Raw genomic sequence first — 113904 nt, 5'->3', positions numbered from 1 at the left:
GCACCCCGCCGGACTCGGAGGGGACCTACTTCGTCAGCCTCGAGGCGAGCAGGCGCTTGCCCTGCTCGGCGCCCTTCTGGCTCTCGCCCTGTGCCTTGCGGAAGAACTCCGCGAGTTCGCTGTCACCGTCGCGCTCGGCGTCGGCGATGTAGTTCTCCAGGCGCAGCGCGTTGTCCAGGCACGCCTCGGTGAACCAGAGGATGTTGTAGTCCCTGTCCTTCGTACCCGTGATGTGACCGGTTTCCGTGGTCGACACGGTTTCCTCCTCAACTATCTCGGGATTTGCCCTCACTGAACGTGTACCCGTCGTGGCCTGGTGAAAACCGGCTCGGCTTGTGGACGTCACGAGCAAGCGCGTACGGTCGGTGCGGACGGGAGTCCTAATGAACCAGCTTCGACAGACAACGACCTATGTCCAGTCCATCCCGATCGTCGCGCTCACGGGCGAGATCGACATGATGTCCTCGGCGCCGGTGACGAGCAGGATCGCCGAGCTGCTCGATCGCAAGCCACCCGCGCTGGTCGTCGATCTGCGGGCAGTGCAGTTCTTCGGGTCCGAGGGGATCCGCGCACTCGTGGAGACCCAGCACCAGGCCGACGAGCTCGGCGTCAAGTTCGGCGTCGTCAGCGACACGAGAATCGTGTTGCGGCCATTGGAGATGACGGCGGTCGACCAGCTTCTGCTGTTGTTCGACGACGTCAACGACGCCGTCACGGCGCTGGCAGCCTGCTAGCGGGAATCTAGGCCGCTGACTCGGATCTGAGCCGGGACCGCTCCACCAGGTCCAGCAGCAGGCCTTCCTTGGTCGACCAGGGCGAGATGTCCACGACGTCGTGGCCCGCGACCTTCATCAGACCCTCCGCGACCACCGCGCCCGCCAGCGACTGCCGGGCCCGGTGGCGGGAGATCCCCGGCAGCGCGGCACGTTCCCGCACCGACAGCTTCGCGAGACGCGGGATCCACTTCTCCAGGTCCTTGAGCTTCAACTGCCGCGGCTCGTACGTCCCGGCGCGCGCTCCGGCGAGCCTGGCCAGCTGCTCGAACACCTTCGAGCAGCCGACGGCGCGAGCGCTCTCATCGCGGGGAAAGGCCTCGGCGATCTGTTCCCGGACCTCGGCGCGCATGTCCTGCACGGTCAGCCCGGCGCGCGTCAAAGTCCGTGCCCCCAAGGGCAACGAGACAGCGAGCTCCGGCTCGGCCCCCGACCCCAGAGCCAGCTCGACGGTGCCGCCACCGACGTCCAGCACGACCATCGGACCGGCGCTGAAACCGAACCAGTGCCGGGCCGCCATGTACGAGAGGCGAGCCTCTTCCTTGCCCGACAACACCTTCAGCTCAACGCCGGTGCGTCTGTGCACCTTGCGCATCACCTCGTCGGCGTTCAACGAGTCGCGGACGGAGGAGGTCGCGAACGGCAGGAACGGAACGTCGCCGGCCTTCTTGCGCGCGGCCAGCACGGCAGCGCACAAGGACTCGATGCCATCTCTGCTGATGGCCCCCGCGGAGTCCAGCTCCCGGTCCAGCCGCAACCGGACCTTGTGGGACATCAGCGGATGCATCAGGTCTCGTTCCACGACCACCAGATGCGCGCTGAAGCATCCGACGTCCAGAACACCGACCGACATCCGCCCTCCTTCTGTCAAGTTCTCTTTACTTCATCGGGATCCATTGTGCGAGGCTTTGCACCCGATCAGGGCATCTTCGCCTGATGAGATGCGTTACAGTGCCCCGATGTCCCTGGCAGAGATCCCTTCCCGGCTCGACGGTGCCCTGAAGTCGGCGGACCGCGGCGTGATCGTGCTGGCCGTGGACGGGCTCTCCTCGGACGTGGCCAAACAATCGTGGCTGTCGGCTTCCATCTCCACGCTTTCCTCCACGGTGCCGTCCACGTCCGCGACGGCCTGGCTGACCGCGTTGACCGGGGTTCCGGCCGACGTCCACCGCGTGCCAGGAACGGTGTACCGCAACGGATCCGGTCTCGTCCACGCCATCAACGGCACGCCCCCGATCCCGGATCTGCCGACCGTCCTGGAACGGCACGGCGCCACTGTCCTCGCCCGCGAGCTCGACCTCCTCGAAGGCACCTGGGCGCAGGCCCTCCTGCGCGGGTGCACCCGGATACCCGCGCCCGCGAGGCACAAACTCACCGCCCAGGCCGAAGATCCACCCCTGCTCGTCGCCAACGTCGTCGCCGATCTGGACAAGGCCCTGCCGGACGCCAGGTTCCTGTGGACCTACGTCAACATCGACGACCACGTGCACCGCCACGGCTACGACGAGTCCGTGCACGAGGCCATGATCCGGCTCGACGCGCACGCTTCCCGTTGGGCCGCACAGGGTTGGACCGTCGTGGCGCACTCCGACCACGGCCAGGTCCCCGTCGATCCCGATCCGGCCCTCGTCGAGGCCTGGGACGCGATCGTGCGCGAGGAGTGCGTGATCCCCTCCGGCGGCGCGGGGCGCACCAGGTGGCTCTACCCGAAGGCCGACCGCCTCGAAGCCGTTTTCGACCGCGTGGCAACGACTCTGGGCTCGACGGCCACCGTGCACCACGCCGCCGATCTCGGACTGCCCCAGCCGGAGGCCGGTCCGGTGGTCGCCGTGGCGGCGTCGCGGAGGTTCCCGATCCCGGACCCGTCGGTGAAGTTCGAGCACGGGGGCCTGAGCCGGGACGAGATCGACGTTCCCTGCGCGGTCTGGCAGACCGTACAGTGAGCGTGTGCGCGTCGAATTTTCAAACTCCATAACGAAAATCGATGCTGCCGATTGGGATTCGGTGGTCCACGCGAGTGGCGCGCCGGTGTTCTACGAACACGCGTACGTCCACGCCTACGAGCAGGCGCCGCTGACGAACGCCGACTACTCCGGGTGCTTCGTGGTGCGCGACGGCGAGAAGCTGGTCGCCGTGCTGCCCGTCTACCTCCAGTCGGAGGCGAACCCGTTGCGCCGCCTGCACGAGGCGTACCCGGAAACGCTCGGCCAGACCGTGCTGCTCAGCCACACCTGGCACTGCTACGACGCGCACGTGCCGGCCACCGCGGACGTTCTGCCCCGGCTGCTGGACGCCATGACGCACGCCGCGTCGGTCTTCGGCGCGCACTGGTACGGGTTCGTGAACGTCGAGCGCGGCAACGCGCTCTCGCGGCAACTGAGAGCGGCCGGCCTGCCCGCGCGCCATCTGACCGACCGGTGGGCCACCGGGCTCACCACCTACGAGCACTACCTGGCCGGGCTCGGCACCCGCGCGCGGGCGAACCTGCGGCGCAACGAGCGAAGATCGCGGGAAGCGGGCGTCACGATCGAGGTCCTCCCCGTCGACCACGCCGCACTCGACGAGATCTCGTTGCTGTGCACCAAAACCGCGACCCGCTTCGACACGAGCGACTTCTACCCCGGCAGCACCTTCACCAAGTTCGTCCTGGCCCTCGGCGGCCTCGCGCACGTGATCGAGGTCCGGCAGCACGGCAGGCTCGTCGCCGCCGGTGTGTGCCTCGCCGACGCCACCCGCTTCCACACCTGGACGTGCGGTGTCGACTACGCCGTCGACGGCCGCTACAGCCCGTACGGCGTGCTGTTCGCCGAGTCGGTCAAGCTCGCGATCCGGTTGGGCAAGACCACGCTCGAGGGCGGCAGGGGCAACGCGGACTTCCAACGCCGCCACGGCCTGAGCCCGCGCCATCTCGACGCCGTTCTGATCCAGACCTGAAACCCGAATCGTTCACCCTTGTGAACAATTCCTTTTACAACGTCCGAATCCAGCTGGGTTCACGTATCTGATTCGCTCTTTAGGCCGGTCAGCGGCCTGAGACAGGGCGAAGGAATCAATTTCCGACTTCTCTTTACAGACCTTGATCGGGTCTGGCAGGGTGTCGCCGGGCGCAAGGACATGAAAGGGACTGGACGGTCTCGTGAATCTGTCTCGACGCACCCTTCTGGCGTCTGCCGCGGCCACTCCCCTGCTCACCGGAGCCGGAGTCGCTCTCGGCGCGGGGGAGGCCGCGGCCTCCCCCGCCAAGCTCCGCGGCGCGCTCGACTACGGCGTGGCCAAGCTGAAAGCGGTCGCACCGGGCATCACCTCGTTCCCGGAGATCACCCGTGCCGAGAAGTGGACCTACGTCGCCGACGGCGGCTGGATCGGCGGTTTCTGGCCGGGCACGCTGTGGCTCGCGCACCTCGACAGCGGCGACGCCCAGTTGCGCACGCTGGCCGAGGCCGCGAACGACAGGCTGGCACCGCGCCGGCTCGAACCGCGCGACCACGACCTGGGGTTCCTCTTCTACCCGTCCTGGGTCACCGCGTACCGGCTCACCGGCGACGCGAAGTGGCGTGACGGCGCGATCGACGCCGCGAACACGCTGATCCTGCGCTGGAACGCGACCGGCAGGTTCATCCGCGCGTGGGGCAAGATCGGCACGCCCGGCAACGCGGGCCGGGTGATCATGGACACGATGATGAATCTGGACCTGCTCGCGTTCGCCACCGAGCAGACCGGCGACCGCAAGTTCCTCGACATCGCGATCGCCCACGCCAGAACGACCCAGGCGAACTTCCTGCGCCCGGACGGCTCGACCCCGCACGTGTTCGACTTCGACCCGGACACCGGCGCGCCGATCGGCCAGAACACCGTGCAGGGCTACAGCCCGACCTCGTGCTGGTCACGCGGCCAGGCGTGGGGCATCTACGGCTTCACGACGATGTACCGCCGCACGGGCCTGCGCGAGTTCCGCGACACCGCGCGCAAGATGGCCGACTTCGCGCTGAACGCCCTCACCCAGGACCACGTTCCGGTGTGGGACTACCGCTCGCCGTTGGGCGCCAACGACATCAAGGACTCGTCAGCGGGCGCGATCATGGCGTGCGGCCTGCTCGACCTGGCCAAGGCCACCGGCTCCGACCGCTACCGCGAGCGGGCGCTGAAGATCCTCGACGGCCTGGTCGGCACGTGCCTGACCACGAAGTCGACGCGGGCCGAGGCGATCCTGGCCCGCGGCACCCGCAACCGCCCGTCCGAGGACGGTGTGGAGGTCTCACTGCCCTACGGCGACTACTACCTGCTCGAGGCGATCCTGCGCGTGCTCAAGCCCGCCCAGATCGCGAAGGCCATCGGCCTGTAGTCACTTCTCGACGACGCGTGCCGTCGGGCCGCCGCTCCACGTCGCCTCCAGGCGGGAGAGGCGGCCCTCGGCCGTGCGGAAGTTGACCACCAGCGGGCCACCTGGCTGTTCGACGGCCACGGACCAGCCGTCGGCGGGTGTGGCCGAGAGAGCCTCGACACCCTGCGGGCGGTAGCGGACGACCACGTCACCGCCGCGCAGGTGGAACGCGTGGACGTAGGAGCCGTCCGACTGCCATTCGCCCTCGGAAAGTTGAGCCGAGGAGGGACGCGCATCCGTACTACTGGGAGGAGCCGGAACCGACGAGCTCAACACAGGAGGTCTGGTGGACGAGGGCGTGACAGGCGGCGAGCTGATCGAGGTGCTGCTGGGAGGCACCGGGACGCTGATCGACGTGACGGTCGGCATCGGCACCACACCACCTGGCCCCGCCGTGGACTCCACAGCGGCCACCGGCGCGGGTTCCATCGCCGAACGGATGCCGAACCACGACAGGCCGACGGCGACGGCGGTCACCACCGCCCAGGCGACCAGGTATCCGATCGACCGTCTCACTGCGACGACCCTCCCGTAGCATGGCATCGGTACTGCTGGTCGAGGACGACCCCGTGGTGCGAGCGGCGATCACCCGCGCTCTCACCGGCCAGGGCCACATCGTGCACGGTGTCGCGCTCGCGATCGAGGCTTTGCGCGAAGTCACCGCCACCAACTACGACGTCGTGGTGCTCGACCTCGGGCTCCCCGACCTCGACGGCGGTGACGCGCTGCGGATGATCCGAGGCGTCACGAACACCCCCGTGGTGATCGCCACCGCCCGCGACGACGAGCAGGAGATCATCCGCCTGCTCAACGCGGGCGCGGACGACTACCTCGTCAAACCGTTCTCCAGCGAGCACCTCGAAGCCCGGCTGCAGGCCGTGCTGAGAAGAGCCCGCGACAACAAGCAGCTCGTCATCGGCGGCCTGGAGATCGACGTGAACCTGCGCCGTGCCACTGTGGACGGACGCGAGCTCTCGTTGACGCACAAGGAGTTCGAGCTGCTCTCCTACCTCGCGGCACGCTCCGGCGAGGTCGTTCCGCGCGCCGAGATCCTGGCGAACCTGTGGCCGTCCACCCGCGACGACCAGACGCTCGACGTCCACCTCTCGTGGCTGCGGCGCAAGCTCGGCGAACGGGCCGCGCAGCCGCGTTACCTGCACACGGTGCGCGGGGTCGGCGTGCGTCTGGTCGACCCGAGATGAGGCGGTCACTGGTGCTGGTCGCTCTCGCGGCGACCAGCATGGTGGCGCTGGCGTTCCTCATTCCACTGGCGATCGTCGTGAAGAACGCGGCGTACGACCGCGCGATCAGCGAGGCCGAGAAGCAGGCCAACGCGCTCACTCCGGCGCTCGTGATCACCACGAAGGCTCCGGAGATCCGCCAGGCCATCCGCAGCACGCGGTACGGCGGCCAGCAACGGCTCGCCGTGCACCTCAGCGCCGGCACCTACGGCACCTCGCACATCACCGCCAAAGACCTGCAGGACGCGCGGAACCTCGCGAAGGCGTCCATCGTGGAACGGCCGGACGGCGTCGCTTATCTGCAACCGCTGGCCACCACGGCGAACGGGATCGCGATCGTCGAGGCGTTCGTACCGCACGAACAGCTCACCCACGGCGTGCTCGGCACGTGGTGGGCGCTGGCGGGTGTCGCGATCGGACTGGTGGCCGGTTCGGTCCTCGTGGCCGACCGGCTGGGCGCGCGTGCCGTGAAAGCGACCCGCACGTTGGCCGACGGCGCCCGGAAAATGGGGCAGGGCGACCTTTCCGCGCGTGTCCCGGTCAAAGGACCGCCCGAGCTCAAGGAAGTCGGCAAGGCGTTCAACGCCATGGCCGAACGCGTCCGGCACCTCCTCGCCGCCGAACGCGAAGTGGTCGCCGATCTCTCGCACCGCCTCAGAACACCTCTCACGGCGCTGCTGCTGGACGCGGACACCCTCGGCAGGGGTCCAGGCGCGGATCGCATCCGCGAAGCCGTCCAGGGCCTCGAGAGGGAGGTCAACGAGATCATCAAGGCGGCCCGCTCCGGCCTGCAGGCCGACGACGCCGGTGTGGACGCCGCGAGCGTCGTGCGCGACCGGCTGGTGTTCTGGTCCGCGCTCGCCGACGACCAGGAACGGCCGTGGACGGTCCGGGGTGCCGACAAGCCCGCGCACGTCCCGTTGGCCCGCACCGACCTCACGGCCGCGCTGGACTCGTTGCTGGGCAACGTCTTCCGCTACACGCCGGAGGGCACGCGGTTCGCCGTGACGCTGGTGCACCAGGCCGATCTGGTGGCGCTGGTCGTCGAGGACGCCGGTCCCGGCATCGCGAACGTCGAGCACGCGCTGCGACGCGGCGCCAGCGGCGGTGGGTCCACCGGGCTGGGGCTCGACATCGCCCGGCGCGCCGCGGAAAGCACGGGTGGCTCTCTCCACGTCGACCGCGGGCCGCTGGGTGGGGCACGCGTGCAATTGAGGCTCCGAAGGCTTTAGTGCCCTTGTGAGGGCCGTAAAAGAACACCGCCGGCGGCGCCGGACCGTGGGACGGGTCCGAGCGCCACCGGCGGGCACCGGCCGGCTGCACTGCACCGCTGCCGCACCACCGAGTCCCGAGCAGGAGGGAGGAACCCGATGAGCAGTGCGCGCTTGCCATCCCACACCGGTGTTACGAGGTGGATCTGCCGGGGCTCTCGGCGCCAGGTGTGGGGACCGGCGTATTCAGTAGGTCTGTGTTGATCGTTTTTCGCGATCTGTCATGAAGTTAGCCGACGGCTCGTCGTCGCCAATCCACCGTTCAGACGATTAATCCGTTTTAAATATATTTAAGTTCGCCCGGTCGGCTGTCCACGCCTTAAGTCTATTTAAGATAACGTCTCCGTCACGCCGCCACACATCGCCGAAATGAAAGGCGCCTCATGCTCAGTGTGATGGCAGCTACGAGTTTGGCACTGTCACTCCTCGTCGCCCCCGAGGCGCCGAGCTCCGCGGATGTCGTTCCCCCCGGGAAAATCACGGTCGACGTCGTCACGGTCAACGGTTCCGGCTGCCCCGCCGGAACAGCGGCGGTCGCGGTCGCGGACGACAACACCGCATTCACGGTCACTTACAGCGACTACACGGCGCAGGCCGGCGCCGGATCGACACCGACGCAGTTCCGCAAGAACTGCCAGCTGAACCTTCGCGTGCACTACCCGCAGGGCTTCACCTTCGGGATCGCGAAGGCCGACTACAGAGGCTTTGCGTCGTTACCCAGAGGCGCGAAAGGCATGCAACGCGCCAGCTACTACTTCTCCGGCTCGTCGTCGACCGGCACGAGCACGCACAACATCCCCGGCCCCAAGAGCGACAACTGGCAGTTCACCGACCAGACCGACGTCGCGGAGATCGTTTTCGCGCCGTGCGGCATGGTGCGCAACCTCAACGTGAACACCGAGGTCCGCGCGTTCACGAACTCCGCGAACCAGGCGTCGTTCGTGTCGATGGACTCGACCGACGGCAGCTTCAACACCCGCTACCAGTTCGCCTGGAAGCGATGCTGAGCGAAAATGATCACGGAGCGCTCCCGGCGTTCTACCGACAGTGAGCGCCGGGGCCTCTCACCGTGACCCGGACGTGACTTTTGACGGGTGAGTCAACCAGGCCATTGCTTCCCGCGTATACCCATGTAGATTCCCGCACACCGCGACGGCCATTCGGGTGACTGTCGCTGGATCGCGCGCCGCACGCGAACGGAGGCTGCATGCCGGTGAACGCCCAGACTGCACAGGTCGATGACCTGACACTCATCGCGTTGCCCACCGCGGTGAACTGCGCAGATCTGTTCGTACGCTTCACACTCGGCGAGTGGCGGCTGCGGAACATGGTCGACGACTGCTCCGCTGTGGCATGCGCACTGGTGGAGGCGGCCATCGAGTCCGCCGACCCCAAGACCACGCGGCTGATCACGCTGCGGCTGCGGCTGAGCGGCGACTACCTGGTGGTCGAGCTCGAGGCGGCCAGGTTCACGATGCCGCCCACGTCGCCTGACCTGCGCACCGGCGAGCTGCAGCTCGGCAACGGGATCAAGCTCATCTGGTGCGAACTGCCCCTGCCGACCGGCGTGAACGCGAACGCCGTGCCGCTGCCCCGGCGCGAGAAGCGCCGCTCCCCCGCGGCCGAGGCGCTGGGCGACGAGCCGGACGTCGATCCCGAGCTCATCCAGCGGATCCTGTTCGGCCTCGGCGGCTCGATGGGCGGCGGCCCGCAGCGGTGAGCCGCAGATAAACCGCTCTAGTCCAAGTTTCACCCACGAGGGCGCATCCATCTGTGGATGCGCCCTCGTCGTGTGCGCGGGTTCTCGCGTGTGGACGCTTCACCAATTGAGTTCCGCATCTCAGACTGCCACTACTCCGTTCGAGGCGTGTACATTCGCTGCGACGCCTGGAGCATTACGTTTCTGAATAGCGTTCTTTCGGTACGGGTGGCAATTAACCGACGCCGTGCCCGACCCGCCCATTAGTGCGGTAACCGATCGAACACAAAAGGTCACAAATGGTCGATGCGCATTGACCTCGGCTGATGCCGTCCAATGTTGCTCTGGTTGGCGGAGGTTCGTTAACACCCTTTCCGATACGGTCTCGTACCACGCCGCCCGACATGTCCTGCACATTCGGAAAGGTGTCCCATGATTAGCACGTTGGCCGCGGCCGCCTTGGCTCTGTCCACCATCGTCATTCCCCCGGTCGCGGATCCGCCCCCGACGGGCCAGATCACCATCAACGTCGTCACGGTCAACGGCTCCGGCTGTCGCATCGGCACGGCCGCGGTCGCCGTCTCGCCTGACAACAAGGCTTTCACGGTGACCTACAGCGACTATCTGGCCCAGGTCGGCCCGCAGTCCAGGCCGACCGATTTCCGCAAGAACTGCCAGCTGAACCTCAAGGTCAACGTTCCCGGCGGATTCACCTACGGAATCGCGCAGGCCGACTACAGAGGCTTCGCCGACCTGCAGAAGGGAGCGAAGGGAACGGTGAAGGCGAGCTACTACTTCCAGGGAATGTCCGACACCGACCAGCGCTCGAAGACCATCAACGGCGCAATGAGCGACAACTGGCAGGTCACGCACAAGACCGACGTCGCCTCCATCGTCTACCACCCGTGCGGCGAGAAGCGGAACTTCAACATCAACACCGAACTCCGCGTGGACAAGGGCACGTCCGACCCGAAGAAGACCAGCTTCATGGCGATGGACTCGACCGACGGCTCGATCGAGACCATCTACCACTTCGCGTGGAAGAAGTGCCCGAAGCTGTAGCCCTCGTCAGCTAGCGGACAGCTTCGTTCCACGTTTCGGATAAATCAGACGCCAGCTCGGCCGCCGGGCCCCTTGGTCTCCTGCCAAATGAGACCAAGGGGCCTTCTGTCGTCTCAATTCCACCTCGTCAGGCGCGCTCGTTCTTCGTAACTAGGTGTTTCCCCAGGATCAACCTGGGACAGGCCGCCGTCATATTGCCCGTGTGCCCGGACACACCCGTTGTGTCTGCTCGGCGTGGTCAAGTAGCCTTTCTTCCACAGCCGATGTAAACGGTTACACACAAGCATCAATGCGTTCCTGATTCTGAGTGGACGTGCATCTGAATGAGTATTTCCGCACCTGCCGGGCAGCGTGCCAGGAACATGTCGCTGCTCACCGCGGCCCAAACGCTCTACCAGTGCTGCATCAGCGTGGACCTCACGCTGACCGGCATAGTCGGCCTCTCGCTGGCGCCGTCCCCCGTTCTCGCCACCGTTCCTTTCGCGCTGATCAGCATCGTTTCCTGGCTCACCACCTATCCGGCGTCGTCTTTCATGCGGCGGCACGGACGGCGCGCGGGCTTCACCCTCGGCTCGCTCGCCGCGGTCATCGGCGGTCTCATTTCGGTGCTCGCCGTGACCCTGCAGAGCTTCGTGCTGTTCTGCCTCGGCGTGGCGTGCATCGGCGTGTTCCAGGCGTTCGCGGGCTACTACCGCTACACCGCCGCCGACATCTCCCCCGCCGACCAGCGCGCCAAGGCCATCTCCACGGTGCTCAGCGGCGGAATCCTCGCCGCGGTCGCCGGCCCGTTCCTCGCGACAGCGGTCTCCGGCGTCCTGCCGGTCGTGTTCGCGGGCTCGTACGCACTGGTCACAGCCCTGGGACTGGCCTCGACCGCGGTCGTGGCGTTCATGACCGTCGACCGCGAACCCCGGGCCGTCGAGACAGCCATCGTGTCCGGCACCCCGCGCACGCTGAAGGAAATCGCGCGCCAACCGGTGTTCCTCGCCGGTGTCGCGGGTGCGGGCGCCGGCTACTTCACGATGACGCTGGCCATGACCGCGTCACCGATCGCCGCCTCCGGCTCAGGGCACTCGGTGCACGAGGCCACGTCGGTCATCCAGTGGCACATGGCCGGCATGTACGCCACGGCGTTCGTCTCCGGCCACCTCGCGGCACGAATCGGCGCCGCGCAGACAGTTCTCGCAGGTGTGGCCGTCAACGCGGCAGGGGCACTGATCGCGTTGAGCAGCTCGTCGCACACCAGCTTCATGGTCGCTCTGGCGCTGGTCGGCATCGGCTGGAACCTGATGTTCGTCGCCGGCACGACCCTGCTCGCGAGCTCCTACCTGCCGCACGAACGGTCCGTCACTCAGGGCGTCAGCGAGATGTTCACGCTCGGTGCCTCCGCGCTCGGCGCTCTCACCGCCGGGCCGCTCCTCTCCGCCACCAGTTGGCCGACGGTCAACGCCTTCCTGCTCGTGCCCCTTGCCATCAGCGCCGTGTTCGCGGCGCTCTTCCTGGTGAAGAAGTGAAGGCTATGACGCAAACCCTTCAGAACACGCTGAACTCCGAACAGCGCCGCAGCCAGATCTCGGGCGGCCACCGGTTGATCTCCCAGGTCCGCAGCAAACCTTTCCAGCTCTACTCACAACGTGAGTTCGCCTCGAAATCCGTGGCGATCGACGCGAAGTACTGGGTCGACGAGGTCATGCCCGCGCTCGCCCACGCCGTGAGCCGCTCGGCCGCCGCACGCGTGGACGCTGCTTTGGGCCGTGCCCGCAAACAGGCCAAGGAATACGGCGTCACGAAACCGGGCGCCGCCGAGCTCGTCGCCGAGGCGTTGTTCGACGGAAAGTGGTTCAAGGCCAAGAAGGAGCACTTCGGCCGCGCCGAGCTGCGCGACCAGGTGCTGGGCATGATCTCGGCGGGCCGGCCGGTCGAGCTGGTGCTGCCCTTGTTCTCCCGCAAGCCTTTCTCGCCGGTGAAGAATCGCGGCCCCGCCCCGGACACCGCCGAGATCCACTCGCTGGCCCGGTGCGCCGCTCTCGCGCACACGTTGAACGCGTTGAGCCCCACGGGCGCCGTGTTCCGCGTGCTGGCCGACGGCCGCAAGTACAACCGTGCCTGCCGCACGCCCGACGACCTGGTGCTCGACTACCAGGACTCGCTGCGGGTGTGGGTGCGCGAGCTCGGTGCCGCAGACGTGCTGGAGATCTGCGACTACGAGGACTGGGTGCGCTCCGGCATCACCTCCTCGCACTGGGACCGGCGCGCTTCCCGCTACGCCGAGTGGGTCGTGGACCTGGAGCGCGGCTACACGCCGTTCTTCGACGAGACCGACCCGGTGCCGTCGCTGGACGAGCTGACGGCGTCTTCCGACGTCGGCTCGCAGCTGGCCTTCACGTTCTGGTCCATCGCCACGTCGACCTGCTACTCGGCGTTCCGGCAGGCACGCGACGACGCGTTCGCGGGCCTGGTGGACCGCGACCACGTGATGGACGCTTACAGCCACTACGTCACGTCGCTGCGCCGTCCGTTGAGCGAGGTGGCGCCGCGCGCGGACATCGGCTTCGAGGTGGACCACGGCGCGCTGCGGCGGGAGGCGTTCTCCGCGGCCTGCCGGTACGTCGCGATCTCGTTGGCGGACCGTGATCTCAACGTCCTGCGCACGGTCACGCCGGACGCCGTCAAGCTGACGATCCACGGCAAGCCGGGCGAGCTGCACTTCGTCACGGCCACCTCGCGCGACGCCAACATGACCGCGCAGCACTGCACCGGCGGCTACGACCTGGAGGCCGGCGAGGCCAAGCCGACGTTCCGCTACCTGATCGAACGCGAGGCGGCGGGCGAGGTGCCGGTGCTGGTGTCGGGCGCGCGGCACCGCGTGGCGGCCGATGACCGCTACCGGGCGCTGGCACGGCTGGAGACCGGACTGCAGCCCATCGCGTACGTCAGCGACACCGGGCCGGTGCTGGGTGACTCGCTGCACCAGCTGATGGAGAGGGCGGACGTGTGATGACCATCGGAACCACCGAGAAGGTGGTCAGCGAAAGCCGGCTCCTCACGTTGCTCCGCGAGGACTCCCAGGCCTGGATGACCTCGTCCGCCCTGGACCGCCCCGGTGTCACCGTCTCCGACGACTTCACCCCGCCCTGGCGCGACGGCGTGCGCAAACAGGTCAAACGTCTCACCAAACGAGCCCGCGGCATGCTCGAAGTCCTGGCAGGCGACGCGCTGTACAGCTCGCTCGGCGACCCCGCCGCACGCCGGGCCGCGCTGGTGGCCGAACTGTTCCGCGACCACGTGATCAGCCGCAACGCCGGCCGCCTCGACGTCCGCACGCTCCAACAGCAGATCCTCGACCGCGCCGGCGAACCGCTTCGGTTCGAAATCGCGCTGGGCCAACCGAAACGCGACGCGGGCGGTCTCAAGACGGCGGGCCCGTACGCCGATCTGGCCGAGGTGTTCGCGGTCGGCAGGCTCGTCGCCCTCGTCGAATCTGTGGCGGAGCTTGCCGAACAGCCCGTCACGCTGGCCGTGCGCTCGGGCGGCGAGCGGTTCGCCGACGCGTTGATCACCGATGCCTGGCCACGCGAGGCTTACGACGCACAACGTGAGCAGATCGCGGATTTCCTGGTGGACAAGGCTTCCGTGACGTTCGAGGACTTCCGCCAGTCGACACCGGACGACCCGCGCTGGCCCGGCTTCTACGCCGAGGAACTGGCCGCGCTGCCGCCGGAGGCCGTCGCCGGCCGGCTGCACACGATGGTGATGAACGTCGACTGGGACAACGTGTTCGCCCTCGCGCTCACCGGCCGGCCCGTCCACGGCGTGACGCTGCCGGAGTCGCTTTCGTCGTGGCTCGAGGAAGATCCCGGACGAGTGCGGGTGATCACGCGGGCCGGTGTCAGCTCGCTGGTCAACCCGCGGCACCAGGCCGCGTGGCGCGAGATCATCGGGCACGAGACGGCGGTGGAGGACGGCCTCGCGTTCGTCTCCGCGGTGGCGTGGGAAGCGACGAGGCGTTACGTGGCGATCCACGCGGCCGACCGGCGAGTGGCCGGCGCGGCAAGCACTTCGATCCGGCTGACCGTGCACGAGAAGAAGGACAGGCCCGCGATGCCCGCGATCCTGACGCTGGGCACGCGAGGTGGCGGGTTGCTCTCGCATCACGTACTCGCGGTAGCAGACCGCAAGAAACCGTTGGAGTTCCTGACGATCGCGGAGATCACGGCACTGACGGAGGCTGTGCCGGTCAGGTTCACCGGCGAGGGCCCGTTGTCGTGGCTCGGTCAGCAGCCGCTGTGCTTCGCGCACGGCACCGAGGAGGAGATCGTGCGTTCCCTCAGTGCGGCGGTGGACCCGGAATGAAGCGCGACACCGTGGTCTTCGACCTGGACGGGACCCTGGTCGACACCGTTTCCGGGATCACGCACGCCGTGAACATCGCTCTGCGCTCGCACGGCGTGACGGATCTGGTCGACGACGAGACGCGGCAGTACGTCGGGCTGGGAGGCAACGCGTTGGTGCGTGCGGCGCTGGCGAAGGCCGGAGCCCCGGAAGAGTGGGCTCCGGCCGTCCAGGAGGCGTACCTGACCGCGTACGCCGCCGACCCCGGCCACCTCGCCCAGGCGTATCCGGGCGCCGAGGACCTGCTGAAGCGGCTGAGGGCACGGGGCATCCGGCTCGCGTTGTGCACCAACAAGTCCGGCCGCATCACCGGCGGGATGCTCGAGGCGCTGGGGCTCGGCGAGGCGTTCGACGCGGTGGTGAGCGGCGACGAACTTCCTTACCGCAAACCGGATCCGCGGCATCTGCTGGAGTCGGTCCGCCGCGCGGGTGGCACGGCGGCGCTGATGCTCGGTGACAGCATCAGCGACGTCCGTGCCGCCCGCGCGGCGGGTGCGCCCGTCGTCTGCGTGTCGTTCGGCTACGGGGTCGCGGGTCTGGAGCCGGACTCCTGGATCGACAGCTTCGACGACTTCGAGTCAGATGTTCTGGTTCGCGAAGCCCTTGGTGGCGATCTTTGAACACATCGACTGCCACACCGAGGTGCTGGTGTGCGGGTCACCGGTCACGCCCAGCGCCGACTTGAGGCCGTTGAACGCGTTCTGCGTGTTGGTGCCCCAGATGCCGTCGATCACGAGGCCCGAGCCGCGGAAGTTGTTGCACACGGCCTGGACGAACTTGGTGTCGGACTCGGAGTCCTTGAGCACCCGCACCGGCATGCCGCCGAAGTCGGAGTGGATGTGGTCGTGGTGGTCGGCGTTGTACCAGCCGTCGAGCACGTACCGGAACCGGCGGCGGCACACGGCCTCCGTCGCGAGGTAGCGCTTGCGGATCGCCGCGTTGGTCGACGCGTGCGCCTGGTCGAGCGGCGAGATGGTGTTGCCGCCCGACCAGCGCACGTGGTCGAGGTCCATCGCGGTGCCGGCGCCGTGCTGGCCGGGCTTGTCGACGTAGAAGCCGGCCGAGACGATGTAGCTGATCGAGCCGTAGCTCGACGAGAGCGAGCGCAGGTCCCGGATCCAGGCGACGAGCGCGTTGTAGAACGCGTCGGTGCACTGCCAGTTGCGCGCGGTGGTGTTGCCGCGGTTGGAGCGCCAGTAGTAGACGGGCGTGCCGTCGATCTTCTGGAACGTCATCATCGCCAGCGCGCCGACCGCGGGGGCCATCTCGGCTTCGGTGTGCTGGTCGTGCGTCTGAGGGGCGGCGGCGGCCAGCCCCGGAGCGATGGTGGACAGACCGGCGAGACCGGCGACAGCCGCCGCGCCCGTGACGAAGCCGCGCCTGGTGACGTTGTTTTCGAACACCCCAGTACTCCCTCTGTGTCCTAGCCGGTCTCACGAACCGGCGCGAGGGAGTCTAGGGATCGTGATCAGTTCGGGGAATCCGCGCTGACCTGGGGTTTTCCTTCTTCTTTACCGGAGGTCGCCCAGTACCCGGATGAGGTTCTTCTCGGTGTCGCTGCCCAGTTTCTCGAGGGCCAGCTTCGCCACCGGCGCCCCGAGCTTCGCGAGCCCGTGGAAGTCGACGTGGGCGTGATAGCTGATCTTCGTCGTGCCGGGAGCCGATCCCGCGGTGATCGAGATGTCGTCCGTGGAGGTCGCGGTGTCGTTGCTGCCGACGAACTGCAGGCCGTGGGCGTCGTCGCGGGTCAGCTCGTAGACCAGTTCGGTCTTGCGGCCCAGGAACGTCGACACGTTGTGCCAGCGCGAGCCGACCTCGACCGGTCCCTCGTCCAGCCGTGTGCAGGTGACCGTGCCGGGATCCCACTGCTCGGCCCGGGAGAAGTCGCGCAGGTACTCGACGACGCCCTCGGGCGAGGAGGCGACGGTGAAGGTGCGCTCGACGTCGACGCCGGACACGTGCGGCGCGTTGAAGGCCTTCGGCGCGAGGCGCAGCCGGTACTGGTCGACGAGGTCGGCCTGGCTCGCGGCACGGCGCAGCAGGCGGTCGAAGCGTTCCCCGTCTCCCTGCAGCACGTTCAGCGCACGCCACATCGCGGCCTTGCCCTCGATGCCGATGCGCAGCGTCTCCAGTTCCAGCACGTCGCTCAGCGGCGAGCGGCCCAGCAGCCTGCCGTTGAGCTTGAGCCTGCCCGCCTTCTCGGTCAGCCAGCCGATCGCGGCCTTGTGCGGGCGCGGCTCGATGCCGTGCGAGCGCATGACCTCGATCAGCTCTTGGCGGTCGGACTCGATGTCGTCGGCCAGCGCGCGCAGCTCGGGATGCGTGCGGCTGATGCGGCGGGCGAGCTCGGTGCCCGCCATCGCCCCGGCCAGGTGGTCGTTGAGGTAGATGCCCAGCAGCTCGGTGTTCACACCACGGGGTTACCCACTCACGGCGCCGCCGGACCAAGTTGGTAGCCCTGGTTCCACAAGGTCTTGATCACCAGGCCCAGCGGGGCGATCCGGCGCCGCAACCGCATGATGTGCAGGTGCAGAGCGTTGCTGGTGTCGCCGTCCTTCGTGGGCAGGCAGATCAGCAGGTCCTCGCGCGAGGTCAGCGATCGGAAGCGTCTCAGCAGCTCGGCGACCAGCGCGCGTTCTGTCGGTGAGAGCACGACCGAACGCGTGCGGAAGCGCAGGATGCCGGACATGTCCAGTTCCGGCACCGCGTAACGGGCCGCACGAGCTCGCAGCATCGCGATGCGCACGGCGAGGTCCTGGTGCGGCACCGGCGCGCGGACCCAGTCCTCCCGCATGTCCGTGAGGACGGGCGCGGGCACGTTCTTCTCCAGCACCAGCAGGCACAACGTCCCGCTGCGCTGGCACGCCTCCCGTGCCGCCGCGTCCACCGGCCACCGCACGACCTCGACGGGTAGTTGGTTCACCAGGTTCGACATACGTCCACTTCCGCCCCGGGGCTTCGGCTTTCGTGGACGGTAGAGGCGCCTGCTATTTCCGCTCTATCGCATGCATCGGTTCCAGAATGATCGGCTGCGCGCGGCGGCCCGTGACGAGGTTCCACGCCCACTGCGTCAGCACCGCGATCCGGTTGCGCCAGCCCACCAGGAACGCGATGTGCACGACCGCCCAGGCCGCCTTGCCGATGATCCCCTTCAGCCGCAGCCGTTTGACGTCCGCAACGGCGTCACCAGGCGAAATCGTCGCCATCGTGCCGAGGTCGAGGTACCTGAACGGCTTGCGCTCCCGTCCTTCGAGCCGTGCTTTGATCACGCGCGCGACGTGGTGGCCCTCCTGGATCGCGGGTTCGGCGATGCCGGGCAGGTCGTTCAGGTTCACCATGTCGCCGATCGCGAAGACATCGGGAGTCACCGAGCAGTCCGAGGGGTTCACGATGATCCGGCCCTTGCGGTCGACCTCGGCTCCGGTCGCCTCGGCGAGCTTGCGGGCGAGCGGCGAGGCCTGCACCCCGGCCGCCCAGATGATCGTCCGCGCCTCGACCCGGTCGCCGTCCCTGGTGGTGAGACCGTCCGCGTCCAGCGACTCGACCATGGCGCTGGTCATCACGGTCACGCCGAGCTGCTCCAGCTTCCTGCGCGCATGCTCGCGCAGGGGCGCGGAGAACGGCGGCAGCACGTGCGGCACGGCGTCCAGCAGCGTGATCCTGATGTCGCGCGGGTCGATCTCCCGGAACTGCCCCTTCAACGCCCTGCGCGCCAGGTCGGCGAGCTGCCCGGCCAGCTCGACGCCGGTCGGCCCCGCCCCGACGATCGCGAACGACAGCCACTTCTTCGGGTCGTCGGCCGCCACCGCCGTCTCGAACGCCCGCAGCAGCTTCGAGCGCAGGCCCACCGCCTGCTCCAGGGTCTTCATCGGCGGTGCGACCTCGGCCCAGTCCCCGTGCCCGAAGTAGCTGTCCTGCGACCCGGCCGCCACGACCAGCGTGTCGTACTCGACGTGCTTCGACGTCCCGTCCGGCAGGTCGACGTGGACGCGTTTGGCCTTCGTGTCGAACCCGGTCACCTCCCCCAGGAGCACCCGTGCGTTGCGCTGCCTGCGCAGGATCGCCCGGAACGCCGGCGCGATGTCGCCCGCGGGCAGCAACGCGGTCGCCACCTGGTAGAGCAGCGGCTGGAACAGGTGGTGGTTCGTGCGGTCGATCAGCGTGACCTCGGCGTGGGCTCGTTTGAGTCCGCGCACCACGCCGAGCCCGCCGAAACCACCACCGACGACGACTACTCGGTGCTTACCCATGGCAGTCGCATACCCGTTCCACCTGCCGGGTATCCGGCCGCCATGACGACCACCGCTGACCAGTCACTCTGGCTCTCCGCGCTCGGGACGCCACGGCCGCCGCTGACCGGCAGGCACACCTACGACGTCGCGGTGGTCGGCGGTGGCATCACCGGTCTCACCACCGCGTTGCTGCTCAAGCGCCGCGGCCTGAACGTCGTGGTGCTGGAGGCCGACCGCGTGGCGTCGGGCGTGTCCGGCAACAACACCGCCAAGGTCACCGCGCTGCAGTCCACTGTGTACTCGCAGATCCGGCGCGCCCACGGTCTCGCCGCCGCCACCGACTACGCCACGGCCTCGCAGGCGGCCGTCGCCCAGGTCGCCGATCTAGTGGAGCTCGAAAGCATCGACTGCGACCTGCGCCGCGCCCCCGCCGTCACCTACGCCTACACCGAGTCCGAGGTGCGCGACGTCGACCACGAACTGATCACCACCCGCCAGGTCGGTCTACCGGTCCGCGCGACCGTCGACGTCGATCTGCCGTTCGAGGTGCACGCCGCGATCCGCCTCGACGACCAGCTCGCCCTGCACCCGGTGAAGTACCTGCTGGGCCTGGCCGCCGCGGTCGACGGCGGCGGTAGCCGGGTCTGCGAGCACAGCCGCGTGGTGGACGTGACCGGCACGCGTCTGTCCACAGCGGACGGTCAGGTCGACGCCGGCCGGATCGTGGTCGCCACGCACTTCCCGACCCTGGACCGCGGCCTGTACTTCGCCCGCATGGAGCTCACCCGCGCCTACTGCATCGCCGCCAGGGTCGAGCAACCACCGCGGTCGCTCGCCATCAGCACGGGCAGCCCGTCGTGGTCCGTCGCCGCGCACGGGGACAAGCTGATCCTCGCGGGCCAGAGCCACCCGACCGGCAAGCCCGCGGTGGAACCGTTCCGCCGGCTGGAGGACTTCGCCCGCAGGCACTGGAAGGTCGAGGAGGTCACCCACCGCTGGTCGGCGCAGGATCCCACGGCCTACGACCACCTGCCGATGATCGGCACCTACACCCCGGGCAACAACACCATCTTCACCGCCACCGCCTACATGAAGTGGGGCCTCACGAGCGGCACGTTCGCCGCCTCACTGCTCGCGGACCTCGTGACCGGCAAGCCGAACGAACTCGCCGACAGGTTCAGCCCGCACCGCGTCTCGCTGCGGTCGTTGCCGGACCTGGTGAAGAAGAACGCCGAGGTCGCGGTGCAGATGGTCGGCGACCGCGTGGTGCCGGCCGACGCCACCTCCAGCGAGAACCTGCCACCTGATCAGGCCCACGTGATCCGCGATGGCCTGGGCAAGACCGGCATCTACCGCGACGTCGAGGGGCACCTGCACGCGGTCTCGTTGCGCTGCACCCACCTCGGCTGCCTCGTGCGCTTCAACGCGGCCGAACGCAGCTGGGACTGCCCGTGCCACGGCTCGCGGTTCGACGTGGACGGAGAGGTGCTGGAGGGGCCCGCCACGAAGCCCCTCCCCAAACGCGAACCTCGTTAGCTCGTCAGCTCTTCGCGACGAGCGTCAGCACGTCGTACTTCGCGACCGACTCGCCCTTCTGGTTCGTCACGTCGGCGTCCCACCGGACCTCGCCGTACTCCTGGTCCTCGCGCGGCGTGATCTGCTTGACCGTCAACGTCACCGTGAGCGTGTCGCCGGGGAACGTGGGCGTGACGAATCGCAGGTTCTCCAGGCCGTAGTTGGCCAGCACCGGACCGGGCTCCGGCGAGACGAACAACCCGGCCGCGAACGAGACGACGAGGTAGCCGTGCGCGACCCGCCCGCCGAAGAACGGGTTGGCCGCCGCGGCCTCCTCGTCCATGTGCGCGTAGAACGTGTCGCCGGTGAACTCCGCGAAGTGCTCGATGTCCGCCATCGTCACCTCGCGCGGCCCGGCCACCACGGTGTCGCCCAGCCGCAGCTCGGCCAGCGTCTTGCGGAACGGGTGCACCGCCTCTTCGGTGCGCGGCGCTCCGGCGACCCAGCGGTTGGTGACGGCCGCCAGCGTGCGCGGGCTGCCCTGCACGGCCGTGCGCTGCATGTGGTGCAGCACCCCGCGCATGCCGCCCATCTCCTCGCCACCGCCGGCCCGGCCAGGCCCGCCGTGCACCAGCATCGGCAACGGCGACCCGTGCCCGGTCGACTCGCCCGCGTCCTCGCGGTCCAGCACCAGCAACCGCCCGTGCCAGGGCGCCACACCGATCACGACGTCACGCACGAAATCGGTGTCCGCGGACACCACGGACCCGACCAGCGACCCCGCACCCCGAGCAGCCAGCTCGATCGCGTCGTCGACGGAGGAGTACGGCATCAACGTCGACACCGGCCCGAACGCCTCGACCTCGTGCGGCTGCGCGGCGTCGGCAGCGGCCTGCAGCAACATCGGCGACATGAACGCACCACGCGAGGCGTCAGCGTCCACAAGCGACAGAGCACCGTCGCCGTAGACCACCGAAGCGTTCTCCCGCAATGCCTTCAGCGATCGGAGAACTTCCTCGCGCTGCTCCAGCCCGGCCAGCGCGCCCATCTTCACCGACTTGTCGGCCGGGTTGCCGATCACCACCTCGGCGAGCTTCGAGGCGGTCGCCTCGGCCACCGCGTCCATCAACGAGGCGGGCACCAGCGCTCGCCGGATCGCCGTGCACTTCTGACCGGCCTTGGTCGTCATCTCGGACACCAGCTGCCCGACGAACAGGTCGAACTCGGGCGTCCCGGCGACCGCGTCCGGTCCGAGGATCGAGCAGTTGAGCGAGTCGGCCTCGGCGTTGAACCGCACGGACGACCGGATCACGGCCTGGTGCGTGCGCAGGTGCTGGGCGGTGGACGCGGACCCGGTGAACCCGACCAGGTCCTGCGGCGTCAGGTGGTCCAGAAGATCGCCGGCCGACCCGCAGACCAGCTGCAGCGACCCCTCCGGCAGCAGCCCGGACGCGAGCATCAGCTCGACCATCTTCTCGGTCACGTAAGCGGTCTGGGAGGCGGGCTTGATCAGCGACGGCACGCCGGCGATGAACGCGGGCGCGAACTTCTCCAGAGGCCCCCACATGGGGAAGTTGAACGCGTTGATCTGCACCGCGACGCCACGAAGCGGCGTGCAGATGTGCTGACCGACGAACGTGCCACCACGCCCGAGAGGCTCCACGGCCCCGTCGACGTAGACCTTGTCGTTCGGCAGCTCGCGCTTGGCCTTGGACGCGTACCCGAGCAGCACGCCGAAGCCGCCGTCGATGTCGATCCACGAGTCGGTGCGCGTCGCCCCCGTGCGCGCGGACAACGCGTACAGCTCGGCCTTGTGCTCCTTCAGGTACAACCCGAGAGCCTTGAGCAGCTGCGCCCGCTGGTGGAACGTGAGCTCGCGCAACGCGGGCCCGCCCACCGTGCGGCCGTAGGCCAGCGCCGCGCCCATGTCGACGCCCGCGGACGAGATCCGCGCGATCTCCTCACCGGTGACGGCGTCGTGCAACGGCGCGCCCTCCACCGACGGCGTGTGCCATCCACCCGACACGTAGCTGCGCAGCAAGCTCATCGAGCCAACCCCTTCTCGCGAGGCCGACGGATCCTCATCGACCCTTCTCCCGGCAACGTATCAGGGGCTGAACCGGACGGACTTGCCCGATCGTCCCACCGCCGGGAACACTCGGGCACGTGGACGAACTGCGCGCGTTGCTCGCCAAGCACGCCCGGCCGGATCTGACCACGCCCATCGACGACGTCCTGGTCTCCAGGACGACGAGAGGCGGCCCGCCCGTCCCGTCGATGACCGGCACGATCCTGGCGTTCGTCGCCCAGGGCCGCAAGCGCGTCGCACTCGGCGACCGCGTCTACGACTACCGGGCGGGCCAGTACCTGGTGGCCTCGATCGACATGCCGATCACCGGCAACTACGTCGGCATCAGCCCGGCTGAGCCCGCACTGGGCATCGGCCTGGTCCTGCGCCCCGAGAAGGTCGCCGAACTGCTCCTGCGGCACGACCTGCCGAAGACCGCCGGCACCCCTCAGGGCCTGGCCGTCAGCGACGCCACCCCGGAGATGGCGGACGCCGTGACCAGGCTCGCCAGGCTCCTCGACCGTCCGCAGGACGCGAGAGCGCTGGCCCCGCTGATCAAGCAGGAGATCCTCTGGCGGGTCATGACGAGCGAGCAGGGTGCCGTGCTCCGCCAGTTCGGGTCGCGGGACAGCAGCCTCAGCCACATCGCGAAGGCCGTCAGCTGGATCCGCGAGAACTTCGCCGAGTCGTTCAAGGTCGAGGACGTGGCCCGGATGGCGGGCATGAGCGAGTCGGCGTTCTACCGCAACTTCCAGGCCGTCACGGCGATGAGCCCGATCCAGTTCCAGAAGCAGATCCGCCTTCAGGAAGCACGACTGCTGCTCGCGACCACCAGGGACGTCACGAGCGTCAGCCACATGGTCGGCTACGACAGCCCGTCGCAGTTCAGCCGCGAGTACCGCCGCGAGTTCGGCCTGCCGCCCAGCCGCGACGCCGTGCTCAGGCCGGAACCTGCTCTCTGACCTTCAGGTACACCGCGCGCACTTCCAGCGTGCGCTCGACCTTCTCCAGCACGGGCGCGAAGAACCGCTGCCGGTGCTCGAGATCGCTCATCGAGATCACCGAGAAGTACATGCTGCCGAACGCGGCGAACAGCGTGGCGTTGCGCAACATCGCCGACGGCAGCCCAAGCCACCCGATGCTCGGCTGCTCTCCGATCCACTTCGCGGCGATCTCGGGTGTCACGACGATCAGCCCGAGCACCACGAAGAACGCGAACAGCGCGAGCCCGACCACCGCCGCCTGCACGAGCTGGCGGATCGCGAGCATCACCAGCAGGTTGCGCAGCTGCCGTCCGTTCAACCGCTTGGGCTGCAACGATTCGGTGATCTCCACACCGGACAGTGGCGTGCCCTTGCACGCGCCGATGAGGATCTCCGGCCGCAGATCCTGTTCCACCCGCCCGATCTCGTCGCGCAACCGGGCAGCGGCGGCCAGCACGGTGATCGCCGCGAACAGCAGCACGATCAGCGAGACCCGCGGCCAGTGCAGCGTGTTCATCGCCTGCCACAGCTCACCGGTGAAGAACAGGAAGAGCGTCACGAACAGCATCGGCGGCAACGCCCGTCCGAGCAGTGCCACGCTGTTGCGCAGGTCGGCGATCACGTGCCGGATCGCGGCCTTCAGCAGTGCGCCCAAGCCGTAGGTGGTGGCCAGCATCGTCGCCACGAACGCGACCCCGAAGAAGGCGATGAACCAGAGAGCGTTGACCCACAGCTCGGCCCTGGGATTCTCGGCTCCCGGCGTGATGATCTCGTCGTTGACCATGTACTGCAGCAGCGGCACGATCACCGGCATCGTGGCGTAGACGACCAACAGCACAATGGTGGTGCGGCGCGAGAAACTCGGCAGTCTCCGCACGAACAGCGAGAGCACGATCCACGCGGTCACCATGAGCGCGACGATCACCCCGAGCAGCACCCACTTCGACAGCCCGGTGGAACGCAGCAGCACCAGCCACGCGAGGCTGCCGACCGTGAAGAACGCCAGCGTCGGCAACATCCGCGGCAGCACGTGCGAGCGAAAGCCGTAGCCCTCGATCATGGTCGGCGCACCCTCGCGGACGAACCACTGCTCAGTGCGCCGCACCACCGCCGAGGAAGCCACGGCGGAGATCATGCCTCACCGGTCGAAGAGCCGCGCCATCACGCTGAAGTAGTGCGTCGGGGCAATGCGGGCCAGTGCGTCGAACACGTACGCGTCCGGTCCGACCAGGATCCGCGCCTTCCCCTTTTCGACACCGCGGTGGATGATCTCGGCGGCCTTGTCCGGGGTGGTCAGCGCGACCTTGTCGAAGTCCGCCGCCATCTGCTCGTGCGACCGGCCGCGCCCGTCGGGATCGCTGTGGATGCGGCCGTTGCGGACGATGTTGGTCTTGATGCCGCCGGGGTGCACGGTGACCGCCGAGACGCCGGTGCCGCGCAGCTCCTGCCGCAACGAGTCGGTGAACCCCCGAACCGCGAACTTCGCCGAGCAGTAGGCACTGTTGTTCGGCATCCCGACCAGCCCGTACACGCTGGAGGTGTTCACGATGACGCCGTAGTTCTGCTCGACCAGCTGCGGCAGGAACGCCCGCGTCCCGTTCACCACGCCCCAGTAGTTGATGTCGAACAGCCAGGCGTCGTCCTCGGGCACCGCGTTCTGCACGCTCGTGGCGATCGCGACGCCGGCGTTGTTGAACACGGCGGCGAGCGGCAGGTCCAGCCAGTCCTTCACCTCCGCGGCGAACTGGTGCACGTCCTGCGCGTCCCGCACGTCGAGAACCCGGCTGAGCACCGGGCCGTGCAGGGACTTGGCGGTCTCCTCCAGCCCGGCCTCGTTGACGTCGGCGATGACCACCGGCGAGCCGGCCCGCGACAGGCGCTGGGCGAGGCTGCGGCCGATTCCCGAAGCTGCCCCGGTGATCACTGCCGGACGACCCGCGATCTTTCGCACCATGTGACCAGTAGATCACCATGGGCAAGCGTCCTACTGGCGCAGTTCGGGAAACTCCTCGTCCCGCCACTCGCTGCCGACGGTGCCGGACTCCTCCCGAGTGCGCAGGTCGACGCGGCGGATCTTGCCGGACACCGTTTTGGGCAGCTCGAAGAACTCCAGCCGCCGGATCCGCTGGAACGGCGCGAGGTTCTCGCGCGCGTGCTTCAGGATCGCCAGCGCCGTTTCCCGACTCGGCTCCCAGCCCGCGCTCAACGCCACGTACGCCTTCGGGACAGCCAGTCGCAGCGGATCTGGTGCCGGCACGACCGCGGCCTCCGTGACCGCCGGGTGCTCGATCAGCACGCTCTCCAGCTCGAACGGCGAGATCTTGTAGTCCGACGCCTTGAACACGTCGTCGGTGCGCCCGATGTAGAAGAGGTAGCCGTCGTCATCGCGGGATGCGATGTCGCCCGTGTGGTAGTAACCGCCGGCCATCGCCTCGGCGTTGCGTTTCTCGTCGCCGTGATAGCCGACCGTCAACGACATCGGCCGCCGGCTCAGATCGACGCAGATCTCGCCTTCCCGGGCCGGTTCCCCGCTGATCGGGTCGACGAGCACGACCGGGACGCCCGGCAGCGGCGTTCCCATCGATCCGAGCTTGACCTCGGCGCCGGGGACGTTGCCGACCGACAGCGTGGTCTCCGTCTGGCCGAAGCCGTCCCGCAGCGTGAGGCCCCACTGCTGCCGGACCTGCTCGATCACCTCGGGGTTGAGCGGCTCACCGGCGGCCACGACCTCGCGCAGCGAGCCGGGCCCGCCGCTCAGGTCGGCCTTGATCAGCATCCGCCACACGGTCGGCGGCGCGCAGAAGGTCGTGACGCCCTTGTCCCGGATCTGACCGAGCAACGCGGCCGCGTCGAACCGGCCGTAGTTGTAGACGAAGATCGTCGCTTCGGCGATCCACGGTGCGAAGAAGCAGCTCCAGGCGTGCTTGGCCCAGCCGGGCGAGCTGATGTTGAGGTGCACGTCGCCGGGCCGCACGCCGATCCAGCGCATGGTCGTCACGTGCCCGACCGGGTACGAGACCTGGGTGTGCTCGACGAGCTTGGGGCGGCTGGTCGTGCCGGACGTGAAGTACAGCAGCAGCCGGTCGTCCGCCTTGGTCCTCGGGTGCGGCAACGGGCCATCGGGCGCCTCGGCGGCCTCGGTGTAGTCCAGCCAGCCCGGAGCGCCGCCCACGGCGATCAGCACGGGTGCGAGGTCGTCCTCGGTGAACTTCTCCGCGTCCTCGGTGCGCGCGATGACGTGCCGGACGTTGCCGCGCCGCAGCCGGTCCTCGAGGTCCGCGGTTCCCAGCGCGGTGGTGGTCGGCATGATCACCGCGCCGAGCTTCATCACCGCGAGCATCGACTCCCACAGCTCGATCTGGTTGCCCAGCATGATCATCACGCTGTCGCCCTTGCCGACACCGTGCCACGCGAGCCAGCGCGCGACCCGGTTCGACCGCTTCCGCAGCTCGTCGTAGGAGTAGGCGCGCTCGGAGCCGTCCTGCTCGACGATGTGCAACGCCGTGGTGGTGTTGCCCTCGGCGATGAAGTCGAACCAGTCGTGCGCCCAGTTGAAGCTGCTCTCGAAGCTCGGCCAGGTGAACGACGCGGGGTCGCTGAGCATCAGGTCGCGGGCCGCGCGGTAGGTGTCGTGACTGGACATCTCACGAGGGTGGGAGCCTCGGGGGCATCGGTATACCCCCGAACGAGGGTGCACCCCTTTTCGAGGGTGCGCGGGTGGGCGAGACTGCGACCGTGCTGTCAGACCGCTTCCAGGCGCTTCTGCCGCAACGCCTGGACATGCTCCGCCGTGCGACCGGGCTGCCCGTCGTGTTCGGCGGCGCCGTCACGCCCGGCCGTGAGCTGCTGCTCAGCTCGTTCTTCGGCACGCACGGCAGGTCGTTGCACGGTCTACGCGTCGGCACCGGACGCGGCCTGGGCGGCACGGCGATCGCGATGGGCACGGCGGTCCGGGTCAACGACTACGCCTCGACGCGCGCGATCACCCACGAGTTCGACCAGATGGTGGTCGTCGACGAGCGGCTGACGTCGGTGTTCGCCTACCCGGTCACGGTCCGCGGCACCGTGCACGGCGTGCTCTACGGGGCCGTGCGCGGTCAGACGACCGTCGGTGACCGGGCGATCAGGATGGCCGGCGCCATCGCGCAGGGCTTCGCGGGGGATCTCGACATGCCATCACTGCACACCCAGGCCGCGCTGCGCGAACTGGCCGAGGTCACGCGGCTGATCGGCGATCCGGCGTTGCGCGAACGGTTGCGCAGGGTCCACCAGGATCTCGGCGGTGATCCACCCGTGACCGTCCCCAGCGGCTTGACCCCGCGTGAACTCGATACGCTTCGACTGGCCGCGGTCGGTTCGTCGAACCGGGAGATTGCCGCCGAGCTCGGGCTGAGCACCGAGACCGTCAAGGCCTACCTCCGGGGCGCGATGCGCAAGCTGGGGGTGCACAACAGAACCGCCGCCGTCCACGCGGCGAGGTCGACGGGAGCGCTCTAGAGATGTCGTTGTTCGAGAAGGCCGTGATCGGCACCGACCGCCTGCTGTACAAGCTGACCGGCGGCAAGGTCATGACCGTCTCGTTCAGCAAGCAGACCGGGCTGACGTTGATCACCGTCGGAGCGAAGTCCGGTGAGCGGCGCGAGAACCAGGTCCAGTACGTGGCCGACGGCGATGGCGGCATGCTGGTCGTCGGGTCGAACTGGGGCAAGGCGCACCACCCCGGCTGGACCGCGAACCTGATCAAGAACCCGGACATCCAGGTGAACGTCCGGGGTTCCGTCCGCGATGTGCGCGGTGTGCTGCTCTCGGGGGCCGAGCGCGAGGCCGCCTGGCGCAAGATGGTGGCGGCCTGGCCGGCGTTCGAGGAGTACGTGGAGCGGTCAGGAGGCCGCGAGCTGCGGGTCTTTCGCCTGACTCCGCGCTGACTCCCACGCGAGCCACAGGCAGCCGGCCGCGAGCAGGACGCCGTGGGCGATCCGTGCGACGGGCGGCGTGAAGAACTGCGGCAGGAACAACGCGAACCCGGCGGCGAACAGGATCGACGCCGTGGTGCGGAGCCTGACGGCGACCATGATCGCCGCGACCCCCATGGTCACGAGCCCGACGGCGAAAGTCGTTGCGGCGACCGGGTTGTAGCGCACGGACTCGGCGAGCTCGAGGATGTTGGGCTGCGAGGCGATCTCGTGCAGGCCGAAGTCCTCCGCGCCGTAGTACGGGAGCGTGAGGCCGGCGCCGACCCAGAACGTGATCGCGGCGGTGCGGTGGATCTCCAACAGCGCGATCGGCACGAGGATGAAGCCGATCATCGCGAACAGGTGCGACGCGACCCACGCGGTCGACCCCATGGCCGCTTGCGCGCCCTGCGTTGTTGTTTCGTCCTCCCACGGCCGTAATGCGGGATACAGCAGGAAAAGCAGGCCTGCGGCGGTGAGCGTCCACTTCATGATTGCCCCCTGAGATCGGTGAGGTACATCCGGATGAGCTGGTCGTAGGTGTCGTCGAGGCCTTCTGGCAGGCCGAAGCCGCCGCTGGACTCGATCGACGCGAAGCCGTGCACGATCACCCGCAGCTGCCGCGTGGCGTGGATGGCCTGCGAGCCCTCCAGGCCGTAGCCGCGCAGCGTCGCGAGCATGACCTCGATCAGCTTCGTTCCCGCTGCCTGCTGCAGTTCGTCGTGCAGCGGGTCCATCGGCATGGCCGCGTAGCGCTTCGGGTGTTGCCGGACGTACGCCCGGTACGCGTGCATGAGCGCTTCGACGGCCTCGTCACCGCTTCTGCCCAGCACGGCGTCGGTGAACCGGCCGGTCATCTCCTCGAGCAGCCGCACGCCGACGTGACCTCGCAGCTCCGCGAGGCTCGCGACGTGCTTGTACAGCGAGGGCGTGGCGACGCCGGTGCGGGCGGCCACGGCGGCGAGCGTCAGTCCTTCGACGCCCTGCTCGTCGACCAGCTCCAGCGCGGCGTCCACGACCTTGGCGGTGGTGAGACGTGCACGAACAACCATAGCCCAAAAGCTAATGGCATTAGCCCCCTTCGTCAAGCGCTAGCTTGCGATGAATGAAGACCCTGCTGACCGCGCTGGCGACGTTGGCCGCCGCCGTGGTGATCCCCTCTTCTCAAGCCACCGCCCTGCCCGACGGACAGGCCCTGACCCCGCCGATGGGCTTCAACAACTGGAACTCCACCCAGTGCCGTGCCGAGTTCAACGAAACGATGATCAAGGGCATCGCGGACCTCTTCGTGTCGAAGGGGCTGCGCGACGCCGGCTACCAGTACGTCAACATCGACGACTGCTGGGCCCTGCCCTCCCGCGCGTCCAACGGCGACCTGGTGCCCGATCCGGCCCGTTTCCCCAGCGGCATCAAGGCACTCGCCGACTACGTGCACTCGAAGGGACTCAAGTTCGGCATCTACACCTCGGCCGGCACGATGACCTGCAACCCCGCCGGCTTCCCCGGCGGCCTGGGCCACGAGCACCAGGACGCGAACCTGTTCGCCTCGTGGGGTGTCGACTACCTGAAGTACGACAACTGCAACAACCAGGGCGTGGACGCCCGCACCCGCTACCGCGCCATGCACGACGCACTGCAGCGCACCGGTCGCCCGATCGTGCTGTCGGTCTGCGAGTGGGGCGAGAACCAGCCGTGGCTCTGGGCCGCGGAGACCGGGCATCTGTGGCGCACCACGGGCGACATCTCCGACAACTGGTCCTCGATGCTGTCCATCTTCAACCAGAACGCGCCTCTCGCGGGCTACGCGGGACCGGGCCGGTGGAACGACCCGGACATGCTCGAGGTCGGCAACGGAGGCATGACCGACACCGAGTACCGCAGTCACTTCTCGCTGTGGGCGATGATGGCCGCCCCGCTGCTGATCGGCTCGGACCTGCGCACCGCGACGCCCGCGACGTTGAGCATCCTCACCAACCGCGACCTGATCGCCGTCGACCAGGACCCGCTGGGCCGTGCGGGCCGGGTCGTGCGCGCCGCGGGTGGCGTTCACGTGCTGTCGCGCCCGCTCGCGAACGGCGACGTGGCCGTGGCACTGTTCAACGAGAACGCCTCCGCCACAACGATTTCGACCGATCTGCGCGAGATCGGCCTCGGCGCGGGCACCTACTCGGTCCGCGACCTGTGGACCAAGTCCGTTGACACCACAGCGAGTTCGGTGAGCGCTTCGGTACCGGGCCACGGCACGGTCGTGTACCGCTTGAGCCGCTTGTCGACGCCGTCCGCCCCGCCCGCCGGCACCACGCCGCTGTCCGACCTGGTCGAACTGCGCGCGTTCAACGGCTGGGGCCCGTTCGAGCGCAATCTCGGCAACGGCGAGCAGGTTCTCGGCGACGGTCGCACGATCACGGTGCAGGGCACCACGTTCCGCAAGGGCCTGGGCATGCACGCGTTCGGCGACGTCGAGTACCTGCTGGGCCGCCGCTGTTCCACCGTGACCGCCCAGGTCGGCGTCGACGACGAGGTCGGCGACCGCGGCAGCGTGGTGTTCCGGATCTACGTGGACGGTGTGCTGCGCGCGGACAGCGGCGTCGTGACCGGGACGGACGCGGCGAAGACCTTGCAGGCAGACGTTTCCGGAGCCTCGGAGCTGCGGCTGGCCGTGACCGATGGCGGTGACGGCTTCAACTACGACCACGCGGACTGGGCTGACGCGAAGGTGACCTGCTCCTGATGGCGACGGCGTGGCGTGCGAGGGCCGCGACCGCCATCAGGGCGACGAGTCCGCACACGCCACGCCACCCATACCGCGTGTACGCCTGCACGCCCAGCCACGACCCCACCGCGCCGCCGACGTACGCGCAGGTCATGTAGGCGGTGTTGAGGCGGCCGCGGTGGGTGTCGCTCAACGCGTACATGCGAATCGAGTTGGCCACCATGCCGCTCTGCATCGCGACGTCGAGCACGAGCGTGCCGACCACCAACGCGACCAGTTCCGTCGCGCCGAACGCGAGCACCACGGCCGAACCGATCACCGCGAGCATGCAGACGAGGTTCACCGGATCCGACCCGTACCGGTCCACGATCCGCCCGGCGACCGGGGTCGCGACCATCGTGGCCGCGTTGACCAGCGCCAGCAGCCCCACCGCCTGAGCGCCGTAGCCGTAGGCGGGCCCGGTGAGCAGCAGCGCGACGCTCCCCCACACCGCGCTGAACGCACCGAAGATCATGGCTTGATAGAAGCAGGACCTCCTGAGCTCGGGCTCGTTCCGCAGCAGCCGCAACGGTTCCCGCAGCAGGTCCGGATAGGACTGCCGGGTGTGCGGTTTCGTCTTCGGCAACGCGCGCCACAGCACCACGGCCATCACGAACGCCAGACCCGCGGCCATGAGATACGGCGCCCGCCAGTCCAGCCACTCGCCGACCGCCCCGCTGAAGGTGCGGGCGAGCAGCATCCCGCCGATCGACCCGGCGAGCATCGTCCCGCTCGCCGCACCCCGCCGTTCGGGAGCCACCATCCCCGCGACCATCGGCCCGATGATCGGCGCGATCACCGTGGCCACGCCGACCGCGACCCCGGCGGCGAAGAGCGGCCCGAACGACGGCGCGAACCCCGCGACGGCGAGGCCCGACCCGGTGACGGTGAACAACGTGGTGATCAACGGCCGGTACGGCACCCGGTCCCCCAGCGGCACCAGCAGGAAGATCCCGCACGCGTACCCGATCTGCGCCGCCGTGACCACCAGCGCCGCCCTGTCCGGTGGCAGTCGCAGCCCTTCTGCCACCAGTGGCGTGACCGCCTGCGGGAAGTACACGTTCCCGACCGCCACACCGCACGCGACGGCCAGCAGCCAGAGCATCCCCCGAGTCATTCTCCGAACCTGTCTTCCCACCCCGCCTGACCGCAAACTGTTTTCGCGGCATCGGAAACCCGCCGGTAGAAGCCTGGCTCGAGTGGGAGCGCTCTCATCTGACAAGAACATGAAAAGGTTTACACGTTGACTGAGAGTCACGGCATGACAACACTTCCGAACCACTGGGCGCACAACTAAATCCCGGAAAGGTCGGTTCGATGCAGCGACGCATCGGGACGGCCCTCGCTGCCGCCTTCCTGGTTGCCGCGGGGATCACCGTCGCCACCACCACCCAAGCTCCCCCTGCCAATGCGGCGGTGACCTGGGCCGACGAGTTCAACGCCCCCGCCGGCACAGGTGTCGACGGTGGTAAGTGGCAAATGGAAGTTGGCAACAACAACGGCAACAACCGAGAGTCGCAGTGGTACCAGGCCGGCACCTCGAACGCGGTGCACGACGGCCAGGGCAACCTCGTGATCACCGCCAAGCGCGAGAACCCCGGCAACTACAGCTGCTGGTACGGCCGGTGCGAGTACACCAGCGCCCGGATCAACACCGCGGGCAAGTTCACCCAGACCTACGGCCGGTTCGAAGCGCGGATGAAGATGCCGCGCGGCAAGGGCATCTGGCCGGCCTTCTGGATGCTGGGCGCGGACATCAACAGCGGCAACCCGTGGCCGGGTTCCGGCGAGATCGACATCATGGAGTTCCTGGGACACCAGCAGAACACCGTGTACGGCACGATCCACGGCCCGGGCTACAGCGGCGCGGGCGGCAAGTCCCACCCCTACAACGGCCCGAACTTCGCCGACGGCTTCCACAACTTCGCCGTCGACTGGCGTCCCGGCGAGATCGTGTGGTCGGTGGACGGCAACGTCTACGCCCGCAACACACCCGCCGATGTCAACGGCAACCCGTGGGTGTTCAACAAGCCGTTCTTCATCATCATCAACCTAGCGGTCGGTGGTGAGTGGCCGGGCTACCCGGACGGCAGCACGACGTTCCCGCAGCAACTCGTGATCGACTGGGTCCGCGTCTCCAACGACAGCGGCCAGCCCCCCGCGGGCGGCTCGGAGATCCACGGCATCGGCGGCAAGTGCGTCGACGTGCCCTGGGCGAACACCGCCAACGGCACGCCCATCCAGATCACGGGCTGCAACGGCAACGCCGCGCAGAAGTGGAGCCGCCCCGGCGACGGCACCATCCGGGCTCTGGGCAAGTGCCTGGACGTCAACGGCGGCGGCGTCGCGAACGGCACAGTGGTCCAACTCTGGGACTGCAACGGTTCTCCCGCCCAGCAGTGGGCCGTCAGCGGAGCACAGGACATCGTGAACCCGCAGGCCAACAAGTGCCTGGACGCAGTGGGAGGCTCCTCGGCCGACGGCACGAGACTCCACATCTGGGACTGCCTGGGCGTCGCCAGCCAGAAGTGGCAGGTATGAGGTTTCTCCCGGCCGGGTAGCGCATGACCTGGCCGGGAGAATCACCGCGCTGGACGAGAACCCCTGCGGCGGAAGGGTTCGCGTCCAGCGCATCTGCTATGCCAGCAGTCGTGCGACCGCCCAGTCCTGCACCGCGACACCGACCGACTTGAACACCGTGCGCCCCTCGCGCAACGGCGGGTTCCCCAGCGCGGCACCGAGCTCGACCAGCGACTCCAGCCGCAACACCCCGGACTGCACCGCCCGGATGATCTCCCCGGCCTCGCTCAACGCGGCCTCGACCTGGTCCACCACAACGACTTCCGCCGACTCGAGCAGCGCCTGCGGCAGCTCCCGCATCACCGGCCGGTACGAGCCGATCGCGTTGACGTGCACCCGTTCCTTCAACGCGTCGCAGGAGAACAGCGGCATCGTCGACGCCGTCGCGCAGCACACGACGTCCGCGTCCCGAACGGCTTCCTCCGCGTCCAGCGCCACGTCCATCACGGTGTCCGGCAGCTCGTCCTTCAGGCTTTCCAGCAGCGCTTCGGCTTTCTTCGCGTTGCGGTTGAACACCAGGAGCTTCTTCAACGGCCGCACCACGTGCACGGCCCGCACCTGGTCCGCCGCCTGCGCCCCGGCCCCGAGCAACGCGAGGTGCGACGCGTCCTCGTCGGCCAGCAGATCCGTTGCCACACCGACGACAGCGCCCGTCCGCAACGTGGTCAGCGGCACCGCGTCCGTGACGAACTGCCCGTCCGGGTCCGAGTAGACGACCGTGCCGGTGATCACCGGGTCGCGCTCGATCTCGAGGCTGAGCACCTTGACCGCCGTGGACGTCGTCGGCCGGTGGTGCACCGTCATCACGAGCGAGCGGCTGTCGCTGAACGCCTGCCGCGGCGGCAGCTCGAACTCCCCCGCCGTCAGCCCGATGAACGCTGCGCGGACGGCTTCGATCGCTGCGGGCATGGTCATGGTTCGGATGGTAACGACCGGGCCCCGGCCGGGCTCCGCGGCCCGTCACCCCGGCCACCCGACGTGCCCTGGGTGAGTTCGACCTGCACTGGCGCACCGGTTCCGGAACCCATTGCCGCGCAGCCGGATGCGCCGTGCGACACGCCCCGAGATCGCTAGCTTGGAGTTCTTCCAAGCGCGACCCTGATTCTGTGAAGTTTCGTTGGATGCCCCACGAGGGGCGGCGTCACGCCATCCCCGACGAGCTGGCCAGGGGGCAGCTCGTCGAGGCGCTGTGCGGTGATCCTGTTGTGCCGCAACAGGTCAGCCTCTGGCGCGACAAGAACGTCTGGCCGACGTGCTGGGACTGCGACGGTGTCTGGCGAGAGAACGAGGGGATCCTGCCATGGCCGCGGAAATCCTGACGGAGGACTTGCTCCGCATATCTCTTCAACGGCTCTCGCGTGAGGTGGTGAAGACTTATCCACAGTTCGGGGAGATGCTCGCGCAAAACATGTTGCGCACGTGCGGCCTGATGCCCGACATCGCGCGTGCGGAGCACTATCGGGAGCTCGGCACGCTTCTGATCGACCTTGGCCGGCTGTACCTGGCCGAGGCCGACGCGCTCTCCACCGTCGAGGGCACTTGAAGAACTGGCAGCGACACCCCACTAGACCGACATCACGACGGCGCGGCCGTTGGTGTCGAACTCGTGCGCCAACACCGTCAGCGCCTGACCACCGGCGGCCCACGCCGCCGTCCAGGTGAGGCATTCCGCCGCGCCGTTGCCACCGCGCTCGACCAGGTCAACGCCGATCTCGTCGAGCCACTCCCACGACGTCCCGCCGACGCCTGCGAGGAACGCCTCGTCCCACGTACGCACCAGTTCGCGGATCGTGCCCTCAGCACGTGCCCGTTCGTTCACCGACTTGATCCACGCCTGCCGCTCCTCCTCCGTGAGCACCGCGCCCGTCTCGGGCTCGCGGAATCCCGGCAGGTCGTGCGCCAGGCCGCCCGAACCCACGTACAGCACCCGCTTGTCCTCGAAGAACGAGCCGACGCGGCGTCCCAGCGACGCCGCGCGGCGGAAGGACGCGTGCGGTGGTGAGGCGCAGTTGATGAAGATCGGCAGAATCGGCCGGGCGGAGATCGAGCCCAGCAGGTCGCGGGCCGTGTGGCCGAACGCGTGGTCCAGCGCGGCCTCGTAGGCGGTCGCGATGTCGAAGTCGTGCGACACCAGGTCGGCCACCAACTCGCGGCCGAGCGACGAAGGCACGTCATACGCACCGGAAGGCCCGGCGACGTCGCCTTGAGCGGTGGCCGACAGCACCACCGCGAAGGTGGGCACGACCGAACGAAACGCACGGCGGTGGTCCGTGCCGAAGAAGACCACGAGCTCCGGGTCGAACTCCGCGACGGCCGCAGCAGCGTCGGCGATCGCCGCGCGCACCGGACCGTGAGGCGCGCTCGGCAGAGTGATCAGGTGCGAGGAGCAGACCGTTAGGCATTTCTTCACCGGGCCAGTCTAAGTTCCACCGCGTGACGAGACGTGCACTTGCGGTGATCATCACCGCTGCGTTCCTGGCGCCCGTTTCCCCTGCTCACGCCGACATCAGCCGACGCATCGAGACCGAGCGGACCGAGAGACCGGTCGCTCCCGGCGTCACCCTCAGCTCCTTCGACTGGTACCGGCCCGATGGCTGGGTCCGCGGCGACGCGCTCGCCGTCGACCTCGGCCAGGCCAAGGTCGGGTACGTCGACAACGGCACTGTGGCGCAGGCCGCTCCCCTGTCCAGACAGACGCCCAGGGCAGTGGCGGCGATCAACGGCGATTTCTTCGACCTCAACAACAGCAACGCGCCCGAGGGCGTCGGCGTCCAGGACGGGCAGCTCAGGAAGTCCGGACGAGGACGCGCGGTCGGCATCGACGCGGCCGGCGTGGGCAGCGTGATGGAGACCTTCTTCGAGGGCACGCTCAACGGCACGCACAAGCTGACGCAGCTCAACAGCGCGAAGATCGACGTGGACGGCATCGTCCAGAAGATCGGCAGCCCGAGCGCGGAGCCCGTCGAGGGCTACGCGCTGGTGGGCCGCGACAAGGGCGCCGACGTGCTCAAACAGCTCAAACCCGGCGACAGACTGGAGATCAGGTACCAGAGCCGCACCAGCAACGGCAGCCAGCCGCGGACGGCGATCGGCGGACGCCAGCTGCTGGTCGAGAACGGCAAGAACGTCGCCCCGGCCGACCCGCTGCACCTGCGCACCGCCCGGCAGGGCGCGTTCCTGCTCGGCCTGAACCTCCGCGACCTCGCCGACGCCATGATCGAGCTCGGCGCGCACAACGCCCTCAACCTCGACGGCGGCGGCTCGTCGACCATGCTCGCGCGCGAAGCCGGCACCACCGAGCTCAAGGTCGTCAACACCCCGTCGGACGGCGGCGAGCGGCCCATCCCCAACGGCCTCGCCCTCTACGCGCCCGGTGGCACCGGCAGGCTCGTCGGGTTCGACGTTCAGACCGCGGACAAGCGCGTCTTCCCCGGCATGACACGCCGCATGACCGTGCACGGTTACGACGAGACGTACGGTCCCGCCACCAACAACGAGCACACCACGCGCGCAACGGGCGGCTGGGCCATCGGGGACACCTTCCACGCGGCACCACACGGCGGAGGAGCGAGCTTCACGGCGTTCCGAGGCGTCACCACCAAAACCACCAAGCTGACCGTGCTGGGCAAGCGGGCGAGACTCGCACCACGGATCAGCCTGCATCCGGACGAGCGGAAACCGTTGCAGATCAACGGTTTCGACGCCAAGGGCTTCAGCGCGCCGATCGAACGCGCCGACCTCGACCTCAGCTACGACTGCTCGGTCGTCGAAGTCACGCCGGACCTGCAGATCCGCGCGCTCAAAGCCGGCGCCACCACCATCAGGGCACGGGCACAGGGCAAGGAGACCCAGCTCGCAGTCACCGTCGGCGCCGTGGAACAGCCGCTCGGCACGATGGACGACGCTCCACAGTGGACCTTCGGCTCGGCACGGACGGCCGGCTCGGTGGCACCGGAACCCAACGGCCACACCGGCCAAGGCCTGAAGCTGAGCTACGACTTCACCCAGTCGACCGGCACCCGCACCGCCTACGCCGTGCCGCCGAAGCCGCTCCAGGTCGACGGGCAACCCCTGTCGCTCGGCGCCTGGGTCCACGGCAGCGGCAAGGGCGAGTGGACGGCGTTCACCGTGACGGACGCAACGGGCCAGTCAAGGTCGCTCTACGGCCCGTACATCACCTGGAACGGCTGGAGACAGCTGGAAGTCGCGGTACCGGCCGAGCTCAAGTTCCCCATCCAGGTCACCAGGTTCTACACGATCGAGACGAAAGCCGACCGCTCCTACAAAGGTGAGGTGCTCGTCGACGACATCACCGCTCGGGTCCCACCCGCGGTCACCCTGCCGCCCACACCAGAACTGCGCGAGGACGTGATCGGGAAAGCCGAGGGCTGGACGTTCGCGGTCATGTCCGACGCCCAGTTCGTGGCACGCAACCCCGACAGCGACCTGGTGAAGTCCGCCAGACGCACGCTCCAGGAGATCAAACGCTCCGGCGCCGAGTTCGTCGTGATCAACGGCGACCTGGTCGACGAGGCGTCCCCAGAGGACCTGAAGCTCGCGCACAAGATCCTCGACGAGGAACTCGCGGACTTCCCCTGGTACTACCTGCCGGGCAACCACGAGATCATGGGGCCGGGCACGATCGACAACTTCCGCCGCGAGTTCGGCGCCACCCACCGCACGTTCGACCACAAGGGCACGCGGTTCGTGCTGCTCGACTCGTCGACCGGAACCATCAGAGGCGGCGGCTTCGACCAGATGGAGATGCTCGAGCACGCACTCCGCACCACCGAGGGCCAGGCCGTCGTGATGATGCACCACCCACCGCGCGATCCCACGCCCGCGCACACGAGCCAGCTCACCGACCGCATGGAAGCGGCCTACTTCGAGAAGCTGCTGTCCGAACGCGACAAGCCGGCGACGTTCATCGGCGGGCACGTCGGCGGCTTCTTCGCATCCACAGTGGACGGAGTCCCGTACGTGGTCAACGGCAACTCCGGCAAGGCACCGGCCGAGGCGGGCGGGTTCAGCGGCTGGACGCTCGCCGGTGTCACCGACCACGGCGTGACGGCCGAGATCCGGCCCCATGTGGACTCACTCCAGGTCCACGCACCGCGCAACCTCAGGTTCGGCACGCCGGAAACGGTTGCGGCGACGCTGAAACAGGGTTCGCGGACGCTGCCGGCGAAGTATCCGATGAACGCGGTGTGGGAAGGGTCACCCGGTCTGCACGTGGGCGACGCGTCCGGACTGAGGCCCTGGCACGTGGCGTGGCTCGATCCCGGTACCGGGCTGCTCACCGCGATAAGGCCTGGTCAGGTCAAGATCTCCGTGACGGTGAACGGCGTGACGAGCGGCGCCGACGTCCGCGTCGACCTGCGGGAGGTGGCCTGACCTGGCCTGAACCAGAGCTGGGTGAGTGCGATGTCGGGCGGTGGGGGAAGATACTCGTCATGACCACCGCCGACAACGGTTTCGCCGACCTGGGGCTCAGGCCCGACATCCTCAACGCTCTCACCACCCTGGGCTACGAGGAGCCGACGCCGATCCAGAGTGAAGCGATCCCGCCGCTGCTCGCGGGCAACGACCTGCTGGGCCAGGCGGCCACGGGCACGGGCAAGACGGCGGCGTTCGCGCTGCCGCTGCTCGAGCGCATCGCCGACCGGATCGGCAAGGGTGAGAAGCCGCTCGCCCTCGTGCTCGCGCCGACCCGTGAGCTGGCGGTGCAGGTGTCCGAAGCGGTGCACCGGTACGGCCGTCACATGGGCGCGCGCGTGCTGCCGATCTACGGCGGTCAGCCCATCGGCCGTCAGCTGCGCGAGCTGTCCCGCGGCGTCGACGTGGTGGTCGCGACCCCGGGCCGCGCGATCGACCACCTGCAGCGCGGCACGCTGCAGCTCGGCGACCTGCGGATGGTCGTGCTCGACGAGGCCGACGAGATGCTCGACATGGGCTTCGCGGAGGACATCGACGCGATCCTCGCCGAGGCGCCCGCGGAACGGCAGACCGTGCTGTTCTCGGCCACGATGCCGCCGCGCATCAACCGCATGGCCAAGAGCCACCTGCGCGAGCCGGTGCTGATCCAGATCGAGCGCGAGAAGACCGAGCCGGGCGAGGCCCCGCGCGTCCGGCAGACCGCGTACCTGGTGCGCCGCGAGCACAAGCCCGCCGCCCTGGGCCGCGTCCTGGACGTCGAGGCGCCCACCGCCGCCGTCGTCTTCTGCCGCACGCGCGACGAGGTCGACCAGCTCACCGAGACCCTGAACGGCCGCGGCTACCGCGCCGAGTCGCTGCACGGCGGCATCAGCCAGGAGCAGCGCGACCGCGTGATGGCCCGCCTGCGCGGCGGCACCGCCGACCTGCTGGTGGCCACCGACGTCGCGGCCCGCGGCCTCGACATCGAGCAGCTCACGCACGTCGTCAACTACAACGTGCCGTCCGCCCCCGAGGCGTACACGCACCGCATCGGCCGCGTGGGCCGCGCCGGCCGTGAGGGCGTCGCGATCACCCTGGTCGAGCCGCGCGAGAACTCGATGCTCAAGACCATCGAGCGCGTCACCAAGACCAAGATCCCGATGGAGAAGGTCCCGACGGTCGCCGACCTGCGCGCCCGGCAGCTGGAGCTGACCCGCTCGTCGCTGCAGGAGTCGCTGATGGAGGACGACCTCAGCCGCTTCCGCGTGGTCGTCGAGACCCTGGCCGACGAGTTCGACGTCATGGACATCGCCCTCGCCGCCGTGAAGCTGGCCCACGAGGCCTCCGGTGCCGCCGCCGACGAGGAGGAGATCCCGGAGGTCCGCCCGCGCGAGGACCGCCCGCGCCGCGAAGGCGCCCCCGCCGGCCCCCGCCGCGAGCGCCGCGGCCCGTCCGAGGGCATGACGAGGCTGTTCCTGGGCGCGGGCCGCTCGTCCGGCATCCGCCCGCAGGACATCGTCGGCGCCATCACCGGCGAGACGGACCTGAAGGGCCGCGACATCGGCGCGATCGAGATCGCGGACCGGTTCTCGCTGGTCGAGGTGCCCGGCACGGCGGCGAACGACGTGATCGACCAGCTGCGCGACGCCACCATCAAGGGCAAGCGCATCACGATCCGCCGCGAACGCCAGCCCCGCTGACGTCGAACGGCTCCCTCCTGGTCTGTCCAGGAGGGAGCCGTTTCGCGTTCAGGTACTCGCAGGGCAACGACGCCCCAGCCTTCAGGCTCGTGGACGATCCGCCCGACCTGCTGACCGAGCGCACAGATCTTCCGCGCCTCAGCCGCGCTGGATCTCCAGGACGGCCCGTCGAGCCGCCGCTGAAAAGCCACGACAGGTCCGCGGTACCACCCCCCGCAGCGCCAGCCGCACCAGCACCAGCCGGTGGACAAGGCGCGAGCGCGACGAACGCCGCGCCAACACGTTCTGCCACCACGCCACAGGCCGCCACAACCGAGCACGGTCTCCTCCGGAAGGTGAACCGGAGGAGACCGCGTTCAGCATCGGCTAGTAGTGCAGCGTCCACCTCTGGTTCGCGAGACCGGTGTGGTCCCACTGCTGGACGAGCGCACCGTTCTGCGTGGCGTGGCCGACCGCGTCGGCGTACTGCGCGGTCAGGACGCTCTGCAGACCGTAGGAGCCACCGGCGTCGGTGAACACGAACTGCTGCGTACCGCCGTAGTGGCATTCGAACTGGACGAGCTGGGTGCCGTTGACGAACTGGCCCCACTTCACGTCCAGGCACTTGCTGGACATGAGGTTCTTCAAGGCGTACTTGTTGTTGCCCAACGGGATGATGTCCCAGGACATCTTGCCACCGCCGACACAGTCCCACAGCTCCTGCGCGGCGAGGTCGGCCAGCGCGCCCTCGTTCGGCGTGTCCCAGAGGCCGGCGGTCTGCATGCAGCGCTCGGACTCGACGCCCTTGACCATCGCCACGCCCGCGTTCACCGACGCGAGGCCCGCGCGGTGGCTCGGGTCGATGACGCGCCAGCGCTGGTGACCGTCGTTGGTGTTGCTGTACTGGACGATGAGTGCCGCGTTGCCGGTGCCGCCGTCCTTGACCCCGGCGAACCGGCCGCTGCCGACGTTCTGCAGCTGGAACGAGCCGTCCGTGGCGTTCTCGATGAACTTCCAGAGCATGTGCGGCTGACCGTTGTCGCAGTTGTCCTGCACGACGTACTCACCGGAAATGGTCAGGCACTGCTTGGAGTTCAGGTTCTGGATCAGGTACTGACCCTCGACGACCTGGTACAGCTCCCAGACCTCCTTGGGACCACGCACGCAGTCCCACAACTCCGTGAGCTCGTTGCGCTGAGTACCCGCGCCGAACGTCTGGAGGCAGCGGCCGGAGGCGATGCCCTGCAGCTCGATCACACGACGGTGGTCCGGCTTGATCCGGTCGCGCTTGCGGGCCTCGTACTGGCCGGTGTTGAGGAACTTGTTGCGCTCGGTGAGGTCGCTCGCGAGCGCGGTCTTGGCCGCCATGACCAGAAACGGCAGGTAGCCGTCGCGCTCGGCCACGTCGAGAATGGCCTTGATGTCCTTCTCGGTCTGGATCGCGGCCTGCCGGTCGCGCTCCTCCAGGTCGAGCTGGTGCGCACGGTGCACGCCGGTGTAGATGAAGTCCTTGCACACCTGCTGTGTCGTGTCGTCGCAGGTGTCCATCGCGGTCTGCGCGTCGGCCTTCACCTTGCTGCCCGCCACCGCGCGGCTGATGAGCTCGTAGGTGAACTCGCGGTGGGTGATGGCCAGCTTGTCGTTGGAGATCGCCCCACCCCTGGTGACCAGGCCCCAGGCAGCGGCGCGCTTGTCGGCGTCGAGCTTCTTGCGGTCCGCCTCTTCCTTCTCCCGCAAGGCCTGCTCGGTGCGGCGGTCGCGGTCGCGTTGCCGTGCCGCGAAAATCCCGGTGACGATGAACGCCTGGCGCTGCTCGTCGGTGGAGATCGGCGTCAGCACGCCGGCCGCGGCGGTCCGCACCTCCGGGTCCTTGGCGTCGGTGGTCCGTTCCCAGATGCGGAACACGAACTCCTTGAGGTCGACCCTCAGATCGGCCTGCGTGACGTTGTTCCAGCTGACGACCTCGGCGGCCCTGGTGCGTTCCTCGGCGCGCTGGGCCCTGTTCAGACGTTCCACCAGGTCAGCCTGGTGCGCGGGGAAGATGCCTTCGGTGATGAAGCGGTAGCACGAGGTGTTGTCACGCGACTGGGCCCGGAACGCTTCCGACGCGGTCTGCTTGACCTTGGCGTCGTCGAGCACGTCCGCGGTGTCCCACAGGAAGATGACGAAGTCGATGTCCGTCATCCGCGCCATGTCGGGTGTGAGCTGGATTTTGAGCTGACGGGCGGCGGCGGCCTTCTGGTCGGGGCTCGACTCCGGCGCCGCCTGCTGTGCGGCGAGTGCGAGCCGCGGATCGGCCGATGCGGCGGAGGCCATCGGGCCGGACACGAAGGTGGAGACGACCGCGAGCGCGGCGATAGCGCGCAGGCAGCGGCCGCCCAGACTGGATCTGGACAAGATTCAGGTCCCCCAGGACTTGTAGGGCATCACAACGGTTTTGTTGGCCAGACCCCCCAGCCTGCCGGATGCCGTGGTGGACTTTGGCACGACGCGAACACGCTCCGCAAGGTTAGTGACTTGCATCACATTGGGTGGCACTGCGGGCGCGTGCTAGAACGTCGTTGGGCGAGTGCGCCCGCACCATCTGCTGTGTCCTGGGGGGATTCATACATGGGGCGTCATACTTTGCTGCGCGCGTTTTTGGCCGTGGCACTGGCTTTCAGCACGGTGATAGCGACCGGTGCGACATCCGCGGTGACCGAGGCGAGTGCCGCCGCCGCAACCGATCTGGCGACGACCAAGCGCGACTTCGCTCGCCGGGTCGCGTTCGAGAACCCGGTGCCCGAGGTGAGCGCCGAAGCGTGGAACGCGTTGCTGAGCAACCGCGGCGACGCGGCGATCAACGACTTCTTCAGCACCGGCTGGGCCGAGGCGTTGAAGCGCGCGGCGAAGCGCATCGAGCTGAACAACTGGTATGTCAACGACATCTTCAAGTACGCGATCCCCGGCAGTCATGTGTACCGGGCGACGGAGAACGCTCTCCTGGGCACGGACAACGACCGAGACCTGTTCGTGCGCCTCGGCTACGACGAGGCCAAGGAACGCGATCGCGCCGACGACAACAAGCGCGACGAGCGACTCGCCCGGCTGTCCAAAGAGGACCGCGACTTCGTCACCCAGCTGGCGAACAACGATCCCGGCATCCAGGTGAAGGCCGCCGCTCAGCGCGCGATCACCGGCAGCGACACCTCGATCAGCCTGTTCTTCAAGTACCACTGGGCGATCGGGGCCAAGCTGGACGACGAGCGCTTCCGCCGCGAGACCCACGAGCGCAACCAGGACTTCCTGCGCACGATCGAGGCCCTGCAACGGTCCGCGCTGGCCGCCGAGGCCGCCGAACGCGAGGCGAGCGGCGAGTTCGCCCGCAAGCACCGCCAGGACGCCATCACCAACTGGGAGGCGGCCGACGAGGCCGCCAGGAAGAACTCGGTCGACTGGCTGGCCGAGCAGGCCAAGGCCGACGCGCAGGCGGCCGCCTGGCACCGGATCGCCGAGCTCGCCCGCACCGCACCGTCCGAACAGGACTGGGACGAGGTGCTCCGGCGCGCCGGCGAGGGCAACACCTCGTGGGCGGACGAAGCGGCGGAGGCCGTCAGGTGGGCGGACACCTGGAAGGCCATGGCCGAGGACATGCGCAAGAAGGCGGACGCCGCGAAGGAACGAGACCACTGACCACCGCCGCCTGAAAGGCAATCGCAACAACGAGAGCGGATGGCCGCGGCCATCCGTGACCTGGGGGAACCACAACAAAATGAGAAGATCACCATCCAGTGCCGCCTCGCTGCGGCACCGGTCAGTGATGGCCGTCATCATCACGGTGGTGCTGGCGTTGCTGGGCAGCACCGCGCCCGCGATCGCCACACCACAACAGTTCTCGCCGCGGCAGGTGACCGCGGCCGACGAGCCGCCACCGGAGCCCGTCGACGAGGAGTACGAGTTCTACAAGCAACTCGTGCAGGACATCGCCGACCACGCCGAGGACGTCGAGGTCCGCGACGCCGCGACGGCGGCACTTGCCGTCGGCACCAAGGAGAAACTGGTCTGGTTCCTCGACCACGGCCAGGCCGAGGCGAAGGCGCGGGCCGACCAGCGCAAGGCCGCGGAGAACGCGGAGAACCGCAAGAAGGTCCAGGAGTGGGCCCGGACGGGCGGCCCGAACGTCAGGGCGGACGCGCAGGCCGCGTTGGACGCCGGTGACCGGGCGATCCGGAACTTCGTGGCCTTCGGCTACGAGATCGCGCTGAAGAAGGACAGGCAGCAGGCCGAGGACGACAAGGCCGAGCAGGACCGGACCATCGCCCGTGTCCGCGACATGGTCGCCATGGGCGGCCCGCAGGTGAAGATCGAGGGCGAGGCGGCCCTCGCCACCCGCGACTACGCGGTGATCCGCGAGTTCTACATGACCGGCTACCAGGTGGCGAACCAGCGCGACCACGACCTCGAGGCCGTCATCCTCAAGGCGCTGGAGGACCGCAACAAGGCGGTCACCGAGCTCGACCAGCTGGCCAGGAAGTGGGAGGAAGCCGCCAAGGCTCGCGCGGAGATCATGCGCGCGAACATCGACGCGGTGCAGACGCTGGAAGACGGCGTCTACGCCATGCAGCGGGCGCTCAAGGCCGCACACCGGGCGGACGAGATCTTCCGCGAGGACAAGCCGGGCAGGGCACACGGCCAGCTCGGCCGCAACGAGGACATCGACGTCCAGCGTGCGCGTGCCACCGAGGAGGCCGCCAGCGCCGCCCGCATCGCGGAACGAGCGCAGGAAGCCGTCATCCGGGCGCAGAACGCCGCGATCCGGTTGGTGGACAACGGGATGACCGACGGCCGGGAGTGGGCCAAGGTCGCCTTCGGCGTCGGCAACGCCGTGCAGGCCATGGCGCTCGCGGCGAAGACGTCCCAGCACGCGGCCGAGGCCACCCTGGCCGACAGCCGTGCGCTCGACGCCGACCGCAACGCGCAGGAGCACGCCGAGAACGCCAAGAAGTACCTGGAGGAGGCCAAGCGCCAGGAGCAGAAGGCGATCGAGCTCGCGAACGCGGCGCAGATCCAGCACGACATCGCGCTCGCCGCACGCGACAGGGCCAAGGCCCAGAAGGACCTCGCCGCGGCGAAGGCCAACCAGGCGAAGAGTCATGCCGCGAGCGCCCGCACTCACCGGGTGAACGCGCAGAACGCCGCCGCGAACGCGAACGCGACGGCCCAGGCCGCCATCGAGGCGAACAACAACGCGATCAAGCACAAGATCAACATGGACGCGGCCATCGCCCGCCGCGACGCGATCGCCAAGGACGTCGACCGCTCGGAGAAGATCTTCGGCAAGCACGTCTCCGCCTACAACCAGCTCCAGCGGGACCTGGCGGTAGCGAAGAAGAAGGCCGAGGAGAACGGCGGCACGGCCTGGGACGAGTACCACGCCATCGAGCGGGAGACCAACGCCGCCAAGGCGTCCGCCGACCAGGCGGAGGGATGGGCGAACCGGGCAAGGGAGTCGGCGGCCGCCGCACAGGCGGAGGCCGCCGCGGCGACGCAGGCCGCCAACGAGGCCAACGCGGCCGCGGTGCGGGCCGGCAAGGCGGCCACCGAGGCACGCCGAGCCGCTGACGACACGCACCGGCTCGCACTGGAGTCCGCCAGCGCCGCGATCGCGACCAAGGACGCGGCCGAGAAGGTCCGCTCCGAGGCCGAGGAGTCGATGACCGAGGCCAACGAGGCCGTCTACCAGTCCGTGGTCGCGGACCGGGCGGCTTCGGCGGCGAGCGCGGCCGCCCAGCTGATGGTCGACCCGGCCAGCGTCGCGGAGTCGGTGCTCAGGCCGCTCGCGGCCATCAACGCCGACGCCCGCCGGGCGCTGAAGGCGGTGTCCGAGGCGCTCGTCATCGGCGAGGAGCAGTCACGGGCGGCACGGGACAAGGCAGCGGAGGCCGCCGCCGCGGCGATCCACGCCCGCAAGGTCGCGGACGAAGCGGAAGCGACCATCAAGCCGGCCCTGGTGGCAGCGGCGAACGCGGCGGACGCGGCCAACCGGGCGGCGGGTCTCGCGGTCGAGGCCAATGACGCGGCGAACGCGGCCGCTCAGTACGCGGGCGACGCGTCGAAGTCCGCGGTCACCGCCTCGCAGTGGGCGGGTTCGGCTCGTGCCGACGCCGCGACCGCGGGCAACGCCGCCAACGCGGCCGCGGCCTCTGCGGCGACCGCCCGTTCCGCGGCGGAACAGGCGGAGAACATCCGCGCGTGGGCGTTCAACACGGCGACGAAGCTCACCGAGTTCAAGGACAAGATCGCCGAACGGCTCTCCCAGGTCACCGACATCAACGAGCGGTACCGGGAAGCGCTGCGCCTGGCCCAGGAGGCGCAGGCCAAGCGCGAGGAGATGAACCGCCAGACCGTCGAGGGCATGATCGGCCTGCTCCAGTGCACGAGGAACCTCAACGGTCCGGCGTGCAAGAAGCTGCGCGACTGGGCCGGAGACAAGATCGGCGCCGGCGTCGACGCCGCGACGAGGCACTTCACCGACGCGGGCGAGTGCGTGGCCAACGGCAACAAGGAGGCCTGCGACAGGTTCACGCAGGACCTCAAGAACATCGCCCAGTTCCAGGTCGACATCGCGATCGGGTTCGGCGAGGCCGCGATCAGCCCGGTCATGTCGATCATCGAGGTCAGCAAGTGCGCCTACCAGGGCGTGGCCGAGAGCGACTGGTCCAAGTGCTGGGACATGCTGGCCGAGGTCAAGTACAACCTCACGAACCCCTACACCTGGATCAACCTGGAGGAGTGGCAGACCCGCCCGGGCAAGGCGCTCGGCGGCACGGTCTTCGACCTGGGCGTCACCGCGCTGACGTTCGAGACCGGCGGCACCGGCGGCGCGGTCTGGAAGGCGGTCCGGACAGTCGCCCGCAAGGTCGACGGCGGCACCGGCCGACTGTCGAACAAGCTCGCGGAACTGGACGCCTTCGCGGTCAAGCTGCACCAGTCCTTCCGCGACGTGCTGCGGGACTCGGTGGGCGACATCCCCGGCCTGCGTCTCCTCTTCGACGGTGACAAGGCCAAGTTCGACAGTTCCATCGCCATCGTCGACGGCAAGCTCTACCGGGTCGAGCCGTTCGAGGTGAACGTGCCCGGCGGCACCAACCTGCCCAACGGCACGAAGGTCAGGCTGGAAGGCGGCACGCTCAAGCTCGAGAACGGTGTCGCGAAGGTCGAAGACGCCCAGGTGCGGACGGAGCCGCCGAAGACGTGCGTGGCGAGCGTGATGGCCCGCGCGGCAGCCGACCCGGGTTGCGGTCCCAACGGCCCGGACCCGGCAGACGTTCCCGACCGGACGACCGACGGCGCGATCGGGTCGAACGGCGACTACAAGCAGTCAGTCGACCTCGCGTACGTGCAGAACGAGCGGGGCGACAACCTCAGCCTCGGCTTCTTGCCCATCGAAGTGTCCAAGAAGGACATCGAATGGCTCGTTGAAAACCGGGTGAAGCGGGCCAAGGCCGCGGAACCCGAGGTCACGCCCATCATCGAGCGCATTGCCAGGGACAAGGGCAGGAACGAGGGCCTCGACACCAAGTTCAAGGACGCGAATCCCGTCAAGGACGAGCACGGCAATCCGATCGAGGGCATGCCGTCCGCGTCGAGCCTGCGCAAGTTCTTCGAAGAGCGGATGCCTGACAAGCCGCTGAGCGAAGGCGGCCGGTGGAAGACACCGGACGAGGTGCAGAAGAAGATGAACGACTCGCTCCGCTACACCATCGTCTACCCGGACAAGGACTACACGAACCAAACCCAGAAAGCGATCAACCAGCTCCGCGACGAGTTCGGAGCACCGGTGAAGTTCAGCAACTTCTGGCCGGAACAGGTCGGCGGCGCCTACGCCGGCATCAACATCACTTTCACCGCGAAGAACGGCCTGCCGTTCGAGGTGCAGTTCCACACGGATGACAGCTACAAGGCCAAGAGCGACGAGCACGGCAACTACGACAAGAAGCGCAAACTGCGGGCCGCGCTGGAGTATCTCAAGGTGAGGGAGATGCCCAAGGACGAACGTACTACCTGGACGGACCTCCTCGAGACAGCGATCGAAGCGAAAAACCAGGAAGCCAAGGCTTTCTTCAACAAGATCGAGCCCCCGTTGAACGCGCATAAGATCAAGCCGTAAGCAAACCCTGGACGCGCCTTCGGACAGCTGGTCCGGAGGCGCGTTCCGCCTCAGCGAAACGAGGTCGGAAGTGAACCGGCGGTACGAGTACTACGCCATGCTCACCGAGATCCGCCCCGAGCTCGACGACCCTGCCGGGGTCGTCCGCCGGTGGACCGACGAAGCCGGCCAGACACATGACGAGCGTTACTCACGGCGCCTTGTCTGGGAGCCCACCGGCGACCTCGCCATGGTCGAGAACGGCTACCAGGGAGCCTGGGCACGTCCGATCTCCGCGGAGGCGGTGACGGCGTTCGAAGCGATCCAGCACACCCGTGTCCACGCCAATGACCCGGTGGACGGCAGGTTCTCGTACTTCGCGCAGGTCGACGAGGACCACCCGCTGGACAACCCGAAGGCCGTGGTCCGCACCTGGACCGCCCCGAACGGCAGCGACAAGGAACAGACGCACACCCCCGGTCCCGGTCATGGCTGGGAGACCAGCTATCTGCGGGACGACATGTTCCACGGCCGCGACCGCGGCGAGCTGGTGCCGATCAGCGAGGAAGCCGCGCTCCGGTACATCGAAGCCGCGGATTAACCGGGCTTGCGCGCCTCGATCAGGAACCGCGTCGAGGTGCAGACGAACTCGCCGTGCTCCTGGATGTGCTCGTGCATGTCCAGGAGCCGGTCCCGATGCCCCTCCACGGTGAATCCCGGCACGGTCCACAACACCTTGCGCAGGAAGTGCACGACCGCGCCGACGTCGAAGAACGCCACCCGCAACGACACCGGCTCCAGCCGAAGCACCTTCAGCCCCGCAGCCTCGGCCGATGCACGTGCGCGCTCAGTGCTGCGAGCATCGCTCACCGGCTGCGGCCCCATCATGAAGTCGGTCAGACCGCTGTTCGTCCCGGCGCCGATCTGCTGCGAGAAGTAGGTGCCGCCCGGCCGCAGCACCCGCGCGATCTCCGCCCACGGCGTCACGACCGGGTGCCTGCTGATGACCAGGTCGAAGACAGAGGAGCGGAACGGCAGCGGGCCGGCGTCCGGTGCCTGCACGACCAACGGCAGCTTCCGCGACGCCACCAGCGCGTTGGGCGGCCACGACTCGGTGGCGGCCATCAGCGGTGGCAGGACAGCCGAAGCCGTCACCTCTCCCCCGCCGGTCTGCAGGTCCAGCGCCGACTCCACCGCCGCGAGCCGGGCAGCGATCAACGACGCGTAACCCCATGGCGGGCGTTCCTCGGTGGCGCGGCCGGCGAACCAGGAGAAGTCCCAGCCCTCCAGCGGTACCGCCGCTCCCTCTGCCACCAGCTCTTCGAAGATCCCCATGAGCCGAACGTAATGGCGGCACCTGCCCGTGGCTGCGAGACGCCGCGTCCTTCTTCGTCTCGCGCACAACTGGGCAGGTGCCGCAGGGGGTTACAACGACCGAACGGCCGCGCGGTTACGCCCGAAGGCGGTAGGCGCGCAAGACCGTTTGGTCGACCGTGTTGCCGTCGGTGTCCTCAGCCACCACACGTAGCGACACGTAACCCCCAGGAGCCCCACCAGGGGGCACGATCGACTTCGCCGGCACCCAGTTCGCCCCGTCGTCGAACGATGCGTAGGCGTGCAGCCCACGTACGGTGCTCGATTGGCGCGACGCGGTGAACTTCACCGGCATCGGTGCACCGGCCTTCCAGCTGTTGCGCAGGTCCACCGGCACCGAGTAGTCGACCTCCAGCAACGGCAACCGGCCCTCGGCCGCGGCGGAGAACTCCCACGTGGTGCGCACCGAGGTCGACAACGCCGACGTGTCCCGGGACGCGTTCAGCATCAGCTGGTACTTCCCGGAACGCTCCGGTGCGGTGAAGTCGCCGGCGCGCATGTCCGAGTAGCCCACCACTACGTTGTCGTGACGCAGTTCGAGCTGGCCGTAGCCGCTCAACCGCCAGTTCTCCGCCCACGTGGATCCGCCGAACGGTGAGATCCGCGCGCTGATGACGTCACCGGTGCGCTCCACACCGCCACCCTGCGACCAGGTCACGAGCGACGGCCGGCCGAACCGCGGCGAACTGACCGCGCGCAGGTCCGAGCGGTCGTACTTCTTGCCTGGCGCGTAGGTCACCGGCTTGAGGTCCGCCCACGACGTGGCGGTCGAGCTGTCGAAGCCCTCCTGGTGCCAGCTGACGCCGTTGCCCGCCGTGTAGTACTCGGTGCGCTGCACGGGAATCGTGAGCTGTTCGTCCAGCGCGCCGGTGTTCAGGTTGGGCTTGCCGTCGACCACCGAGTAGTTGCGCTGGGTGACCCAGCCGCCCTCTCCGGACGAGTGGTAGCGCGCCTTCACCTCGGCCAGGTCGGAGTGGCGGATCTGCTTCGTCCCGACCGGCAAAGCACCCTTGTCCTGCAGGTACAAGGTGTAGGACACCGGCGATCCGTTGATGGCGCGCAACGTCAGCCGCGAAGGCGTCACGTGGTGCTCGGCCACGGTGATCACCGGGATGGCCGTCCGCTCGTCGCGCCCGAACGGCACCGGGCCCGCCCACAGCACACCGGCCGCGCCCGCCGCCTGCATCGCGCGGGCGACCTCGTACACGTCTTCACCTGGGGTACGGACGAGCGCCAGCTTGCCGCGCACGTCGCCACCGCGCTCGGCCACGTCGAACGGGTGGTCGCCCGCGGGCAGGCGAGGGCTGCTTTCGAAGTACCGCACCGGGAACCCGCCCACGACCGAGACCAGCGGCTGGCCGCCCTTGAGGTTCGAGTTGTAGGTCAGCTCCGGCAGCGACGGGCCGAACGACAGACCGTACAACGGCACCCGGCCGTCGATGATGCTCGCGACACCGCTGATGCCGCCCTGTTTCCACGGCACGCGCAGGTCGGCCGCGCGGTACCACACCTCCGAGCGGGAGTCCGGGAGCTGGACGCTGATCTGCTTGCCCTGCCTGGCGTCCAGCGTGATCGTGGTGTCCGCGGTCAGCGACACCCGGCCGGCCACCTCGGTCGCCGACACCGGCGTGAACCAGTCGTAGTGCGGCGTTTTCTCATCGATCCGGCCCAGCACCGCGTAGTCGCCGACAGGCACCCGCGACGAGCCGGCGCCGTAGGAGATGTCCAGCAGCGAGGCTTCCTGCGTGGCCATGTTGACCAGCACCACGAACTCGTCGGGGACCGGCTTGCCGTCGCGGCCGATCATCGACAACGACAGCGTGCGGTACTCCTCCTGCACGTACGCGCCGACAGCGGTGGTCAGCGAGACGTCACCGCCGGAAGCCTTGACGTGCCCGAAGAACTTGCCGTTGCCCTTGCGCGGGTCCAGCACCACGTCGACCGCCGCCGTGCCACCGGCGGGCACCGTCACCGAGGCGGGAACGGAGAAGTCCGCGCCGAGGTCGTGCTGCAACACAAGGGAAACAGGCTGTGCCGAGGAGTTCGAGTAGATGATCGTCTTCGTGAACGTCCTGGTGTGCGGCCATTCCAACAACCCGAACGACAGGCTGCCGACGTCCGCGCGCACCTGTTGCGTCACCGCGCGACCCACGTCCAACAGGCCGGCGCCGATGTTCGCGGGACTGTCGGCAAGGGGCTTCACCGTCGCCATCAGGTTGGCCTTGAGCTCAGTGGCGGTCCATGACGGGTTGCGCTGGGCCAGGACCGCCGCGGCACCGGCGACGTGCGGGGCCGCCATCGACGTGCCCGTAAGCCGCGCGTGCAGGTCGTCGACGTAGTACTCCCACAGCGTGCCCTCGGCGCGCGCGGCCACGATGTCCGTGCCCGGCGCCGCGATGTCGGGCTTGACCGCGAAGTCCTTGAACCGCGGCCCGCGCGTCGACCACTCGTTCACCGTGCCGGACTTGGTCAGGTTCGCGACCGCCAGCGCCGCGTCGGCCGCCGCCGGTCCACCGATCTTGCGACGGTCACCCAGGTTGCCCGCCGCTGCCACGAACAGCGCGCCGGTCTCGGCCGTGAGCTCGTTCGCCTTGGCCGACAACGGGTCCGTGCCGTCGGACGACATCTCGCTGCCGAGGCTCATGTTGACGACCTTGGCCCTGACCTCGCGCGCCGCCCACTCCATGCCGGCCAGGATCGCGCTTTCCAGGCACCAGGTGCCCTCGCAGACCCGGCCGACCGCGAGCTTCGCGCCCTTCGCCACACCGGAGTACTTCTGGCCGCGGCCCGCGATCGTCGAGGCGACGTGCGTGCCGTGGCCGATGTTGTCCTGGATGCCGGCCGGGGTGAAGTCCTTCGCCACCGACACGACACCCGCGAGCTCGGGATGGTTCTGGTCGTATCCCGTGTCGAGCACCGCGACGGTGACGCCGGTGCCGTCGAACCCTGCCTGCCACGCGGCGGGCGCGCCCACCATCGGCACGCTCTGGTCCAGGGAGATGTTCGCCTTGCCGTTCAGCCACAGCTTCCCGGCGGCACGGGCGTTCGCGCGGGTCTTCCAGCGCTGCCCTGCCTCGTTCTTCGGCACCGCCGCGGCAGCGCGGAAGCCGTTGTCCAGCACCGGAATCCGGTCGATCTTGTCGTCGGTGTAGCCGAACGAGTGCAGCGCGGTCACGTCGAAGAAGCGCTTGTCGACGCGGTCCTGCGTCACCGCCTCGACTGCGTCCGCCGGCACCACGTACTGGTGACCGTCCTGCACGTACTCGGCGAACCGCATGCCGGGCCGTCCCTGGACTCCGGCCAGCTCCCCGCGTTCGTTCACGACGACCTCGTCGCCGCTGATCAGCGTGATGGTCTGCGTTCTGAGCGGCTCGGCGGTGGTTCTCGGCTCCGCGTGTGCCGCCGTCGCCGGGCCGACCAGCCCGGCGACGATCACGGTGGTCACAAAACAGCGCGCTAAGCGCACCTGTCCTCCCCTAGGTGTGAACCTCTCCACACCTGGAGACTCCAGATCTCGCCGCCAGGTTGCTTCAGGCTCCGCGATAGGTGCCGAAGCTCCAGCGGTTGCCCTCGGGATCGGCCACGGTGAAGCCGCGCGAGCCGTAGTCCTCATCCTTCAAGCCGCGGATCTCCGTCGCGCCGTGCGCCATGCACTGCGTGTAGATCTCGTCCGGCCGATCGGTCACCACGTACACGGAAGCGGCTCCGACGTGCGTCGCCGTGACCTCGCCGACCGAGCGCTCGGCGGATCCCAGCATCACGCCACCGCCCTCGGGCCAGACCATCTCGCAGTGCACGACCTCGCCGTCGGCCTCACCGGGCACGACGAGATGCTCCTTGAAGCCGAACCCTTCCACGAGAAACCGGATCGCGGCCGGTGCGTCCTGGTAGGACAAAGTGGGCCAACAGGTAGGTGCGGGTGTAGTCATGCCACTACCTTGCGGCCGGCACGTCCTCGCTGCCTTGTACGAATGGAAGCTCGGCCGCGATCCACTCGGTCGGGGTCGCCCCGCACAGCGCCCGCCAGTCCCGGTTGAAGTGCGCCTGGTCGGTGTAGCCGCAGGCCACGGCCACCTCGGTCAGCGTGGGCCGGACCTCGCCGCGCAGCATCCGGTTCGCCCGCTCGAACCGCATCACGCGCCCCATGACCTTGGGCGTCAGCCCGTACTCGGCGGCGAACCGCGCGCTCAGGTGCTGCCGGCTCCACCCGACCTCGGCCGCGATCTCCCCGACCGACAGACCTTCCGAAACCCGTTGCCACGCCCACGCGACCTCGACCTGCTGCTTCACCGGTCGCAGCAACCGGCCCAGCACGAGGTCCAGCGCAGCGAACCGGTCGGCCCACGTCGGCGCTGTCTGCACTCGTTCCCGCAGTTCAGCGGCCGGAGCATCGAGGACGTCCAGCCCCACCGACGTCCCGGAGAGCGTGGCGGCGGGCATGCCGAAGAACGCCCGCGCGCCCAACGGCGTCAAAGAGCACTGGATCCCGTGCTGGAAACCGTTGTGCGTGATGAGCACGGCCTCGTCGTGCAGGCCGCCGCACAGCGTCGCGAACCGGCCTTCCGCGAGGTCGACGGTGCCGTCCATCGTCACGACGAGGGTGAGCGACCGCGACGGCAGGCCGCGGTGAATGCCGGGCTCGGTGTGCATCCGATACCCGGAGTACCGCGTGACGAACGGCCGCAGCCTGGGGTGCGGCAGGCCGATGACGTGCTCGACGTCCACGCCCCTCAGGCTAGAACAACTCGCCCAGGACCAGCAGCCCCGCGCCGACGGGAACCAGGTCGGCGCCGTACGCCGTGACGCTCACGTCCACGTCCGGCATCGCCGCGAGGTACGCGTCCTGGGCCTCCAGCACCTTCCGTCCACTCAGGACGATCTGGTCCAGATCCAGGAGCTGCACCAGGTTCGCCACCGCCGCGCCGAGCACCTTCGGTGCGGCCGCCCCGGCAACCGCGTGCACCACCTCCACGCATCCGCGCCGCCCGCACACGCAGAGCGGTCCGTCGAGCTGGATCGTGGTGTGCCCGAACTCGCCGGCGCCCGACCGTGCGCCGCGGTGCACCTCGCCGCCCAGCAACAACCCCGCACCCAGGCCCGTGCCCGCGTACACCACTGCCGCGTCCCGCATCGGCCGGTGCCACGCCTCGGCGAGCACCGCCGCGTTCGTGTCCTTGTCGACGACCACGGGCAGACCGAGCCGTTCCTCGGCCAACGCGCGCAGCGGCACGCCCTTCCAGCCCGGCAGGCCGTTCGGGTCGACCACGCCGCTCGCGAAGTCCAGCGGCCCGGCGATTCCGATGCCCAGCCCGAGCACCCGCTCCCCCAGCTCGACCAGCGGGACCAGCGCCTCCAGCACGTCGTCCGGCGTGAACAGCGCGGGCAGCGGTACGACCGAGGACGACACCACCTCGCCGGTAAGGTCGAGCAGCACCACCCGCAGCTCGTCGCGGTCGACGTACGCCCCGTACGCCTGCGCCCCATCGGCGCGCAACTGGAGCGCCATCCGGGGCTTGCCACGGCCTCCGGCACGGACCGCGCCGGTCTCCTCCAGCAGGCCCTGCTCGATGAGCCGCGCCACGATCTTCGAGACCGCCTGCGGGGTCAGCTCCACGGCGGCAGAGATGTCCGCCCTGCTCAGAGCTCCTTTGCGCACCAGACCGAGCACGGTCCGGTTGTTGTGCGAACGCAGCGAGGTGAGGTCCACGTAGCAATTATGCAACAGCGTTGCTTTAATGAGAAGCATGACACGAGTCGGACTCCTGGGCTACGGCATCGCGGGACGGGTCTTCCACGCCCCGCTCATCTCCTCGACGGAGGGCATGGACCTCGTCGCCATCGTCACGGCGAACCCGAAGCGGCAGGCGCAGGCCGGTGCCGCGTACCCGGACGCCAAGATCGTGACCGCGGACGAGCTGTTCGAGATGGACCTCGACCTGATCGTCGTCGCCACCCCGAACCGCACCCACGTCGAGTACGCGAAGCGCGCCATCGACAAGGGTGTCGCGGTCGTCGTCGACAAGCCGTTCGCGCCCACCAGCACCGAGGCGAAGGATCTCGTGGCCTCAGCCAAGGCGAAGGGCGTGCCGCTCACGGTCTTCCAGAACCGCCGCTGGGACAGCGACTTCCTCACCGTGCGCAAGATCATCGGCCAACTGGGCGAAGTTCGGCGGTTCGAGTCTCGATACGAGCGCTGGGTGCCGGAGATCTGGGACAACTGGCGCGAGTTCGGCGACAAAGCCGAAGCCGGCGGCCTCCTCTACGACCTCGGCGCGCACCTCGTCGACCAGGCGCTGCAGCTCTTCGGGCCGGTCAAGAGCGTCTACGCCGAACTGGACCTGCGCAGGCCGGGCGCGCAGGTCGACGACGACGTGTTCGTGGCGCTGACGCACGAGAACGGCGCCCGCTCGCACCTGTGGGCCAACGCGCACGCCGCCCACCACGGGCCGCGGTTCCGCGTGCTCGGCAGCGAGGGCGCGTTCGTGATCAGCGGCATGGACGAGCAGGAGGACGCGCTCGACGCCGGCCGCCGCCCGACCGACCCGGACTGGGGTCGCGAAGACCGCACCGGCGAGCTCGGAGTCCTCGGCGAGACCGCGGAAATCCCCGTGGAACCCGGTGCGTACCAGAACTTCTACGCCGAACTGCGGGCCGGGCGGATCCCGGTCGACCCCGCGAGCAGCGTCTACGCGCTCGAGGTCATCGAGGCCGCGTTCACGTCCGCGCGCGAGAACCGGGTGGTGGAACTGTGAACTCGGAAGAGCTTCTCGCCCAGGAGCGGCGCCTGCAGTTCACGCGGTTCGGCAACGACGTCGCGATCGAACTCGGCCTGCACCTGCTCGACGCGGCCCGCGAACAGGGCCTGCCGATCGCGATCTCGGTGCAGCGCAACGGACATCGGCTCTTCCACGCCGCACTGCCCGGCACCGCGCCGGACAACGACCGGTGGCTGGAGCGCAAGGCCCGCGTGGTCGAGCTGTTCGGCCACAGTTCGTTCTACGTTGGCACGACGTTCCGCGAGAAGGGCACGACGTTCGAGGCGCAGTCGCACCTGGACCCGGCGCTGTACGCGGCGCACGGCGGCGTCTTCCCGGTCATCCTGCGCGGCACCGGCCCGGTCGGCACGGTCGGTGTGTCCGGTCTGCCCCAGGCCGAGGACCACGAGTTCGTCGTCACTCAGGTGGAATCATTCCTGAACTCCCGCGACGCACAATAGCACGAATAGTCCTTGGTACAAAATCCGGACATCGGTTCCGGGTAGCACCGAGAGGCGCAATGTTGTATTGATACACACCGCTTCGAGTGGATTCCGACCCACTCGGAGTGGTGTCGTATAGCAGTAGAGCATCACTCACCAATGCGCTCAAAAGGGTGATCCTACTGGGCCAAACGAGTGCCCTATTCCACTCATCTACGAATAGAAATGCGTCACCCACCTGCCGATACACAAGTCCTTGCGTAGTGCACCAGTTGTACGCTCCGTAGCGGCAACAGGCGTAATGCACCCACCCGAATGTCGCCTTTTTGGCCCCTTCACAGCGCTCAATCGCGAGAACTAACGTCCGTTCCGGCTTATCGGATTGGTCCATTAGCGCATTGAGATAGGTGGGTGCAGGTTGTGACTGTGACGGATTCTGACCTCAATGAGGGCCGTCAGCAGCTGAGTTTGGGCACGGCCGCCGCTCGTAATCTGGCCACGACCACCAAGTCCGTCCCGCAGATGCAGGGAATCACTTCCCGCTGGCTGCTCAAGGTGCTGCCCTGGGTCCAGGCCGCGGGTGGTGCTTACCGCGTCAACCGCCGTCTCACCTACACGCTGGGCGACGGCCGCGTCTCGTTCACCAACACGGGCGCCGAGATCCGCGTCGTCCCGATGGAGCTCACCGAACTGTCACTGCTGAAGGGCTTCGACGACGACGCGGTGCTCGCCGCGCTCGCCGGCCGCTTCCAGCAGCAGGAGTTCGGCATCGGCGACCTCATCGTCGAGAAGGGCCGTCCGAAGGACACCGTCGTGCTGATCGCGCACGGCAAGGTCGACAAGATCGGCACCGGTGAGTACGGCGGCGACACCGTGCTCGGCAACCTGGCCGACGGCGAGTACTTCGGCGAGACCGTCCTGGCCGGGCCGCAGGGCGAGTGGGAGTACAGCGCCAAGGCCGTCACCCCGGTCACCGTGCTCACGCTGTCCTGGAACGACTTCCAGGCCCTCAACGGCGAGGCCGGCGGCCTGCGCGCCCACATCCAGCAGGCCTACAACAGCCGCAACAGGCCCCAGAACGACTTCGGCGAGGCCGAGATCGACATGGCGGCGGGCCACGACGGCGAGCCGGTGCTGCCCGGAACGTTCGTCGACTACGAGCTCTCGCCGCGCGAGTACGAGCTGAGCGTCGCCCAGACCGTGCTGCAGGTCCACACGCGTGTCGCGGACCTCTACAACCAGCCGATGGACCAGGTCGAGCAGCAGTTGCGGCTCACGATCGAAGCCCTGCGCGAGCGCCAGGAGCACGAGATCGTCAACAACCGGTCGTTCGGCCTGCTGCACAACGCGGACCTCAAGCAGCGCATCCACACCCGCTCCGGCCCGCCCACCCCGGACGACTTCGACGAGCTGCTCTCGGTGGTGTGGAAGGACCCCGGCTACTTCCTGGCCCACCCGCGCACGATCGCGGCGTTCGGCCGTGAGCTCAACAAGCGCGGCATCTACCCGCAGCACATCGACTTCAACGGCCAGCAGGTGCCGGCGTGGCGCGGCATCCCCGTGCTGCCGTGCAACAAGATCCCGGTCTCGGACACCCGCACGTCGTCGGTGATGCTCATCCGCACGGGCGAGCAGAACCAGGGCGTCATCGGCCTGCACCAGACCGGCATCCCCGACGAGTACCAGCCGGGCCTTTCGGTGCGGTTCATGGGGATCAACGACCAGGCGATCATCAACTACCTGGTCAGCGCCTACTACTCGGCCGCCATCATGGTGCCGGACGCGATCGGTGTCCTGGAGCACGTCGAGCTCGGCCGCGAGGGCTGAGTTGACAGCCTTCACCATGCCGGAGTTCTACGTGCCCCACCCGGCGCGGATGAACCCGCACCTCGAGCGCGCCCGCGTCCACTCGACACAGTGGGCGCGGGACATGGGCATGCTCGGCACCGGGGTGTGGACCGAGGAGATCCTCGCGGGCGACGACTACGGGTTCATGTGCGCGTGGACCCACCCCGACGCCCCCGCGGAGATCCTCGACCTCATCACGGACTGGTACGTCTGGGTCTTCTACTTCGACGACGAGTTCTTCGACCTGTTCAAGAGTGAAATACAGCTCAAGAAGGCCACGGACGTCGCTCGGGCGAAGGCGTACCTCGACCGGTTGCCCGCGTTGATGCCGATCAACGGCACGGACCCGTCGCCGGAGCCCGTCAACCCGACCGAACGCGGACTCGTCGACCTCTGGCAGCGCACGATCCCGCTGATGTCGCAGGACTGGCGGCGCCGCTTCACCACGAGCACCCACAACCTCCTGCTCGAGTGCATGTGGGAGATCAAGAACATGGCGTCCGGCACCGTCGCCAACCCGATCGAGTACATCGAGATGCGCCGCAAGGTCGGCGGCGCACCGTGGTCGGCGAACCTGGTCGAGGTCTCCGAGGCGGCCGAGGTGCCCGCGTCGATCGCGCGCACCCGGCCGTTGCGGGTGCTCTCCGACACGTTCTCCGACGCGATCCACCTGCGCAACGACATCTTCTCGTACGAGCGCGAGGTGCAGCGCGAGGGCGAGAACTCCAACGGGGTGCTGGTGTTCGAGAAGTTCTTCGGTCACGACACGCAGACCGCGGTCGAGGCCGTGAACACCCTGCTGACCTCGCGGCTGCACCAGTTCGAGAACACCGTGTTCACCGAGCTGCCGACGTTGTTCGCCGAGCACGGCGTCGACCCGCTGGAGCAGGCGCGGGTGCTCAAGTACGTGAAGGGTCTGCAGGACTGGCAGTCCGGTGGCCACGAGTGGCACCTGCACGCCGGTCGCTACACGAAGGTCGAAGGTGGCGGCGCGGGCAACTCCGCGTTCTTCCGCACGATCCTGCGCGGGCCGACGGGTCTGGGCACGTCCGGCGCGTGGCTGGGGGTGTCTCGTGGTTGAGTTCGACATGCCGTTCGCGGCAAGGCTTTCCCCGCACGCCGACCGGGTTCGCCAGCACACCAAGGCGTGGGTGCGCGACATGGGCATGCTGGGCGGCGCGCCGTGGACCGAGGCGTTCTACGACGCGGCGGACTACGGCGGCTTCGGTCCGCTCACGCACCCGACGGCGTCGCTGGAAGACCTGAAGCACATCAACGACTGGCACACGTGGGGTTTCTACCTGCACGACGTGTTCCGCGAGGGTTTTCTGCGGCCGCGCAACGTGCCGGGCGGCAAGGCGTTCATCGCGCGGCTCGAGGAGATCCTCGCATCGGGGTCGGTGCTGCCGATGAACCCCGCGGAGAAGGGTCTCGCCGACCTGGTCTCAAGGTCCTCTTTGGACGACGATGACCGTGCCGGCGTCACGGACATCCTGGACGGGCTGGCGTGGGAGCTGCACAACACCGCCCAGGGCCGTGTGCCCGACCCGATCGACCTCGTCGAGATGCGGCGCAAGACCAACGCCGGCGACCTGTCCGCGGCGCTCGCGCAGAAGTCCGTGAGCGCCGAACTGCCCGCGGAGTTGTTGCGCAACTCGACGATGCGCGCGCTGGTCGACTCGTTCGGCGACGTTCCCGGGCTGCGTCAGGAGATTCTCGGGTTCGACGCCTTCTACGGCTCCGGTGCCAGCACGACGAGCGCGGTGCTCGCGGTGCAGCAGTTCTTCGAGTGCGAGCTGCAACAGGCCGTCTCGGTGGTCGCGGACCTGGTCGCCGCCCGGTTGCGGCAGATCGAGTCGATCATCGCCGAGCTGCCGTCGCTGGTTCAGGAGTACCACCTCGACGAGGAGGCGCGTGCCGGGCTGCACCGGTACGTCGAAGCACTCAAGTCGTGGCTCGCCGGCGAACTGCTCTGGTCGCAGAGATCCGGCCGATTCAGCTTCTCCCCCACCCCCACCCGGAAGTCGTTCCACTCCCCCACGGGACTCGGCACCGCCGCAGTTCTCGTTCGTCAGTAGATTGGACTCGCAGTGACTGTTACCGATCCGGGCCTTGGGGTCGAGGACAAGCAGATGAGCCTGTCGCGGGCCGCTGCGCGCAACCTCGCGACGACCACCAAGTCCGCACCGCAGATGCAGGGGATCTCTCCCCGCTGGCTGCTGCGAATGCTTCCGTGGGTCGAGGCCAAGGGTGGCGCGTTCCGGGTCAACCGGCGGCTCACGTTCGCGATCGGCGACGGCCGCGTCACGTTCACCAGCGTCGGGTCCGAGGTGCGGATCGTGCCGCAGGAGCTGGCGGAGTTCGTGCTGCTGCGCGGGTTCGAGGACGAGGAGGCACTGACCGTCGTCGCGAACCGCTTCGAGCAGCGCGAGTACCAGCCCGGCGAGGCGATCACGGAACGCGGCGGGCCGGTCGACGAGATCATCGTCATCGCGCACGGCAAGGTCACCAAGACCGGCCTCGGCGAGTACGGCGACGACGTGGCGCTGGGCACGATCGCGGACGGCGAGTACCTCGGCGACGAGGCCGTCCTGTCCGGCACCGAGAAGAACTGGAGCTTCACCGCGCGAGCGTTGACGCCGACGACCGCCGTCGTGCTGACGCGGGCCCGGTTCAACCAGCTCAACGGTCAGATCGAGCCGTTGCGCGAACACATCGCGCAGCAGCTGGCGAACCCGACGACCGCATCGAACAAGCACGGCGAGGCGGAGATCGACATCTCGTCGGGCCACGACGGCGAGCCGACGCTGCCCAGCACGTTCGTGGACTACGAGCTGCGGCCGCGTGAGTACGAGCTGTCGGTGGCGCAGACGATCCTGCGCGTCCACACGCGTGTGGCGGACCTCTACAGCCAGCCGATGGACCAGGTCGAGCACCAGCTGCGGCTGACGATCGAGGCGCTGCGCGAACGGCAGGAGTTCGAGCTCGTCAACAACAAGGAGTTCGGCCTGCTCGCCAACGCCGACCTCAAGCAGCGGGTCAGCACCCGGTCCGGCCCGGTGACGCCGGACGACATGGACGAGCTGATCTCGCGGCGCCGCAACACCAAGCTGATCCTGGCCCACCCCAAGGCGATCGCGGCGTTCGGCCGGCAGCTGTCGGCGCGCGGCCTGTACGCGCCGACGGTCGAGGTCGAGGGCAAGCCGCTGCAGTCGTGGCGGGGCATCCCGATCGCGCCGTGCGACAAGATCCCGGTGAACAAGAACGGCACCACGTCGATCCTCGCGATGCGCCTGGGCGAGGAGAAGCAGGGTGTCGTCGGCCTGCGCCAGACCGGCATCCCGGACGAGTACGAGCCCGGTCTCAACGTGCGGTTCATGGGCATCGACGAGCACGCGATGCTCAAGTACCTGGTGTCGACGTACTACTCGGCCGCGGTGCTGGTGCCGGACGCGCTGGGCGTGCTGGAGAACGTGGAGATCGGTCTCTAGCCATGACAGCGGAAATGACCGAACTTCTCGCGGCGGGCAGACCCTCCGGCGAGGTGCTCGCGTGGAGCCGGGGCCTCGTGCTCCCGGCTCTGCGCAAGGCCGTCGAACAGCTGCCGCCGTCGATGCGCACGATCGCGGAGTACCACCACGGGTGGCGCGACGAGTACGGCAACCCGGTGCTGGAGAACGGCGGCAAGTCCATCCGCCCGGCGTTGGTGCTGCTGGCGGCCGAGGCCGTCGGCGGCCGCGCGGCGTCGGCCGTTCCGGCGGCGGTCGCGGTGGAGCTGATCCACAACTTCTCGCTGCTGCACGACGACGTGATGGACCACGACACGACCCGTCGCCACCGGGCCACGGCCTGGACCGTGTTCGGTGTGAACGCGGCCATCCTGGCGGGCGACGCGTTGCAGGCGCTGGCGGTGGACGTGCTCGCGGCGTCCGGACATCCGCGCGCTCTCGAAGCGATCCGGACGCTGGGTGACGCTGTTGTGGCGTTGCTCGAAGGGCAGGCGTTCGACCTCGACTTCGAGACGCGTTCGGATGTCGCCGTGTCCGAAGTGGAGCAGATGGCCCGCGGCAAGACGGGCGCTTTGCTCGGTGCCTCAACGGCTCTGGGCGCGCTGTACGGCGACGGCACCGACGAGCAGGTCGAGGCCATGCGCGGCTACGGCGGCGAGCTCGGACTGGCGTTCCAGCACGTGGACGACCTGCTCGGCATCTGGGGCGACCCGGAGGTGACGGGCAAGGCCGTGCACTCGGACCTGGCCAACCGCAAGAAGTCGCTACCGGTGGTGTACGCGCTGAACTCCGATGCCGTCTACGCCGCCGAGCTGGCGTCTCTCTACACAGGCTCGCAGGAGATGAACGCGGAAACGCTTGCGCGGGCGGCATCCCTGGTTGATCTGGCCGGCGGTCGCGCGTGGAGCCAGACACAGGCCGACGAGCTGCACACGCAGGCCCTGGTCCATCTCGGCGAGGCCTCCCCGACCGCGCGTGCGGCAGTCGAACTGGGCACGCTCGCTCAGCTGGTCACCCACCGGGACCACTGAACACTCCTTCCGGAAGGCACTCGATGACGCAACACCCGCCGCGTTCGGTGCTGCTCGCCTCACCCCGGTCGTTCTGCGCCGGGGTGGAGCGCGCCATCGAGATTGTGGAACGGCTGCTCGACCAGCGCGGCGGCCCCATCTACGTGCGCAAGCAGATCGTGCACAACGTCCACGTCGTCCGGTCGCTGGAGGCTCGTGGCGCCGTGTTCGTGGAGGAGCTGTCCGAGGTGCCGCACGGCGCCACGGCGGTCTTCTCCGCGCACGGCGTCTCCCCCGCTGTTCGTGCCGAGGCCGTCTCGCGGTCGCTGGACGTGCTGGACGCGACCTGTCCTCTGGTGACGAAGGTGCACTCCGAGGCCCGGCGCTTCGCCGAGCGCGGCGACACCATCGTGCTGATCGGTCACGCCGGGCACGAGGAGGTCGAAGGGACGCTGGGAGAAGCGCCCGACCGGATGGTGCTGGTGGAGACGGTCGAGGACGTGCTCGCCCTGGAGATCAGCGGGCCCGTCTCCTATCTGACGCAGACGACACTGGCCGTGGACGAGACGGCCGAGGTGATCGAGGCCCTCCAGCGGAAGTTCCCGCAGCTGCGCGGGCCGGGGTCGGACGACATCTGTTACGCCACCACGAACCGGCAGATCGCGATCCGGGACGTCGCCGCGCAGTCCGATCTGGTGCTGGTGGTGGGCTCGAAGAACTCGTCCAACTCAGTGCGGATGGTCGAGCTGGCGGCGCGCGGTGGCACTCCGGCCTACCTGATCGACGACGCCTCGGAGATCGACCCCGCCTGGCTGACCGGGGTCGCCTCGGTGGGTCTGTCGGCCGGCGCGTCCGCTCCGCCAGAACTGGTCGACGAGGTGGTCTCGGCCTTGCGGGCCTTGGGATCCGTGACGGTGTCCACGCACACGACCGCCACCGAGACGATCGCATTCACGCTGCCGCCGGCGGTGCGCAGTGCTGGCTGACATCGCCTCACCCGCCGACGTGCGGGCGCTTCCGTCCGCCTCGCTTTCCCCGCTGGCCGCGGAGATCCGGTCGTTCCTGATCTCCAAGGTGCACCGGACCGGCGGGCATCTGGGGCCGAACCTGGGTGCCGTCGAGCTGACCATCGCGGTGCACCGGGTGTTCGCCTCGCCCGTCGACGTGGTGCTGTTCGACACCGGGCACCAGTCCTACGTGCACAAGATGCTGACCGGGCGTGTCTCCGACTTCGACTCCCTGCGGCAGGCCGGTGGCCTGTCGGGCTATCCGTCCGCGGCCGAGTCCGCGCACGACGTGATCGAGAACTCGCACGCGTCCACCGCACTGTCCTATGCGGACGGTCTGGCGAAGGCTTTCGAGCTGGCCGGTACCGATCGCAGGGTCGTCGCCATCGTCGGTGACGGCGCTCTGACCGGTGGTATGTGCTGGGAGGCCCTCAACAACATCGGCGGCGCTTCTCGTCCGGTTGTAGTGCTGCTGAACGACAACGGCCGCTCCTACGACCCGACCGCCGGTGGGTTCGCGGCCTCGCTGGTGGCCGGCACGGCTCGTGGGCTGTTCGAGGCTTTGGGACTCGCCTACATCGGTGAGGTCGACGGCCACGACGTGCACGCCGTCGAGAACGCCCTGTGGGAAGCCAAAGCGCTCGGGCGGCCTGTCGTCGTGCACTGCAAGACCGTGAAGGGCAAGGGGTATTCGGCCGCCGAGACCGACGAGACCGACCACATGCACGCGGTCGGTGCCACCGGTTCGTCCGGCGACCGGACCTGGACCGACGTGTTCTCGGACGAAATCGTCGCGATCGGTTCCTCGCGTCCCGACGTCGTCTGCCTGACGGCGGCGATGCTGGAACCCGTGGGGCTGCGGCCGTTCTCGCTGAAGTTCCCCTCGCGGGTCTTCGACGTCGGGATCGCCGAGCAGCACGCCGTGACGTCCGCCGCCGGTATGGCGATGGGCGGGTTGCACCCGGTGGTCGCCATCTACGCGACCTTCCTGTCGCGGGCGTTCGACCAGCTGCTGATGGACGTCGCGCTGCACCGGTTGCCGGTGACGTTCGTCCTGGACCGCGCCGGCGTCACGGGTGCCGACGGTGCCTCGCACCACGGCATGTGGGACGCGTCCGTGCTGCCCGTCGTACCTGGTCTGCGGCTGGCTGCTCCGCGCGATCCCGCTTCCCTGGCCGAGTTGTTGCGCGAGGCCGTTTCCGTGTCCGACGGGCCCACGGTCGTGCGCTACCCGAAGGCCTCTGTCGGCCCGGACATCCCCGCTCTGCGCCGGGTGAGCCATTTCGACGTGTTGCGCGAGGTCCCGGACGCCGAGGTGCTGCTGATCGCGGCCGGTCCCTTGGCGGGTCCCTGTTTGGCCGCGGCGGAGGAGCTCGCTGGACATGACGTGCGCGTCACCGTGGTCGACCCTCGCTGGACAGCTCCGCTCGACCCGCACCTCGTCAAGTACAGCGGCCGCCATCGACTGGTTCTCGCCGTCGAGGACACGACGTCGACGGGTGCACTGGGCGCGCGCCTCGGTCAGGCGCTGACCGGCACACCGACCTGCGTGGCGACCTTCGCGTTGCCGCCGCGCTTCCTGCCGCACGACTCGCGCGCCCGCATCCTGCGCGCTCACGGCCTGGACGCGGCCGGGATCACGACGAGCGTGTTGAAGCGCCTCGGCGTGAAGTGACGTACCAGCCGATCGCGAACGACACCGCGATAGCTCCCGCGCCCACCACCGGTGCTTTGACCTCGGCCGGCATTGCGAGCGGGCGCAGGGCCGTCGCGAGGCTCAGCAGAATCGGTCCCTGCACGACGAAAGCGACGTAGGCGGACCGCGCCAGGCCTTCGGTGAAGGGTCCCTGGCCGGTCAGCCTGCGCTGGGCCAGCCCGATGAGCCACAGACTGCCCGCCACCACCAGGATTCCCTCGACCAGCGCCAGTACCAGCGCCTGCCACCTCCAGCCGCCGAGGAACGGGTCGGCGTTGTGCGCGAGGTCCAGCACGCCGAGCAACGCCGCGCCGAGGGGAAGGACCACGATCGTGGCGACGACGACGTTGCGGCTCGCCCGGTAGATGTCGTCCGGCACCCGTTCCGCCAGCTTCCTGCCGCCGATCGCGCCCAGCAGGAACATCCCGAGGCACTGGGGCCACCACCACAGGTGCAGGTCGCCGACCTGTCCGCTTCTGGCCGGGAAGACCAGCCGCGTCAGGAACGTCGTGCCCGCGACGATCATCGTCATGCTCAGCACGGTCCGCGTGGTGATGGTGCGTTCTTGGACGGGCGGCGCGAAGGCCAGTGCGACGCTGAAGATCAGCAGCACGCCCACGAACCACAGCGATCCGCTGTCCAGCAACGGATTGCGGTGCGTGAACGCGTGCCACCAGCTCACGTTCTCCCCGGCCCCGTTGTAGGCGATCCACACGAACGTGGGCCAGACGACGAGAGCGGTGACGACCCAGGGCGTGCCGAGCCGGACGAGCCGTTCGGCGATGAACCGCTGCCGCCCTTTGCGCTCGATCGAGCCGGGCGTGAAGATCCCGGCCATGAAGTAGAACGTGCCCATGAAGAACAACCCGGACGGCCCGATCACCGCCGCCAGTGCCGTCTCGACACCGGAGTGGAACGTGACCTCGTTGACCTCGTCGTACGGCCAGCCCCCGATCGCGGCGTAGCCCAGCAGCGCGTGGCCGCCGATGACCCACGCCACGAGGATCACCTTCAGGTTGTCCACAGCGGACAATCTCACTCGTCCATGGTCCGCTTCTCGTCCCGCCAACGCCAGCGCCGCCGGTGGACGAGCCCCGTTCACCCCAGGTGTCCCGGCGGGCTGAGTTCCGTGGCCGAGACCTCGAGTTACGGGCGGTCTCCCGTGTAGACGCCGAGCGCGCGGAACCGCAGCCCCGGCTCCAGGTACTCCTCCATCGAGTGCGCGATCCACCCGACGATCCGGGCGATCGCGAAGATCGCCTCCCCCGCGTCCGGCGCCATCTCGAACATCAGCCCGAGCTGTGCCAGCGCCAGGTCGACGTTCGGGAACGTCTGCGACTGGGTTCCGATCACCTTGTCCGCCACCAGCTCGCCATGACCCCGCAACAGCGCCAGCAGGTGGTCGGCCCGCGGGTCGCGCGCCTGGTAGACCCGGTGCCCGAAGCCGGGGATCCGCTGGCCGGTCCGCAGGTGCTCGGCGACCGCGCCCATCGGGTCCGACGCGGCCTGAGCGAGGAACCGGTGCGCGAGAGTCGTGGCGGTGCCGTGCTTCTGTCCCTCCATCGCGCCCAGCCCGGCCGACACCACGGCATACGGATGCGCACGGGCAGAAGCCGCCACACGAGCGGCCATGGTCGACACGGCGAGGTCGTGGTCGGCCAGCAGGATCATGGCCGCGTTCAGGACGTCCGTCTGAGGCGGCAGCGGGGACAGCCGCGCCCACAGGCGGTCGGCGATGTCGGTGCCCTGCGGCTTGCCCACCAGCGGCAGGGACTCGACGACGTCGGCGATGAGGGCCTTGGCCGTGGACACGGACCGGTCCAGGTCGAAGCGCAGCGGGTCGCCGGCTCCGGCCAGGGCGACGGCCACGCGGACGCGGTCGGTGAGGGTGGCGCTGTCCGGGAGGGCCATCCAGATCTCCTGGCCCTCGGGGAACTGCAGGCCGACGGAGTCGATCGACGTCCACAGCCAGTGCGCCACGTCCTCGAAGCGCTTGGTGCTCGAGAGCTCGGGAACGGAGCGGCCGCGGTAGTAGAGGCGGTCGTTCTCCAGCAACGAGATCCTGGTGCGGATGCGATCGGTCACAGCCGCCACTGCTCCGCGTGCACCAGTGCGCTGCGCCAGAGCTTCTACCTCGGCGACACCGAACATGCTCTGGCGGTTCAGCTTCGTGCTGGTCAGGAGGCCGCGGCTGACGTACGCGTACACCGTCGCCGGTTTCACGCCCAGACGGCGAGCAGCTTGATTCGTCGTCAACATTGATTCCATCAACGTTGACTGTACAAGACATGTTGACAGACCCTGTTGTCCATGTTGATTGATGCACCCAAAGGGCTTAAAGACGTCGTCGTCACCACGACCCTGATCGGGGACGTGAACGGTGCCGCGGGCTACTACCACTACCGCGAGCACGACGCGATCGAGCTGGCCAGGACGCGGTCGTTCGAGGACGTGTGGTTCCTCTTCGCCGAGGGCCGGCTGCCGAACCCCGACGAGTCCGCGCTCTTCGGGACGCAGACCGCGCAACTACGTGAGCTGCCGGAATCCATCAGCGAGGTGCTGCCGGCGATCGCGCGCTCGGGGTGCACGGCGCTGGCGGGGCTGCGGACGGCGCTGTCGATGCTGCCGAGCCAGCCGATGTGGGACGCGCCGATGAGCGCCAGGAAGGCGGACGCGCTCAGGGTCAGCGCGATGACGCCGACGATCCTGGCGGCACTGCACAGGCTCAAGCTTGGACTTGATCCGGTCAACCCCAGGGTTGATTTGTCAACGTCGGCGAACTGGTTGTACATGTTGACCGGACTGGAGCCGTCACCATGGGCGAGCCGCGCGGTCGAGCAGTACTTGATCGCCACGATCGACCACGGGTTCAACGCGTCGACGTTCACCGCGCGCGTGGTCGCATCAGCCGGTGCGGACGTCGTGTCGGCGGTGACGGCCGCCATCGGCACGTTCTCCGGACCTCTGCACGGTGGCGCGCCGGACCGGGCGTTGGAGGCACTGGACCTCATCGGGTCGCCGGACAACATCGACGCGTGGGTCCGCGAACGCATCGAGCAGGGCGACCGGATCATGGGCTTCGGCCACGCCGTCTACAAGACGGAGGACCCGCGGGCGCGCATGCTCAAGGAGATCGCGCTCGAGAGCCCCACCTCGCTGACCGAGTTCGCGGTCACCGTCGAACGCCGGGTCACCGAGCTGCTGGCAGAGCTGAAGCCGGGCCGGCAGCTGTACGCGAACGTCGAGTTCTACGCCGGCGTGGTGATGGAGCAGTGCGGGATCCCGCGCGAGATGTTCACGCCGACCTTCGCGTGCAGCCGGGTGATCGGGTGGTGTGCCAACGCGCTCGAACAGTCCGAGGACACGAAGATCATCCGCCCGGTCGCCCGGTACACGGGACCGGAACCTCACATCGTTCCGACGCAGATCAGGTGATGGACCGGAGTTCGTTGCGCACGCGGATGCGGTCGCGGTCGGTGACGTCGGACGAGCCCGCCAGACCGGCGGTGCGGTCGCGGTGCTTGTCGAGCCAGACGGAGAGGACTGCTACTACGAGGACGATCGCTGCAAGAGTCATGTCTAAAGTTTGCGGCCAACAATATCCCGCCAACAGTGGCAGATCTGACGATGCGCGTTAAAATCCTGCCATGCTGCGATCGGTGGCGGTTCCGCTCATCGACGGCGTCGCGCCGTTCGAGTTCGGCCTGCTCTGCGAAGTGTTCGGCATCGACCGGACCGAGGAGGGCGTCCCTCTGATCGACTTCCGCGTGTGCGGCGAGCTCCCCAACCAGCCGGTGCCGACGAGCATTCAGGGCGTCAGCATCACGCCGGAGCACGGGTTCGACGCGCTGCTGGACGCCGACCTGGTCGCCCTCCCGGCGGCGCGGATCCGGGACGTCTACCCGGAGAAGCTGCTCAAGACCGTCACGGAGACCGAGGCGACGCTGCTCAGCGTGTGCAACGGGGCGTTCATCCTCGGCGCGGCCGGCCTGCTCGACGACCGCCGCTGCACCACGCACTGGCGCGAGACGAGGGAGTTCACGGACAGGTTCCCGAAGGCCCACCTGGACCCGGACGTGCTGTTCGTGGACGACGGCAACATCATCACCAGCGCCGGCACGGCCGCGGGCATCGACGCCTGCCTGCACCTGGTCCGCCGGGAGCTGGGCACCAAGGTCGCCAACATCATCGCCCGCAGGATGGTCGTGGCACCGCAGCGCGACGGCGGTCAGCGGCAGTTCGTGGAGCTCCCGATCCCCGAGTGCAGCTCCGACAGCCTCGAACCGGTGCTGGAACAGGTGCTCGACACGATCGCGGACAACCACACGGTGGCGTCCATGGCGAAGCTGGCCGTCATGTCCGAGCGGACGTTCGCGCGCAGGTTCGCCGCGGAGACCGGCACCACCCCGAACAAGTGGCTGTCACTGCAACGAGTGCTGCACGCGCGCAGGCTGCTCGAGGAGACCGACCTGGACGTCGACGCCGTCGCCGCCAGGTCAGGCTTCGGGACAGCCGCCCTCCTCCGACACCACTTCCATCGGGTCGTCGGAATCGCACCGAGCGACTACCGCCGCACATTCGCCTGTCGTTAGGCGCGTGAAGACCTTCTCCGAGATCTCACGCAACGCGTCGACCTCGTCGTCGGAGAGCAGGTCGAACACCAGCGCGCGCACCGTCTCGGCGTGCGCGGGCGCGGCCTCCTCTATCGCGGACCGGCCGAGGTCGGTCAGCACGACGAACGACCCGCGCCCGTCGCTGCGGCAGTTCTCCCTGCGGACCAGACCGCGCTTCTCCATCCGGGCCACGTGATGTGAGATGCGGCTCTTCTCCCAGTGCAGGGATCGTGCGAGCTCCAGCACGCGTACGCGTTCATCGGGCGTGTCGGTGAGCTGCACCAGCACGGCGAAGTCGGCCATCGAAATCTCCGAGTCGACCGACATCTGCCTGCTCAGGTGCGCGTTCAGTTCTCCCTGCATGCGGACGTAGGCACGCCACGCTCGCTGCTGCTCGGGCTCCAGCCATCGTGTCACCTGCTCAGCATACGGGAATAGTTGACACATCATCCACGTTCCGGCAGGGTAGATGACACCTCAACCAAATCGCGCTACCGAAGGACTGAGCACCATGACCACCGCTACCAACCTCTCCGCACTGACCGGCGACTACGTCATCGACGGCTCGCACTCCCGCATCGGCTTCGTCGCACGCCACGCGATGGTCACCAAGGTTCGCGGTGCGTTCAACGAGTTCGACGGCAAGATCTCGATCGACGGTGACAAGCCGGAGAACACCACCGCCCAGGTGACCCTGAAGGTCGCGAGCATCGACACCCGCAACGCGCAGCGCGACGGCCACCTCGCCACCAACGACTTCCTCGACGCCGAGAACCACCCGGAGATCACGTTCGTCTCGACCTCGGCCGAGCAGGTCGACGACGACAACTTCGAGATCACCGGTGACCTCACCATCAAGGGCGTCACGAAGAGCATCACGATCCCGTTCGCCTTCGAGGGCGTGGCCGTCGACCCGTACGGCCAGACCCGCGTGGGCTTCGAGGGCTCGCACACGATCAACCGCAAGGACTACGGCGTCACCTGGAACGCCGCCCTCGAGACCGGCGGCGTGCTGGTGAGCGAGAAGGTCGTCCTCGAGTTCGAGATCTCCGCGGTCAAGCAGGCCTGACGACGGCCACCGGGCACGGGGCGTGGTAGATCAGGGCCTGCGAGGTAGACCCGAGCAGCATCCCGGCGAATCCGCCACGCCCCCGTGAACCCACCACGAGGAGTCCGGCCCGTTCCCCCAGTTCCAGCAGCAACGGGATCGGCCGCTCCCCGACGACCATCTGTTCCACCGCGACGTCCGGGTACTTCTCCAGCCACCCGGACATTCGCGTGCTCAGAAGCTTCGACTGCTCGTCGATGTGGGCCATCGCCGCCGTCAGCGGCGCTTCTCTCGCTGCCGCCTCGTCGAACGCGAAGCCGATGGCCGGGTCCGACTCGGGCGAGAGGTCGACGCCCACCACCACGGGCCCCTCGTGCTGCGGTGTTCGATTCTTTGGGCATCGCACCACCACTACGGGACACTCACCGTGCTGTGAGAGCGCAACAGCCGTTGAGCCCACTAACGCTCCGGTGAACCCGCCCAGTCCGTGCGACCCCACCACGACTTCTCGCGCGCGTGCCGACTCCGCGAGCAACACGGGCGTGGGGTGTTCCATTCGGAGGTCGTGCTCCACCGGCACGTCAGGCGCCTCCGACCGTGCGACCGCAACGGCCTGAGACAGCCACATCCGCCCTTGGTCGTACATCGCCGACCGCAGCTCACGCGCCGATGAGATGACCTCGGGATACCCGCGCGTCGGCAACGTGTACGCGTGCACCAGCCGCAACGGCGCTTCGTGCAGCGCACACTCCCGAGCCGCCCACGCCACCGCAGCCAGCGCGGACGAGGAACCGTCGACTCCGACGACAACGGGAAGACTGCTCATGATCTCAAACTAGGCCCAAACGTTGTAGCGAGCCGCGTGCCGATGGTCCCCTCCTTCCAGAGTCTTTGGGCTACCGTGACCTCCATGGCGACGCGCGTTTTCCTCGTCGACGACCACGAGATAGTCCGCCGCGGCATCGCGGACCTGCTCGGCGAGGAGTCCGATCTGGAAGTGGTCGGTGACGCCGCGTCGGTCGCGGAGGCCCTGGCCAAGGTGCCGACCGCAGGGGCCGACGTGGCGGTGCTCGACATCAGGCTCCCCGACGGCAACGGCATCGAACTGTGCCGCGAGCTGCGCAGCCGCATCCCGGGCCTGCAGTGCCTGATGCTGACGAGCTTCGCGGACGACGAGGCCCTGTTCGACGCGATCATGGCGGGCGCCTCGGGCTTCGTGCTCAAGCAGATCCTGGGCGCCGACCTGGTCAACGCCGTCCGCACGGTCGCCGCGGGCCAGTCGTTGCTGGACGCCCGCACCACCTCCGCGCTGCTGAACCGCATCCGCCGCGAACGCGAGGAGGGCGACCCGCTGCGCATGCTCAGCGAGCAGGAGCGCACGGTGCTCGACCTCATCGGCGAGGGCCTGACGAACCGGCAGATCGCCGAGCGGATGTTCCTCGCGGAGAAGACCGTCAAGAACTACGTCTCGCACCTGCTGGCGAAGCTCGGCATGCAGCGCCGCACGCAGGCCGCGGTGTTCGCCTCGCAGTTCCGCAAGGACGGCGAGAAGCCCCGCTAACCCTTTCGAGTGAACCGAATCGAGACGGTTCACGACACGCCGTCACGCGGCCCCCTACACCCCATGAACCCCACGATGATCGCTCTGGTGAGCGGGCTGGGTGTCGAGGCGCTGGCGGTAGTCGCCCTCGCGCTGCGCTTGTGGCACCAGGCGAAGCGGGACAGACATCGGCAGGACGTCCTCAGCCAGCTGACGAAGTGCCTGCCCTCCGCCGGGACGCTGGAGCTGCACGACCTCCGCGACGACGGCAGCCAGCTCCGGTTGCGCATCACCCGGGACGGCGATGTCTGAACACCACACCACCTCGCCGCCATCCACGTGGTCCGGCGGCACCGGGTTCGACGACTTCTACCTCACGCACTTCAAACCGCTGACGGTCTTCCTGTTGATGCACGGTGCGACGCTGACCGAGGCCAACGACGTCGCCCAGGACACGATGATCGAAGCCCACAGGTCCTGGCACCGCATCGGCTCCCCCAAGGCCTGGGCGCACAGCACGGCGTCGCGGACGCTCGCGCGCAGGCGGTTCGCGGCCGTCGAGGACCTGGTCGCCGACCCGCCCGAATCGGCACCCCCGTTGTGCGGCACCGACATCGAGCAATGGGAACAACGCCACGACGTCCTTGACCTACTGGCCGGGTTGCCGGAGCGGCAACGGCAGGTCATGGCCTGGACGCAGGCCGGGTTCAGCCCGAAGGAGATCGCGGAGCAGCTCGGCATCAGCTCCGAAGCGGTCCGCGCGAGCCTGATGAAGGCTCGTCAGACGCTGAGTAGGCGACTGCGGCGGGACGGAGGGGACCGATGACCGCCGACGCCCTCGACGGCTGGCTGACCGGGCAACTGGCGTCCCTGAACAGCGCGCTCGACGACGTGCTCGACCTGAACCGCGGCCTCGCGGACGCCAAACTGCCCCAGGTTCTGGACGGCCTCGTGGTCGCTCTCGACGACGTGCTCGACCTCGACGCCGGACTCACTCGAATCCTGCCTCTACCGGCGGTGGGACTCCCCGTGCAGCCGACCGGCGAGTTCTCGGTCTTCGCCGATGATCTGGCCGGACTGCCCGCCGAGGCACGACTCGCGGTACGCACGTGGATGTCGACGGACCTGCTCGCCGCGGCGAAAGAACTCACCGTCGTCGTGCTGCGCGCACATGCTCTCGCCGGCTACGTCTCCCGTCCCGAGGAGTTCGCCCGTCTCCGCAACATCGCCGTGCTGGAGGCCCAGGGCATCGTTGCCGACTTCGAGCCCGACGACCCACCGGGGCGCGCCCTGCAGCTCGACACGGTCGAGTTCGTGCACACGCTCAAGAGAGCGCCGGGGTACAACAGCCGGGTGGCGCTGCACGCCCACAGTCTCGCCGAGCGCTTCAGCCGAGCATTGTCCGTTCTGCTGTTCAACGTGTCCCGGCACACCCGCGACGACACCAGGACCGCCCCCTTCGAGCACGGTTTCCTCAGCGCCGTCCACACCCTCGACCTTCACGACATCGCCGCGCTCACTTCCCTGCACCGAGCACTCAGCCGGATGCTCAACGCACTGACCAGCATGGTCGGAGCCGACCTCACCTCGGCCGACCTGCAGGGCGTCCCACTCGTCGGCGTGCGCTGGTCCACCAGCACGCGCTGGCCGAGTGACTGGCGGGGCTGGGTGCGGGACAACTCCGCTGAAGTCCTCCCCGGTGTGTTCGAGATCCAGCGGGGCAGGATCGACGTCGACAGCCTCAGCCGCGTGACTACGTGACCGGGAGCGGCACCCGCCACACCACGCACGCGCCGCCGCCCTCAGCCGTCTGAACCGCGAGCGTGCCCCCGAACTTCGCGGCACGGCTCGCCAGGTTGCGCAGCCCGCTGCGCGCCGCGTCCGGCGGGATTCCGGCTCCGTTGTCCTGCACGGTGATCACGACGTCGTCGCCGGCGTCGATGAGCACGGTCAGTTCGGTCGCGGACGCGTGCCGGACGGCGTTCGTGACGGCCTCGCGCACCACTGCCTCGACGTGCTCGGCGAGTTCGGGCGGCACGGAGTTGTCGACGGTGCCGGACATGCGCACGGCGGGCGAGAGGTGCGTGGCCTCGGTCAGGCCCGCCACCAGGTCCAGGAGCCGGCGGCGCAGTGAGGTGTTGTCGGTCGAGTGCAGGTCGAAGATGGACGTGCGGATCTCGCGGACCGTCTCGTCTAGCTGTTCGACGGCCGTCTGCAGGCGGGCCGCCACCTCGGGCTCGGTGATGCGGCGCATGGTCGCCTGCAGGGTCAGGCCGGTGACGAAAAGGCGCTGGATGACGTGGTCGTGCAGGTCGCGGGCGATGCGGTCGCGGTCTTCTAGCACGTCGAGCAGCCGTTGCGAGCGTTGCTGCTCGGCGAACTCCAGCGCGACGGCCGCCTGGTCCGCGAACGACGCCAGCACCGGCACCTGGTCGGGCAGGAAGCGCGTCTCGCCGCCGCGGCGCAGCACGACCAGGGCGCCCGTGACGCCCGTGCCGGAGCGCAGCGGGACGGCCAGCGCGGGGCCGAACGCCGAGCCCAGGTCGTCCACGAGCAGAGGGATGCCGGAGCGGATCACCTCGTCGACGGCGTAGTCGGCGGCGTTGAAGTCGTCGATCTTCACGCCCGCGCTGGCCGCCACGGACAGCGGCATGTCGCGGCCGTCGCCCAGCACGACCAGTGCCGAGTCGGCGCCGGCCAGCTCGACGGTGCGCTGGGTGATCAGGCGCAGCGCGTACTCGCCGGACGCGCCGCCCAGCAGCTCGGAGTTGACCTCGCCGATCGCCTCCAGCCACCGTTCGCGCATCCGGGACCGCTCGAACAGCCGGGCGTTCTCGATCGCGATGCCCGCGGCGGCCGCCAGTGCCTGCAGAACGGCCTCGTCGTCGGCGGTGAACTCCGTCGCGCCGATCTTCTCGGTCATGTAGAGGTTGCCGAACACCTCGTCGCGCACGCGGACGGGCACCCCGAGGAAGCTGTGCATCGGCGGGTGGTTGGGTGGGAAGCCGACCGACATGTCGTGCTGGCTGAGGTCGCGCAGCCGCAACGGGGTCGGGTCCTTGATCAGCAGCCCGAGCAGGCCCTTGCCCTCGGGCAGGTGGCCCATGGAGGCACGCGTCCGTTCGTCCACGCCCACGTAGACGAACTCGGACAGGTCGTCCCGCGTGCCGAGGACGCCCAGCGCGCCGTAGCGGGCTCCGACGAGGTCGACGGCGGCCTGGACGATGCGCTGCAACGTCGAGTCGAGCTCCAGGCCGGACGCGACGGCGAGAACGGCGCCGAGGAGCTCCTGCATGTGGTCGCGGGTGGTCACCATCTCGTCCATGCGGTCTCGCACCTCGTCGAGCAGCTCATCGAGGTCGCGGCGGCCGGGCGCGTCAGACACGCCGACTAGATTCGCACATTTTCGGGCATCGCACGGCCCTAGCAAGTGGGGACCTAAGACCGTGGCCTCTCCGCCGCCTCGCCCGGACAGTGGTGAGCATGACCATCGCCGTGCCCGACTCACTCGGACTAGCGGGTGAGGACGTACGCGGCGTCCTTGCGCTCGCGAGAGCCTCGGCCCCGAACATCCGGTTCGACGTGCGCCCCGAGCAGATCGAGCTGCACACCACCACCCCGCACAGCAGGGACACGCGGCTCGACTGCGGGGTCGCGCTGCTCAACGTGCGGCTGGCCCTGCAGGGTCACGGCATCCGTCCACTCGTGACGCTGCTGCCCGGCCCGACCGCCCACGACGCCGCCGCGGCCGTGCGGCTCGGCGGGTACCAGGAACCGAGCCCGGACGTGCTGGCGTTGCTGCACGCGTTGCGCACGCACCGTCGCACGTGGACGACGTTTCCCGAACTGGCGTCCTGGCGCGGGCTCCTGGCGCGTGCGGCCGAAGTGGAGCGGGCGTGGCTGCACGTCAAGAACAGCACCGAGCTGGTGCTGTGCACGTTCAACCAGGGGGCCGCGGCGGAAATCCGTGCGGGGCAAGCGATGCAACGCGTCATGCTCACCGCGGGGACGGTGGGCTTCGCCGTCTCTCCCGCCATGGACCCGATCAGCCTGTCCGCGTTGCGCGCGGACCTGCGCCCGTGCCTCGGCAACACGCTGGTGCCGCAGATGGTTCTGCGACTGGGCGCGGGATAGAGGCCGTGCCCGTCCCTTGTCGCGCGGGGGTCGGATGACTCGCGGCGCGGGACGGGCACGGCATCCCTCTACCCAGGGCTCAACTACGTGGTGATGAACTTCGTCGGGTCGGCGACCGGGGACTCGACCACGAGGTCCTTGTACTGGTCCTCGATGCCCTTGTTGTGGATCTGGATCGCCAGCGGCGCCTCACGGCCCGCGGGTTCCTTCTTGTCCTCGAACTTCAGGACCTCGGTCGCCTTGCACTTGGTGGCGCCGTCGGGCAGCGGGCAGCACGCCATGCGGGCGACCCCCGTGTCACCGTTGGCGAGGATCTCGCACTGCGCCCACTTCTTCACGTCGATGCTGGGGTGCGGGTACTTGGTGAAGAGCTTGCCGCCGCCGTTGTTGTGGCCGACCCGGTAGTCCCACGCGCCGCCGTTCGGTGGCTGGAACTGGATGGCGCCGAGGCCGTTCAGCGGAGGCGTCTGGATCTTGCCCCAGATCAGCACGGTCGGTTTGTGGTTGCCGGAGATCTGGCGCACCTTGAAGATCCAGCGGAAGTTCTTGTACTGCTGCTTGTTGTAGTAGATCCAGCCGCGCGTGGTGTCCTTCTTGCTGGCGATCGCGCCGTCCTTCACGACGAACGCGTCCTTGGCGTGCATGGTCCAGCCGTCGAGCGTCTTGCCGTCGAAGATGGGCACTAGCACGGGATCCGCGGCCTGTGCCGGCGTCGTGCCGGCGACGAGCGCCAGCACGAAGGCAGCGACTATCCACAATGGACGACGAAACATTTGTTACCGTCCTCGGCTCCGAGGTTTTTCGGCAGCGACGGTGAACCCACCGTAGAACCGAGACATCGGAGCAGTCAACGGAATCGCGTGTTTCTGAAAACGGACAAACCCTAGCGGACCAGTATCGCCCTCCAGAGCAGCCGGGCCAATTCGGGGTGGCAGATGTCGTTGTGGGCACCGGCGATCCCGTCGATGCGGCGAATCACCGAGGTGCAGTCGACGTTGTGCACCTGTCCCCTGGACAGCTCACCAGGAGATCCGATGTTGTGCCCGTGCGCGTAGGTGCCCTGGACACCGTGCGAGCCGAGGCCGCCGTACTTCGGGTACTCGTCGAGGTCGACCTGGCGGCCCGACCTCGCCGCGAGCGGGTAGAACCGGCCGATGGCGTAGTCGTGCGAGGAGGTCGTGACGACGATCGGGCCCGGCACGCGGCCGAGCACGCCGCGGAAGTAGCCGGAGCCGGACTCGCCGGGCAGCCGTTCCGCGAACGACCAGAGCGACATCGCGCCCTGCACCAGGGTCAGCGTCGCGGCGGGCACGACGTTCGCCATCGCGGTCGCGGTGATGCAGCCGAAGCTGTGACCCATCAGGTGGATGCGCGCGTTCGGGGCGGCCTGGGCCACCTCGCGGGCGATCCTCGCCGCCCCGCTCTCGCCGAACACCTTGGCGCGGCGCTTCATCTTCCAGAACGTCAGGATCCGCAACGGCGACAGGATCCCGCCCAGCGCCGGGTCCTCCAGGCACGCCCGGTAGAGCTGCTCGGCGTCGAACGGCATGCCGTCCTCGCCCGGCAGGTCCGGGACCGAGCTCTCCAGGTAGTCGTAGGCCTGCTTGACCGCGGCCGACATCCGGCACGGATGTTCCCGCGCGGCCTGGACGATCGTGCGCACCGCGGCGGTGCGCCCGGCACCTCCCCCGAGGCGCCCGGCCTGAGCCTTGATGAAGTCGTCGGAACGGACGTCCTCGTCGCCCCAGGCCTTCGACGGCCAGTGCAGGCCGACGAGCAACGACTTGAAGCCGCCGGAAAGCCCGTGTGCGGCCTCACGTTCCGCCCGGCAGCCGGCCATCGTCGCGACCCACTGCCCGTACTGCTCACGGGCGGCCGCCACGTCGCCGTTCCACCCGTGGATGAAGAAGAACACGTCGGTGACGTCGCGGCGGGCGTCGTACAGGACGTCCGCGCTGTCGCGCCCCCGCTCGTTGCCGGTCTCGTCGAAGCAGACGAGGTGATAGCTGATGTCGTGGCCTGGCACGGATTCTCGGGACATCGCGGATCACCACCACACAAAGCGCGCCCTACTGTTCTCCGGTTATCGGAACTGAGGCGGCTCATGGTTAGCCCTGGCGATCAGGAAAACCCGTTCGGACCAGGGGATTCACCCCGATTGCGCCGGTAGTGTCGGGCCGCGCGGACCCTGTTGCCACACGATGGCGAGCACCATTCGCGGCGCGGGTGGTCCTTCACGAAGTACAGCACGCAGCCCGGCGCATAACAGGCGCGCAACAGAACCCGGTTCTCGCCGGTGAACAGGTCCACCGCCTCCGCGGCGATCGAGGCTCGCTCCCTGTCGGCGAGGGAGCCCTCACTTTCGTTGTCCCGCACCAGCTTCCCGTCGCGCACGGTCAGCTGCGGCCACTGCCTCGCACTCCTGGCGGCACGGTTCACCTCGGCCACGGCGCGCTCCAGGTCACGATCCTGCGCGACCGCACGCGTGTCCTCGGTGAGCACGCCGGCGAGGTCGCGGAGTGCCTGCCGGAGCGCGCGGAACGCCTCGAGGTCGGCCTCATCTGCCGGCACACCCAAGAAGTCGCGAAGTCCACCGACCGTGGTCAGGTCGTCGTGCACCTGCGACCGGTTGGCCCAGATGGTGTTCATCAGCAGGACCGGACGGGGTTCGTCGGGCGTCAGCACGTCTAACGGTAACACAGGCTTGCATCCGTTAGACACTCGTTCTAACGTTTGCAGCGTCGCCCAACCGTTGGAAGGACTGCCCCGTGAACCTCGTCCCCCCGTTCGACGCCGCCACGGCCCGCCTGAAGGTGCGGGCCGCCCAGGACGCCTGGAACACCCGCGACCCACAGCGCGTGGCGGCCGCGTACACGCCGGACTCGGTGTGGCGCAACAGGTCCGAGTTCGTCCGCGGTACCGACGAGATCGTCGCTTTCCTGACGAAGAAGTGGGAGCGCGAGCACGAGTACGTGCTGCGCAAGTCGCTGTGGGCGTTCGGCGACGACCGGATCGCCGTGCGCTTCCAGTACGAGTGGCACGACGACGAGGGCCAGTGGTGGCGCAGCTACGGCAACGAGAACTGGGAGTTCGCTCCGTCCGGCCTGATGTCGCGGCGCGAGGCGAGCATCAACGACGTGCGGATCGCTCTCGAAGACCGCCGCATCGACCCCGAGTCGACCTACGAGATCCCGACGGAGTAGCTGAGATGCACGTTGAAGCGTTGTGGCGCTATCCGGTGAAGTCGCTCGGCGGCGAACCGCTCCGGGAAGCCGAGTTCACCCGTGACGGCGTGGCGGGCGATCGGCTCGTGCACGTCCAGGGCCCGCGCGGCGTCCTGACCGGACGTACCCGCTACGGCCTGCTCACGATCCCGGCGACCACCGGTCCGGACGGCCCTCTCGTGGATGGACATCCTTGGGACAGCTGGGAGGCACACGCCCTGGTGCTCCCCCACGGCGGCAGGCTGACCCGCTACACCGGCCCGGAACGGTTCGACGTGCTCAACGTCCTCGTGGCCACCGACGGTCAGGTCGCGGCGGCCGGGGTCGACGTCCGGCGGCTGCGGCCCAACATCCTCATCGGCGGCGTCGAGCCAGGCGAGGAGGACAGCTGGCCCGGCCACGCGCTGGTGGTCGGGGACGTGGTGATCGGCATGTTCAAGAAGCGTTCGCGGTGTGTCGTCACGACCATCGACCCCGACACCGGCGCGCAGGACCTCGACGTGCACCGGCGGATCCGGCACGAGTTCGGCGGCGTGCTGTGCCTGGACAGCTGGGTGATCGAGCCGGGCACGGTCAGCGTGGGTGACGCGGTGGAGGTGGTGCCGACCGACGAGCTGCCCGAGCACATCGGCGGGTGGATCGTCGGCCGGCCCTACGCGGTCTGACGGCGGACTACAGGGAGCGGATGTCCTCCGTGCGGGAAGAACGTGGTAGCCGCAGCTGAGGCTGGCGCACTGGCCAGGCCCTGGTTCGTGGTGGTGTCGAAGGGTGCCGCGGCGGCGACCATCTGCTCCTCGGCAGTGCCGGGCGACGCGTTTACCGGCAGGTGCGACGTGATCGCGAAGCGCGTTGGCAGCCCTTGCTGCCAACGCGCTCAGCGTGCCGTCCTGCCGTTGGTATGTCTAGATGTTGCGCCGGTACTGGCCGCCCACCTCGAAGAACGCCTCGGTGATCTGACCGAGCGTGCACACGCGCGCCGCATCCATCAGCACCGCGAACACGTTCTCGTTGGTCTGCGCCACTTCCCGCAACCGGGCCAGGGCCTTCTCCGCCTCGTCCCGGTGCGCCGCCTGGTACGCACGCGTGCGCTCGACCTGCGAGGACTTCTCCTCCTCCGTGGCGCGGGCGAGCTCGATCTTCACGATCTCGCGCTCGCCGCCCTCGGGGAGGAAGGTGTTGACGCCGATCAGCGGCAGCGAGCCGTCGTGCTTGCGCTGTTCGTAGAGCATCGACTCGTCCTGGATGCGGCCGCGCTGGTAGCCGGTCTCCATCGCGCCGAGCACGCCGCCGCGTTCGGAGATGCGGTCGAACTCCGTCAGCACGGCCTCTTCGACCAGGTCGGTCAGCTCGTCGATGACGAACGAGCCCTGGAGCGGGTTCTCGTTCGCGGACAGGCCCCACTCCTTGTTGATGATCATCTGGATGGCCATCGCGCGGCGGACGGACGACTCCGTGGGGGTGGTGATCGCCTCGTCGTACGCGTTGGTGTGCAAGGAGTTGCAGTTGTCGTACAAGGCACAGAGAGCTTGCAGGGTCGTGCGGATGTCGTTGAAGTCCATCTCCTGCGCGTGCAGCGAACGGCCCGACGTCTGCACGTGGTACTTGAACTTCTGCGAACGTTCGGAGGCGCCGTAGCGGTCGCGCATGGCCACGGCCCAGATCCTGCGGGCCACGCGGCCGATCACGCTGTACTCGGCGTCCATGCCGTTGGAGAAGAAGAACGACAGGTTCGGCGCGAAGTCGTCGATGTTCATGCCGCGCGCCAGGTACGACTCGACGTAGGTGAAACCGTTGGCCAAGGTGAAAGCGAGCTGCGAGATGGGGTTCGCCCCGGCCTCGGCGATGTGGTAGCCGGAGATCGACACCGAGTAGAAGTTGCGCACCTGCTGCTGGATGAACCACTCCTGGATGTCCGCCATCATGCGCAGCGAGAACTCCGTGGAGAAGATGCAGGTGTTCTGGCCCTGGTCCTCCTTGAGGATGTCGGCCTGCACGGTGCCGCGGACGTTGGCCAGCGCAAACCGGCGCAACTGCTCGTACTCCTCAGCCGAAGGCTCGCGGTCGTGCTCGGAACGGAACTTCGTCACCTGCTGGTCGATCACGGTGTTCAGGAAGTACGCGAGGATCGTCGGCGCCGGGCCGTTGATCGTCATCGACACCGACGTCGTCGGCGCGACGAGGTCGAAGCCGTCGTAGAGCGCCTTCATGTCGTCGAGCGACGCGATCGAGACACCGGACGTGCCGATCTTGCCGTAGACGTCCGGCGGGGTGTCGGGGTCGCGGCCGTAGAGCGTGACCGAGTCGAACGCGGTCGACAGGCGCGTGGCCGGGTTGCCGCTCGACAGGTACTTGAAGCGGCGGTTGGTGCGGAACGCGTCGCCCTCACCCGCGAACATGCGCGCCGGGTCCTCGCCCTCGCGCTTGAACGGGAAAACGCCCGCCGTGTAGGGGAAGAAGCCCGGCAGGTTCTCCTTGCGCAGGAACCGCAGCAGCGAGCCCTCGTCGTCGTAGCGCGGCAGACTCACGCGGCGGACCTGGTTGCCGGACAACGTCTCCCGCGTCAGCCTGGTGTGGATCTCCTTGTCCCGCACCTTGAACACGAGCTCGTCGCCGCTGTACTGCTCACGGGTCGCGGGCCACTGCTCGAGCAGGTCCTGGGTGTCGCGGCCGACCTTGCGCTCAGCGGCCGAGGCCAGTTCCGCGATGTCCTCGACACCCTTTCCGGCTGCCTCCAGCGCCTTCTGCGCGGCGGTCAGCTGGGTGTGCGTGCGGACCGCCTCGACCTGCTCGTCGGTCTTGCGGTGGTAGCCGCGCACGGTGTCGGCGATGTCGGACAGGTAGCGCGCGCGGGAGGCGGGCACGACCGTGGACGCTGACGTCGAGGTCTTGCCGTTGACCGTCGCGAGAGAGCCTTCTTCGACCGCCAGGCCGTGCGAGACCAGGCCGTCACGCAGGAACTGGTAGAGCGCGGTGACGCCGTCGTCGTTGAACGTCGCGGCGGACGTGCCGAAGACCGGCATGTCCTCCCACTTCGCACCGAACGCCTCGCGGTTGCGGACCATCTGCCGTGCCACGTCACGACGGGCGTCCTCGGCCCCGCGGCGCTCGAACTTGTTGATCGCCACGGCATCCGCGTAGTCGAGCATGTCGATCTTCTCGAGCTGCGACGCGGCACCGAACTCCGGCGTCATCACGTACAGCGAGAAGTCCACGAACGGCACGATGGCCGCGTCGCCCTGACCGATACCGGGCGTCTCGACGATGACCAGGTCCGCGCCAGACGCCTTGCACGCCTTGATGGCCTGCTCCAGGCCGTCCGGGATCTCACTTCCCGCACGGCGCGTGGCCAGCGAACGGAAGAACACCCGGTCGCCGTCGAGGCAGTTCATCCGGATGCGGTCGCCGAGCAGCGCACCGCCACCACGGCGCCGCGTCGGGTCGACCGCGAGGACCGCGATGCGCAGCTTGTCCTGCTGGTCGAGCCGGAACCGGCGCACCAGCTCGTCGGTCAGCGACGACTTGCCCGAGCCGCCGGTGCCGGTGATGCCGAGCACCGGAACCTTGCGCGTGGTGTCCACGTCGACGGCCTGACCGGCCTCGATGTGCGTGATCGCCCGCGCCAGCGCCTCGTCCGCGCCGGTGAGCAGCGCGTCGTGGCTGAACGGCTCGGTGAGCGCGTGGTCGCACTCCTCGATCATCAGGTTGATCATCCGGGCGAGGCCGAGCGACTGACCGTCATGCGGCGAGAAGATGCGCGCGACCCCGCGGGAGTGCAGCAGCTCGATCTCCTCGGGGACGATGACTCCGCCACCGCCGCCGTAGACCCGGATGTGCCCGGCGCCGCGCTCGTTGAGCAACTCCACCAGGTACGAGAAGTACTCGACGTGCCCACCCTGGTACGCGCTGATGGCGACGCCCTGGACGTCCTCCTGGATCGCGGCGTTCACGACCTCCGCGACCGACCGGTTGTGGCCGAGGTGGATGACCTCCGCGCCCTGCGACTGCAGGATGCGCCGCATGATGTTGATCGCCGCGTCGTGCCCGTCGAACAGGCTGGACGCCGTCACGAAGCGGACCGGGTTCGCCGGTCGGTGCAGAGGGGTCGCCATGGGAATAGTTTGACTTCCTACTATCGGACGTGCAACCGAGGGTGGTTCACGTCTCTGAATCGAGCACGAACCCGCCGGGTACCCACTGTCCACGAGCCGTCTCGACGGCCGGTCGAGCGGGGTCTGACCGAGCAGAGGGACAGCGGCGGCGTGCCACCACCGCGGCGACGCAGGCGGAGCCCAGCGCCAACTATTCCATTTTGCCGCGAAATCGAAACCGCGCCGATCCGAACAATGTGCGCACCACACACCTTTAGCTAAAATACCAAGGGTACGAATGTTTCGGTTTTGTCCGTGCCTGGTGGCGGCGATGTATCCGTGCGCAGTGCACCGAACAAACAGGGGCTAAAGTCCTGAAAACATTCCCAATTGATCAGATCACCACCCATCCGAACCAGCCAACGTGGGCATCTCACCTGCCTATACGTTAGCCCGTTCGGGCCCTAACGTTGCTCCGTGAATTTCCTGGATATCGCACGAATTGAGGTACCGGAGACCGGGGATGTCGTCTTATCTTTTCTTCGCGCCGACCAGGGGAGGTCAAATGCGCAAGCCCGTCTGACACCGTCCGCTGACGGCTCCGCCGCCGCTACGGGATTCACTCCACCACGTCGAACCGAACTCTGCGCACGTCAGGGCACCCTCTCGGCCGGTTTGCCGCGAGGGCGGTACCACACGTGCCCAATTGCCGAGGAAATCGCGGGAGACGCGAGTTCCGAGGTTCCAGGGGAGGAACACATCATGGGGAAGTCACGCAGGAAGTGGCTCGCGTCCGCCACCGCCGCGCTGGTCGTGGTGGCGCTGACCACCGGCTCGCCGCCCGCGGGAGCGGAGCAGAGCGACAGACACGCGTCTGGCACCCAGCACAGACACGGCCTCATCCGTGGCGACGTGGCCAGACCGCAACCGCCGGCACCGCCCCGCCTCGAGGTGCGCAACGGCCCGGTCCGGCCGAGCGCGGCCGTGTCGCCCGCGGCCGTCACGGACCAAGTCGCGCTGCGGCCGCTGGTGATCGCGCTGGACTCGGCCGACTTCGGCCTCTCGACCTGGAAGGCCGTCCTCGACCGCATCGGCACGCCGTACGACGTGCTGACCGCGAGCACCGAGCAGCTGACCGCCGCGCGGCTGGTGCGGCCGGGCGGCGCAGGCCGGTACAGCGCGGTGCTGCTCACCGACAACGCGCTGCTGCAGCCCGACGGCTCCGGCGGGTACGTCAGCGCGTTCGACGCGGCGGAATGGCAGGTGCTCTGGAACTACGAGCGCACGTACCGGGTTCGTCAGGTCTCGCTCTACACCTCGTGGGGCACCTTCCCCGAGGACTACTGCCTGCGCCCCGGTGTTGAGGGCGGTATCGGCGGCAGCGGCCTGCAAGCGACGCTGACACCCGCGGGCCGGGGTCTCTTCGACCGCCTGGCGGCCGGCACGACCGTGCCCGTCACGTATTCCTACGTGTACCGGTCGACGCTCGCGGCCGGGTGCGCCGCGCAGCCGGTGCTGATGGCGGGCGACCACGTGCTCGGTGTGCTCAGCACGTCCGCCGACGGGCGTGAGCGGGCCGCGCTGACCTTCTCCTCCAACGAGTTCCTGCCGCAGACCGACATGCTGGGCTACGGGCTCGTGCGCTGGGCGACCCGCGGCGTGTTCACGGGCGAGCTGCGGCACTGGATCAACGCCGACGTCGACGACTGGTTCAACACCAGCGACCACCTGTACCCGGACGGCCACCTGGAGACCGATCCCGGCTTCCGGCTGAGCGGACCCGAGGCCGCGGCGGTCAACACGCAGCAGGTCGCACTTCGCTCCGGCTACCCCACCGCCGCGGGCTTCACCCTGAACCTGCCCTACAACGGCGGCGACCTGACCCCGGCCGCGCCCGCGCAGTGCTCCGCGACCGGCACACCGGACGCGCTCACCAGCTACTCGAAGTGCCTCGCCGGCAGCTTCCGGTGGGTCAACCACACGGTGACGCATCCGGAGATGAACTTCACCGACTACGCCACGAGCCGGCGGGAGATCGTGGACAACCTCACGATCGCGAGGCAGGCCGGACTGACCGTGCCGGGCGACGTGCTCAAGACCCCCGCGTACTCCGGGCTCGGGGTGTTCAACCCGGATCCGGGCGCACCGGACACCGAACCGCCGACCGACTTCGGGCTGTCGTCGTCCAACCCGGCCCTGCTGACCGCAGCCAGGGACTCCGGCGTCCGCTACCTGCACGGCAACATGTCGTTCCCGAGTCACAAGCCGTCGTGCTTCAACTGCGGCGTCCGCCACCCGCTGCGGCCGGAGCTGCTCGTCGTGCCGGACTGGCCGACCAACATCGGCTACCAGGTGACCACGCCCGCCGAGGAGACGTTGCTCTACAACAGTCTCTACGGCCCCAACGGCAGGTTCCCCTACTACGACCACGACCTGAGCTACCCCGAGCTGCTCAGCTACGAGTCCGAGGTCGCGCTGCAGCACGTGATGAGCGGGTCGGCGTACAGCCACACGCTGCACCAGGGCAACCTGCGCCAGTTCTCCCCCGGCCGCAGCCTGACCTTCGACCTGCTGCGCACGGTCGTCGACAGGTACGGCGCCCGGTTCGCGGTACCGCTGCGCAACCCCGACTGGCCCGCGCTCGCGCGCTACGTCGAGGCCCGCACCAGCCACTTCGCCGAGATCCGCGGCGGTGCGGACGCGGTGTGGGACAAGAGCACCAACACCGTCACCCGCACCAGCACCACGACCGGTTCGCTGTTCCTCACCGGCGTGACCCACCCGGCGGGCACCGTCGACCGCTACGGCGCCGACACCATCACCCGCCTGCCGATCACCGCGGGCACCACCGTCGTCGCCACGGCGGTGCCCAGGCCATGACGTCCAAAGTGGTCGCTCCGCTCCTGGCGGCCATCGCGCTCGTCATCACGACGATCACGGTGCTCAGCCCGCCCGTCACCGACCGGGCGGGCGGAGCACCCGATCAAGCGGCACCGGTGCCCTATCTCTTGCCCGTCAAGCGGTTCGTGCCGGTGCGCGTGGACCGGCAGCCGGCCGGCGGCGGGCGGCGCGGCGACGTCGTGGCGTTGCGGCAGCTGGTGATCGCGACCGGCCAGGACGACTTCGCCCTGGCCACCTGGAGGTCCGTGCTGGACACCATCGGCACTCCCTACGACGTGCTGCAGGCCGGTACCGAGCCGCTGACACCCGACAGGCTGGTCCGGCCGGACGGCACGGGCCGCTACAACGCGGTGCTGCTCACGAACGGCGCACTGCTGCACGCCAAACCGGACGGGAACTACGCGAGTGCGTTCGACCAGGGACAGTGGAACGTCCTGTGGGACTACGAACGTGCCTACGGCGTCCGGCAGGTGTCGCTGAACACCTCCCCCGGCACCGAGCCGGAGGACCTCTGCCTGCGCGCGGGTGGCGAAGAGGAAGTGGGCGCCGAGGGGGTCGGGATGGCGCTGTCGCCCGACGGCAGCGCCGTCTTCGACCACCTCAGGCCGGACGCGCGGATTCTCCTCACCCGGTCGTACGCGCACTGGGCGAGGCTCGCGCCCGGCTGTGCGGCGACGCCACTGCTGACCGCCGGTGACGCGGTGGCCGGGGTGCGCAGCCGGTCGGCGGACGGCAGGGAACGCCTCGCCCTGACGTTCTCGGCCGGACCGGAGGACGTGGCCACGCTGCTGCTCGGTCCCGGGCTCGTGCGGTGGGCCACCCGCGGTGTGCTGCTCGGCGAGCAGCGGCACTGGTTCACCGTCGACGTCGACGACTGGTTCAACTCGACCACCCGCAAGCGCGTCGACGGCGTCACCGACATGTTCCGGCTCAGCGGCGACGACGCGAAGGCCACGAGCGCGCAGCAACGTGCGCTCCGCATGCGCTACCCGGTGGCCGCCGACTTCACGCTCACGTTGCCCTACAACGGAAGCAGGTTCAGGACGGACGACTCGCTGAGCACCGTCTCCCAGGAGCTGGTGCGGGAGTTCCGCTGGGTCAACCACACCGCGACCCACCCGCAGCTCAACCACACGCCCTACGACGTCAACCGGGCCGAGATCGCCGAGAACCTCGCGATCGGCGCGGAGGCGGGTCTGCCCGTTCCCGCGGAGGTGCTCAAGACACCGGAGTACTCAGGACTCGGTGTGTACACACCGGATCCGGACTCGACCGACACGCCCACCGACTTCGGGCTGGCCGGGTCGAACAGGGCGATGCTCGACGCCGCGCACGACCTCGGCGTGAAGTACGTGCAGGGCAACATGTCCTTCGCCGGGCATCGGCCGAAGTGCGTCAACTGCGGGGTTTACCACCCGTTGCGGCCCGAGATTCTCGTCGTGCCCGACTGGCCGACCAACATCGCCTTCGAGGCCACCACGCCCGAGGAGCAGACCGCGCTCTACGACGAGGAGTACGGCCGCGCCGGCAAGGCTCCGGACCACCTCGACCACGACCTGACCTACGAGCAGGCGCTCGACGCCGAGGCCGAGGTGGCGGTGCGTCACCTGATGAGGGGATCGGTGTACGCGCACACGTTGCACCAGGGCAACTTGCGCGAGTACACGCCGGGCCGGTCCCTCACGTTCGACTGGGTCACCGCCACGGTGGCGAAGTACGCGGCGCTGTACCGGGTTCCGCTGCTGTGCCCGGACTGGCTGACGCTGGCCAGGTACGTGGAGGCCAGAACCGCCCACTTCGCGGCACTCGCGTCCGGGCAGGACGCGGTGTGGGACCGCGGTAGCGGCGCGATCAGCTACGTGCCGGGAGCCGGCGGCACGCTCTTGTTCACCGGGGTTCAGCAGCGTCCGGTGACGGAGGCCGACCGGTCGAGCGCCGACGAGAGCGACACCTACGGCGCGGACACCGTGGCGCGGGTCGGTCTGGCGGAGGGCCGGACCGTGGTGCTGATGGCGAGTCCACGACCATGACCGCACTCGACGTCGCCCTCGTCTCCGAGGGGTGTTACCCGTTCCACCCCGGCGGTGTGAGCCTGTGGTGCGACCAGCTGATCCGCGGCATGCCCGACTTCCGGTTCACCACCGTCGCGCTGACCGTGGACGGCACCGAGCGGCCGTGGTGGCCCGCTCCCGCCAACCTCGCCGAGGTGGTGACCATGCCGTTGTGGGGTAGACGTCCCCGGCGGGCGCGACGCAGGCCCGCCGGGTTCGCTGTGGCGCACGAGGACTTCCTGAGGTCGTTCCTCCCCTACACCGACAGCAGTCCCGAGGCGTTGCTGTCGGCGTTGCGCCGGATCTTCCTGCTGGCCCAGACCTCGGACGTGGGCGCGGCGCTGACGTCCGACGACTCGGTGGAACGGCTGATCCGCGCCGTGCACGACTGCGGCGAGGGGCCGATCTCGTTGCGGGACGCCGTGATCGCGACGGATCTGCTCGAACACTCGCTGCGGCCGCTGTCGTACCCGCCGATCAACGTCGACGTGTGTCACCTGGCGATGAACGGGTTGAGCGCGTTGGTCGGCATGGCGGGCAAGTGGGCTCACGGCACGCCGATGATGATGTCCGAGCACGGCGTGTACCTGCGCGAACGATATCTCGGCGCGGTCGGCGAGTCGCTGGCGCTGCCCGCCAAGGTCGTGCTGCTGGGCTTTCACCGCGCACTGGCGGGAGCGGCCTACCGCGCCTGCGACATGCTCACCCCGCACTCGGACTACAACCGGCGCTGGCAGCTGCACAGCGGCGCCGACCCCAGTCGCATGTGGACGATGTACAACGGCATCGACCCGGCGAAGTTCCCGCTGGCGCAAGGGGAACCGGACGTGCCGACGATCGTGTTCGTCGGCCGGATCGATCCGCTCAAGGACCTGCACACGTTGATCAGGGCGTTCGGCGAGGTCCGCCGCGCGTTGCCGCAGGCGCGGCTGCGGGTGTTCGGTCCGGTGCCTGAGGCCAACAAGGACTACCACGCGAGCTGCGTGCGGCTGATGGACCAGCTCGGGCTGACCGGCAGCGCGGCGTTCGAGGGACTGGTGCCGAGCCAGGTGGACGCCTATCACGCCGGGCACATCGTCGCGCTGACCAGTGTGTCGGAAGGGTTTCCGTTCACCGTCGTCGAGGCGATGTCGACCGGGCGCCCGCCGGTGTGCACCGACGTCGGCGGGGTGAGCGAGGCCGTCGCCGACGCGGGGTTGGTGGTGCCACCGCGCGACCACGAGGCCGTCGCACGGGCCTGCGTCACGCTGCTCACCGACAACGGCTTGCGGCACAGGCTCGGTGGCCTGGCCCGGCAGCGGGTGATCGACCGGTTCACGGTGCAGCGGTGGAACGACAGCTACCGCGAACGGTACGCGGAGCTGATCCGATGATCCTCGACGAGCTGGTGGCCCGCGTCGCCGGGCAGCTGCCGGACCCGGTGGACGAGCTGCAGGTGGCGGCGTTGCTGGAAAGCCAGGGAGTCACCGACCAGGTCGCCGTCGACTCCTACGGGCTCACGAACGTGTTCGCGCTCGGGCGGACGGTGTTCGAACGGCTGCCGCGCGGCAGTGTCGTGCCCGAGCGCGAGATCCAGCGGACCAGCTGGCCACACGCTTTGCGCGGGCTGTTGTACCTCGCGCCGACGACCGCGTTCCCGGCCGTGGTGGACGTGCTCGGTGGTCCGGCGGCGGTGCGGGCCATGGTGATCGCGACCGCGGTGAGCTGGGTGTGGGGGTCGGGCGCGAGCGCCGTGGCCCACCAGTTGCTGGCCAGAGGAGCGGACGCCACGGCGGCTCGGCTGTTGCGGCTGCTCGCTGTGGCCGGAGTGGCGATCGCGGGCCTCACCGCGTTGACGTCCGGCTGGCAGTCCGCGCTGTTCGTGTCAGCTCTGGCGTGCCTCCAGCTCTCCATCGGTGTGCTCCTGTTCCACCGCAAGGAGATCGTCCTCGTCACCGCGGTGGTGCCGGCGACCGCGGGTGGAGTGATCTATCTGGTGTGGGCGGTCACCGGGATCGTGCTGGCGCTGGGCGGTGCCACCGTGCTGCTCGCCGCCGTGGGGGCGTGGCGTGCCGGGCGCGACGCGCGCGACACCGGTGGAGTGCGCATGCCCAGTGCACGCACGCTCATCGCCGCCGCAGTGCCCAGTGCGGTGTACGCGGCGTTGTGCGCGGCGTTGTTGCTGTACACGGATTCCCGCTACGTGCTCGGCGCACTCGACCTGGCTGTCGCCGCCGCGCCACTCGTGCTCGGCATGGGAGTGGTCGAGTGGCGTGCCCAGCGGTTCTTCGAGCTGGCGTCGGAGGAGCTGCATCGGTGCGCGGTGCCCGCGGAGTTCCGGAAAGCGTTGTGGCGCATGCTCGTGCGGGAGCTCGGCGGGTGCCTGGTGGCACTCGGTTCCGCCGCCGTGGTGCTGCTCGTGGCGCTGCGGTCGTCAGGGGTGCTCACCCTGCCCGGTGCCCTGCTGATCGACGGGCACGTCCTGCTCGGCGGGGCGTTCTTCCTGGGGTTCGTGCTCGTCCGGACCGCGGCGGCGGCGACCGCGCCGGTGATCGTGTCCGGTGTCCTGCTCGGCAGCGTCGTGGCGGCGGGGCCGGCCGATCCCGTGCCGGTGTTCCTGGTCGCCACCGCCGCGTTGTCGTTGCTCTTGCTCGTGGCGCTCCGCGGGAGCGTCGGACAGGTTCGCCACTACCGATGAGGAAGTGATCTCCACATGCATGCGGTGATACTCGCCGGCGGCAGAGGAGTGCGACTGCGGCCGTACACCACGGCGCTGCCCAAACCCCTGGTCCCGATCGGCGAGGAGTACGCGATCCTCGACATCATCCTGCAGCAGCTCGGAACGCGGGGTTTCGACCGGGTGACGCTCGCGATCGGGCACCTGGGCTCGCTCATCCGCGCGTTCGTCGGCGACGGGTCCCGGTGGAAGCTCAGAGTCGACTACTCGGAGGAGAAGGCTCCGCTGTCCACCATCGGGCCGTTGCTCAACTTCGTCGACCTGCTGCCCGAGCACTTCCTCGTGATGAACGGGGACGTGCTGACCAATCTCGACTACACGGCTCTGATGGAGCACCACATCGCCTGCGGCGCTCCGCTGACCGTGGCGACCTACCAGCGGAAGGTGAAGATCGACTTCGGCACGCTGTCCGCCGAACAGGGGCGAATCGTCAACTTCGTCGAGAAGCCGGAGCTCTACTACGGCGTGAGCATGGGCGTGTACGCGATGTCCCGCAAGACACTCACCCCGTATCCGCGCAACGTCCCTTTTGGACTGGACGACCTCGTGCTCGACCTGCTCGACCGCGGTGAGGAGCCGGCCGCCTACGAGTTCGGCGGGTACTGGCTCGACATCGGCAGGCCCGACGACTACGACGAGGCCAACCGGAACTTCGAACGGCTGCGGCCGGTGCTGTTGCCCGGCGCCGCGCGACAGGACGTGATGTCGTGACCGTGCTGCTGTTCGGCGCGTCCGGCTATCTCGGCCGGGCGGCGGACGAGGCGTTGCGCGGCAGGGACGCGCGGGTAGTGCGGGTCAGCAGGACCGCCGTGCACGACGACAGCTGGGTGCGTCACGACCTGGTGCGAGGTGGCATCGACGAGCTCGCCGAGCTGTTGTGGGCGGTCCGGCCCAGCGTGGTGGTCAACTGCACGGGGTTGCTCGACGGCACGACGGCGGACCTGGTCGCCGCCAACGTGACGCCGACTGCGGCTCTCGTCGACGCGATCGCGCGGACCGTGCCGTCCGCCCGGCTCGTCGCGCTCGGGTCCGCCGCCGAGTACGGACGTGTCCCCCACGGCCTGCGGGTCGCGGAGGACGCGGTGCCGGACCCGGTGTCCGCCTACGGGATCACCAAGCTCGCGAGCACGCTGCTGGTGCGGGACGCGGTGACGGCGGGACGACTGGACGGGGTGGTGCTGCGGATCTTCAACCCCATCGGCGCCGACCTGCCCGCGGGGACGGTTCTGGGCAGGGCGGCGCAGGCGATGCGGGTGGCGCTGCGGCAGGGCGACGACATCACGCTCGGCCCGCTCGACGCGTACCGCGACTTCGTCGACGTCACGGACGTGGCGGACGCGATCGCGGACGCCGCGCTGGCCACCGTGGCGCCGGAGCCGGTCCTCAACGTCGGCAGCGGCCGGGCGGTGGCGGTGCGCGACGTGGTGGCGATGCTGGCGTCGGCGGCGGGTTTCCGGGGCAGGGTGATCGAGTCCGGTCCCGCGCCGTCGCGGTCGAACGCGGTCACGTGGATCGCCGCGGACACGACCCGTGCGCAGCGCTCGCTGGGCTGGGCCCCTCACCAGGACCTGACCACGTCGGTGCGCGCGGTATGGCAACACGCCTAGCGTGTGTGATGGAGGGAGCTTTCCCGGACCTCAGGTTCGGGAAAGCTCCCTCCGTCACGTCAGGAGCGGTACCAGTCGAAGGTGCGCCGGACGCCCTCGTCCAGGGACACGCTCGGGGCGTAGCCGGTGAGGTCGCGCAGCAGGGTGAGGTCGGGGCAGCGGCGGGCGACCGATCCCGGTGGGGCAGGTGCCTTCTCCACGACCGGGGCGTGGCCCGCGATCTTGAGCACGAGCTCGGCCAGCTCGCCGATGTTCGTCTCCGCGGTGTCGTCTCCGATGTGGACGATCCGGCCGGCCGCCGCGTCCGTGCCCGTCAGCCGCACCACTGCCTCGACCGCGTCGTCCACGTAGCAGAACGCCCGGTGCTGGTCGGTGCCGTAGACGACGAACGGGTCCTCGCGCCGCAACGCCCGCAGGGACAGCTCCGGAATGACGTGGTCGGTGCCCATGCGCGGGCCGTACACGTTGTGGAAGCGCCCGACGACGACGGGAACGCCCTTCGCCCGGCCGGCGTGCACGACCGCGGCCTCGCCGAGCATCTTGCTGACCGCGTAGGCGAACCGGGGCGCCGTGACGTCCTCCACCACCAGCGGCACGGTCTCCGGCGTGGGCACCGGGACGACCCCGGTCGCGACCCCGCCCGCGTACGTCTCGCTCGTGGAGGCGAAGAACAACCGCTGCGGCGCGGTGATCCACTCCAGCGTGTTGAGCACGACGAGCGTGTTGATCCGCACCACCCGCGACGGGTCGCGTTCGACGTTGCGCACACCGACCACTGCGGCGAGCAGGTGGACGTGCTCGCAGTCGCGCGGCAGCGCGACGAACGACGCCGGGTCGGTGAGGTCCGCGGAGATCACCGGCACCCCCAGCGCGTCGAGCTCGGGATCGCGGCGACCGCGGGAGAAGTCGTCCACGACCGTCACGTCGTGCCCGTCGGCGAGCAGCCGCCGGGCGAGGTGCAGGCCGATGAAGCCCGCGCCGCCGAGAAGGAGGTGTCTCATCGTGCCACCGCCGGTTCGTAACCGAGGCCCGCGTACCGGACACCGTGCCCGGACACCGTTTTCTCGTCGAGCACCCGCCACGAGTCGTAGACGAGTCGCACCTTCGAGCCCGGCAGCAGCGCGTCGACGTCGAGATGGCGGTACTCGGGATGGTCGGTGATCACCAGCACGGCGTCCGCGGCCGCGAAACCGGTGGCGAGGTCGACAGGCGCGCCGCCGTACTGCCTGATCACGTCCTCACCGACGAGCGGGTCGTGGCCGAGCACCCGCACGCCCGCACGGGTGAAGCCGGGCATCATCGACGCGATCGGGGTACCGCGCATGTCGTCGGTGGGCGGCCAGCCCTTGTACGCCCAGCCGAGCACGAGCAGCCGCTTGCCCGCCGGTTCGCCCATCAGGGCGAGCACCCGTTCCGCGACGTGCACGGGCAGGTTCTCGTTGACCTCGCGCGCGGCCTTGATCAGCGGCGGGGTGTGACCGGCCGCGCCGGCCGCCGAGAGCAGCAGGTACGGGTCCTTCGACAGGCAGCCACCGCCGACGTAGCCGGGCTTGGCGATGTCGGGACGCGGGTAGTCGACGTTGGTCGCCCTGATCACCTCGAGCGGGTCGAGCCCGAGTCGCTCGGTCATCCTGGCCACCTCGTTGCCGAACGAGTAGATGACGTCCGTGTGGCAGTTGTTCACGAGCTTGACCAGCTCGGCGGTCTCCAGCCCGGACACCGGCACCAGCTGCGCGGACAGCCCGCCGAACAACGCGAGACCCCGCCGCAGGCTCTCGTCGTCCAGACCACCGACGACCTGCGGGAGCTCGACCAGCTCGCGCAGTGCCTGACCCTGGATCGTGCGTTCGGGAGCCATCACGAGCCGGGCCGATCCCCAGGCGTCGAGCAGCCGGGGCAGCACCACCGACCGCGTCGCGCCGACCGGAACGGTGCTGCGCACCACGACCAGCGTCCGGGGCGAGCACTTCTTCGCGATGTGCTCGGCCGCCGCCGCGAGGTTGAGCAGGTACGGGTCGCGCCCGGACTCCCCGACCGGGGTGGAGACGCAGATGACGGCCGCGTCGACGCCGGCGTCCGGCAGGTCGTGCGAGAGGAAGATGCGCCGGCCGACCCACTCCCGGAACACGTCCTCGACGCCCGGTTCGAAGATGTGCGGGCGTCCCTTCGAGAGCGTGTCGAGCAGCTCGGGCTGGGTGTCCACGCCGTGCACCTCGTAGCCGCGGCGGGCCAGCGCCGCCGCCAGCGTGAGGCCGACGTACCCCATCCCGATGATGCCCACCTGACGGATTTCCGGTTCTTCGCCTGTCACGATCGACTCCTCCCTGCGGTCAGTGACACGGTGTCGCGATGGTGTCGAGCGCGCGCACCGTCACATATCCATCGAATCCTTCTTCGCGATAACGCCGGCACGCTTCGTCGACGTTCTCCCGGCGGGTCGCGTAGTCCACCGCCAGTACCGTCTTCCCGGCTTCCTTCAGCTTCCGGGTCGCCGCCAGGTTCTCGGCGCAGAAGTCCGCCGCACACGGTTCGTCGGTCGCCCGGAAGAAAAGCTCCTCCACGCCGATGCCGTCGATCGCACCGACGTAGCCGGAATAATCCCGCAGCTCCGGTGAATTCTGCGGGTAAACCCCGAAATCGGGATTCGCGCGTTTGACGTACGCGCTGATCGACACGATCAGGTCGGCCATCCGGCGCCCGAGCTCGGCGCGATCGAGAGCGGGCACGAGCGCGAGGTCGATCTCCTCGTAGGCGAGCGGCGTGTCGAGGTAGACCCCGTCGAAACCGGCACTCAGCGCCCGGTCGAGCCGAGGTCGCACCGCAAGCTCCCACCAGCGCGGATCCCAGTACCGAACGAAGTGCTCACCCGGCCAGCTCGGCCACTCGTTGAGCAGCAGCCGATCGGCGCGGACCGCCGCGAAGTCCGGCCTGAACGACTCGATCGAACCGATCTCGAAGTACGCGAGCACCCGTTTGCCCGACGCCTTCAGCGCACCGATCTCCTCTGCGCGGAAATAGGACGAACCACCGTCGCGGGCCAGGTCGACGACGGCGGTGCGGAACGGCGCTGCTGCCAGGGCGTCGAGCCTCCCGTCCGCGTAACCCTGCAACTGGTAGACAAAACCACTCGACCGCCCGGAATCACCCGAACAGCCGCTGGAAACAAGGACGCTCATCATCACCAAAACGAGGACGAGCGCTCGAAAAAAGCGGCGCGTCACACGCTCACAGTACCGATCCTCTTCTTTTCATCAATGCGCCGCCTGGGCGATTTCCGCAGGCGGACAACCCAGGCGGAATAATCTGGGGGACTTGCATTCGCGTCCGATCAGGATCGTGTGGCAGCATTCGGCTCATGACCCAACGCGTCGTGGTGACCGGAGGCAGCGGCAAGCTCGGCCGCGCCGTAGTGGCCGACCTGCTGGAGCACGGCTGGGAGGTGCACAACCTCGACCAGGCCGCTCCCCCGGCGTCCCAGGGCTGCGACTTCACGCGGGTCGACCTGACCGACTACGGCCAGGTCGTGGAGGCGATCAGCGGGATCGACGACAGGTACGCCGGGCTCGACGCCGTGGTGCACCTCGCGGCGATTCCCGGGCCGGGTGTCGCGCCCAACGCGAAGACGTTCCACAACAACGTGACCAGCACGTACAACGTGTTCGCCGCCGCACGGCTCGCGAAGGTGCGCAACGTCGTGTGGGCGTCGAGCGAGACGGTGCTGGGTCTGCCGTTCGACACTCCCCCGCCGTACATCCCGATCGACGAGGAGTACGCGGGACGGCCTGAGACGTCGTACTCGCTGGGCAAGCTCGTCGACGAGACGCTGGCGCAGCAGTTCTGCCGGTGGGAGCCTGAGATGAAGATCATCGGGCTGCGGTTCTCGAACGTGATGGAGCCGCACGACTACGAGCGCTTCCCGTTCGACGCCGATCCCCTCGCGCGCAAGTGGAACCTCTGGTCGTACATCGACGCACGGGACGGTGCGCAGGCCGTGCGCAAGGCACTCACGCACGACGCGACGGGCTCCGACGTGTTCATCATCGCGAACTCCGACACGTGCATGACGACGCCGAACGACGAGCTGGTCGCGAAGGTCTATCCGGGCGTGCCGATCAAGAGGGAGTTCGGTCCTCACGAGACGCTGCTGTCGATTGAGAAGGCACGGCGGGTGCTGGGGTTCGAGCCGGAGCACACCTGGCGGTCGTGACCTCCCTGGCGAGCCCGGACAGCTCCTCCGCCGCCCGCGCCCTCGGCCCCGCCTGACGCAGGTGGTTGAGGGCGCGGGCGAGCAGGAGCTCGGCCTGCTGCTCGCACCACCTGCGGCCGCCCGCCCGTTCGACCGACTCCGCCAGCTCGCGGGGTTCCGCGTCGGTCGCGTAGACGTCGGTGCCGAAGTGGATCGCCGCGACCACCGGCAGCGTGCGGCGGCGGTGCACCAGGTCGTCGTAGAGCGGGCGGCCGCTGACCGTCGCACCGCCCCAGATGGCCAGGACGTCGTCCACGTGCTTGCGCGCGAGGCCCATGTCGTCGCCGAACTCCCTGAGGTGGCAGGCCTGGCTCCTCGACGCGCCCGCCGACAGTGCGCCGAGCTCGCACGCGCAGGCGGTGAGCGCCGAGTGCTTCGCCGCCGCCACACCCAGGTACTCGGCGATGTCGACGTCGTCCCGTTCGTCCATCTCGGCTTCCTGGACGTAACCGTCCACAACGGACAGCAGGGCCGCGTTGAGGATCATCGCCTCGGGCTTGGTGAGCTGCGCGAAAGCGAGCGAGATCAACGCCTCGGCGGCGGAAACGGCTCTGTCGTCGCCGAACTCCACCCACGCGCTCGGCCGGTGACCGCGGCTGACCGCGCGGGCCATCAGGTCGGCGTGCAACTGTTCGTGCTGGAGAGCCAGCTCGAGAGCGGTCGCGACGTGGATCGCCTGGGTGCAGTCGCCGATGGTGTCCGCGGCGAGCAGCGCGAGCGCGGCCGTCGAGAAGTCCGAGCGGTGGTACTCGACGACCTCGCGGGTTTCGTCCGGAAGCGTCGCGAACGCGGCTTTCAGCGGTGTGTCGATCATGGCCCGGCTCCACGCCAGCACGTCCCGAGGCGGCGCGACCACATCGATGCTCGTCACAGGAGGAAGCTAAACCCGCAGGTCAGGTGTAACCGGGTGGATACCACTGTCGTGTTGAAGAGGGGCACGATCCGGCGACCACGACTAGGTTGATGTTGAACGGGCTGTCGCCGCCATCACCCGACCGTGATCGTCGTTTTTCCTGAGGGGCTGACCATGCGCTACACCAAGCTCGCCGGCATGGACGTGTCCGAGATCTGTCTCGGCATGATGAGTTACGGAGAACCGTCGCTGGGCAACCACGCGTGGTCGATGCCGGAGGAGGAGTCGCGGCCGTTCATCAAGGCCGCCGTCGACGCCGGCATCAACTTCTTCGACACCGCGAACGTCTACTCCGCCGGGTCGTCGGAGGAGATCACCGGACGTGCGCTGAAGGACTTCGCACGGCGCGAGGAGATCGTGCTGGCGACGAAGGTCCACGGCCGCATGCGTCCCGGCGTGAACGGCGCCGGGCTGTCGCGCAAGGTGATCCTCGCCGAGATCGACAACTCGCTGCGCCGGCTGGGCACGGACTACGTCGACCTGTACCAGATCCACCGCTTCGACCCGGCCGTGCCGCTGGAGGAGACGCTCGAAGCGCTGCACGACGTTGTGAAGTCCGGCAAGGCGCGCTACATCGGTGCGTCGTCCATGTACGCGTGGCAGTTCGCCAAGGCGTTGTTCACACAGCGGGAGAACGGCTGGACGAAGTTCGTGTCGATGCAGAACCACTACAACCTCCTCTACCGCGAGGAGGAGCGCGAGATGCTGCCGTTCTGCGCGGACCAGGGCGTGGCCGTGATCCCGTGGAGCCCGCTGGCCCGCGGCCGCCTGACCCGTGACTGGGACGCGACGACGGCGCGCACCGAGACCGACGAGTTCGGGTCCACTTTGTACACCGAGTCGGACAGCGCGATCGTCGAGCAGGTCGCCGCAGTGGCCGAGGCTCGTGGCGTGTCACGGGCGCAGGTCGCGCTGGCGTGGCTGCACCGCAACCCGGTGATCACCGCTCCGATCGTGGGCGTGACCAAGCCCGGTCACCTCGACGACGCGGTGGCGTCGTTGGACGTCGAGCTCACCGACGACGAGGTGCAACTGCTGGAGTCGGCCTACGAACCGCACCGCATCGCCGGGCACAACTAAAGCAGTCCGGCCTGACGCAGCTGGTTTCGCGCGTGGCCGATGGCTTCGGGTGTGGTGGCGAACATCGGTACCCCGTGCGTTTCCAACTGGCGCCGGTGTTCGTCCCGCACGCCCGACAGCAGGACCGTGACGCCTCGCTGTTCGAGCTTCTCGACGGCGTCGCGCAGCACCAGCGCGCCCGTCCCGTCCATCGTGGTCACGTGCGACATGCGCAGGATCACCACGGACACCGCGGCGATCTCCGTCAGCTCCAGCAGAAAGCGGTGTGCGGCCGCGAAGAACAGCGGTCCGTCGAGCCGGTACGCCACGATGTGCTCGGCGAGCAGCGCGCGTTCCTCGAGCGCGTGGTCCTCGGTGTCGAGCGGCACCTCGTCGACCCGCACGGACCTCGCCACGGCGCGCAACGCCAGCGCACCCGCCACGACCAGTCCGACGATCACCGCGGTCACCAGGTCGAGCGCCAGCGTCGCGGCCGCGGTCAGGACGAGCACGAGCGCGTCGGCCCGGTTCGCGCGGACGAGCACCCGCACGGAGCCCACCTCGACCATGCGGATCGCCGTGGCCAGCAGCACGCCTGCCAGTACCGCCAGTGGGATGCGGCTGACCAGCGGCGCGGCCACCAGCATGATCAACGCGAGCGTCGCGGCGTGCACGAGTGACGCGAGCCTCGACCCGGCGCCCGAGCGGACGTTGACCGCGGTCCTGGCGATCGCCGCGGTCGCCGGAACTCCGCCGAACATCGGCGTGATGACGTTCGCGACGCCCTGACCGAACAGCTCGCGGTCGGGGTCGTGCCGCTGGTTCACGCTCATGCCGTCCGCGACCGTCGCCGACAGCAGGCTTTCCAGTGCGGCAAGTGCGGCCACGGCCACCGCGGACGGCAGCAGCGACCACACCGCACTCAGGTCCACAAAGGACAGACTTGGAGCGGGCAGGGTCGCTGGTAACGCACCGATTCTAGTCACCGGCAACGCCCAGATCTCGGCGACGACGGTCCCTATCGCCACCGCGAGCAGTGAGAACGGGATCGCGGGCCGCCAGCGGGCACCCACGAGCATCACGACGACCACGCCCGCCGCGAGTGCGACGGATGGCCAGGCCGGGCCGGATCCGAAGGCGCGCACGGCGTTCACCACGACGTTGTGCCCGTCCGGCGTCGGCACGCCCAACGCGGCGGGCACCTGCTGCAGCGCGATCACGGCGGCGATGCCGATGGTGAACCCCTCGACGACCGGCGCCGGGACGTACCGCATGTACCGGCCGGCTTTCGCCAGAGCCAGCACGATGAGCAGCACGCCCGCCAGCAGGCCGACGGTGAGCACACCGCCCGGCCCGAACCGGGCCACGATCGGCACGAGCACCACGGTCATCGCGCCGGTCGGCCCCGACACCTGCAGACTCGAACCGCCGAACACCGCCGCCAGCGCGCCCGCGACGATCGCCGTAGCGAGTCCTGCGGCAGCCCCGAGACCGGACGCCACGCCGAACCCCAGCGCGAGGGGTAACGCCACGACCGCGACGGTGAGCCCGGCGACCAGGTCCTTCGGCCGCGCGGCCACCCAGTCCCTCGTCGTGGGCAGGAAGCTCACGCGGGTTCCTCGCGCAACTGGGCCAGCAGCTCGTTCTGGCCCACCAGCAGCTCGGTCAGGATGCGTCTCGCGGCCTTGAGCAGGTCCGCCACGTCCGCACCCGCGAGGGCGTAGACCACGGTCGACCCCTCGCGGGTCGCGGTGACGATCCCCGATCTGCGCAGCACGGCGAGCTGGGCGGAGAGGTTCGAGGCCTCCACCTCGATCTCCGCCAGCAACTCGCGAACGGCCTTCGGCCCGTCCTGCAGCAGCTCCAGCACCCGGATGCGCACCGGGTGCCCGAGCATGCGGAAGAACTCGGCCTTCGCCTGGTACAGCGGTACGGGCACGGGTCACTTCACCCCGTGTTCGGCGGCGAGCCGCCGGAGATTGGCGAGGTCGGCGCCGTGCGTCTCGGCGGCGTAGGCGTCCTGCCGCTCCTCCGCGAGACGCACGGCTTCCTCCGCCTGCTCGATGCGGGCGAGGAGGTTGTCCCTGAACTCGTTCACGACACCACAACCTGTCGAATTGAAGAATTCTTCAAGTCGTCAGGTTACCCCAGCTTCGCGACCTCGATGAAGTCCGGAATCTGGGCCTTGAGCGCCCCGTTCGGCTGGAACCGGTAGAACAGCACGGCGGTGCTGCACGCCGAGTTGCCGAACCACGCGTGGTCGCAGGTGATCTGCGGGCCGAGGAAGCTGTCGAGGTTCTTGACCGCCTTCAGCGCCAGCTCCGGCTTACCGTCCGAAGTGGACAGCACTCGCGCGAGGGTCATCATGTCCGCGAACGACACCACCGCGCCCGCGACGGGTTCGTCGTGCCCGGCCTCCTTCATGGCCTGGCGGTACTCCTCGATCTCGTCCTGGTTGGCGGGCGGCGCGGACAGCGGGTCCGTCGGGTGCCAGAAGTCCGACGACAGCTCGACGCCGATCGACTGGTTCCCCACGGACTTCGGCAACCCGGTGCACGACGCGGCGAGGATCCGCCCGTTGTAGCTGGCTTCCCGCAACGCCCTGACCATGTGCGTGCACTGCTCTTCGGTGGCGGCGATGCTGCCGGACGCCTCCGCGGCGGCCACGGTCTGCGCAAGCCCTGACCAGCCCGGCTTGTCCGCCGGGTAGTAGACGGACCGGTAGCCGAGCCCGAACCGTTTGGCTGCCGGGATGAGCACGGTGTCGGTGAAGGCGTGCGTGGTCGGCGACTCGGGCAGCAGCCACGCGACCGTCTTCACCCCTTGGTCGGCGTAGTACTTGAGCGCCGCCGTGCCGTACGCGACCGCTGCGGCACCGAAGAAGTAGGCGTTCTTGTGGTTCATCAGGCCGGGCGTGAACTGGACGTGCCCGACCAGCGGGATGGCGGCGTCGCTGAGCCTGGGCATGGCGGCGTCGGCCCCGGTGTCGACGCCCTGCACGACGACGGCGGCCTTGCCGGCGACGAACTTCCCGGCACAGGCCTCGGACTGCTCGGGTGTGCCGTCCGTGGGGCAGGTGATGAGCTCGATGGGCCGGTTGCGGACGCCACCCTTGCGGTTGAGGTGGGCGACGGCGACCTCAGCACCGGTCTGCAGCTCCGGCACCGCGAACGCGCCGGACGCGTTGTTGAGGTATCCGATCTTGATGGGCTCGCCGCTGGGTCCTCTCTGCGGCTCTGCGGCACACCCGGTGGCCAGCAGGAGGACAGCGGCCACGACCCGTAAATGCATGACTCCCCTTGTGAGCATCGGCGGTGATGCGAAGCGCCGATGGTCACCAGGTGAGACGCCACCGATAAGTCGGGTTCCCGCGACTCCTAGCGGCTTCTGCATCTCGGAATAGTTGAGAGTTCCGCAAACGCGGACATACACTCCCGTCCGTGCCGAATCTGCGGATCAGCGAAGCCGCCGCGCTGCTCGGGGTCAGTGACGACACCCTGCGCCGGTGGATAGATCAGGGGCGCCTGCGGTCCGTCGTGCTGGACAACGGGCGCAAGGGCGTCAGCGGCACGGAGCTCGCCGAGTTCGCCCAGAACATGACCGAGGTCGCCGAGCCGGGGGCCACCGTCGCCGCGTCTGCTCGCAACCGGATGAAGGGCATCGTCACCCGCGTCGTCAAGGACGGGGTCATGGCGCAGGTCGACATGCAGGCCGGGCCGTTCCGCATCACGTCGCTGATGAGTCGCGAGTCCGCCGACGAGCTCGGTCTCGAGGTGGGCAGTGTCGCCGTCGCCTCCATCAAGTCCACGCACGTCGTCGTCGAGATCCCGGAGGCCTGAGTTGAGGAGAGTGCTCGCGGTGGCGGCGTTGGTGCTGGCGGGCTGCGGTTCCCCCACTCCGGCCGCCACGCCCACCGGCACGGGCGTCACCGGGGAGATCACGGTGTTCGCGGCGGCGTCGCTGACCGAGTCGTTCAAGAAGCTGGGTGCGGAGTTCGAGGCCGCGAACCCCGGTTCGAAGGTCACCTTCAACTTCGCGGGCAGCTCGGCGCTGGCGCAGCAGATCAACCAGGGCGCGCCGGCCGACGTGTTCGCGTCCGCGGCGCCCGCCAACATGAAGCAGGTGACCGACACCGGTGCCGTGACGGCGACGCCGGCGACGTTCGCGAAGAACACGCTGCAGATCGCCGTGCCCAAGGGCAACCCCGGCAAGATCTCCGGGCTCGCCGACTTCGCCAAGGCGGATCTGAAGATCGCGTTGTGCGCGGAGCAGGTGCCGTGCGGTGCGGCGTCGAAGAAGGTGTTCGAAGCCGCCAAGATCACGGCCGCGCCGGACACGCTGGAGCAGGACGTGAAGGCGGTGCTCACCAAGGTGTCGCTGGGCGAGGTCGACGCGGCGCTCGTCTACCGCACCGACGTCAAGTCCGCGGGGGACAAAGTCGAGGGCAAGGACTTCGCCGAAGCCGGCAAAGCGGTCAACGACTACCCGATCGCACCGCTGGCCAAGGCACCGAACGCCGCCGCTGCCAAGGCTTTCGTCGACTACGTGCTGTCGGAGAAGGGCGTGAAGGTGCTCACCGAAGCAGGTTTCGCCGCGCCGTGAGGTCGAGGCTCCCGATCGTCCTGGTCCTGCCCGCGGTTCTCGGGCTCGCGTTCCTGCTCGTGCCGCTGGCAGGACTGCTGGTCAAGGCACCGTGGGCGACCCTGCCGACGCAGCTGTTCAGCAAGGAGGTCGGGCAGGCGCTGCGGCTCTCGCTGCTCTGCGCCTCCCTCGCCACGGTCATCTGCCTGCTCCTCGGCGTGCCGCTCGCGTGGTTGCTCGCGCGCAGCGACCTGCCGGGACGAGGCGTGCTCCGCGCTCTGGTCACCGTGCCGCTGGTCCTGCCGCCCGTTGTCGGCGGTGTGGCGTTGTTGCTGGTACTCGGCCGCCGGGGTGTGGTCGGGCAGCACCTCGACCAGTGGTTCGGGATCTCGTTGCCCTTCACCACGGCGGGCGTCGTGCTCGCCGAGGCGTTCGTGGCGATGCCGTTCCTGGTGATCTCGGTCGAAGGTGCGCTGCGCGCCGCCGATCCGCGGTTCGAGGAAGCCGCCGCGACGCTGGGCGCCTCGCGGTGGCTGACGTTCCGGCGCGTGACGCTGCCCAGCGTCATGCCGGGGGTCATCGCGGGAACCGTGCTGTGCTGGGCCCGCGCGCTCGGCGAGTTCGGCGCGACGATCACGTTCGCGGGCAACTTCCCCGGCAGGACGACGACCATGCCTCTCGCCGTCTACCTGGCACTGGAGACCGACCCGGACGCCGCGATCGTGCTCAGCATCGTGCTGCTGCTGGTGTCCGTCGCGGTGCTGGCGGGGCTGCGCGACAAGTGGATCAGCGGGCCGTCATGACACTTCACGCCGAACTCCGCGTCTCGCGCGCCGACTTCTCACTCGAGCTCGACCTCACTCTCGAGCCGGGTGAGGTTGTCGCGCTCCTCGGACCGAACGGTGCGGGCAAGACCACCGCGCTGCGGGCCCTCGCCGGACTGGTCGAGAGCTCCAGCCGCATCGAGCACAACGGGTCCTCTTGGGACGGTCTGCCTGCCGAGAAACGGCCCATCGGCGTGGTTTTCCAGGACTATCTGCTGTTCGCCCACATGACCGCGCTCGACAACGTGGCGTTCGGCCTGCGCGCCCGCGGTACTCGCAAGGCCGAGGCCAACACGATCGCCCTGAGGTGGCTCGACCAGGTCGGGCTCGCCGAGTTCGCCCGTGCCAAGCCCCGCACGTTGTCGGGTGGCCAAGCTCAACGCGTCGCACTGGCCCGCGCTCTCGCCACCTCTCCGGAACTGCTGCTCCTCGACGAGCCGTTGGCCGCCCTGGACGCGAGCACCCGTCTGCGTGTGCGGTCCGAACTCGGCCGGCACCTCCAGAACTACCCCGGCCACACGTTGCTGGTCACGCACGACCCGTTGGACGCGATGGTGCTCGCCGACCGGCTCGTGATCCTGGAGGACGGCCGCGTCGTCCAGCAGGGCACACCTCGCGACGTCGTCCGGCAACCGCGGACCGACTACGTGGCGCACCTCGTCGGCCTGAACTTCTACCGCGGTGTCGCGTCCGGCACCGAGGTCCGCCTCGAAGACGGCGGCACGTTCACGATCGCCGAGCCCGCCGAGGGACCGGTGCACGTGGTGTTCCCGCCGTCCGCGGTCAGCCTGTTCCCGTCCAAGCCCGCCGGCAGCCCGCGCAACACGTGGCCCGCCATGGTGTCCGGCATCGAACAGCACGCCCACACCACCCGTGTCGATCTCGACGGCTCGCCCGCCGTGCTCGCCGACATCACCACCGCGACCATGGCCGAGCTGCGCCTTCAACCCGGTACCACCCTGTGGGCGTCGCTGAAGGCCACCGAGATCCACACCTATCCTCGGTGACATGACAGTCGCTGACCTGCTGCGTGGCCTGCCGTCGCTCGCCGGGCCGCTGCCCGCGTTCGATCCGTCCGACGTGCCTGCGAACCCGGACGAGCTGTTCGCGGCCTGGCTGTCGGAGGCGATCTCCGCCGGATTGATCGAGCCGCACGCGCTGACGCTGTCCACTGTGGACGTCGAAGGCCGCCCGTCCGCGCGGGTGCTGATCCTCAAGGACCTCGTCGACGGGGTGTGGCACTTCGCGTCGAGCGCGTTGAGCCGCAAGGGCAAGGAGCTGGCGAACACACCGTTCGCCGCTTTGACGTTCTACTGGCCCGTGCTCGGCCGTCAGGTGCGGGTGCGCGGCGCGGTCAGCGTGGCCAACGGCGAGGACAGCGCGCGGGACTTCCTGGCCCGCTCCCCCAGCGCCCGCGCAAACGCTTTGCTGGGACGCCAAAGCGACCTGCTGGCCGACCGCGGCGAGCTGGAACAGGCGCTCGCCGAGTCGATCAAGCAGGTCGAAGGCGATCCGTCCGCCGTGGCGCCCGCGTGGACGCTGTACCACCTGGCGGCGGACGAGGTCGAGTTCTGGCAGGGAGACACGAGCCGCAAACACGCGCGAGTCCAGTACTCCCGAAGTGGGAGCGGCTGGACTCGCGCGATGCTCTGGCCCTAACGGATCACACGAAGGCGCTCTGGCCCGTGATCGCCTTGCCGACGATCAGCGTGTTCATCTCGCGGGTGCCCTCGAACGAGTAGATCGCCTCGGCGTCGGCGAAGAAGCGGGCCACGTCGTAGCCGAGCACGATGCCGTTGCCGCCGAAGATCTCCCGGCTCCAGGCGACGACCTCGCGCATGCGGGAGGTGACGAACGCCTTGGCGAGCGACGAGTGCTCGTCCTGGAAGATGCCCGCGTCCTGCAGCTTGGCGAGCTGCACGAGCATGCCCCACGAGGCGGTGATGTTGCCGAGCGACTTCACCAGCATGTCCTGCACCATCTGGAACCGGGCGATGGGGCGTCCGAACTGCTTGCGCTCCTGGGAGTAGGCAAGGGCCAGCTCGTAGGCGCCGATCATCACGCCGAGCGCCTGCCAGGCGACGCCGCCGCGGGTGGCGCGCAGGATCTCGGCCACGTCGCGGAACGAGTTGATGCGCTGCAGGCGGTTGGTCTCCGGCACGCGGACGTCGGTCAGGGTGATCTCGGCGTTCTCGACGATCCGGAACGCGATCTTGCCCTCGATCTTCTCCGCGACGAAGCCGGGCGTGCCCTTCTCGACGACGAACCCCTTGACGTTGTCGTCCTCGAGGTCACGGGCCCACACGATCACGTAGTCGGCGAAGGTGGCGTTGCCGATCCACTTCTTGGCGCCGTTGAGGATCCACGTGTCGCCGTCGCGCTTCGCGGTGGTGCGCATGCCGCCGGCCACGTCGGAGCCGCCGAGCGGTTCGGTCATCGCGAACGCGCCGATCTTGTCCATCGCGGCCATGGCCGGGAGCCAGCGGTCGCGCTGCTCCTGGTCGCCGCCCGCGTAGATCGAGTACATCGCGAGTCCGTTGTGGACACCGAAGAAGGTGGCGACCGAGGCGTCCGTGCGGGTCAGCTCCATGGCCAGCATGCCGGTGAGCAGGTTGCTGACGGCTCCGGGGTGCTCGCCGTAGCCCTCGTACGACAGCGCGGTGAGGCCGGCGCCGCGGAACTTCTCGATCAACTCGGGAGGGAACTCGCCCTTCGCCCAGTACTCGTTGACCATCGGCTTGATCTCGGTGGCCATGAACTCGCGGGCGCTCAGCAGGATCTTGCGCTCTTCGTCGCTGAGCAGCGCCTCGTAGTTGTAGAAGTCTGCGACGAGCTGGTCTTCCAGGCGTTCCATTTCAGTTCTCCTCCAATGCCGTCAGAACGGCGAGCTGCTTGCGGTCGCGCGTCTCGGCCAGTGCCGAGTACGTGGAGGAGCCGTAAGCCTTTTCCACTGCTTCGATGAGCTGTTCGGGGTTGTCGGACGGGGTGCCGAGTGCCAGGCCCTGCATGGACTTGCCGATGTGCTCGGCGAGGTGCCGGTAGCCGCCGGGGCCGCCACCGAGGTGGGCGCCGAGGAACGGTCCGACGGTCGCCCAGCGGATGCCGAGCGAGTTCGTCACGACGGCGTCGAGGTCTGCCGGCGTCACCACACCCTGTTCGACGAGATAGTTTGCTTCGCGGGACAGCGCGGCCTGCAGGCGGTTGCCGACGAAACCGGGGATCTCCTTGCGTTCCACGACCGGCGTGCGGCCGAGCGAGCGGTAGAACTCCACGGCTTTGGTGACGGACTCCTCGCTCGTCTGCTCGCCCGGCACGACCTCGACCAGCGGGATCAGGTGCGGCGGGTTGAACGGGTGTCCGATGAGGACTCGCGAGCCATCGATGTCCTTGGTGAACGCGGTCGACGGGATCGCGGACGACGAGCTGAGCAACAACGCGTGTTCCGGGGCTTCTTTCACGAGTTCGGCGAAGAGCGACTTCTTGAACTCCAGGTTCTCCGGGCCGTTCTCCTGCACGAAGTCCGCGTCCCGCACGGCTTCCGCGACACTCGCGGCCACCTGCACGCCGTCCGGAACGACATCCGCGAGATCCGGGCGCGGGTCGGTGACCTTGACGGTCATCCCGTGCTCGGCGAACAGCCGGGCCCACGACAGACCGATGACACCTGCACCGATCACCGCGACGGTCGTCATGACGCCTCCAAGTAGTTGTGAACCGGCTTGGCGGGAGCGAGCGTCAGGTCGGTGATGATGTGGCTGGCGGACACGACCTCCAGCACGGGGAGGTCGGCGAGCGGCGCGAGGACGTGCTGGAACAGCTGCAGTCGCGCCGGGCCGGTGTAGGCCTGCTTGACCACGACGTCGGTGATCTCGGTGCGCACGAGCTCCTGCACCCGGAGCGTTCCGTCATAGTCAGGGATGGTCTTCAGCATGAAAGTTGGAACCGTGATCTCCGCCTCAGCGGCCTGCCGGTCCAGCTCGTAGTGCTTGTAGCCCATGGTCGCGGTGGCGACCCGCAGCGTCCCGTAGTCCAAAGTGCCCACCAGCGCACCGTTGTCGGCGTACAGGGTCGGAGTCGCCATCACCTTCGGGTAGGCGCTGACCTCGCGACCGGACGCCGTCGCGGCGAAGCTGTCCAGGTACATCGCGTGCAGGTACTCGCCGCGTTCGCCGTCGAAGACGACCTGGATCGCCTGGCCCGCCTCGGTGTACGGGCCGTAGCCGGTGACGTCGTTCATCTTCATGACCTCGAACCGGACGAGCGGCTCGTCGATCTCCAGCGGCGCGGGCACGACGGCCTTGAGGGCGCCGAGGTCCGTGCGGTAGACGATGTTCAGGTACTCGCGGTCGAAGAACCGGGGCTGCACCGCGGGAAACGCGGGAGCGGTGAGTGGTGTGATGCCCAGCATTTCAGCGTCCTGTCCACTTCGGAGCGCGGCGCTCGGCGAACGCGGTCATGCCCTCGCGGACGTCGGCCGTGGTCATCAGCTTCGCGATCTCGGTGCGTTGTGCGGCCCAGGGATCCTGCGAGCGCACGACGTTCTTCACGGCGGTGAGCGCGAGAGGCGCGTTCTCCGCGATCTTCTCGGCCAGCTGCAACGCGACCGCGGCAGCCTCACCGTTCGCGACGACCCGGTTGGCCAGGCCCAGCGATGCCGCCCGGTTGCCGTCGATCGGCTCACCGGTCAACAGGATCTCCATCGCGAGGTGGTGCGGGATCCGTTGCGGCAGGCGGACGACTCCTCCGCCGGCGGCGATCAGGCCGCGCTTGACCTCGGGCAACCCGAACCGGGCGTCCTCGGCGGCGACGATCAGGTCGCAGCCCAGCGCCAGCTCGAAGCCGCCGCCCATCGCGAACCCCTCGACCGCGGCGATCAGCGGCTTGGTCAGCTCGGCCTCGGTGAGCCCGCCGAACCCGCGGCCGGGGATCTCCGGCGACTCGCCCTTCAGCGCGGCCTTCAGGTCCATGCCGGCGCTGAACGTGCCGCCCGCACCGGTGAGCACGCCCACGCGCAGCTCAGGGGTGTTCTCCAGCTCGTCCAAGGCAGTGCTCAGCTCAGCGGCCACAGCCGCGTTGACGGCGTTGCGGGCCTCGGGCCGGTCGATCGTGATCAGCAGTGCCGAGCCCACGCGCTCGGTGCGCACAACAGTCATCTCAGACTCCGATCTCGGCGAGAACCTCGGCGGTGTCCTGGCCGGGCAGCGGCGCGAGGCGGCGGACGGAACCCGGCGTCGCGGAGAACCGGACGGGGATCCCGATGGAACGGACGGCGCCCTCGCTCGGGTGCTGCACGACGTCGAGCAGGTGGCCGTCGCGGACGTAGTCGTCCTCATGAGCCCGATCGAGCTCGAGCACCGGCGCGAACGGGATGCTGTGCTTCTCGCAGACCTCGCCCCACTCCTCGGTGGTGAGCGCGGGGGCGCACTCGTCGACGAGGTGCATGAGGTCGTCGGAGTCGGCCGGGTCGATCGTGTAACCGGCGATGCGCGGGTCCTCGACCAGGTCAGGACGCTCCGCGGCGGCGAAGAAGTCGCGGAAGTTCTGCGGGTTGTACGGCACGACGCAGGCGAGGCCGTCGCTCGTGTGCACCGCGTGGTGGCCCTTGGCCATCGACAGGTTGAAGCCCGTCGGCCCCTGCTCCGGCTCGAACGCGTGCCCCGCGAGGTGCTCGACCAGGTTGAACGCGATCATCGTGTCCGTCATGGGGATCTCGACGCGCTGGCCCTGCCCGGTGTTGTTCCGGTGCACCAGAGCGGCGAGCACGCTGTAGGCGATGGTCAGCGACGACACCTTGTCGCCGATGATCGTCGGCAGGTAGACGGGCCGGCCGATCGCGCGGTTCGCGATGTCGACGAGCCCGGACGCGGCCTGCACGGTCTCGTCGTAGGCGGCGTTGCCCGCGCGGTCGGAGTCGCCGCGGAAGCCCTGGGCGTGGGCGTAGATCAGGCCGGGGTTGCGCTCGGCGACGTCGGCGTAGTTCAGGCCGAGCCTGCTCAGCGCGCCGGGACGCATGTTGGTGATCAGCACGTCGGCCGTGTCGATCAGCTTGAGCGCCTTCTCGCGGTCGTCCTCGTCTTTCAGGTTGAGAGCGACGCTGCGCTTGTTGCGGTTGACGTTGAGGTTGAGCGGCGTCATGCCCGGCGTGGTGCGGTACTGGCCGACGCGGACGGTGTCCGCGGGCGACTCGATCTTGATCACGTCGGCGCCGAGGTCTCCGAGGATCTGGGCCGCGTACGGGCCCATGACCACGGTCGAGAGGTCGATCACCCGGACGCCGTCGAGCGGGCCGGTGGTGATGTCCTTCATCGTTCGTCCTTTCGCACCTGTTCGTTCTTGCACCACCGAAGTTAGTGACGAACAGCGAAAAAGGGAACGATCATGTCGCGAACAATGGTATGACCACAGCGGTCATACCATTGTTCATTTGGTGATGGGCTCCGCGAAAACCTCGCGGGCGGCCTCGATGATGTCCGCGAGGTCGCCGTCGACACCTCGGTCGTGGCGCCACAGCAGTCCCGTGTCGAGCTGCGCACGGAAGTCCTCGAACGGCAGGACCACCATGTTCTCCAGGCGATAGCCGCTCATCGCACTGTCCTCGTCGAGCATGGAGACGGAGAACCCGAGCCCGCTGGACACGATCTCCGAGATGCCCTGATAGCCGGTGTTGCTGAGCTGGATCCGCTTTTTGATGCCCAGTTCGTCCAACTGCCGGTCGAGCTGCTCGAAATACACCGGCACCATTTCTTCCGGCGACTTCGCATAGGCGAGATCGGCGAGATCCGCCAGTTTGACCGATTCACGTCCTTCGAACTGGTCGGCCGGCACGACGGCTCCCAAACGTTCCGTCATGACGTGCAGGGTGTCGAGAGACGCCTCATGCACGGGCAGACGCGCCAACGTCAGCGCGAGCTTCCCTTCCTTGACCGACGCGACCAGGTCTGTGGTCGTGCCCGGCCACCGCTTGACCTCGAACCGCTCCTGGACTCGGTCCGCCAGCAGGTTCAGGCGCTCGCGCAGCACGGGGTGAACGCCGGCGGGCATGCCGACGAAGACCGTGGCGCGACTGGGTTTCGCGGCCTGGTCGAGCCGCCACCTGATCGACCCGACGCGGTCGAGCACGTCCCGCGCGATCGGCAGCAGGGCGGTGCCCGCCTCGGTCAGCGCCACGTGGTGGGTGCTGCGCTCGAACAATCTGCGCCCGAGCTCGTGCTCGAGGTCCTTGACCCGCTGGCTGAGCGGTGAGGCGGCCATGTGCAGTTTCCGCGCGGCCGCCGAGAAGTTGAGCTCCTCGGCGACCGCGACGAAATAGCGAAGGTGCAGCAATTCCACCTGGTCAACCCTAAAGGTTGTCCCGTAACGCTGTCTCGGCGTGATCGAATGATCTTGGTGTGGATCAGGTGATCAGTGCGGAGCGGCCGGAGTGGGTGCCGGTGTTCACGGGCTTGCCGGTGCCGGTGTTCCGCCGGCTCGTGCGGATCGTGGCCCGTCGGGGTGGTGAGCAGACCGGGACCGGCCGGCGGTGGGGCTTGTCGCTGGCGGATCGGGTGTTGCTGGTGGCGGTGTACTACCGGACGAATCTGACGTTCCGGCAGGT

The 113904-nt window shown here is 68.7% G+C and carries 105 protein-coding genes and 1 pseudogene; 60 read left to right on the top strand and 46 right to left on the bottom strand.

All coding sequences use genetic code 11. The annotated features are described in order from the left end of the window. Nucleotides 1-25 precede the first annotated feature (25 nt). Complete coding sequence (locus ABZ345_RS12030; protein ID WP_359846055.1) at nt 26-256, bottom strand: hypothetical protein; 231 nt, start codon at nt 254-256, stop codon at nt 26-28. A gap of 127 nt (nt 257-383) precedes the next feature. On the opposite strand from ABZ345_RS12030, the gene ABZ345_RS12025 reads away from it, so the two are divergent. Continuing rightward, nucleotides 384-734 (top strand): STAS domain-containing protein, encoded by a 351-nt coding sequence (locus tag ABZ345_RS12025; protein ID WP_359846052.1) that lies wholly within the window; start codon nt 384-386, stop codon nt 732-734. A 7-nt stretch (nt 735-741) separates the two neighbouring features. Here the strand turns inward: ABZ345_RS12025 and ABZ345_RS12020 are convergent, their stop codons facing one another. After that, a complete protein-coding gene (locus tag ABZ345_RS12020) occupies nt 742-1626 on the bottom strand; it encodes an exopolyphosphatase (protein ID WP_359846049.1) in 885 nt (294 codons plus the stop codon). 106 nt (nt 1627-1732) lie between these two features. Here ABZ345_RS12020 and ABZ345_RS12015 point away from each other — a divergent pair, with 106 nt between their 5' ends. The 3 genes from ABZ345_RS12015 (at nt 1733) to ABZ345_RS12005 (ending at nt 5115) form a co-directional block, all read left to right on the top strand. Beyond that, on the top strand, nt 1733-2716 hold the full coding sequence (locus ABZ345_RS12015) for a hypothetical protein (protein ID WP_359846046.1): 984 nt from the start codon (nt 1733-1735) through the stop codon (nt 2714-2716). A gap of 61 nt (nt 2717-2777) precedes the next feature. Further along, nucleotides 2778-3707 carry a GNAT family N-acetyltransferase gene (locus ABZ345_RS12010; RefSeq protein WP_359846043.1) on the top strand — a complete coding sequence of 310 codons (930 nt, stop codon included), beginning with the start codon at nt 2778-2780 and terminating at the stop codon, nt 3705-3707. A 202-nt stretch (nt 3708-3909) separates the two neighbouring features. Further along, nucleotides 3910-5115: a glycoside hydrolase family 88 protein gene (locus tag ABZ345_RS12005; RefSeq protein WP_359846040.1), complete on the top strand. Its 1206-nt coding sequence runs from the start codon at nt 3910-3912 to the stop codon at nt 5113-5115. Here the strand turns inward: ABZ345_RS12005 and ABZ345_RS12000 are convergent, their stop codons facing one another. Further along, nucleotides 5116-5427 (bottom strand): hypothetical protein, encoded by a 312-nt coding sequence (locus tag ABZ345_RS12000; RefSeq protein ID WP_359846037.1) that lies wholly within the window; start codon nt 5425-5427, stop codon nt 5116-5118. Nucleotides 5428-5440: 13 nt separating this feature from the next. On the opposite strand from ABZ345_RS12000, the gene ABZ345_RS11995 reads away from it, so the two are divergent. The 10 genes from ABZ345_RS11995 to ABZ345_RS11950 all read left to right on the top strand — a co-directional run bounded on the left by ABZ345_RS11995 (nt 5441) and on the right by ABZ345_RS11950 (nt 15439). Further along, the gene (locus ABZ345_RS11995) at nt 5441-5689 is read left to right on the top strand and encodes a hypothetical protein (RefSeq protein WP_359846034.1); all 249 of its coding nucleotides are present in this window, start codon (nt 5441-5443) and stop codon (nt 5687-5689) included. 1 nt (nt 5690) lies between these two features. Then, nucleotides 5691-6356, top strand: coding sequence for a response regulator transcription factor (locus ABZ345_RS11990; protein WP_359846031.1), 666 nt, complete (start codon nt 5691-5693; stop codon nt 6354-6356). Continuing rightward, nucleotides 6353-7627: a HAMP domain-containing sensor histidine kinase gene (locus tag ABZ345_RS11985; protein ID WP_359846028.1), complete on the top strand. Its 1275-nt coding sequence runs from the start codon at nt 6353-6355 to the stop codon at nt 7625-7627. The genes ABZ345_RS11990 and ABZ345_RS11985 overlap by 4 nt, the downstream gene beginning before the upstream one ends. A gap of 434 nt (nt 7628-8061) precedes the next feature. Continuing rightward, complete coding sequence (locus tag ABZ345_RS11980; protein WP_359846026.1) at nt 8062-8673, top strand: DUF4360 domain-containing protein; 612 nt, start codon at nt 8062-8064, stop codon at nt 8671-8673. A gap of 206 nt (nt 8674-8879) precedes the next feature. Further along, nucleotides 8880-9386 (top strand): ATP-binding protein, encoded by a 507-nt coding sequence (locus ABZ345_RS11975; RefSeq protein WP_359846023.1) that lies wholly within the window; start codon nt 8880-8882, stop codon nt 9384-9386. A gap of 411 nt (nt 9387-9797) precedes the next feature. Next, nucleotides 9798-10427 carry a DUF4360 domain-containing protein gene (locus ABZ345_RS11970; protein ID WP_359846021.1) on the top strand — a complete coding sequence of 210 codons (630 nt, stop codon included), beginning with the start codon at nt 9798-9800 and terminating at the stop codon, nt 10425-10427. A 323-nt stretch (nt 10428-10750) separates the two neighbouring features. After that, entirely contained in the window at nt 10751-11941 is a 1191-nt protein-coding gene (locus ABZ345_RS11965; RefSeq protein ID WP_359846019.1) for an MFS transporter, read from the top strand. A gap of 5 nt (nt 11942-11946) precedes the next feature. Then, nucleotides 11947-13425 (top strand): L-tyrosine/L-tryptophan isonitrile synthase family protein, encoded by a 1479-nt coding sequence (locus ABZ345_RS11960; RefSeq protein ID WP_359846016.1) that lies wholly within the window; start codon nt 11947-11949, stop codon nt 13423-13425. Continuing rightward, on the top strand, nt 13425-14780 hold the full coding sequence (locus ABZ345_RS11955; protein ID WP_359846013.1) for a hypothetical protein: 1356 nt from the start codon (nt 13425-13427) through the stop codon (nt 14778-14780). Before ABZ345_RS11960 ends, ABZ345_RS11955 begins: the two co-directional genes overlap by 1 nt. Beyond that, on the top strand, nt 14777-15439 hold the full coding sequence (locus tag ABZ345_RS11950; protein WP_359846011.1) for an HAD-IA family hydrolase: 663 nt from the start codon (nt 14777-14779) through the stop codon (nt 15437-15439). Before ABZ345_RS11955 ends, ABZ345_RS11950 begins: the two co-directional genes overlap by 4 nt. Here the strand turns inward: ABZ345_RS11950 and ABZ345_RS11945 are convergent. The 4 genes from ABZ345_RS11945 to ABZ345_RS11930 form a co-directional block, all read right to left on the bottom strand. Continuing rightward, on the bottom strand, nt 15398-16222 hold the full coding sequence (locus ABZ345_RS11945; RefSeq protein ID WP_359846008.1) for an extensin family protein: 825 nt from the start codon (nt 16220-16222) through the stop codon (nt 15398-15400). The two genes, ABZ345_RS11950 and ABZ345_RS11945, sit on opposite strands and share 42 nt — an antisense overlap. A gap of 108 nt (nt 16223-16330) precedes the next feature. Next, complete coding sequence (locus tag ABZ345_RS11940; protein WP_359846005.1) at nt 16331-17230, bottom strand: SRPBCC family protein; 900 nt, start codon at nt 17228-17230, stop codon at nt 16331-16333. Nucleotides 17231-17247: 17 nt separating this feature from the next. Then, the gene (locus ABZ345_RS11935; RefSeq protein ID WP_359846002.1) at nt 17248-17754 is read right to left on the bottom strand and encodes a helix-turn-helix domain-containing protein; all 507 of its coding nucleotides are present in this window, start codon (nt 17752-17754) and stop codon (nt 17248-17250) included. 52 nt (nt 17755-17806) lie between these two features. Then, a complete protein-coding gene (locus tag ABZ345_RS11930; protein WP_359846000.1) occupies nt 17807-19069 on the bottom strand; it encodes an NAD(P)/FAD-dependent oxidoreductase in 1263 nt (420 codons plus the stop codon). A 42-nt stretch (nt 19070-19111) separates the two neighbouring features. On the opposite strand from ABZ345_RS11930, the gene ABZ345_RS11925 reads away from it, so the two are divergent. Next, nucleotides 19112-20587 (top strand): FAD-dependent oxidoreductase, encoded by a 1476-nt coding sequence (locus ABZ345_RS11925; RefSeq protein ID WP_359845998.1) that lies wholly within the window; start codon nt 19112-19114, stop codon nt 20585-20587. A gap of 4 nt (nt 20588-20591) precedes the next feature. Here ABZ345_RS11925 and paaZ read toward each other — a convergent pair whose 3' ends face one another. Further along, nucleotides 20592-22613, bottom strand: a complete 2022-nt coding sequence (gene paaZ, locus ABZ345_RS11920; RefSeq protein ID WP_359845995.1) for a phenylacetic acid degradation bifunctional protein PaaZ — start codon at nt 22611-22613, stop codon at nt 20592-20594. 119 nt (nt 22614-22732) lie between these two features. On the opposite strand from paaZ, the gene ABZ345_RS11915 reads away from it, so the two are divergent. Further along, nucleotides 22733-23596 (top strand): AraC family transcriptional regulator, encoded by an 864-nt coding sequence (locus ABZ345_RS11915; RefSeq protein ID WP_359845992.1) that lies wholly within the window; start codon nt 22733-22735, stop codon nt 23594-23596. Here ABZ345_RS11915 and ABZ345_RS11910 read toward each other — a convergent pair. The 3 genes from ABZ345_RS11910 to ABZ345_RS11900 are packed head-to-tail and all read right to left on the bottom strand — an operon-like array spanning nt 23574 to nt 27260. Continuing rightward, nucleotides 23574-24752 (bottom strand): hypothetical protein, encoded by a 1179-nt coding sequence (locus ABZ345_RS11910; RefSeq protein WP_359845989.1) that lies wholly within the window; start codon nt 24750-24752, stop codon nt 23574-23576. The two genes, ABZ345_RS11915 and ABZ345_RS11910, sit on opposite strands and share 23 nt — an antisense overlap. Before the next feature lie 3 nt (nt 24753-24755). Further along, complete coding sequence (locus ABZ345_RS11905) at nt 24756-25571, bottom strand: SDR family NAD(P)-dependent oxidoreductase (protein WP_359845986.1); 816 nt, start codon at nt 25569-25571, stop codon at nt 24756-24758. A gap of 30 nt (nt 25572-25601) precedes the next feature. Beyond that, nucleotides 25602-27260, bottom strand: coding sequence for an AMP-binding protein (locus ABZ345_RS11900; RefSeq protein WP_359845984.1), 1659 nt, complete (start codon nt 27258-27260; stop codon nt 25602-25604). Nucleotides 27261-27334: 74 nt separating this feature from the next. On the opposite strand from ABZ345_RS11900, the gene ABZ345_RS11895 reads away from it, so the two are divergent. Beyond that, nucleotides 27335-28114 (top strand): LuxR C-terminal-related transcriptional regulator, encoded by a 780-nt coding sequence (locus tag ABZ345_RS11895; RefSeq protein WP_359845981.1) that lies wholly within the window; start codon nt 27335-27337, stop codon nt 28112-28114. A 2-nt stretch (nt 28115-28116) separates the two neighbouring features. Continuing rightward, nucleotides 28117-28542 carry a nitroreductase family deazaflavin-dependent oxidoreductase gene (locus tag ABZ345_RS11890; RefSeq protein ID WP_359845978.1) on the top strand — a complete coding sequence of 142 codons (426 nt, stop codon included), beginning with the start codon at nt 28117-28119 and terminating at the stop codon, nt 28540-28542. Here ABZ345_RS11890 and ABZ345_RS11885 read toward each other — a convergent pair. Together ABZ345_RS11885 and ABZ345_RS11880 are read right to left on the bottom strand one after the other, a co-directional pair. Continuing rightward, on the bottom strand, nt 28498-29061 hold the full coding sequence (locus ABZ345_RS11885) for a hypothetical protein (RefSeq protein ID WP_359845975.1): 564 nt from the start codon (nt 29059-29061) through the stop codon (nt 28498-28500). The two genes, ABZ345_RS11890 and ABZ345_RS11885, sit on opposite strands and share 45 nt — an antisense overlap. Continuing rightward, nucleotides 29058-29621, bottom strand: a complete 564-nt coding sequence (locus ABZ345_RS11880) for a WHG domain-containing protein (protein ID WP_359845972.1) — start codon at nt 29619-29621, stop codon at nt 29058-29060. The genes ABZ345_RS11885 and ABZ345_RS11880 overlap by 4 nt, the downstream gene beginning before the upstream one ends. 53 nt (nt 29622-29674) lie before the next feature. Here ABZ345_RS11880 and ABZ345_RS11875 point away from each other — a divergent pair, with 53 nt between their 5' ends. After that, nucleotides 29675-31300, top strand: a complete 1626-nt coding sequence (locus ABZ345_RS11875) for an NPCBM/NEW2 domain-containing protein (protein WP_359845969.1) — start codon at nt 29675-29677, stop codon at nt 31298-31300. Here ABZ345_RS11875 and ABZ345_RS11870 read toward each other — a convergent pair. After that, nucleotides 31251-32438 carry an MFS transporter gene (locus ABZ345_RS11870; protein ID WP_359845966.1) on the bottom strand — a complete coding sequence of 396 codons (1188 nt, stop codon included), beginning with the start codon at nt 32436-32438 and terminating at the stop codon, nt 31251-31253. The genes ABZ345_RS11875 and ABZ345_RS11870 overlap by 50 nt on opposite strands. 200 nt (nt 32439-32638) lie before the next feature. On the opposite strand from ABZ345_RS11870, the gene ABZ345_RS11865 reads away from it, so the two are divergent. Further along, nucleotides 32639-33862, top strand: coding sequence for a family 16 glycosylhydrolase (locus tag ABZ345_RS11865; protein ID WP_359845963.1), 1224 nt, complete (start codon nt 32639-32641; stop codon nt 33860-33862). Between the two features lie 96 nt (nt 33863-33958). Here ABZ345_RS11865 and ABZ345_RS11860 read toward each other — a convergent pair whose 3' ends face one another. Next, complete coding sequence (locus tag ABZ345_RS11860; protein WP_359845960.1) at nt 33959-34816, bottom strand: ornithine cyclodeaminase family protein; 858 nt, start codon at nt 34814-34816, stop codon at nt 33959-33961. A gap of 191 nt (nt 34817-35007) precedes the next feature. On the opposite strand from ABZ345_RS11860, the gene ABZ345_RS11855 reads away from it, so the two are divergent. Continuing rightward, nucleotides 35008-35220: a zinc finger protein gene (locus ABZ345_RS11855; protein WP_359845958.1), complete on the top strand. Its 213-nt coding sequence runs from the start codon at nt 35008-35010 to the stop codon at nt 35218-35220. Then, nucleotides 35202-35444, top strand: a complete 243-nt coding sequence (locus ABZ345_RS11850) for a hypothetical protein (protein WP_359845955.1) — start codon at nt 35202-35204, stop codon at nt 35442-35444. Before ABZ345_RS11855 ends, ABZ345_RS11850 begins: the two co-directional genes overlap by 19 nt. Nucleotides 35445-35465: 21 nt before the next feature. Here ABZ345_RS11850 and ABZ345_RS11845 read toward each other — a convergent pair whose 3' ends face one another. After that, entirely contained in the window at nt 35466-36311 is an 846-nt protein-coding gene (locus tag ABZ345_RS11845) for a hypothetical protein (RefSeq protein WP_359845952.1), read from the bottom strand. Nucleotides 36312-36334: 23 nt separating this feature from the next. On the opposite strand from ABZ345_RS11845, the gene ABZ345_RS11840 reads away from it, so the two are divergent. Continuing rightward, nucleotides 36335-39295, top strand: coding sequence for a phosphodiester glycosidase family protein (locus ABZ345_RS11840; protein WP_359845949.1), 2961 nt, complete (start codon nt 36335-36337; stop codon nt 39293-39295). A 59-nt stretch (nt 39296-39354) separates the two neighbouring features. Beyond that, entirely contained in the window at nt 39355-41016 is a 1662-nt protein-coding gene (locus tag ABZ345_RS11835) for a DEAD/DEAH box helicase (protein WP_359845947.1), read from the top strand. A gap of 366 nt (nt 41017-41382) precedes the next feature. Here ABZ345_RS11835 and ABZ345_RS11830 read toward each other — a convergent pair whose 3' ends face one another. After that, complete coding sequence (locus ABZ345_RS11830) at nt 41383-43392, bottom strand: RICIN domain-containing protein (protein ID WP_359845944.1); 2010 nt, start codon at nt 43390-43392, stop codon at nt 41383-41385. A 213-nt stretch (nt 43393-43605) separates the two neighbouring features. Between ABZ345_RS11830 and ABZ345_RS11825 the strand changes: the two genes are divergently transcribed. From ABZ345_RS11825 to ABZ345_RS11815, 3 genes are all read left to right on the top strand, one after another. Next, a complete protein-coding gene (locus tag ABZ345_RS11825; protein WP_359845941.1) occupies nt 43606-44667 on the top strand; it encodes a hypothetical protein in 1062 nt (353 codons plus the stop codon). Nucleotides 44668-44794: 127 nt separating this feature from the next. Further along, a complete protein-coding gene (locus ABZ345_RS11820) occupies nt 44795-49144 on the top strand; it encodes a hypothetical protein (RefSeq protein ID WP_359845938.1) in 4350 nt (1449 codons plus the stop codon). A 70-nt stretch (nt 49145-49214) separates the two neighbouring features. After that, nucleotides 49215-49724: a hypothetical protein gene (locus ABZ345_RS11815; RefSeq protein WP_359845935.1), complete on the top strand. Its 510-nt coding sequence runs from the start codon at nt 49215-49217 to the stop codon at nt 49722-49724. Here the strand turns inward: ABZ345_RS11815 and ABZ345_RS11810 are convergent. From ABZ345_RS11810 to ABZ345_RS11790, 5 genes are all read right to left on the bottom strand, one after another. After that, nucleotides 49721-50458 (bottom strand): methyltransferase domain-containing protein, encoded by a 738-nt coding sequence (locus tag ABZ345_RS11810; RefSeq protein WP_359845932.1) that lies wholly within the window; start codon nt 50456-50458, stop codon nt 49721-49723. The genes ABZ345_RS11815 and ABZ345_RS11810 overlap by 4 nt on opposite strands. A 115-nt stretch (nt 50459-50573) precedes the next feature. Continuing rightward, on the bottom strand, nt 50574-53942 hold the full coding sequence (locus tag ABZ345_RS11805) for a S8 family serine peptidase (RefSeq protein ID WP_359845929.1): 3369 nt from the start codon (nt 53940-53942) through the stop codon (nt 50574-50576). 85 nt (nt 53943-54027) lie between these two features. Then, nucleotides 54028-54426: a VOC family protein gene (locus ABZ345_RS11800; protein ID WP_359845926.1), complete on the bottom strand. Its 399-nt coding sequence runs from the start codon at nt 54424-54426 to the stop codon at nt 54028-54030. 4 nt (nt 54427-54430) lie between these two features. Next, on the bottom strand, nt 54431-55222 hold the full coding sequence (locus tag ABZ345_RS11795; RefSeq protein WP_359845923.1) for an AraC family transcriptional regulator: 792 nt from the start codon (nt 55220-55222) through the stop codon (nt 54431-54433). A 10-nt stretch (nt 55223-55232) separates the two neighbouring features. Further along, nucleotides 55233-56204 (bottom strand): ROK family transcriptional regulator, encoded by a 972-nt coding sequence (locus ABZ345_RS11790; protein ID WP_359845920.1) that lies wholly within the window; start codon nt 56202-56204, stop codon nt 55233-55235. Between the two features lie 37 nt (nt 56205-56241). Between ABZ345_RS11790 and ABZ345_RS11785 the strand changes: the two genes are divergently transcribed. The 9 genes from ABZ345_RS11785 (at nt 56242) to ABZ345_RS11745 (ending at nt 66744) form a co-directional block, all read left to right on the top strand. Then, nucleotides 56242-57249, top strand: a complete 1008-nt coding sequence (locus ABZ345_RS11785; RefSeq protein ID WP_359845918.1) for a Gfo/Idh/MocA family oxidoreductase — start codon at nt 56242-56244, stop codon at nt 57247-57249. Further along, complete coding sequence (locus ABZ345_RS11780) at nt 57246-57713, top strand: heme-degrading domain-containing protein (protein WP_359845915.1); 468 nt, start codon at nt 57246-57248, stop codon at nt 57711-57713. Before ABZ345_RS11785 ends, ABZ345_RS11780 begins: the two co-directional genes overlap by 4 nt. Before the next feature lie 402 nt (nt 57714-58115). After that, complete coding sequence (locus ABZ345_RS11775; RefSeq protein WP_359845912.1) at nt 58116-59522, top strand: family 2B encapsulin nanocompartment shell protein; 1407 nt, start codon at nt 58116-58118, stop codon at nt 59520-59522. Between the two features lies 1 nt (nt 59523). Then, on the top strand, nt 59524-60624 hold the full coding sequence (locus ABZ345_RS11770) for a hypothetical protein (protein ID WP_359845909.1): 1101 nt from the start codon (nt 59524-59526) through the stop codon (nt 60622-60624). Further along, nucleotides 60617-61621, top strand: coding sequence for a hypothetical protein (locus ABZ345_RS11765; protein ID WP_359845906.1), 1005 nt, complete (start codon nt 60617-60619; stop codon nt 61619-61621). The genes ABZ345_RS11770 and ABZ345_RS11765 overlap by 8 nt, the downstream gene beginning before the upstream one ends. Before the next feature lie 54 nt (nt 61622-61675). Continuing rightward, nucleotides 61676-63034 carry a family 2B encapsulin nanocompartment shell protein gene (locus ABZ345_RS11760; RefSeq protein WP_359845904.1) on the top strand — a complete coding sequence of 453 codons (1359 nt, stop codon included), beginning with the start codon at nt 61676-61678 and terminating at the stop codon, nt 63032-63034. 14 nt (nt 63035-63048) lie between these two features. After that, nucleotides 63049-64083, top strand: coding sequence for a family 2 encapsulin nanocompartment cargo protein polyprenyl transferase (locus ABZ345_RS11755; protein ID WP_359845901.1), 1035 nt, complete (start codon nt 63049-63051; stop codon nt 64081-64083). 23 nt (nt 64084-64106) lie between these two features. After that, nucleotides 64107-65048, top strand: a complete 942-nt coding sequence (locus tag ABZ345_RS11750; RefSeq protein WP_359845898.1) for a 4-hydroxy-3-methylbut-2-enyl diphosphate reductase — start codon at nt 64107-64109, stop codon at nt 65046-65048. Continuing rightward, nucleotides 65041-66744, top strand: coding sequence for a 1-deoxy-D-xylulose-5-phosphate synthase (locus ABZ345_RS11745; RefSeq protein ID WP_359846631.1), 1704 nt, complete (start codon nt 65041-65043; stop codon nt 66742-66744). Before ABZ345_RS11750 ends, ABZ345_RS11745 begins: the two co-directional genes overlap by 8 nt. Here the strand turns inward: ABZ345_RS11745 and ABZ345_RS11740 are convergent. Then, nucleotides 66707-67804 (bottom strand): acyltransferase, encoded by a 1098-nt coding sequence (locus ABZ345_RS11740; protein ID WP_359845895.1) that lies wholly within the window; start codon nt 67802-67804, stop codon nt 66707-66709. The two genes, ABZ345_RS11745 and ABZ345_RS11740, sit on opposite strands and share 38 nt — an antisense overlap. 107 nt (nt 67805-67911) lie before the next feature. Next, a complete protein-coding gene (locus tag ABZ345_RS11735; protein WP_359845892.1) occupies nt 67912-69033 on the bottom strand; it encodes a citrate synthase in 1122 nt (373 codons plus the stop codon). 42 nt (nt 69034-69075) lie between these two features. On the opposite strand from ABZ345_RS11735, the gene ABZ345_RS11730 reads away from it, so the two are divergent. After that, a complete protein-coding gene (locus tag ABZ345_RS11730; RefSeq protein ID WP_359845890.1) occupies nt 69076-70200 on the top strand; it encodes a citrate/2-methylcitrate synthase in 1125 nt (374 codons plus the stop codon). Here the strand turns inward: ABZ345_RS11730 and ABZ345_RS11725 are convergent. Continuing rightward, on the bottom strand, nt 70193-70342 hold the full coding sequence (locus ABZ345_RS11725; protein WP_359845887.1) for a hypothetical protein: 150 nt from the start codon (nt 70340-70342) through the stop codon (nt 70193-70195). The two genes, ABZ345_RS11730 and ABZ345_RS11725, sit on opposite strands and share 8 nt — an antisense overlap. A gap of 70 nt (nt 70343-70412) precedes the next feature. Here ABZ345_RS11725 and ABZ345_RS11720 point away from each other — a divergent pair, with 70 nt between their 5' ends. Then, nucleotides 70413-71357: a helix-turn-helix domain-containing protein gene (locus ABZ345_RS11720; RefSeq protein ID WP_359845884.1), complete on the top strand. Its 945-nt coding sequence runs from the start codon at nt 70413-70415 to the stop codon at nt 71355-71357. On the opposite strand, the gene ABZ345_RS11715 is transcribed toward ABZ345_RS11720, so the two are convergent. Then, nucleotides 71262-71795 (bottom strand): MarR family transcriptional regulator, encoded by a 534-nt coding sequence (locus ABZ345_RS11715; protein ID WP_359845881.1) that lies wholly within the window; start codon nt 71793-71795, stop codon nt 71262-71264. The genes ABZ345_RS11720 and ABZ345_RS11715 overlap by 96 nt on opposite strands. A 94-nt stretch (nt 71796-71889) precedes the next feature. Between ABZ345_RS11715 and ABZ345_RS11710 the strand changes: the two genes are divergently transcribed. Beyond that, nucleotides 71890-72447, top strand: a complete 558-nt coding sequence (locus ABZ345_RS11710) for a YceI family protein (RefSeq protein WP_359845879.1) — start codon at nt 71890-71892, stop codon at nt 72445-72447. Here ABZ345_RS11710 and ABZ345_RS11705 read toward each other — a convergent pair. Then, complete coding sequence (locus ABZ345_RS11705; protein ID WP_359845877.1) at nt 72434-73252, bottom strand: universal stress protein; 819 nt, start codon at nt 73250-73252, stop codon at nt 72434-72436. The two genes, ABZ345_RS11710 and ABZ345_RS11705, sit on opposite strands and share 14 nt — an antisense overlap. Nucleotides 73253-73336: 84 nt before the next feature. Here ABZ345_RS11705 and ABZ345_RS11700 point away from each other — a divergent pair, with 84 nt between their 5' ends. The 4 genes from ABZ345_RS11700 to ABZ345_RS11685 all read left to right on the top strand — a co-directional run bounded on the left by ABZ345_RS11700 (nt 73337) and on the right by ABZ345_RS11685 (nt 75727). Beyond that, a complete protein-coding gene (locus ABZ345_RS11700; RefSeq protein WP_359845875.1) occupies nt 73337-73987 on the top strand; it encodes a response regulator transcription factor in 651 nt (216 codons plus the stop codon). 63 nt (nt 73988-74050) lie between these two features. Further along, entirely contained in the window at nt 74051-74278 is a 228-nt protein-coding gene (locus tag ABZ345_RS11695; RefSeq protein WP_359845873.1) for a hypothetical protein, read from the top strand. After that, on the top strand, nt 74271-74792 hold the full coding sequence (locus tag ABZ345_RS11690; protein ID WP_359845871.1) for a sigma-70 family RNA polymerase sigma factor: 522 nt from the start codon (nt 74271-74273) through the stop codon (nt 74790-74792). Before ABZ345_RS11695 ends, ABZ345_RS11690 begins: the two co-directional genes overlap by 8 nt. Further along, on the top strand, nt 74789-75727 hold the full coding sequence (locus ABZ345_RS11685; RefSeq protein WP_359845868.1) for a hypothetical protein: 939 nt from the start codon (nt 74789-74791) through the stop codon (nt 75725-75727). The genes ABZ345_RS11690 and ABZ345_RS11685 overlap by 4 nt, the downstream gene beginning before the upstream one ends. Here the strand turns inward: ABZ345_RS11685 and ABZ345_RS11680 are convergent. Further along, the gene (locus ABZ345_RS11680; RefSeq protein ID WP_359846628.1) at nt 75720-77291 is read right to left on the bottom strand and encodes a GAF domain-containing sensor histidine kinase; all 1572 of its coding nucleotides are present in this window, start codon (nt 77289-77291) and stop codon (nt 75720-75722) included. The two genes, ABZ345_RS11685 and ABZ345_RS11680, sit on opposite strands and share 8 nt — an antisense overlap. A 158-nt stretch (nt 77292-77449) precedes the next feature. Between ABZ345_RS11680 and ABZ345_RS11675 the strand changes: the two genes are divergently transcribed. Continuing rightward, nucleotides 77450-78100, top strand: a complete 651-nt coding sequence (locus ABZ345_RS11675; protein ID WP_359845865.1) for a hypothetical protein — start codon at nt 77450-77452, stop codon at nt 78098-78100. Between the two features lie 83 nt (nt 78101-78183). Here the strand turns inward: ABZ345_RS11675 and ABZ345_RS11670 are convergent, their stop codons facing one another. The 3 genes from ABZ345_RS11670 to ABZ345_RS11660 all read right to left on the bottom strand — a co-directional run bounded on the left by ABZ345_RS11670 (nt 78184) and on the right by ABZ345_RS11660 (nt 80749). After that, nucleotides 78184-78858, bottom strand: a complete 675-nt coding sequence (locus ABZ345_RS11670; RefSeq protein WP_359845862.1) for a family 16 glycoside hydrolase — start codon at nt 78856-78858, stop codon at nt 78184-78186. Between the two features lie 125 nt (nt 78859-78983). Then, the gene (locus ABZ345_RS11665) at nt 78984-80141 is read right to left on the bottom strand and encodes a hypothetical protein (protein ID WP_359845860.1); all 1158 of its coding nucleotides are present in this window, start codon (nt 80139-80141) and stop codon (nt 78984-78986) included. Nucleotides 80142-80221: 80 nt separating this feature from the next. Further along, nucleotides 80222-80749 carry an ABATE domain-containing protein gene (locus ABZ345_RS11660; protein WP_359845859.1) on the bottom strand — a complete coding sequence of 176 codons (528 nt, stop codon included), beginning with the start codon at nt 80747-80749 and terminating at the stop codon, nt 80222-80224. 119 nt (nt 80750-80868) lie between these two features. Between ABZ345_RS11660 and ABZ345_RS11655 the strand changes: the two genes are divergently transcribed. Next, nucleotides 80869-81303, top strand: coding sequence for a nuclear transport factor 2 family protein (locus ABZ345_RS11655; RefSeq protein ID WP_359845857.1), 435 nt, complete (start codon nt 80869-80871; stop codon nt 81301-81303). A 5-nt stretch (nt 81304-81308) separates the two neighbouring features. After that, a complete protein-coding gene (locus ABZ345_RS11650; protein ID WP_359845854.1) occupies nt 81309-81989 on the top strand; it encodes an MOSC N-terminal beta barrel domain-containing protein in 681 nt (226 codons plus the stop codon). Nucleotides 81990-82226: 237 nt separating this feature from the next. Here ABZ345_RS11650 and icmF read toward each other — a convergent pair whose 3' ends face one another. Next, nucleotides 82227-85433 (bottom strand): fused isobutyryl-CoA mutase/GTPase IcmF, encoded by a 3207-nt coding sequence (icmF, locus tag ABZ345_RS11645; RefSeq protein WP_359845852.1) that lies wholly within the window; start codon nt 85431-85433, stop codon nt 82227-82229. A 741-nt stretch (nt 85434-86174) separates the two neighbouring features. On the opposite strand from icmF, the gene ABZ345_RS11640 reads away from it, so the two are divergent. The 6 genes from ABZ345_RS11640 to ABZ345_RS11615 are packed head-to-tail and all read left to right on the top strand — an operon-like array spanning nt 86175 to nt 94687. Further along, nucleotides 86175-88292, top strand: coding sequence for a hypothetical protein (locus ABZ345_RS11640; protein WP_359845849.1), 2118 nt, complete (start codon nt 86175-86177; stop codon nt 88290-88292). Next, nucleotides 88289-90343, top strand: coding sequence for a hypothetical protein (locus ABZ345_RS11635; RefSeq protein ID WP_359845846.1), 2055 nt, complete (start codon nt 88289-88291; stop codon nt 90341-90343). Before ABZ345_RS11640 ends, ABZ345_RS11635 begins: the two co-directional genes overlap by 4 nt. Next, nucleotides 90340-91737 (top strand): GT4 family glycosyltransferase PelF, encoded by a 1398-nt coding sequence (gene pelF / locus ABZ345_RS11630; RefSeq protein ID WP_359845843.1) that lies wholly within the window; start codon nt 90340-90342, stop codon nt 91735-91737. Before ABZ345_RS11635 ends, pelF begins: the two co-directional genes overlap by 4 nt. Next, nucleotides 91734-93041: a hypothetical protein gene (locus tag ABZ345_RS11625; protein WP_359845840.1), complete on the top strand. Its 1308-nt coding sequence runs from the start codon at nt 91734-91736 to the stop codon at nt 93039-93041. The genes pelF and ABZ345_RS11625 overlap by 4 nt, the downstream gene beginning before the upstream one ends. 15 nt (nt 93042-93056) lie before the next feature. Then, complete coding sequence (locus ABZ345_RS11620) at nt 93057-93791, top strand: sugar phosphate nucleotidyltransferase (RefSeq protein ID WP_359845837.1); 735 nt, start codon at nt 93057-93059, stop codon at nt 93789-93791. Beyond that, nucleotides 93788-94687: an NAD(P)-dependent oxidoreductase gene (locus ABZ345_RS11615; RefSeq protein ID WP_359845834.1), complete on the top strand. Its 900-nt coding sequence runs from the start codon at nt 93788-93790 to the stop codon at nt 94685-94687. The genes ABZ345_RS11620 and ABZ345_RS11615 overlap by 4 nt, the downstream gene beginning before the upstream one ends. Nucleotides 94688-94746: 59 nt before the next feature. Here the strand turns inward: ABZ345_RS11615 and ABZ345_RS11610 are convergent, their stop codons facing one another. Genes ABZ345_RS11610 through ABZ345_RS11600 form a run of 3 tightly spaced genes read right to left on the bottom strand, consistent with a single transcriptional unit; the run spans nt 94747 to nt 97797 of the window. Beyond that, on the bottom strand, nt 94747-95688 hold the full coding sequence (locus tag ABZ345_RS11610) for an NAD-dependent epimerase/dehydratase family protein (protein WP_359845832.1): 942 nt from the start codon (nt 95686-95688) through the stop codon (nt 94747-94749). Continuing rightward, nucleotides 95685-96998 carry a nucleotide sugar dehydrogenase gene (locus ABZ345_RS11605; protein WP_359845829.1) on the bottom strand — a complete coding sequence of 438 codons (1314 nt, stop codon included), beginning with the start codon at nt 96996-96998 and terminating at the stop codon, nt 95685-95687. Before ABZ345_RS11605 ends, ABZ345_RS11610 begins: the two co-directional genes overlap by 4 nt. Nucleotides 96999-97017: 19 nt before the next feature. After that, nucleotides 97018-97797, bottom strand: a complete 780-nt coding sequence (locus ABZ345_RS11600) for an endo alpha-1,4 polygalactosaminidase (RefSeq protein WP_359845826.1) — start codon at nt 97795-97797, stop codon at nt 97018-97020. A gap of 245 nt (nt 97798-98042) precedes the next feature. On the opposite strand from ABZ345_RS11600, the gene ABZ345_RS11595 reads away from it, so the two are divergent. Then, the gene (locus ABZ345_RS11595; RefSeq protein WP_359845823.1) at nt 98043-98894 is read left to right on the top strand and encodes an NAD(P)-dependent oxidoreductase; all 852 of its coding nucleotides are present in this window, start codon (nt 98043-98045) and stop codon (nt 98892-98894) included. Here the strand turns inward: ABZ345_RS11595 and ABZ345_RS11590 are convergent. Beyond that, on the bottom strand, nt 98800-99804 hold the full coding sequence (locus ABZ345_RS11590; RefSeq protein ID WP_359845820.1) for a polyprenyl synthetase family protein: 1005 nt from the start codon (nt 99802-99804) through the stop codon (nt 98800-98802). The genes ABZ345_RS11595 and ABZ345_RS11590 overlap by 95 nt on opposite strands. 156 nt (nt 99805-99960) lie before the next feature. On the opposite strand from ABZ345_RS11590, the gene ABZ345_RS11585 reads away from it, so the two are divergent. After that, nucleotides 99961-100926 (top strand): aldo/keto reductase, encoded by a 966-nt coding sequence (locus ABZ345_RS11585; protein WP_359845817.1) that lies wholly within the window; start codon nt 99961-99963, stop codon nt 100924-100926. Here the strand turns inward: ABZ345_RS11585 and ABZ345_RS11580 are convergent. From ABZ345_RS11580 to ABZ345_RS11565, 4 genes are read right to left on the bottom strand one after another with little or no spacing between them, the layout of a single operon-like run. Continuing rightward, a complete protein-coding gene (locus tag ABZ345_RS11580; protein ID WP_359845815.1) occupies nt 100923-102515 on the bottom strand; it encodes a SulP family inorganic anion transporter in 1593 nt (530 codons plus the stop codon). The genes ABZ345_RS11585 and ABZ345_RS11580 overlap by 4 nt on opposite strands. Continuing rightward, nucleotides 102512-102844, bottom strand: coding sequence for a metalloregulator ArsR/SmtB family transcription factor (locus ABZ345_RS11575; RefSeq protein WP_359845812.1), 333 nt, complete (start codon nt 102842-102844; stop codon nt 102512-102514). The genes ABZ345_RS11580 and ABZ345_RS11575 overlap by 4 nt, the downstream gene beginning before the upstream one ends. Before the next feature lie 3 nt (nt 102845-102847). Continuing rightward, nucleotides 102848-103003 (bottom strand): hypothetical protein, encoded by a 156-nt coding sequence (locus tag ABZ345_RS11570; protein ID WP_359845809.1) that lies wholly within the window; start codon nt 103001-103003, stop codon nt 102848-102850. Nucleotides 103004-103047: 44 nt separating this feature from the next. Then, complete coding sequence (locus tag ABZ345_RS11565; RefSeq protein ID WP_359845806.1) at nt 103048-104196, bottom strand: ABC transporter substrate-binding protein; 1149 nt, start codon at nt 104194-104196, stop codon at nt 103048-103050. Between the two features lie 149 nt (nt 104197-104345). Between ABZ345_RS11565 and ABZ345_RS11560 the strand changes: the two genes are divergently transcribed. The 5 genes from ABZ345_RS11560 to ABZ345_RS11540 are packed head-to-tail and all read left to right on the top strand — an operon-like array spanning nt 104346 to nt 107969. After that, nucleotides 104346-104744 (top strand): helix-turn-helix transcriptional regulator, encoded by a 399-nt coding sequence (locus ABZ345_RS11560; RefSeq protein WP_359845804.1) that lies wholly within the window; start codon nt 104346-104348, stop codon nt 104742-104744. Between the two features lies 1 nt (nt 104745). Next, complete coding sequence (gene modA / locus ABZ345_RS11555) at nt 104746-105507, top strand: molybdate ABC transporter substrate-binding protein (RefSeq protein WP_359845801.1); 762 nt, start codon at nt 104746-104748, stop codon at nt 105505-105507. After that, on the top strand, nt 105504-106289 hold the full coding sequence (gene modB, locus ABZ345_RS11550) for a molybdate ABC transporter permease subunit (RefSeq protein WP_359845798.1): 786 nt from the start codon (nt 105504-105506) through the stop codon (nt 106287-106289). Before modA ends, modB begins: the two co-directional genes overlap by 4 nt. Further along, a complete protein-coding gene (locus tag ABZ345_RS11545; RefSeq protein ID WP_359845795.1) occupies nt 106286-107317 on the top strand; it encodes an ABC transporter ATP-binding protein in 1032 nt (343 codons plus the stop codon). The genes modB and ABZ345_RS11545 overlap by 4 nt, the downstream gene beginning before the upstream one ends. A 1-nt stretch (nt 107318) precedes the next feature. Next, complete coding sequence (locus ABZ345_RS11540) at nt 107319-107969, top strand: pyridoxal 5'-phosphate synthase (RefSeq protein WP_359845792.1); 651 nt, start codon at nt 107319-107321, stop codon at nt 107967-107969. A 4-nt stretch (nt 107970-107973) separates the two neighbouring features. Here the strand turns inward: ABZ345_RS11540 and ABZ345_RS11535 are convergent, their stop codons facing one another. The 6 genes from ABZ345_RS11535 to ABZ345_RS11510 form a co-directional block, all read right to left on the bottom strand. Next, a complete protein-coding gene (locus ABZ345_RS11535; RefSeq protein ID WP_359845789.1) occupies nt 107974-109164 on the bottom strand; it encodes an acyl-CoA dehydrogenase family protein in 1191 nt (396 codons plus the stop codon). 1 nt (nt 109165) lies between these two features. Continuing rightward, nucleotides 109166-110002, bottom strand: a complete 837-nt coding sequence (locus ABZ345_RS11530; protein ID WP_359845785.1) for a 3-hydroxyacyl-CoA dehydrogenase NAD-binding domain-containing protein — start codon at nt 110000-110002, stop codon at nt 109166-109168. Further along, a complete protein-coding gene (locus tag ABZ345_RS11525; RefSeq protein ID WP_359845782.1) occupies nt 109999-110718 on the bottom strand; it encodes an acetoacetate decarboxylase in 720 nt (239 codons plus the stop codon). Before ABZ345_RS11525 ends, ABZ345_RS11530 begins: the two co-directional genes overlap by 4 nt. 1 nt (nt 110719) lies before the next feature. Then, complete coding sequence (locus ABZ345_RS11520) at nt 110720-111463, bottom strand: crotonase/enoyl-CoA hydratase family protein (protein WP_359845779.1); 744 nt, start codon at nt 111461-111463, stop codon at nt 110720-110722. A gap of 1 nt (nt 111464) precedes the next feature. Beyond that, complete coding sequence (locus ABZ345_RS11515) at nt 111465-112616, bottom strand: CoA transferase (protein ID WP_359845776.1); 1152 nt, start codon at nt 112614-112616, stop codon at nt 111465-111467. A 114-nt stretch (nt 112617-112730) separates the two neighbouring features. After that, nucleotides 112731-113639: a LysR family transcriptional regulator gene (locus ABZ345_RS11510; RefSeq protein ID WP_359845773.1), complete on the bottom strand. Its 909-nt coding sequence runs from the start codon at nt 113637-113639 to the stop codon at nt 112731-112733. A 59-nt stretch (nt 113640-113698) separates the two neighbouring features. Here ABZ345_RS11510 and ABZ345_RS11505 point away from each other — a divergent pair. Then, nucleotides 113699-113904 (top strand): annotated as a pseudogene (locus ABZ345_RS11505) (IS5/IS1182 family transposase); the annotation flags it as partial.

This window comes from Lentzea sp. NPDC005914, assembly GCF_040629405.1.
In the GTDB taxonomy this organism is placed as follows: domain Bacteria; phylum Actinomycetota; class Actinomycetes; order Mycobacteriales; family Pseudonocardiaceae; genus Lentzea.
Note: the sequence above shows the minus strand (reverse complement) of the source record. Positions and strands in the feature narration are given on the sequence as shown.

What these genes read in the sequence shown, in the direction of transcription:
- ABZ345_RS12025 (WP_359846052.1), top strand. Translation starts at nt 384, where the DNA reads ATGAACCAGCTTCGACAGACAACGACCTATGTCCAGTCCATCCCGATC.
- ABZ345_RS12020 (WP_359846049.1), bottom strand. Translation starts at nt 1,626, where the DNA reads ATGTCGGTCGGTGTTCTGGACGTCGGATGCTTCAGCGCGCATCTGGTG.
- ABZ345_RS12015 (WP_359846046.1), top strand. Translation starts at nt 1,733, where the DNA reads ATGTCCCTGGCAGAGATCCCTTCCCGGCTCGACGGTGCCCTGAAGTCG.
- ABZ345_RS11990 (WP_359846031.1), top strand. Translation starts at nt 5,691, where the DNA reads ATGGCATCGGTACTGCTGGTCGAGGACGACCCCGTGGTGCGAGCGGCG.
- ABZ345_RS11985 (WP_359846028.1), top strand. Translation starts at nt 6,353, where the DNA reads ATGAGGCGGTCACTGGTGCTGGTCGCTCTCGCGGCGACCAGCATGGTG.
- ABZ345_RS11980 (WP_359846026.1), top strand. Translation starts at nt 8,062, where the DNA reads ATGGCAGCTACGAGTTTGGCACTGTCACTCCTCGTCGCCCCCGAGGCG.
- ABZ345_RS11970 (WP_359846021.1), top strand. Translation starts at nt 9,798, where the DNA reads ATGATTAGCACGTTGGCCGCGGCCGCCTTGGCTCTGTCCACCATCGTC.
- ABZ345_RS11965 (WP_359846019.1), top strand. Translation starts at nt 10,751, where the DNA reads ATGAGTATTTCCGCACCTGCCGGGCAGCGTGCCAGGAACATGTCGCTG.
- ABZ345_RS11960 (WP_359846016.1), top strand. Translation starts at nt 11,947, where the DNA reads ATGACGCAAACCCTTCAGAACACGCTGAACTCCGAACAGCGCCGCAGC.
- ABZ345_RS11955 (WP_359846013.1), top strand. Translation starts at nt 13,425, where the DNA reads ATGACCATCGGAACCACCGAGAAGGTGGTCAGCGAAAGCCGGCTCCTC.
- ABZ345_RS11950 (WP_359846011.1), top strand. Translation starts at nt 14,777, where the DNA reads ATGAAGCGCGACACCGTGGTCTTCGACCTGGACGGGACCCTGGTCGAC.
- ABZ345_RS11935 (WP_359846002.1), bottom strand. Translation starts at nt 17,754, where the DNA reads ATGTCGAACCTGGTGAACCAACTACCCGTCGAGGTCGTGCGGTGGCCG.
- ABZ345_RS11930 (WP_359846000.1), bottom strand. Translation starts at nt 19,069, where the DNA reads ATGGGTAAGCACCGAGTAGTCGTCGTCGGTGGTGGTTTCGGCGGGCTC.
- ABZ345_RS11925 (WP_359845998.1), top strand. Translation starts at nt 19,112, where the DNA reads ATGACGACCACCGCTGACCAGTCACTCTGGCTCTCCGCGCTCGGGACG.
- paaZ (WP_359845995.1), bottom strand. Translation starts at nt 22,613, where the DNA reads ATGAGCTTGCTGCGCAGCTACGTGTCGGGTGGATGGCACACGCCGTCG.
- ABZ345_RS11910 (WP_359845989.1), bottom strand. Translation starts at nt 24,752, where the DNA reads ATGATCTCCGCCGTGGCTTCCTCGGCGGTGGTGCGGCGCACTGAGCAG.
- ABZ345_RS11905 (WP_359845986.1), bottom strand. Translation starts at nt 25,571, where the DNA reads ATGGTGCGAAAGATCGCGGGTCGTCCGGCAGTGATCACCGGGGCAGCT.
- ABZ345_RS11900 (WP_359845984.1), bottom strand. Translation starts at nt 27,260, where the DNA reads ATGTCCAGTCACGACACCTACCGCGCGGCCCGCGACCTGATGCTCAGC.
- ABZ345_RS11890 (WP_359845978.1), top strand. Translation starts at nt 28,117, where the DNA reads ATGTCGTTGTTCGAGAAGGCCGTGATCGGCACCGACCGCCTGCTGTAC.
- ABZ345_RS11885 (WP_359845975.1), bottom strand. Translation starts at nt 29,061, where the DNA reads ATGAAGTGGACGCTCACCGCCGCAGGCCTGCTTTTCCTGCTGTATCCC.
- ABZ345_RS11880 (WP_359845972.1), bottom strand. Translation starts at nt 29,621, where the DNA reads ATGGTTGTTCGTGCACGTCTCACCACCGCCAAGGTCGTGGACGCCGCG.
- ABZ345_RS11875 (WP_359845969.1), top strand. Translation starts at nt 29,675, where the DNA reads ATGAAGACCCTGCTGACCGCGCTGGCGACGTTGGCCGCCGCCGTGGTG.
- ABZ345_RS11870 (WP_359845966.1), bottom strand. Translation starts at nt 32,438, where the DNA reads ATGACTCGGGGGATGCTCTGGCTGCTGGCCGTCGCGTGCGGTGTGGCG.
- ABZ345_RS11865 (WP_359845963.1), top strand. Translation starts at nt 32,639, where the DNA reads ATGCAGCGACGCATCGGGACGGCCCTCGCTGCCGCCTTCCTGGTTGCC.
- ABZ345_RS11860 (WP_359845960.1), bottom strand. Translation starts at nt 34,816, where the DNA reads ATGACCATGCCCGCAGCGATCGAAGCCGTCCGCGCAGCGTTCATCGGG.
- ABZ345_RS11850 (WP_359845955.1), top strand. Translation starts at nt 35,202, where the DNA reads ATGGCCGCGGAAATCCTGACGGAGGACTTGCTCCGCATATCTCTTCAA.
- ABZ345_RS11835 (WP_359845947.1), top strand. Translation starts at nt 39,355, where the DNA reads ATGACCACCGCCGACAACGGTTTCGCCGACCTGGGGCTCAGGCCCGAC.
- ABZ345_RS11825 (WP_359845941.1), top strand. Translation starts at nt 43,606, where the DNA reads ATGGGGCGTCATACTTTGCTGCGCGCGTTTTTGGCCGTGGCACTGGCT.
- ABZ345_RS11820 (WP_359845938.1), top strand. Translation starts at nt 44,795, where the DNA reads ATGGCCGTCATCATCACGGTGGTGCTGGCGTTGCTGGGCAGCACCGCG.
- ABZ345_RS11810 (WP_359845932.1), bottom strand. Translation starts at nt 50,458, where the DNA reads ATGGGGATCTTCGAAGAGCTGGTGGCAGAGGGAGCGGCGGTACCGCTG.
- ABZ345_RS11800 (WP_359845926.1), bottom strand. Translation starts at nt 54,426, where the DNA reads ATGACTACACCCGCACCTACCTGTTGGCCCACTTTGTCCTACCAGGAC.
- ABZ345_RS11785 (WP_359845918.1), top strand. Translation starts at nt 56,242, where the DNA reads ATGACACGAGTCGGACTCCTGGGCTACGGCATCGCGGGACGGGTCTTC.
- ABZ345_RS11760 (WP_359845904.1), top strand. Translation starts at nt 61,676, where the DNA reads ATGAGCCTGTCGCGGGCCGCTGCGCGCAACCTCGCGACGACCACCAAG.
- ABZ345_RS11755 (WP_359845901.1), top strand. Translation starts at nt 63,049, where the DNA reads ATGACCGAACTTCTCGCGGCGGGCAGACCCTCCGGCGAGGTGCTCGCG.
- ABZ345_RS11750 (WP_359845898.1), top strand. Translation starts at nt 64,107, where the DNA reads ATGACGCAACACCCGCCGCGTTCGGTGCTGCTCGCCTCACCCCGGTCG.
- ABZ345_RS11735 (WP_359845892.1), bottom strand. Translation starts at nt 69,033, where the DNA reads ATGGAATCAATGTTGACGACGAATCAAGCTGCTCGCCGTCTGGGCGTG.
- ABZ345_RS11730 (WP_359845890.1), top strand. Translation starts at nt 69,076, where the DNA reads ATGTTGATTGATGCACCCAAAGGGCTTAAAGACGTCGTCGTCACCACG.
- ABZ345_RS11725 (WP_359845887.1), bottom strand. Translation starts at nt 70,342, where the DNA reads ATGACTCTTGCAGCGATCGTCCTCGTAGTAGCAGTCCTCTCCGTCTGG.
- ABZ345_RS11720 (WP_359845884.1), top strand. Translation starts at nt 70,413, where the DNA reads ATGCTGCGATCGGTGGCGGTTCCGCTCATCGACGGCGTCGCGCCGTTC.
- ABZ345_RS11710 (WP_359845879.1), top strand. Translation starts at nt 71,890, where the DNA reads ATGACCACCGCTACCAACCTCTCCGCACTGACCGGCGACTACGTCATC.
- ABZ345_RS11705 (WP_359845877.1), bottom strand. Translation starts at nt 73,252, where the DNA reads ATGAGCAGTCTTCCCGTTGTCGTCGGAGTCGACGGTTCCTCGTCCGCG.
- ABZ345_RS11700 (WP_359845875.1), top strand. Translation starts at nt 73,337, where the DNA reads ATGGCGACGCGCGTTTTCCTCGTCGACGACCACGAGATAGTCCGCCGC.
- ABZ345_RS11695 (WP_359845873.1), top strand. Translation starts at nt 74,051, where the DNA reads ATGAACCCCACGATGATCGCTCTGGTGAGCGGGCTGGGTGTCGAGGCG.
- ABZ345_RS11690 (WP_359845871.1), top strand. Translation starts at nt 74,271, where the DNA reads ATGTCTGAACACCACACCACCTCGCCGCCATCCACGTGGTCCGGCGGC.
- ABZ345_RS11685 (WP_359845868.1), top strand. Translation starts at nt 74,789, where the DNA reads ATGACCGCCGACGCCCTCGACGGCTGGCTGACCGGGCAACTGGCGTCC.
- ABZ345_RS11680 (WP_359846628.1), bottom strand. Translation starts at nt 77,291, where the DNA reads ATGGACGAGATGGTGACCACCCGCGACCACATGCAGGAGCTCCTCGGC.
- ABZ345_RS11675 (WP_359845865.1), top strand. Translation starts at nt 77,450, where the DNA reads ATGACCATCGCCGTGCCCGACTCACTCGGACTAGCGGGTGAGGACGTA.
- ABZ345_RS11665 (WP_359845860.1), bottom strand. Translation starts at nt 80,141, where the DNA reads ATGTCCCGAGAATCCGTGCCAGGCCACGACATCAGCTATCACCTCGTC.
- ABZ345_RS11660 (WP_359845859.1), bottom strand. Translation starts at nt 80,749, where the DNA reads ATGAACACCATCTGGGCCAACCGGTCGCAGGTGCACGACGACCTGACC.
- ABZ345_RS11650 (WP_359845854.1), top strand. Translation starts at nt 81,309, where the DNA reads ATGCACGTTGAAGCGTTGTGGCGCTATCCGGTGAAGTCGCTCGGCGGC.
- icmF (WP_359845852.1), bottom strand. Translation starts at nt 85,433, where the DNA reads ATGGCGACCCCTCTGCACCGACCGGCGAACCCGGTCCGCTTCGTGACG.
- ABZ345_RS11640 (WP_359845849.1), top strand. Translation starts at nt 86,175, where the DNA reads ATGGGGAAGTCACGCAGGAAGTGGCTCGCGTCCGCCACCGCCGCGCTG.
- ABZ345_RS11635 (WP_359845846.1), top strand. Translation starts at nt 88,289, where the DNA reads ATGACGTCCAAAGTGGTCGCTCCGCTCCTGGCGGCCATCGCGCTCGTC.
- pelF (WP_359845843.1), top strand. Translation starts at nt 90,340, where the DNA reads ATGACCGCACTCGACGTCGCCCTCGTCTCCGAGGGGTGTTACCCGTTC.
- ABZ345_RS11625 (WP_359845840.1), top strand. Translation starts at nt 91,734, where the DNA reads ATGATCCTCGACGAGCTGGTGGCCCGCGTCGCCGGGCAGCTGCCGGAC.
- ABZ345_RS11620 (WP_359845837.1), top strand. Translation starts at nt 93,057, where the DNA reads ATGCATGCGGTGATACTCGCCGGCGGCAGAGGAGTGCGACTGCGGCCG.
- ABZ345_RS11610 (WP_359845832.1), bottom strand. Translation starts at nt 95,688, where the DNA reads ATGAGACACCTCCTTCTCGGCGGCGCGGGCTTCATCGGCCTGCACCTC.
- ABZ345_RS11595 (WP_359845823.1), top strand. Translation starts at nt 98,043, where the DNA reads ATGACCCAACGCGTCGTGGTGACCGGAGGCAGCGGCAAGCTCGGCCGC.
- ABZ345_RS11585 (WP_359845817.1), top strand. Translation starts at nt 99,961, where the DNA reads ATGCGCTACACCAAGCTCGCCGGCATGGACGTGTCCGAGATCTGTCTC.
- ABZ345_RS11565 (WP_359845806.1), bottom strand. Translation starts at nt 104,196, where the DNA reads ATGCATTTACGGGTCGTGGCCGCTGTCCTCCTGCTGGCCACCGGGTGT.
- ABZ345_RS11545 (WP_359845795.1), top strand. Translation starts at nt 106,286, where the DNA reads ATGACACTTCACGCCGAACTCCGCGTCTCGCGCGCCGACTTCTCACTC.
- ABZ345_RS11540 (WP_359845792.1), top strand. Translation starts at nt 107,319, where the DNA reads ATGACAGTCGCTGACCTGCTGCGTGGCCTGCCGTCGCTCGCCGGGCCG.
- ABZ345_RS11535 (WP_359845789.1), bottom strand. Translation starts at nt 109,164, where the DNA reads ATGGAACGCCTGGAAGACCAGCTCGTCGCAGACTTCTACAACTACGAG.
- ABZ345_RS11530 (WP_359845785.1), bottom strand. Translation starts at nt 110,002, where the DNA reads ATGACGACCGTCGCGGTGATCGGTGCAGGTGTCATCGGTCTGTCGTGG.
- ABZ345_RS11525 (WP_359845782.1), bottom strand. Translation starts at nt 110,718, where the DNA reads ATGCTGGGCATCACACCACTCACCGCTCCCGCGTTTCCCGCGGTGCAG.
- ABZ345_RS11520 (WP_359845779.1), bottom strand. Translation starts at nt 111,463, where the DNA reads ATGACTGTTGTGCGCACCGAGCGCGTGGGCTCGGCACTGCTGATCACG.
- ABZ345_RS11515 (WP_359845776.1), bottom strand. Translation starts at nt 112,616, where the DNA reads ATGAAGGACATCACCACCGGCCCGCTCGACGGCGTCCGGGTGATCGAC.